At 49.3% G+C, this 115343-nt stretch carries 105 protein-coding genes, 1 pseudogene and 2 other annotated features (2 of these 108 cut by a window edge); of the genes and pseudogenes, 78 read left to right on the forward strand and 28 right to left on the reverse strand.

Annotated features, from left to right (window positions below; all coding sequences use genetic code 11):
* The 10 genes from HI950_RS18945 to pyrE all read left to right on the forward strand — a co-directional run.
* Positions 1-674, forward strand: the final stretch of a protein-coding gene (locus HI950_RS18945; protein WP_169089930.1) for an ABC transporter substrate-binding protein. Its footprint begins 694 nt before the window's first position; the window shows 674 of its 1368 coding nt (coding positions 695-1368); the start codon falls outside the window, past its left edge; it ends in the stop codon at positions 672-674.
* A gap of 81 nt (positions 675-755) precedes the next feature.
* On the forward strand, positions 756-1640 hold the full coding sequence (locus tag HI950_RS18950) for a carbohydrate ABC transporter permease (protein WP_169089932.1): 885 nt from the start codon (positions 756-758) through the stop codon (positions 1638-1640).
* A 56-nt stretch (positions 1641-1696) separates the two neighbouring features.
* The gene (locus tag HI950_RS18955) at positions 1697-2581 is read left to right on the forward strand and encodes a carbohydrate ABC transporter permease (protein WP_317618406.1); all 885 of its coding nucleotides are present in this window, start codon (positions 1697-1699) and stop codon (positions 2579-2581) included.
* Between the two features lie 127 nt (positions 2582-2708).
* Positions 2709-3572: an ABC transporter permease gene (locus HI950_RS18960; protein ID WP_169089987.1), complete on the forward strand. Its 864-nt coding sequence runs from the start codon at positions 2709-2711 to the stop codon at positions 3570-3572.
* A gap of 43 nt (positions 3573-3615) precedes the next feature.
* On the forward strand, positions 3616-4518 hold the full coding sequence (locus HI950_RS18965) for a carbohydrate ABC transporter permease (protein WP_169089936.1): 903 nt from the start codon (positions 3616-3618) through the stop codon (positions 4516-4518).
* A 71-nt stretch (positions 4519-4589) separates the two neighbouring features.
* The gene (locus tag HI950_RS18970) at positions 4590-6251 is read left to right on the forward strand and encodes an extracellular solute-binding protein (protein WP_169089938.1); all 1662 of its coding nucleotides are present in this window, start codon (positions 4590-4592) and stop codon (positions 6249-6251) included.
* 330 nt (positions 6252-6581) lie between these two features.
* On the forward strand, positions 6582-7010 hold the full coding sequence (locus tag HI950_RS18975; protein WP_223285379.1) for a disulfide oxidoreductase: 429 nt from the start codon (positions 6582-6584) through the stop codon (positions 7008-7010).
* A gap of 96 nt (positions 7011-7106) precedes the next feature.
* On the forward strand, positions 7107-7571 hold the full coding sequence (locus HI950_RS18980) for an MEKHLA domain-containing protein (protein WP_169089940.1): 465 nt from the start codon (positions 7107-7109) through the stop codon (positions 7569-7571).
* Between the two features lie 136 nt (positions 7572-7707).
* Entirely contained in the window at positions 7708-8586 is an 879-nt protein-coding gene (locus HI950_RS18985) for a DUF72 domain-containing protein (protein WP_169089942.1), read from the forward strand.
* A 102-nt stretch (positions 8587-8688) separates the two neighbouring features.
* The gene (pyrE, locus tag HI950_RS18990) at positions 8689-9216 is read left to right on the forward strand and encodes an orotate phosphoribosyltransferase (protein ID WP_169089944.1); all 528 of its coding nucleotides are present in this window, start codon (positions 8689-8691) and stop codon (positions 9214-9216) included.
* A gap of 423 nt (positions 9217-9639) precedes the next feature.
* Here pyrE and HI950_RS18995 read toward each other — a convergent pair whose 3' ends face one another.
* The gene (locus HI950_RS18995) at positions 9640-10101 is read right to left on the reverse strand and encodes an Lrp/AsnC family transcriptional regulator (RefSeq protein ID WP_169089946.1); all 462 of its coding nucleotides are present in this window, start codon (positions 10099-10101) and stop codon (positions 9640-9642) included.
* 197 nt (positions 10102-10298) lie between these two features.
* Here HI950_RS18995 and HI950_RS19000 point away from each other — a divergent pair, with 197 nt between their 5' ends.
* The 3 genes from HI950_RS19000 (at position 10299) to HI950_RS19010 (ending at position 13287) form a co-directional block, all read left to right on the forward strand.
* The gene (locus HI950_RS19000; protein ID WP_169089991.1) at positions 10299-11450 is read left to right on the forward strand and encodes a serine hydrolase domain-containing protein; all 1152 of its coding nucleotides are present in this window, start codon (positions 10299-10301) and stop codon (positions 11448-11450) included.
* A gap of 79 nt (positions 11451-11529) precedes the next feature.
* On the forward strand, positions 11530-12747 hold the full coding sequence (locus tag HI950_RS19005; protein ID WP_169089948.1) for an MFS transporter: 1218 nt from the start codon (positions 11530-11532) through the stop codon (positions 12745-12747).
* A gap of 84 nt (positions 12748-12831) precedes the next feature.
* Positions 12832-13287, forward strand: a complete 456-nt coding sequence (locus HI950_RS19010; RefSeq protein ID WP_169089949.1) for an NUDIX hydrolase — start codon at positions 12832-12834, stop codon at positions 13285-13287.
* 35 nt (positions 13288-13322) lie between these two features.
* Here the strand turns inward: HI950_RS19010 and HI950_RS19015 are convergent, their stop codons facing one another.
* Genes HI950_RS19015 through HI950_RS19025 form a run of 3 tightly spaced genes read right to left on the reverse strand, consistent with a single transcriptional unit; the run spans position 13323 to position 16405 of the window.
* Positions 13323-14471: a DHHW family protein gene (locus HI950_RS19015; RefSeq protein ID WP_169089951.1), complete on the reverse strand. Its 1149-nt coding sequence runs from the start codon at positions 14469-14471 to the stop codon at positions 13323-13325.
* Between the two features lie 21 nt (positions 14472-14492).
* Positions 14493-15875: an MBOAT family O-acyltransferase gene (locus HI950_RS19020; protein WP_169089953.1), complete on the reverse strand. Its 1383-nt coding sequence runs from the start codon at positions 15873-15875 to the stop codon at positions 14493-14495.
* Positions 15876-15880: 5 nt separating this feature from the next.
* Entirely contained in the window at positions 15881-16405 is a 525-nt protein-coding gene (locus HI950_RS19025) for a DUF4358 domain-containing protein (RefSeq protein ID WP_169089955.1), read from the reverse strand.
* Between the two features lie 275 nt (positions 16406-16680).
* Between HI950_RS19025 and HI950_RS19030 the strand changes: the two genes are divergently transcribed.
* The 8 genes from HI950_RS19030 (at position 16681) to HI950_RS36760 (ending at position 24811) form a co-directional block, all read left to right on the forward strand.
* Complete coding sequence (locus tag HI950_RS19030) at positions 16681-17409, forward strand: amino acid ABC transporter ATP-binding protein (RefSeq protein WP_169089957.1); 729 nt, start codon at positions 16681-16683, stop codon at positions 17407-17409.
* Positions 17410-17427: 18 nt separating this feature from the next.
* Positions 17428-18279 (forward strand): transporter substrate-binding domain-containing protein, encoded by an 852-nt coding sequence (locus tag HI950_RS19035; RefSeq protein ID WP_169089959.1) that lies wholly within the window; start codon positions 17428-17430, stop codon positions 18277-18279.
* Between the two features lie 74 nt (positions 18280-18353).
* Positions 18354-19007: an amino acid ABC transporter permease gene (locus HI950_RS19040; protein ID WP_169089961.1), complete on the forward strand. Its 654-nt coding sequence runs from the start codon at positions 18354-18356 to the stop codon at positions 19005-19007.
* A gap of 15 nt (positions 19008-19022) precedes the next feature.
* Complete coding sequence (locus HI950_RS19045; RefSeq protein ID WP_169089963.1) at positions 19023-19673, forward strand: amino acid ABC transporter permease; 651 nt, start codon at positions 19023-19025, stop codon at positions 19671-19673.
* A gap of 130 nt (positions 19674-19803) precedes the next feature.
* Positions 19804-21084 carry a sensor histidine kinase gene (locus HI950_RS19050; protein ID WP_223285380.1) on the forward strand — a complete coding sequence of 427 codons (1281 nt, stop codon included), beginning with the start codon at positions 19804-19806 and terminating at the stop codon, positions 21082-21084.
* 6 nt (positions 21085-21090) lie between these two features.
* The gene (locus HI950_RS19055) at positions 21091-21981 is read left to right on the forward strand and encodes a response regulator (RefSeq protein WP_169089965.1); all 891 of its coding nucleotides are present in this window, start codon (positions 21091-21093) and stop codon (positions 21979-21981) included.
* Positions 21982-22128: 147 nt separating this feature from the next.
* Complete coding sequence (locus HI950_RS19060; protein WP_169089967.1) at positions 22129-23238, forward strand: betaine/proline/choline family ABC transporter ATP-binding protein; 1110 nt, start codon at positions 22129-22131, stop codon at positions 23236-23238.
* A 13-nt stretch (positions 23239-23251) separates the two neighbouring features.
* A complete protein-coding gene (locus HI950_RS36760) occupies positions 23252-24811 on the forward strand; it encodes a glycine betaine ABC transporter substrate-binding protein (protein WP_169089969.1) in 1560 nt (519 codons plus the stop codon).
* A 123-nt stretch (positions 24812-24934) separates the two neighbouring features.
* Here the strand turns inward: HI950_RS36760 and HI950_RS19070 are convergent, their stop codons facing one another.
* A complete protein-coding gene (locus HI950_RS19070; protein WP_169089971.1) occupies positions 24935-26176 on the reverse strand; it encodes a DUF3895 domain-containing protein in 1242 nt (413 codons plus the stop codon).
* Between the two features lie 130 nt (positions 26177-26306).
* Between HI950_RS19070 and HI950_RS19075 the strand changes: the two genes are divergently transcribed.
* From HI950_RS19075 to HI950_RS19090, 4 genes are all read left to right on the forward strand, one after another.
* A complete protein-coding gene (locus tag HI950_RS19075; RefSeq protein ID WP_169089973.1) occupies positions 26307-26963 on the forward strand; it encodes a pentapeptide repeat-containing protein in 657 nt (218 codons plus the stop codon).
* Positions 26964-27275: 312 nt separating this feature from the next.
* A complete protein-coding gene (locus HI950_RS19080; protein ID WP_187768127.1) occupies positions 27276-30803 on the forward strand; it encodes an S-layer homology domain-containing protein in 3528 nt (1175 codons plus the stop codon).
* Between the two features lie 163 nt (positions 30804-30966).
* Complete coding sequence (thrC, locus tag HI950_RS19085) at positions 30967-32364, forward strand: threonine synthase (protein WP_169090896.1); 1398 nt, start codon at positions 30967-30969, stop codon at positions 32362-32364.
* Between the two features lie 125 nt (positions 32365-32489).
* The gene (locus HI950_RS19090; RefSeq protein ID WP_187768128.1) at positions 32490-33077 is read left to right on the forward strand and encodes a hypothetical protein; all 588 of its coding nucleotides are present in this window, start codon (positions 32490-32492) and stop codon (positions 33075-33077) included.
* Positions 33078-33163: 86 nt separating this feature from the next.
* Here HI950_RS19090 and HI950_RS19095 read toward each other — a convergent pair whose 3' ends face one another.
* Positions 33164-33919: a class I SAM-dependent methyltransferase gene (locus HI950_RS19095; RefSeq protein WP_169090900.1), complete on the reverse strand. Its 756-nt coding sequence runs from the start codon at positions 33917-33919 to the stop codon at positions 33164-33166.
* A gap of 304 nt (positions 33920-34223) precedes the next feature.
* On the opposite strand from HI950_RS19095, the gene HI950_RS19100 reads away from it, so the two are divergent.
* The 7 genes and pseudogenes from HI950_RS19100 to tyrS all read left to right on the forward strand — a co-directional run bounded on the left by HI950_RS19100 (position 34224) and on the right by tyrS (position 40833).
* Complete coding sequence (locus HI950_RS19100) at positions 34224-34895, forward strand: DUF4085 family protein (RefSeq protein WP_169090903.1); 672 nt, start codon at positions 34224-34226, stop codon at positions 34893-34895.
* A gap of 131 nt (positions 34896-35026) precedes the next feature.
* Positions 35027-35335: an ArsR/SmtB family transcription factor gene (locus tag HI950_RS19105; protein WP_169090905.1), complete on the forward strand. Its 309-nt coding sequence runs from the start codon at positions 35027-35029 to the stop codon at positions 35333-35335.
* Positions 35336-35354: 19 nt separating this feature from the next.
* A complete protein-coding gene (locus HI950_RS19110; RefSeq protein ID WP_169090907.1) occupies positions 35355-35837 on the forward strand; it encodes an SRPBCC family protein in 483 nt (160 codons plus the stop codon).
* Between the two features lie 39 nt (positions 35838-35876).
* Positions 35877-35996 (forward strand): annotated as a pseudogene (locus HI950_RS19115) (YnfA family protein); the annotation flags it as partial.
* Positions 35997-36117: 121 nt separating this feature from the next.
* Positions 36118-36370: a binding site (T-box leader), on the forward strand.
* Positions 36371-36461: 91 nt separating this feature from the next.
* Positions 36462-38141 (forward strand): glutamine--tRNA ligase/YqeY domain fusion protein, encoded by a 1680-nt coding sequence (locus HI950_RS19120; protein ID WP_169090909.1) that lies wholly within the window; start codon positions 36462-36464, stop codon positions 38139-38141.
* A 173-nt stretch (positions 38142-38314) separates the two neighbouring features.
* Positions 38315-39370 carry a hypothetical protein gene (locus HI950_RS19125; protein ID WP_169090911.1) on the forward strand — a complete coding sequence of 352 codons (1056 nt, stop codon included), beginning with the start codon at positions 38315-38317 and terminating at the stop codon, positions 39368-39370.
* A 173-nt stretch (positions 39371-39543) separates the two neighbouring features.
* The gene (gene tyrS, locus HI950_RS19130) at positions 39544-40833 is read left to right on the forward strand and encodes a tyrosine--tRNA ligase (RefSeq protein WP_169090912.1); all 1290 of its coding nucleotides are present in this window, start codon (positions 39544-39546) and stop codon (positions 40831-40833) included.
* A gap of 721 nt (positions 40834-41554) precedes the next feature.
* Here the strand turns inward: tyrS and HI950_RS19135 are convergent.
* The 3 genes from HI950_RS19135 to HI950_RS19145 all read right to left on the reverse strand — a co-directional run bounded on the left by HI950_RS19135 (position 41555) and on the right by HI950_RS19145 (position 44296).
* Complete coding sequence (locus HI950_RS19135; RefSeq protein WP_169090914.1) at positions 41555-42760, reverse strand: MFS transporter; 1206 nt, start codon at positions 42758-42760, stop codon at positions 41555-41557.
* Positions 42761-42831: 71 nt separating this feature from the next.
* A complete protein-coding gene (locus HI950_RS19140; RefSeq protein WP_169090916.1) occupies positions 42832-43113 on the reverse strand; it encodes an ArsR/SmtB family transcription factor in 282 nt (93 codons plus the stop codon).
* A 208-nt stretch (positions 43114-43321) separates the two neighbouring features.
* Positions 43322-44296, reverse strand: a complete 975-nt coding sequence (locus HI950_RS19145; protein WP_169090918.1) for a phosphotransferase — start codon at positions 44294-44296, stop codon at positions 43322-43324.
* Positions 44297-44483: 187 nt separating this feature from the next.
* Here HI950_RS19145 and HI950_RS19150 point away from each other — a divergent pair, with 187 nt between their 5' ends.
* The gene (locus HI950_RS19150) at positions 44484-44888 is read left to right on the forward strand and encodes a VOC family protein (RefSeq protein ID WP_223285381.1); all 405 of its coding nucleotides are present in this window, start codon (positions 44484-44486) and stop codon (positions 44886-44888) included.
* Positions 44889-44949: 61 nt separating this feature from the next.
* Here the strand turns inward: HI950_RS19150 and HI950_RS19155 are convergent, their stop codons facing one another.
* Positions 44950-46032 carry a branched-chain amino acid aminotransferase gene (locus HI950_RS19155; RefSeq protein ID WP_169090920.1) on the reverse strand — a complete coding sequence of 361 codons (1083 nt, stop codon included), beginning with the start codon at positions 46030-46032 and terminating at the stop codon, positions 44950-44952.
* Positions 46033-46150: 118 nt separating this feature from the next.
* Here HI950_RS19155 and HI950_RS19160 point away from each other — a divergent pair, with 118 nt between their 5' ends.
* Together HI950_RS19160 and HI950_RS19165 are read left to right on the forward strand one after the other, a co-directional pair.
* Positions 46151-47047: a LysR family transcriptional regulator gene (locus tag HI950_RS19160; RefSeq protein ID WP_169090922.1), complete on the forward strand. Its 897-nt coding sequence runs from the start codon at positions 46151-46153 to the stop codon at positions 47045-47047.
* A gap of 15 nt (positions 47048-47062) precedes the next feature.
* Positions 47063-48421: a UTP--glucose-1-phosphate uridylyltransferase gene (locus tag HI950_RS19165; RefSeq protein WP_169090923.1), complete on the forward strand. Its 1359-nt coding sequence runs from the start codon at positions 47063-47065 to the stop codon at positions 48419-48421.
* Positions 48422-48428: 7 nt separating this feature from the next.
* Here the strand turns inward: HI950_RS19165 and HI950_RS19170 are convergent, their stop codons facing one another.
* Entirely contained in the window at positions 48429-48638 is a 210-nt protein-coding gene (locus HI950_RS19170) for a hypothetical protein (protein WP_169090925.1), read from the reverse strand.
* 109 nt (positions 48639-48747) lie between these two features.
* Between HI950_RS19170 and HI950_RS19175 the strand changes: the two genes are divergently transcribed.
* The 5 genes from HI950_RS19175 to rnhA all read left to right on the forward strand — a co-directional run bounded on the left by HI950_RS19175 (position 48748) and on the right by rnhA (position 54088).
* Positions 48748-49842, forward strand: coding sequence for a GerAB/ArcD/ProY family transporter (locus tag HI950_RS19175; protein WP_169090927.1), 1095 nt, complete (start codon positions 48748-48750; stop codon positions 49840-49842).
* 5 nt (positions 49843-49847) lie between these two features.
* A complete protein-coding gene (locus HI950_RS19180) occupies positions 49848-51287 on the forward strand; it encodes a spore germination protein (protein WP_169090929.1) in 1440 nt (479 codons plus the stop codon).
* Positions 51284-52423, forward strand: a complete 1140-nt coding sequence (locus HI950_RS19185) for a Ger(x)C family spore germination protein (protein ID WP_169090931.1) — start codon at positions 51284-51286, stop codon at positions 52421-52423. Before HI950_RS19180 ends, HI950_RS19185 begins: the two co-directional genes overlap by 4 nt.
* A 204-nt stretch (positions 52424-52627) precedes the next feature.
* Positions 52628-53392 (forward strand): methylenetetrahydrofolate reductase, encoded by a 765-nt coding sequence (locus HI950_RS19190; protein WP_169090932.1) that lies wholly within the window; start codon positions 52628-52630, stop codon positions 53390-53392.
* A gap of 39 nt (positions 53393-53431) precedes the next feature.
* Positions 53432-54088: a ribonuclease H gene (rnhA, locus tag HI950_RS19195; protein ID WP_169090934.1), complete on the forward strand. Its 657-nt coding sequence runs from the start codon at positions 53432-53434 to the stop codon at positions 54086-54088.
* Positions 54089-54108: 20 nt separating this feature from the next.
* Here the strand turns inward: rnhA and HI950_RS19200 are convergent, their stop codons facing one another.
* Positions 54109-54978, reverse strand: coding sequence for a helix-turn-helix domain-containing protein (locus HI950_RS19200; RefSeq protein WP_317618407.1), 870 nt, complete (start codon positions 54976-54978; stop codon positions 54109-54111).
* Between the two features lie 137 nt (positions 54979-55115).
* Between HI950_RS19200 and HI950_RS19205 the strand changes: the two genes are divergently transcribed.
* From HI950_RS19205 to HI950_RS19230, 6 genes are all read left to right on the forward strand, one after another.
* Complete coding sequence (locus tag HI950_RS19205) at positions 55116-56174, forward strand: Gfo/Idh/MocA family protein (RefSeq protein ID WP_169090939.1); 1059 nt, start codon at positions 55116-55118, stop codon at positions 56172-56174.
* Positions 56171-57028 (forward strand): sugar phosphate isomerase/epimerase family protein, encoded by an 858-nt coding sequence (locus HI950_RS19210; RefSeq protein ID WP_169090941.1) that lies wholly within the window; start codon positions 56171-56173, stop codon positions 57026-57028. The genes HI950_RS19205 and HI950_RS19210 overlap by 4 nt, the downstream gene beginning before the upstream one ends.
* Before the next feature lie 19 nt (positions 57029-57047).
* Positions 57048-57938 carry a sugar phosphate isomerase/epimerase family protein gene (locus tag HI950_RS19215; protein ID WP_169090943.1) on the forward strand — a complete coding sequence of 297 codons (891 nt, stop codon included), beginning with the start codon at positions 57048-57050 and terminating at the stop codon, positions 57936-57938.
* 326 nt (positions 57939-58264) lie between these two features.
* On the forward strand, positions 58265-59197 hold the full coding sequence (locus tag HI950_RS19220) for a manganese-dependent inorganic pyrophosphatase (RefSeq protein WP_169090945.1): 933 nt from the start codon (positions 58265-58267) through the stop codon (positions 59195-59197).
* Positions 59198-59306: 109 nt separating this feature from the next.
* The gene (locus HI950_RS19225) at positions 59307-59603 is read left to right on the forward strand and encodes a DUF6509 family protein (protein ID WP_169090947.1); all 297 of its coding nucleotides are present in this window, start codon (positions 59307-59309) and stop codon (positions 59601-59603) included.
* A 141-nt stretch (positions 59604-59744) separates the two neighbouring features.
* Positions 59745-60713, forward strand: a complete 969-nt coding sequence (locus HI950_RS19230; RefSeq protein WP_169090949.1) for a phosphotransferase family protein — start codon at positions 59745-59747, stop codon at positions 60711-60713.
* On the opposite strand, the gene HI950_RS19235 is transcribed toward HI950_RS19230, so the two are convergent.
* Positions 60710-61021, reverse strand: a complete 312-nt coding sequence (locus HI950_RS19235; protein WP_169090951.1) for a hypothetical protein — start codon at positions 61019-61021, stop codon at positions 60710-60712. The genes HI950_RS19230 and HI950_RS19235 overlap by 4 nt on opposite strands.
* 164 nt (positions 61022-61185) lie before the next feature.
* On the opposite strand from HI950_RS19235, the gene HI950_RS19240 reads away from it, so the two are divergent.
* From HI950_RS19240 to pruA, 3 genes are read left to right on the forward strand one after another with little or no spacing between them, the layout of a single operon-like run.
* Entirely contained in the window at positions 61186-62397 is a 1212-nt protein-coding gene (locus HI950_RS19240; RefSeq protein ID WP_169090953.1) for an ornithine--oxo-acid transaminase, read from the forward strand.
* 5 nt (positions 62398-62402) lie between these two features.
* Positions 62403-63305 carry an arginase gene (gene rocF / locus HI950_RS19245; protein ID WP_169090955.1) on the forward strand — a complete coding sequence of 301 codons (903 nt, stop codon included), beginning with the start codon at positions 62403-62405 and terminating at the stop codon, positions 63303-63305.
* A gap of 42 nt (positions 63306-63347) precedes the next feature.
* A complete protein-coding gene (gene pruA / locus HI950_RS19250) occupies positions 63348-64895 on the forward strand; it encodes an L-glutamate gamma-semialdehyde dehydrogenase (protein ID WP_169090957.1) in 1548 nt (515 codons plus the stop codon).
* Positions 64896-64898: 3 nt separating this feature from the next.
* Here pruA and HI950_RS19255 read toward each other — a convergent pair whose 3' ends face one another.
* On the reverse strand, positions 64899-66251 hold the full coding sequence (locus HI950_RS19255; protein ID WP_169090960.1) for an aminotransferase-like domain-containing protein: 1353 nt from the start codon (positions 66249-66251) through the stop codon (positions 64899-64901).
* Positions 66252-66366: 115 nt separating this feature from the next.
* On the opposite strand from HI950_RS19255, the gene HI950_RS19260 reads away from it, so the two are divergent.
* Positions 66367-67338 carry a DMT family transporter gene (locus HI950_RS19260; RefSeq protein WP_169090962.1) on the forward strand — a complete coding sequence of 324 codons (972 nt, stop codon included), beginning with the start codon at positions 66367-66369 and terminating at the stop codon, positions 67336-67338.
* Positions 67339-67437: 99 nt separating this feature from the next.
* On the opposite strand, the gene HI950_RS19265 is transcribed toward HI950_RS19260, so the two are convergent.
* Positions 67438-67629, reverse strand: coding sequence for a hypothetical protein (locus tag HI950_RS19265; protein ID WP_187768129.1), 192 nt, complete (start codon positions 67627-67629; stop codon positions 67438-67440).
* Between the two features lie 638 nt (positions 67630-68267).
* On the opposite strand from HI950_RS19265, the gene HI950_RS19270 reads away from it, so the two are divergent.
* Positions 68268-69752: an amidase family protein gene (locus HI950_RS19270; protein ID WP_169090964.1), complete on the forward strand. Its 1485-nt coding sequence runs from the start codon at positions 68268-68270 to the stop codon at positions 69750-69752.
* Between the two features lie 65 nt (positions 69753-69817).
* Here HI950_RS19270 and HI950_RS19275 read toward each other — a convergent pair whose 3' ends face one another.
* Genes HI950_RS19275 through HI950_RS19285 form a run of 3 tightly spaced genes read right to left on the reverse strand, consistent with a single transcriptional unit; the run spans position 69818 to position 71576 of the window.
* Positions 69818-70462 (reverse strand): metal-dependent hydrolase, encoded by a 645-nt coding sequence (locus HI950_RS19275; RefSeq protein ID WP_169090966.1) that lies wholly within the window; start codon positions 70460-70462, stop codon positions 69818-69820.
* A gap of 48 nt (positions 70463-70510) precedes the next feature.
* Complete coding sequence (locus tag HI950_RS19280; protein ID WP_169090968.1) at positions 70511-70672, reverse strand: hypothetical protein; 162 nt, start codon at positions 70670-70672, stop codon at positions 70511-70513.
* A gap of 16 nt (positions 70673-70688) precedes the next feature.
* Positions 70689-71576: an AraC family transcriptional regulator gene (locus HI950_RS19285; RefSeq protein ID WP_169090970.1), complete on the reverse strand. Its 888-nt coding sequence runs from the start codon at positions 71574-71576 to the stop codon at positions 70689-70691.
* 218 nt (positions 71577-71794) lie between these two features.
* Between HI950_RS19285 and HI950_RS19290 the strand changes: the two genes are divergently transcribed.
* The 6 genes from HI950_RS19290 (at position 71795) to HI950_RS19315 (ending at position 81177) form a co-directional block, all read left to right on the forward strand.
* Positions 71795-74455, forward strand: a complete 2661-nt coding sequence (locus HI950_RS19290; RefSeq protein WP_169090980.1) for a family 78 glycoside hydrolase catalytic domain — start codon at positions 71795-71797, stop codon at positions 74453-74455.
* Positions 74456-74649: 194 nt separating this feature from the next.
* Positions 74650-75675, forward strand: coding sequence for a LacI family DNA-binding transcriptional regulator (locus HI950_RS19295; protein WP_169090972.1), 1026 nt, complete (start codon positions 74650-74652; stop codon positions 75673-75675).
* Positions 75676-75730: 55 nt separating this feature from the next.
* Positions 75731-76285, forward strand: a complete 555-nt coding sequence (locus HI950_RS19300) for a glycerol-3-phosphate responsive antiterminator (protein ID WP_169090982.1) — start codon at positions 75731-75733, stop codon at positions 76283-76285.
* Positions 76286-76314: 29 nt separating this feature from the next.
* Positions 76315-77805 (forward strand): glycerol kinase GlpK, encoded by a 1491-nt coding sequence (glpK, locus tag HI950_RS19305; protein WP_169090974.1) that lies wholly within the window; start codon positions 76315-76317, stop codon positions 77803-77805.
* Positions 77806-77992: 187 nt separating this feature from the next.
* Positions 77993-79678 carry a glycerol-3-phosphate dehydrogenase/oxidase gene (locus HI950_RS19310; protein WP_317618409.1) on the forward strand — a complete coding sequence of 562 codons (1686 nt, stop codon included), beginning with the start codon at positions 77993-77995 and terminating at the stop codon, positions 79676-79678.
* Positions 79679-80220: 542 nt separating this feature from the next.
* Positions 80221-81177 (forward strand): cation diffusion facilitator family transporter, encoded by a 957-nt coding sequence (locus HI950_RS19315; protein ID WP_169090986.1) that lies wholly within the window; start codon positions 80221-80223, stop codon positions 81175-81177.
* Positions 81178-81253: 76 nt separating this feature from the next.
* On the opposite strand, the gene HI950_RS19320 is transcribed toward HI950_RS19315, so the two are convergent.
* The 3 genes from HI950_RS19320 to HI950_RS19330 form a co-directional block, all read right to left on the reverse strand.
* Entirely contained in the window at positions 81254-82375 is a 1122-nt protein-coding gene (locus HI950_RS19320; protein ID WP_223285382.1) for an ABC transporter permease, read from the reverse strand.
* Positions 82376-83305 (reverse strand): ABC transporter ATP-binding protein, encoded by a 930-nt coding sequence (locus HI950_RS19325; RefSeq protein ID WP_169090976.1) that lies wholly within the window; start codon positions 83303-83305, stop codon positions 82376-82378.
* Positions 83306-84589: 1284 nt separating this feature from the next.
* Complete coding sequence (locus tag HI950_RS19330) at positions 84590-86674, reverse strand: beta-galactosidase (RefSeq protein ID WP_169087829.1); 2085 nt, start codon at positions 86672-86674, stop codon at positions 84590-84592.
* A gap of 156 nt (positions 86675-86830) precedes the next feature.
* Here HI950_RS19330 and HI950_RS19335 point away from each other — a divergent pair, with 156 nt between their 5' ends.
* Positions 86831-87685, forward strand: a complete 855-nt coding sequence (locus tag HI950_RS19335) for a helix-turn-helix transcriptional regulator (RefSeq protein ID WP_169087831.1) — start codon at positions 86831-86833, stop codon at positions 87683-87685.
* On the opposite strand, the gene HI950_RS19340 is transcribed toward HI950_RS19335, so the two are convergent.
* Entirely contained in the window at positions 87682-88554 is an 873-nt protein-coding gene (locus tag HI950_RS19340) for a VOC family protein (RefSeq protein ID WP_169087832.1), read from the reverse strand. The genes HI950_RS19335 and HI950_RS19340 overlap by 4 nt on opposite strands.
* A 194-nt stretch (positions 88555-88748) precedes the next feature.
* Here HI950_RS19340 and HI950_RS19345 point away from each other — a divergent pair, with 194 nt between their 5' ends.
* A complete protein-coding gene (locus HI950_RS19345; protein ID WP_169087834.1) occupies positions 88749-89216 on the forward strand; it encodes a hypothetical protein in 468 nt (155 codons plus the stop codon).
* Entirely contained in the window at positions 89216-89845 is a 630-nt protein-coding gene (locus tag HI950_RS19350) for a hypothetical protein (protein WP_169087836.1), read from the forward strand. Before HI950_RS19345 ends, HI950_RS19350 begins: the two co-directional genes overlap by 1 nt.
* 55 nt (positions 89846-89900) lie before the next feature.
* Here the strand turns inward: HI950_RS19350 and HI950_RS19355 are convergent, their stop codons facing one another.
* Entirely contained in the window at positions 89901-91085 is a 1185-nt protein-coding gene (locus HI950_RS19355) for an acyltransferase (protein WP_169087838.1), read from the reverse strand.
* A 171-nt stretch (positions 91086-91256) separates the two neighbouring features.
* On the opposite strand from HI950_RS19355, the gene HI950_RS19360 reads away from it, so the two are divergent.
* Positions 91257-92267, forward strand: a complete 1011-nt coding sequence (locus tag HI950_RS19360; RefSeq protein ID WP_223285384.1) for an EamA family transporter — start codon at positions 91257-91259, stop codon at positions 92265-92267.
* Between the two features lie 219 nt (positions 92268-92486).
* On the opposite strand, the gene HI950_RS19365 is transcribed toward HI950_RS19360, so the two are convergent.
* A complete protein-coding gene (locus HI950_RS19365; RefSeq protein WP_169087840.1) occupies positions 92487-93347 on the reverse strand; it encodes an AraC family transcriptional regulator in 861 nt (286 codons plus the stop codon).
* A 147-nt stretch (positions 93348-93494) separates the two neighbouring features.
* Between HI950_RS19365 and HI950_RS19370 the strand changes: the two genes are divergently transcribed.
* The 15 genes from HI950_RS19370 (at position 93495) to HI950_RS19440 (ending at position 111165) form a co-directional block, all read left to right on the forward strand.
* On the forward strand, positions 93495-94325 hold the full coding sequence (locus HI950_RS19370) for an amidohydrolase family protein (protein ID WP_169087842.1): 831 nt from the start codon (positions 93495-93497) through the stop codon (positions 94323-94325).
* Complete coding sequence (locus HI950_RS19375) at positions 94322-95818, forward strand: tagaturonate reductase (protein ID WP_169087843.1); 1497 nt, start codon at positions 94322-94324, stop codon at positions 95816-95818. The genes HI950_RS19370 and HI950_RS19375 overlap by 4 nt, the downstream gene beginning before the upstream one ends.
* Entirely contained in the window at positions 95811-97310 is a 1500-nt protein-coding gene (locus HI950_RS19380) for a UxaA family hydrolase (protein WP_317618410.1), read from the forward strand. The genes HI950_RS19375 and HI950_RS19380 overlap by 8 nt, the downstream gene beginning before the upstream one ends.
* 63 nt (positions 97311-97373) lie before the next feature.
* Positions 97374-98318: an aldo/keto reductase gene (locus tag HI950_RS19385; RefSeq protein ID WP_169087845.1), complete on the forward strand. Its 945-nt coding sequence runs from the start codon at positions 97374-97376 to the stop codon at positions 98316-98318.
* A 15-nt stretch (positions 98319-98333) separates the two neighbouring features.
* On the forward strand, positions 98334-99350 hold the full coding sequence (locus HI950_RS19390; protein WP_169087846.1) for a zinc-binding alcohol dehydrogenase family protein: 1017 nt from the start codon (positions 98334-98336) through the stop codon (positions 99348-99350).
* Positions 99351-99582: 232 nt separating this feature from the next.
* The gene (locus tag HI950_RS19395) at positions 99583-101445 is read left to right on the forward strand and encodes an ABC transporter ATP-binding protein (RefSeq protein WP_169087847.1); all 1863 of its coding nucleotides are present in this window, start codon (positions 99583-99585) and stop codon (positions 101443-101445) included.
* Positions 101432-103141, forward strand: a complete 1710-nt coding sequence (locus tag HI950_RS19400) for an ABC transporter ATP-binding protein (protein WP_169087848.1) — start codon at positions 101432-101434, stop codon at positions 103139-103141. The genes HI950_RS19395 and HI950_RS19400 overlap by 14 nt, the downstream gene beginning before the upstream one ends.
* A gap of 64 nt (positions 103142-103205) precedes the next feature.
* Positions 103206-103485 (forward strand) — a binding site (T-box leader).
* 146 nt (positions 103486-103631) lie between these two features.
* Positions 103632-104633, forward strand: coding sequence for a tryptophan--tRNA ligase (gene trpS / locus HI950_RS19405; RefSeq protein WP_223285385.1), 1002 nt, complete (start codon positions 103632-103634; stop codon positions 104631-104633).
* A 332-nt stretch (positions 104634-104965) separates the two neighbouring features.
* On the forward strand, positions 104966-105919 hold the full coding sequence (locus HI950_RS19410) for an ABC transporter permease (RefSeq protein WP_169087849.1): 954 nt from the start codon (positions 104966-104968) through the stop codon (positions 105917-105919).
* Positions 105909-106850 (forward strand): iron chelate uptake ABC transporter family permease subunit, encoded by a 942-nt coding sequence (locus HI950_RS19415; RefSeq protein ID WP_169087850.1) that lies wholly within the window; start codon positions 105909-105911, stop codon positions 106848-106850. Before HI950_RS19410 ends, HI950_RS19415 begins: the two co-directional genes overlap by 11 nt.
* Positions 106847-107605, forward strand: a complete 759-nt coding sequence (locus HI950_RS19420; RefSeq protein ID WP_169087851.1) for an iron ABC transporter ATP-binding protein — start codon at positions 106847-106849, stop codon at positions 107603-107605. The genes HI950_RS19415 and HI950_RS19420 overlap by 4 nt, the downstream gene beginning before the upstream one ends.
* A 66-nt stretch (positions 107606-107671) precedes the next feature.
* Positions 107672-108652: a siderophore ABC transporter substrate-binding protein gene (locus HI950_RS19425; RefSeq protein ID WP_317618411.1), complete on the forward strand. Its 981-nt coding sequence runs from the start codon at positions 107672-107674 to the stop codon at positions 108650-108652.
* A 159-nt stretch (positions 108653-108811) separates the two neighbouring features.
* Positions 108812-109567, forward strand: coding sequence for an ABC transporter ATP-binding protein (locus HI950_RS19430; protein WP_169087853.1), 756 nt, complete (start codon positions 108812-108814; stop codon positions 109565-109567).
* Positions 109555-110316: an ABC transporter permease gene (locus tag HI950_RS19435; protein ID WP_169087855.1), complete on the forward strand. Its 762-nt coding sequence runs from the start codon at positions 109555-109557 to the stop codon at positions 110314-110316. Before HI950_RS19430 ends, HI950_RS19435 begins: the two co-directional genes overlap by 13 nt.
* A gap of 6 nt (positions 110317-110322) precedes the next feature.
* The gene (locus HI950_RS19440) at positions 110323-111165 is read left to right on the forward strand and encodes an MBL fold metallo-hydrolase (protein WP_169087857.1); all 843 of its coding nucleotides are present in this window, start codon (positions 110323-110325) and stop codon (positions 111163-111165) included.
* A 14-nt stretch (positions 111166-111179) separates the two neighbouring features.
* Here the strand turns inward: HI950_RS19440 and HI950_RS19445 are convergent, their stop codons facing one another.
* Together HI950_RS19445 and HI950_RS19450 are read right to left on the reverse strand one after the other, a co-directional pair.
* Complete coding sequence (locus HI950_RS19445; RefSeq protein WP_169087859.1) at positions 111180-111608, reverse strand: DMT family transporter; 429 nt, start codon at positions 111606-111608, stop codon at positions 111180-111182.
* Positions 111609-111632: 24 nt separating this feature from the next.
* Entirely contained in the window at positions 111633-112331 is a 699-nt protein-coding gene (locus HI950_RS19450) for a cyclic nucleotide-binding domain-containing protein (RefSeq protein WP_169087861.1), read from the reverse strand.
* Between the two features lie 228 nt (positions 112332-112559).
* Here HI950_RS19450 and HI950_RS19455 point away from each other — a divergent pair, with 228 nt between their 5' ends.
* Complete coding sequence (locus HI950_RS19455; RefSeq protein WP_169087863.1) at positions 112560-113024, forward strand: divergent PAP2 family protein; 465 nt, start codon at positions 112560-112562, stop codon at positions 113022-113024.
* 165 nt (positions 113025-113189) lie between these two features.
* Positions 113190-113984, forward strand: a complete 795-nt coding sequence (locus HI950_RS19460; protein WP_169087865.1) for an alpha/beta hydrolase — start codon at positions 113190-113192, stop codon at positions 113982-113984.
* Between the two features lie 14 nt (positions 113985-113998).
* Here the strand turns inward: HI950_RS19460 and HI950_RS19465 are convergent, their stop codons facing one another.
* Both HI950_RS19465 and cobA read right to left on the reverse strand, forming a co-directional pair.
* A complete protein-coding gene (locus HI950_RS19465) occupies positions 113999-114952 on the reverse strand; it encodes a TRM11 family SAM-dependent methyltransferase (protein ID WP_169087866.1) in 954 nt (317 codons plus the stop codon).
* Positions 114953-115045: 93 nt separating this feature from the next.
* A protein-coding gene (gene cobA, locus HI950_RS19470) for a uroporphyrinogen-III C-methyltransferase (protein ID WP_169087867.1) crosses the window boundary here: on the reverse strand, positions 115046-115343 show its end. 479 nt of this gene lie beyond the right edge of the window; only the last 298 of its 777 coding nucleotides appear in the window; the start codon falls outside the window, past its right edge — the gene reads right to left on this strand; it ends in the stop codon at positions 115046-115048.

Raw genomic sequence — 115343 nt, forward strand, 5'->3', positions numbered from 1 at the left:
GCCACACAGGCGATTTCAACAAAATGGACGCGGTATTGAAGGGCGAAGGCAAGTTTTCTGGCGATGCTGATTTCTTGGCAGCGGCTCAGGACATTGCTGCACTATCAGAAAACAAAGGACTTGCGGACGGATTCCTAACTGCGGATTACGGCACTTCCCGCAATCTATTCGGCCAAGGCCAAGCGGCAATGTATGTAATGGGCAACTGGGAAGCGGGACTTGCAACGGACGAGAACTTCCCTGAAGAATTCCGCAATAATGTAGGCGCGATCTCGTATCCTTCTTCCGATAAAGGCAAGACAACGGACGTAGCGGCTTGGTATGGCGGCGGTTATTCCATATCGAAAAACTCGAAAAATTCAGAAGCCGCAGTAGCGTTCCTAAAATATTTCTTTGCACCTGACAATTGGGCGAAGCAAGTATGGCAAAACGGTTCCGGCACGCCGGCTCAGAAGTTCGACCAGTTCCTGACAGGCAACGAAACGGCGCTACAAAAGCAGCTGGTTGATATTTTCAGCGCCATGACCTCCTCCAGCGGAACGCCGGTACATGATAATGGCACCGATGAGTTCAAGACAAAAGTAATGGAGGCGCACCAGAAGCTGTTCGGCAAGCAAATTACGCCTGAGCAGTTCCTAACGGAAATGGATGCGGCAGTCGCTGTACTGAAATAACTAGATTACCATGCAGCGGTGGGGCAGCCGATTTTATTACGGTTGTCCCTGCCTGCTGCCAAAGAGAGAGCGGGGAGAACCATGCACAAACTGATGAGCAATCGGCTCACCATCTTCTGGCTAGTCGCACCTGGCTTTATGCTGTTTCTCTTCATGGTTTGCTTTCCGATTATCATGAGCGGCTACTATGGTACGACGAATTGGACGGGGATAGGCGCATACGAGTTCGTTGGGCTGGACAATTATTTTAATATCTTATTTCATGACAGCGTTTTTTGGCGGTCATTGCTTAATGCACTGCTGCTGCTTGCAGCAACGCTTCTGATACAGCATCCTATTGCGTTATTGTTTGCCATATTCGTCACGCATGCAGGAAAGCTTGAGAAATGGTTTCGGGCCATCTTTTTTATACCGGCCGTTATTTCGATCGTGGTTACCTCAAAAATGTGGGTAAGCGTATTTCATCCGAATTTCGGGATGTTAAATAAATTGCTCGAAGGCGTGGGCTTAAGCGCTTGGAAGCAGGATTGGCTCGGAGATCCGCAAATCGCCATATGGTGCGTCATCGTTGTCGTGATGTGGCAAGGCTTCGGCTATGCGCTTCTGCTATATTACGCGGGGCTTCAAGGCATACCGAAGGATTTATTCGAAGCAGCTGAGCTTGATGGCGCAGGCAGAGTAAATCTGTACACAAGGGTTATCATTCCGCTGCTCTCTCCAATGGTTCGGGTTGCGGTCGTCATTGCTGTCACCGCCTGCTTAAAGCAGATGGAAACGGTATTTCTCATGACGAATGGAGGACCAGCCAACACGACGCAATTCATCGGCAACTACTTGTACAAAACAGCGTTTTCCTCCTCGCTTTACGGCTATGGAAACGCGATATCCGTTGTGTTCGTTATTATTTGTCTTATCATTACGCTTGCGATGAATAAAGCGTTCAAAAAAGATGTCGGCGAGTTCTGACGTAGGCAGATACGTATGAGTCTTTTGTTATACGAATTTTTTTAGGAGGCATGCTTGTGGGAGCCCTTGCAGCTAAGACCAACCGGGAAGCGGTAGGCATGAAGAAGAAGGATGCCGCATCGCCCGCATTAAAGATTATTCTTCATCTCATCTTATGGAGCGTGGCGCTGCTTCAAATTTTTCCGCTCATTTGGCTAATCAATTATTCGTTTCTGAAGAGCGGGGATTTCTTTGGAAGCGGCATTTTAAAATGGCCTAAATCGTTTGAATGGAATAACTATGTGAATGCGTTCACATACGGAAACGTTCCGCGCTTCTTATTGAACAGCGTTTTTATTACAACCGTGACGATTCTGGCAGCGGCTTTCCTTGCGCTGATGCTCAGCTACGCGTTCACGCGAATGGAATGGAAGCTGCGCGGACCGGCTATGGCGTTCATCATGCTTGGCATGATCGTGCCGATTCACGCGACGCTGCTGCCGAACTTCATTTTGTTCGACAAGCTGAACCTCATTGACAACCCGTTGTCGCTTATTCTCCCGTACATCGCCTTTTCCTTGCCGATCAGCCTGCTTATTATTTCGGGCTTTCTGGAGACGATCCCAAGAAGCATCGAGGAATCGGCGGTAATGGACGGCTGCTCGGTCTTTGGCGTTATATTCCGTATTATTATGCCGATTACGAAGCCAGCGATCGCGACGGTATGCATTATGAATTTCATCAGCTGGTGGAATGAATTCATTATGGCGAATACGTTTCTAACGTCCGAGACGTTCAAGACGCTGCCGTTCTCCATCATGAAGTTTACCGGGCAATATTCATCCAATTATGGCGCGCAGTTTGCTGTAATGACCATTATCGCTTTGCCGACCGTCATCATTTATTTATTGTTTACCGAACAAATGTCGCGCGGCATAACGGCTGGAGCAGTAAAGGGCTAAGCTAGGCCAGAAAAAGGGAGGCGGAGGTAGCGTGCAAACACCAGCAACAGCGAATACAACGGTAAGCAGCCCTCGCAGACAAAGACCGCTTTGGCGGCGGTTTTTGTCTCAATGGCAAGTGCAGCTGATGATTTTTCCGGCATTGGTTTTTATCCTCGTATTTAATTATTTTCCGATGTACGGCGTGCTGATGGCGTTTCAGGATTACAGCTTATTTAAAGGGTTTTTCGGCAGCCCTTGGGCAGGGTTCAAGCATTTCGAAATGTTCTTCAACTCGCCTGACTTCTTCCGGGTCATTAAGAACACCATTGTGATCAGTCTCTTGAAGCTGGTCATTAACTTTCCGGCACCGATTCTGCTTGCGCTGATGCTCAATGAAGTTCGGAACATGGCGTTCAAAAAAGTGATTCAAACGATCAGTTATTTGCCGCATTTCTTATCGTGGGTAATCGTATCCGGCTTTACGATATCGATCTTGTCAGTCGATAACGGAAGCCTGAACATTATGCTGCAGGCGCTTGGGCTCATCGACAAGCCGATTAATTTCTTGTCGCTGCCCGAATACTTCTGGGGCATTATCGTTACGACGAATTTGTGGAAGGAAATCGGCTTCGCGACAATCGTTTATTTGGCGGCTATCGCTGGCGTAAACCCCAGCTTGTATGAGGCGGCGTCGATTGACGGAGCAAGCAAGTTCAAACAAATTTTTTTGATAACGCTTCCTTCGATTACGCCGGTCATTATTATTTTCCTCATTCTGAACATCGGCAGTCTGTTGAACGCTGGTTTTGATGACCTGCTGCTGCTCGGCAGAAGCGCCATGCTCCGCGATGTGGCGGAGGTGATCGATACGTATGCGTACCGGATTGGGATCATCAACAACCGATTCTCGTATGCGGCGGCGGTCGGATTGTTCAAGGCGGTTATTAGCGTTGGTTTGCTGACGATGGCGAACTATTTGTCTAGAAGAGCAGGTACAAGCCTATGGTAAAGCAGCCTCAGACGGCCAATATGCAGAAAGGTGGTGAAGCCTAGTGAAGCTGAGCAGCGGCGACAAAGTATTGCAAACGTTCATTTATATCTTCCTAGTGCTGCTAGGGCTGGCTACGTTATATCCGTTCTGGAACTCTGCCGTCATTTCCTTTAATGAGGGGTTAGATACGGCTAAGGGCGGAATAACGGTATGGCCAAGAGTGTTTACGCTTGATAATTACAGCATCGTGTTCCAGAATGACCGCATCGCGGACGCCTTTCTGATTTCGGTTGCGCGTACGCTTGCAGGCACTGCGATATCGATTTTCTTCACCTCCATTTTCGCTTACGGCTTGTCCGTTAAAGGTGTAATCGGGAAAAAATTTTATATGATTTTTGCGATTATTACGATGTATTTCAGCGGCGGTCTTATTCCTTTCTACCTGCTCAACCGCGAGCTGGGCCTTATGGATACGTTCTGGGTCATGGTCATTCCGACCGCGGTAAGCGTATGGAATATGATCATATTCCGCACCTTCTTCATGGGTTTGCCGGATGGGCTGGAGGAGTCAGCGAAAATTGACGGAGCAAGCACGTTCGGCATCTTTTTCAAAATTGTGCTTCCTTTATCCGGCCCAGTATTGGCTACGCTTTCATTGTTTACGGCGGTCTACCATTGGAATGATTGGTTTACGGCAACGATCTTTATTAACGATGCGAAGCTCTATCCGATCCAGACGTTCCTGCAGCAAATTATGAACTCGAATACGATGAGCGAGCAGCTTTCGATTGCCTCTCAAGGGAGCGGCGCTGCCTCGGATGCACTCAGCCGGATGCAGAGCGTCACGAGCAAGTCGCTCACAATGGCGACGATGATGGTGGCAACGATTCCAATCGTATTAGTCTATCCGTTCGTTCAGCGCTTCTTCGTAAAAGGCGTTATGATCGGCTCCTTAAAGGAGTAACCGCGGTATTCGACCTGATAGCTTCGGCGAGGGGTTTGAGTATATATATTAAAAATTGGGAGGCGTCGAATATGAAAGGAAGAAAGCTGCTGACCGCGCTTATGACCGTCGGTCTTGCCGGTTCTGTGCTGCTCGCTGGCTGCTCAGGCAATAACGGCGGGAACACCGCGAACACGGGCAACGCAGGCAATTCGGGCAATACAGGCTCTAATAGAGCAGATGAGAGCAAAGGTTTTGCTTTGGGGGAAACGCCGGTATCATTTTCTTATTATGTCCATTATGACTGGTGGACCACTGAGCCATGGGGCGCGAACCCGAACAGCAAGTGGGTACAGGACAACCTGAAGGTTACGGTAGAGCCTATTCAATCGGGTGGTGCGGCAGCACAAAAGCTGAGCACGATGATTGCCTCCAAAGAGCTGCCAGATGCGATTATGATGGACCGCGGGCCTGAGGTAGAACGGCTCAGAGCAGCGGGAGCGCTTGTTCCTCTTGATGAATATATCGATAAGTATCCCAATTTGAAAAAATGGGCGGGCGAAGAGACATTAAATATGCTCCGCTCCAGCGACGGCAAAATCTATCAGTTCCCTAACTGGTATACGGCGGCTCCAACGGGCAACGGCGGCTGGTTCGTGAACAAAAAAATATATGCGGAGCTTGGCTCTCCTAAGCTCGAAACGACCGATGATTTGTACGCTTACTTGCAGCAGGTAAAAGCAAAATATCCTGACGTTGTGCCTTTAGAGGTTGGCGGCAACGCTTCAGGCGTAGAGGTTATGTTCCCTAGCTTCCAAGAGGGCGCAGCCGGGGCATTCCATTCGATGAAGGCATATCCAAACGGCGACAAGTTCGATACGATCTACAACAATGAAGCATGGAAAGAAACGATGCTGTATGCAAGCAAGCTGTTCAGAGAAGGCTTGATGACGCAGGATGCGATGACGCAAAAGGACGATCAAGTAAAAGAGAAGCTTGCTACGGGCAGAGTAGCCGTATTTGTTGGCGGCAATGCAACGAACATGGGCCGCGAAGGGCATAACGCGTTGAAAGCACAGGACCCGAATGCCGGTTATGAGTTTATTTGGCCGGTAGCGAAGTCTGGCTTGGATAAAAATAAAGTATATCCGAATGGCTATAACGCACTAGGCTGGAATGTGAATGTCATTACGACAAGCGCCAAAAATCCGGAAGCAATCTTCGCTTATTTGGATTGGATGACGGGCGAGGAAGGCACGCGTATTATGTTCTTCGGGCCGCAAGGCTTGTATTGGGACGATTTTGATGCGGAGGGCGCACCGATTCCGAACGACAAATGGTTCAGCACGCCGCAAGAGGAGAAGGACAAGGATAAGCTCGAAGCCTACGTATGGTCAGGCAATGCCACGTTTGTCGATACGAGCAAGCAGAAGATTGAACAAACGCTGCCGGAAGAACAACGCAATTGGGGTTCTTTGGCACAGCTGAACATTGCTTGGAAGACATCGCAAAACATGACGCAGTACAACAATATCGACCCGGCTCCTGAAACGGATGAAGGAATTATCAATCAACAGGTTGGCGAGATCGCAAACGAATACTTCGGCAAAATCCTGTTCGCGAAGAGCGACGCCGAGGTGCTCAGCCTGATCGACGAAGCGAAGAAAACGACTACGGATCTTGGCTTCGACAAAGTAAATGAATTCCGTACAGCTAGATGGCAGGAGAATTTGGCTTTAATTAATAGTAAATGATTAATGTGAGAGGCTGATAAGCAAGAGGAAAAAGAAATGGCTGCTCATTCAGTAGATTTATCTACTGGGTGGCAGCCTTTTTTGTTGTAAGCACTTATGTGTGCTTACAGCCAACAAAAACTGTAAGCACAAATGCGTGCTTAAAGTCGGCCATTCGTTTGTACGCATACGCCGATATTTTATAGCAGGGCGTCTTATCCTACATATTTTGTTCTGGCCGTCAACGTTAATAATGTCCGCGCAATAGCTCTTTCGAGTCATGCCTGCCTCTGCTTCTTTGAGCGAAAATGAAAGATAGGAACATGAGCTCAAGGAAGCGAGGAGAACGGTTTGGAGGAACAATTGGATAAGAAAAAGTCGTTTTGGATATTTCTTGCTTGGGCGGCGGCTGTCCTTGCGACGGCAGGAAGCTTGTATTTAAGCGAGGTTATGCACTTTGCGCCGTGCAGCCTCTGCTGGTTTCAGCGCATCTTTATGTATCCACTGGCGATTCTGCTCGGTATAGCGTATTCGAGGGGCGATTCGGGGATTGTTACGTATGCATTGCCGTTTGTTGTAATCGGCGGAGGTTTCTCGCTCTATCATACGGTGCTGCAAAAGCTTCCGCATGACTCTCCGCTAGCGGCCTGCGGTCCGGTCTCCTGTCAAGGCGACTATTTGAACTGGTTTGGATTTATAACGATTCCGATGCTGGCGCTCGTTGCTTTTATTATCATTTTGACAGCGCTGCTTCGATTGCGGAAGCTTGATCGTCAATAATGGTTGTTGGACGTGTTGCACTTTGCCAAGAAGTAGACAACATCCACTCTCCGTGATATAAAAATGGAAGCGATCAAAACGGGGAGGAAGAAAAAGATGCAATTACCGCTTACAGGCGTTGGCGCAACAGAGGCGCATGCGAGGCTGCTGGTGGACAGCTACCGGAAATGGACGGGCAAGGAGCTGCTTGAAATAGTGCCAGGCAAGCGCTTGAGCGAGCAGCTGTATCAAGCAGACATCGTCATCCTATCGCATGGCACGGAGACTGATCCCGTTCTAAACTATGGAAATCAGAAGGGGCTCGGGCTGTGGGAAATGGAGTGGGAGGCTTTCACAAGTACACCATCAAGGCTGACGGCAGAGAAGATGGAGCGCGCGGAGCGAGACCGTTTCTTTGAAGCCGTAACGTCTAATGGCTACGTAGATAATTACACGGGCATTCGAATTTCCAGCACAGGACGGCGTTTTTATATCCTTCATGCAACGGTTTGGAATTTGGTGGATGTGAGCGGCAGCTACTTGGGACAAGCGGCGACTTTCTCGGAATACCGCTATTTATAGAAGAAATGGTTTTTGGAAGGGCAGCTTTTAGTAGAATGATCTACTTGAAGCTGTCCTTATTTGCTGTATGGCGCTGTTGGCTTACCCAGATGCAAATTAGGTATAATAGCAGAAAAGAAGAAGCGGAGGGGGAAATATGCCGATACATATCGGACTTGCAGGGTGGGGCGATCATGATCGGCTGTACACCTCAGTCTCAAAAGCAGGCAGCAAGCTGCGGCAATATGCGAAGCATTTTCCGCTGGTTGAGGTGGACGCTACCTTTTACGCCATTCAATCCAAGGAGCGGTTCGGCAAATGGCTGGAGGATACGCCGGAATCGCTTCACTTTCTCGTTAAAGCCTATCAAGGGATGACTGGCCATCAGCGCGGACCGACGGTTCCGGCGTCAGAGACGAACGAAATGTTTGCGGCGTTTCGAGAAATGCTTGAGCCCGTTATAGCGGCAGGCCGCTTGACGACGGCGCTATTTCAGTATCCCCCATGGTTCGATTGCACGCAGGCGAATGTGCGAATGCTGAGGGAGACGAAGGAGCGAATGAAAGGAATACCCTGCGCGCTGGAATTTCGGCATCAGAGCTGGTTCACGGAGGAGTTTCGCGAGAAAACGTTAGCTTTTATGGAGCGGGAGCAGTGGATGCATAGCGTCTGCGATGAGCCGCAGGCGGGAGTGGGTTCTGTGCCAACTGTGCTGCAGGCAACAGATAAACTTGCGACTGTTGTGAGGTTCCACGGGCGCAACGTGTCTGGGTGGAATCAAGCAAGTGCGCCGAACTGGCGCGAGGTGCGATATTTGTACCGATATAGCGATGAGGAGCTGCTGGATTGGGTAGATAAGCTGCGGCTGCTGGAGCAGCAGAGCGAGCATATACACGTCATTTTCAACAACAATTCCGGCGGGGATGCGGCAGATAATGCGAAGCGGCTTATGGAGCTGCTTGGGCTTACTCGTCCGGATGGCGGCGATCCGAACGAGCCACCGCCTCCAGTGGTGGAACAGCTGGATTTATTTTAGGAGAATGATTGACGGTTGAAAGTTGAATAAATAGTGTAAATAATAATCTATGCTTCGATTGTCATTGTGGTAAAATGAAAATAAATACTAGGCAGGTGGAATATGGAAAAAGAATTGCTCGCAAAAGAGATATATAAGACAGCGCATTTAACCGGATCTTTTAAGCTAAGATCGGGAACGGTATCTAACGAATATTTTGACAAATATTTGTTTGAGTCGAATCCTATTTTGTTAAACTTGGTTGCCGAGCATTTATCGAAGCTAGTCCCATTAGGAACTGAAGTAATAGCCGGTCTCGAAATGGGCGGTATTCCGATCGCTACAGCCGTGTCGCTGAAAACGGGAATCCCCGTTGCCTTTGTTAGAAAAAAAGCGAAGGAATACGGCACGTGCAAGCTGGCAGAAGGCATTGATATACAAGGGAAAAAGGTTTGTATCATAGAGGATGTCGTAACGACGGGCGGCCAAATACTGCTTAGCGCCAAAGATTTGAGCGATTGCGGTGCGATCGTTAAAGATGTCGTATGCGTCATCGAACGGGACCAGCAGGGAAGGGATCGTCTGGAAAACGCGGGGCTGTCTTTCTACTCCTTATTTAAGATGGACGAGCTTACCGATACTACGGTGTAAAACAACATTAACTTGATACGTAAAAAGAGCCTTAGAATCGCTTCTAAGGCTCTTTTGCGTATCATGAGCCAAGCAGCCAAAGCAGATGAATCGAAATAACAGGAAAATGTCCATCTAATAGTCCCTTTGGGAAGGAAATTGACTATTTAGCTGGAAAACCTCCAGGTAAAAGGGGCTTTTTTCTCCTAATAGGCTGAAATCTAGAAGACTAACGGGAGAAATTCCTTCTAATACTAATGTTTGACTAAAATTCATTGAAATAGCGGGAGCTTATCCCGTTAATGCTGCCGGCAGAACAATTTTCAGCGGGCGGCCGAGCATTTCAACGACCATCGCAGCTCCGAGCCTTCTTGTATAATCGTTTCTTCTCAGAGTCTGGCTCAATGCCAGATTCTTTTTTGTTTTGCTGCCGCGCTACGCCTTCTACTCTTGCTTGGCAAGCAGGTTTGGCGATTCAAGGGAGGCGATCAAAGGTTTATGGTCGATGGGCTCTGACATCACGATAAGAATCGTATAGGTCCCATATTTATCGCATTGTTTTCCAAAATCTTCGAGAGAACGTGTGGAGTCGGTTATTACTTTCAATAGGTAGTTGTCTTCCCCGCTGGTGCGGTAGCATTCGATGACTTCTGGAGATGAGCGGCAAAAATCAAGGAAGGCATAACAATCTCTTGTACGAAACAGGATGAAGCCAGTAGCTTGCTTCCCTATTTTTTCTGGGGAAACAACCGTGCGATACTCCTCGATGATCCCTTTTTCCTCCATGCGCTTGACTCTCTCGGTTACTGCGGGTTGCGATAACCCGACACACTTCCCCAGCTCCGTCATTGAAATTCTCGCTTGGTTTTGAAGATAGAACAGAATTTGCTTATCCACATGGTCCATTGTAATATGCTCCTTTAAATTTAAAGATTTTATAGTAAAGTAACTCGTTTTCCATTGTTTGGGGCCGCCTTTAACTTGAATGCCTTATGTAAAGCAAACAACTTAATTAATATAATATACTCACAATAGTAAAGTGTTCAAGGCTTTAACTATTTTAGAGAGGATGAAGTTGATTGAGCAGTTTGAATGTAAACCAAATGAATCAGCATGATTTACAAGCACGCATTAATGAAGTAATCGAACGTACCCTTGCCGAAAAACGGCTGGTAGGCGCAGTCATAAAAGTAGCGTTGGACGGGGTGCCGGTTTATAGCCGCGCTGCCGGATTTGCCAACCGTGGGACTAGTCAATTGATGCAAGAAGATACGTTATTTAGACTTGCATCTGTATCTAAGCCAATTGTATCAACGGCTGCTCTTGTGCTAGTTGCGCAAGGCCGCTTGCAGCTGGATGATCGCGTCGATCAGTGGCTTCCCGAATTTAAGCCGCGCTTGCAAAATGGCGAGCCTGTCGCATTAACGATTCGTCACTTAATGACGCATACCGCAGGTCTGACTTATCGCTTCTTCCAAGAAGAAAATGGTTCCTATGCGCGAGCAGGCGTATCCGATGGCATGGATCACTCAGGTATCACGCTGGAAGAGAACCTCCGACGTCTCGCATCAGTCCCACTACTCTATGCACCAGGTTTAGAGTGGAAATATTCGATCGCCACAGATGTGCTGGGAGCAGTCATAGCTAAAGTATCAGATGCGCCGCTTAGCGAAGCCATTCGTTCTTTAATGACTAAACCGCTTGGATTGAATGACACTGGCTTTACTGCAGTTGATCCCAATCGATTAGCCGAAGTCTACATTAACGATGTATCAGAGCCACGGCATATGAAGGATCAAGGCGACGTTGCCTTTTTGGAGGGGACGGCTGGATTCCGCTTGGCTCCAGGCCGAGCGCTTGACGATACAGCCTATCCATCTGGTGGTGCCGGTATGGTCGGAAGTGCCGGTGATTTTTTGAAGCTGCTGGAAACGCTGCGCATGGGCGGGGCGCCGCTTCTGCCGGAGAGCTGGGTACGCGAAATGACGACCAACCAGATCGGTGATCTGACAATGCCTTATTGGCCGGGCCGGGGCTTCGGTTTGGGATTTACGCTGCTCAAGGACCCGATTGCCGCAGGTAGTCCGGAATCACCGGGCACATGGCGGATGGGCGGAACGTATGGTCATTCGTGGTTCGTAGACCCAGCGAAAAAGCTAAGCGTTGTGGCGTTTACCAATACGGCATTAGAAGGCATGTCAGGCCAGTTTACCGTTGATCTCTGTGAAGCCGTTTATAACGGAATCAACAAATAAAGGATTGAACAGGAGCCTTCGTACGGTATGAACCGGCCAAGGCTCTTTGTACAGCTGCATACGTATGGGAGTGATCGTTATGATTCAAAGCGGATCGAATAAAAGAATAATAAACCCGTTATTTTTTATAGCTCTTGGTTTATTTGGGGTATACACGATAGAGTTTGGCGTTGTTGGCATATTGCCAGCTATTATTGAACGTTATGGCGTCAGTACAGCTCAGGCTGGCATGCTGGTTGGTTTGTTCGCGCTAGTTATAGCGTTATGTGGCCCCTTTATGGTATTGCTTCTTTCTAGATATAACCGTAAAAATGTATTGCTATTCTGTTTGCTTGTTTTCGCTGGGAGCAGCTTAGGATCAGCTTTTGCGCCAAACTTTTATGTTTTGTTGGCCCTTCGCATTATTCCGGCATTGTTTCATCCCGTCTATTTTTCGCTTGCCTTTGTTGCGGCTGTTTCCCTTTATCCTAAGGAAAAAGCTACAGAAGCTTCTGCCAAGGCATTTGTAGGCACAAGCATGGGAATGGTACTCGGTATTCCAATCACGACTTATCTAGTTGATCAAATTTCATACGAGGCTTCTTTCATTTTTTGTGCTGCTGTAAATGTCGCTGCTAGTGTTGGGATTGCCTTCATGCTTCCAAAACCGCCAAGAACGGAGAAATTATCTTATGGGAAGCAGCTTGGCATATTGCGTAAGATCCCCTTATGGATAAATATTGGCGCATCAACTTTCCTATTTGCTGCCATGTTTTCGGTATATAGTTACTCTGCCGAATACTTAAAACAAGTAATGGGGATGAGCAGCGATGTCATTAGTGTCATGCTTGTTGTTTTTGGAATTTCCGGCATGGCTGGCAATTTGCTAGCTGGGAGACTGATTGGCTTAAACATGGTGAAGACGACTCTTTTGCATCCGATCGTATTAGCGCTCTCCTTCTTACTGCTTTATTTTGGAGAAGTATCATTTGTTCCAATCGCGGTTATTATCGTTTTGTGGGGAGCCGCCCATACAAGCGGACTTATCGTAACTCAGATATGGCTGACGTCCGAGGCTCCGGAGGCTCCCGAGTTTGCGACCGGCATCTATATATCTTTCATTAATTTGGGCGTGTTCATCGGTTCGGCGGCTGGTGGATGGTTTCTTACAGCTGTGGGCATGCAAGGAACGATATGGAGCGGTCTACTATTTATTATGCTGGCACTCGCCTGTATTATAGCGAAAATCGTATGGTTTAATCCTAGGGGTTTGAAGGTCACTCAAGTGTCATCCGAGAAAGAGCAGCGTGTAGGCTAAGCGATTCCTTTTTACTCCAAAAATGATATATTCTATTAAAAGGGATGGCGGATCAAGCAGGAACTCTTATAGGAGGGCGCTCACATGGGCTATATTATGGATCTTAGAAGGATAGTTGGCACAAGGCCGCTTATTATGGCAGGAGCTTGTGTATTGTTATGCAATCAAGGATCGCTGCTCCTGCAACGAAGAGCGGATAACGGCTTATGGGGGCTTCCCGGAGGGGCGATGGAGCCGGGGGAGGCGCTGACTGAGGTTGCAAGGCGCGAGCTTTTTGAGGAAACGGGATTGATCGCCAACACTCTAACCTTATTTGACGTATTCTCCGGACCGGAGCTTTATTATAAGTATCCTCATGGAGACGAAGTGTATAACGTAGTTACTGCGTATATGTGCTCGGATTTTGAAGGCGTACTTAAGGAGGATGGCGCAGAGGTTACGGAGCTGCGTTTTTTTGAATGGGATTCCATCCCGAAGGAGCTAAGCCCGCCGGATCAGCCGGTCATTCATGCCTTTCTGGAACGTTACATAAACAATTAAAGAAGGAGCAGCTACCCAGGCTGCTCCTTCTTTAATTAATATTTCAGCTTCAATAGGTTGCGCTCCGTGATGAAGGTCGTCGTATTGAAGAGCAGCAGCACGTCTTTAATGCCGTTTTCCTCCATGTAATCGCTAATACTTCCGTTGTAGTAGCGAATATCGATCACATGAATGTCTTTCACATGCTGCGTAAGGAACGGCAGGAAGCTGTGCGCGTAGGAATCTTTGATGACTAATAGCTTCTCTTGATCTGTTTTCTCTACGGGGAGTTCGCTATGAAGCGTCATTAACGCGTGCACGCCGCCAAGAAAATACGAGTAATTATCTTTTTTCTCTAAGTAGCTCGCGTCGTACATGCTGGCATAGGTTTTGTCCGTATCCGCGACATACAGCTCAGTTGCCAAGCCGTTTTTCTGTTTATAGGCTTGTATGGCATCTGGTTTTAACCAACTGAACTGACCGCGCGTATGGTAGCTGCCTAGAAACGAATCGCTGACTGTCTCTATATCGAATTCGCTCTCGGCAGCAGGCTTCCAGCCCATTTTCTCTGCGTATGCGACATAAGCAAGGTAAGCGCCATAAGTCGTCCAGTGGTGGTCGGTTTTATAATAGATGGGCTTCTCGCCGCCAGCCGCTGGCCGAAGAAAGCCGAAGCCATCGATGAACGAGAGGCTGTTCCCAACCTGTTTCCCGATATAGCTGTTCACCTTCGACTGCGGATAAGCCTCAGCCAGCCACGGCAGCCGTTCCGGATACATGCCGATTGAGGTCGGTGCCAGCATGAACGTCATGCTCACATCGGGGTGGCTTAGCGCATACTTCTTCACAGCAGCCGCATATTCCTCAATTACGGTATAGTTCGGTTCATTAAACTTCTCGAACAAATAGCCGTCTGAGCCTTTATAGATGCCGTTATTCTCCTGCTGCAGGCGAAGCTGCTCCAACATCGACTTCGTCCATACAAAGTGCGTTCGGAAGGGGAAATGGTCGGTTACGTAGCTCTCCGAATCATCCGAGAACTTCTTGGACCAGAGATTTGCCCAAGTAAGCTTAGGCGCTTTCTGGAGCGTACGGTTCTCCACGTCGGAGAACACTTGCACAGGCAATATGAAAAATAATAACGACATAGCAAACAGTATGCTGACGAAGCCCCATACGAAGGCGCGATCCGTCCTCTTGCTCATATCTGCCCGCCTCCTTCTTCGTTAAAAGCGGAAATATAAAAATGGGTTGAACGTTGCATCAACTAAATATGCGACCGACATGAAAAACAGTGCAGCATGCCAGCCTAGCTGAGCGACCGGCCCAAAGCTGTTCTTTTTTTCCCGTTTCGGCATGGAAGCAAGCACGAGCAAGACGAGCAGAATCGCGTTCGTATATAACAAATACAACGACTCCTTATTCCATAACGGCTGATGATTAAACCCAAACATAGCTGCAAAATAAGAACCCATTTGAGGCAGCTCGTCAAAGGCAAAAAATACCCAGCCGATCAAGATGAGGAGCAGAGCGTACACATGCCGAACCCAGGCAGGCATACGCTGCAAGAACCTCAAGCCGAACCATTTTTCAAACACGAGAACAACTCCGAAGTACAAGCCCCAAAGCAGAAAATTCCAGCTCGCCCCATGCCAAATGCCGGTCAGCAGCCAGACGATCATAATGTTCCGAAGCTGCTTCCATGGCCCTTTGCGGTTGCCGCCAAGCGGAATATAAACATAATCCCGAAACCAAGTGCTGAGCGAAATATGCCAGCGCCGCCAGAAGTCGGTAATGCTTTGCGCCGTATAAGGCCGGTTGAAGTTTTCGTTAAAACGGAAGCCAAACATCATGCCAAGCCCGATGGCCATATCGGAATAACCGCTGAAGTCAAAATAAATCTGGAAGGCAAAGGCGATAATGCCGAGCCAAGCGGCTAATGCCGGCATCGTATCGGTGCTTGAGGCAGATACCGTATGCCATAGCAGGCCGATGTTGTTCGCTAGCAGCACCTTTTTCGCCAAACCGATAATAAACCGCCTTACGCCTTCGGCGAACAATTCGACGTTGACGGTGCGATGACGCAATTGCTCAGCGATCGTTGAGTATTGAACGATAGGACCTGCGACCAGCTGGGGAAACAAAGCGACAAAGGTTCCGAAGTCGATCCAGTTGCGCTGTGCCTTTGCGGTTCCCCTATACACGTCAATAATATAGGACATCGATTGAAACGTATAAAATGATATGCCGATGGGCAGCGCCAGCTCGGTTAGCGGGATTTGCGTACCTAAAAGTGCATTCACATTATGAATGAGAAAATCAGCGTATTTAAAATAGCCTAGCAGCGTTAAATTAACGATGATCGAGGCGACAACTATCCATTTCCGCTGCATGCTGCTTAGTCTCGAATGGCTTAGCAGCAGCCCGAAGCTGTAATCCGTAACGGTGGACAGCAGCATGATGGCAATGTAGACAGGCTCGCCCCAAGCATAGAAGATTAGGCTGGTTACGAATAAAACGAAGTTTTTTATTCGCCATGGCGACACAAAGTAAAGCAGCAATACAGCAGGCAGAAATAGAAACAGAAAAAGAAGACTGCTGAATACCATACTCGTTATTTTTGCTCGAAGTAGCTATCGAATTCCGTTACTAGTTTATCGGCTTGCTCAGAGATGACGAAAAATACGTAGTTGCCTTTTGTAACGAGCTTGTAGTTTTTAGCGTTCTCGTATTGATCCTGCAGATAGGTTTCGAACGTTTTTTGAACATCGGCCGCGCGCTTCTCCACGCCCTCTTCAACTGCTGCAGCATCCTTGGCATCCTTCACTTTAAAGATGGCAACTTCATTTGTTTTTATGTTCATCATAGGCGACATAATCGTATATTCCTCAAGCAGGGCAGGGTCGATATCATACATTTGCTTGACCATATCGCCAGTCATTTCTACGAGTGCGGGCTGCTCGATTTTGGCTAACATGCCGTCAACCATTTCTTTGGTCGTTTTTGTCGTAACGAATTGATTTTCTTTATTAGCGGAAGCGCTGTTGTTTGTGTCCGATTTCCCGTTAGAGCCGGAACATGCAGTCAGCACCAGGCCTAGTGCAATAACTAGCATAAATGCAAAATAATTTTTTTTCATTGAAATCAATCTCCTTGGTGTCTTTTTTGTGTTTACAAAAAATAAAAACGGTAACTTATCTGTTAATGTTGCAGATTTATTTATTATGGTAAAAAATAACGTGAATATTCCGCTACCCTTCCATAATGACTGCATGCCCCTCCCAATTAGAAATTTATCCATTTAAAATGTAGGATTCTATAAGATTACATAGTCTATCTATAGTATTTGTGTTAGGTTTTCTAACTTACATCTAACAAAATAGCAAGTGGATGAAGCTTAAGAAGGAGGGTGCCATGATCTCATTTCGGCAGGTTGAAAAGCATTTCGGTCATTTTCATGTGCTCAAAGCCATTAACCTTCAGATCGAGCAGGGGGAAGTAGTTGTCGTGGTCGGACCGTCCGGTTCTGGCAAAAGCACGCTGCTTCGATGTATTAACCGTTTGGAGACGATCACCAGCGGCGATGTGATCGTGAACGAGCACACGGTTAATGCCAAAAAGACCGATATTAACAAGCTAAGGCGAGATATCGGAATGGTATTTCAGCATTTCAATCTATATCCACATAAAAAAGTTATCGACAACATTACGTTGGCTCCTATGAAGGTGCTGGGGCTTACGAAGCAGGAAGCTGAAAAAACCGCCATGTATTATTTGGAGAAGGTTGGGATCGATGATAAGGCTAACCAATATCCTTCTCAATTATCGGGAGGGCAGCAGCAGCGTGTGGCCATAGCCAGAGGGCTTGCGATGAAGCCGAAGGTGATGCTGTTCGATGAGCCGACATCCGCTCTTGATCCGGAAATGGTCGGCGAGGTGCTCGATGTAATGAAGGCGCTTGCGAATGAAGGCATGACGATGGTCGTTGTGACGCATGAGATGGGATTTGCGCGCGAAGTTGCCGACCGAGTCGTGTTTATGGATAAGGGGCAGATCATCGAGGAAGCCTCGCCTGAAACGTTTTTTTCCAATCCGCGCGAGGAACGGGCACGCTTGTTTCTAAACCGGGTATTAAATCATTAATATAAAGGGGCGATTTTAATGATGGCAAAAAAATGGTTGAGCGTTAGCGTAATGATCATCGTATTGTCGGTGTTTGTACTTGCAGGTTGCGGAGGGACAAATGAGAAGGAGACGAACGATAGTCCAGGCGGAGCCACGGAGCCGGAGGCTGCTGCGTCGCTGCTTGATGCGATTAAAGACAGGGGGAAGCTCGTCGTCGGGGTAAAGTTCGATACGAAGCTGTTCGGGCTGAAAAATCCTTCGAATGATGAGGTTGAAGGCTTCGATATCGACATCGCAAAGGCGCTTGCAAAGTCGATTCTCGGAGACGAGACGAAGATTGAGCTGAAGGAGGTTACCTCCAAAACGCGTATACCGATGCTGGATAGCAATGAGATCGACTTAATTATTGCCACCATGACCATTACGGAAGAACGTAGAAAGCAGGTTGATTTCTCGGAGGTTTATTTTAAAGCGGGGCAGTCCTTGCTCGTAAAAAAAGGCAGCGCGATTAAAAGCATTGACGACGTTAAAAAAGGAACGAAAATACTCGCTGTAAAAGGTGCCACTTCGGTGGATAACATTATTGAGAAATCACCGGAGGCAACCGTGCTTGAATTTGATAATTATCAGGATGCCTTCAGCGCGCTTAAAGCCGGTCAAGGGGATGCTTTAACGACGGACAATGCGATTCTGTATGGCATGATGGCGCAGGATGCTGGCTATGAAGTCGTTGGCGAGCCTTTTACGGATGAGCCATATGGCATTGCGATCAAAAAAGGCGAGACAGCGCTTGTGGATGCCGTCAATAAAGAGCTCGCAGCGCTGAAATCGAGCGGCGAATACAATAAGATCTATGAGAAATGGATCGGCACAATGCCGCTGGAGTAAGTGATTCACCACAATAGCAGGGTGGCCGCGGCCACCCTTATTTAATAGGTCAGATCCGCAAAGGAGGATAAATCATGCCGGATTTCTCGATCTTAACCTCGCACTTTGACCTCTATATGGAGGGATTCGTCAACACGATCTACTCCAGCATCATCGCTCTGATCGGCAGCTTCGTGCTGGGGACAATCATTGCGGTATTTCGTATTTCGTCCATTAAACCGTTGCGGTGGGCGGGCACGGCGTATGTTGAATTTATTCGCAACATCCCGCTCCTGCTCGTTGTCTATGTTTTTTACCTCGTGCTGCCTGCTCTCGGTATCGTGCTAAGCGGATTTATTTGCGGAACGATAGGTCTTGCGGTATATACGTCATCCTTTATTGCAGAAGCCATTCGGGCTGGCATTATGTCCGTGCCAAAGGGCCAGGCGGAAGCGTCGCTGTCCTCCGGGCTCACGTATGTGCAAACGATGAGGCATGTCATTCTTCCGCAAGCGATCAAAATCGTCATCCCTCCGCTCAGCAACCAATTTATTAACTTGGTCAAAAATACGTCGGTGCTTAGTGTGGTCGCGGGCCTGGATCTTATGTACTTCGGCGATAAGGTGGCAAGCAAAACGTATATTTATATGGACACTTATATCATTGTCGGGCTCTTATATTTGGTGCTGACTCTTCCTTTAAGTTATATGGCGCTTCAATTGGAGCGAAGGCTAGCTAAACGCGGATAGAGAGGAGGAGGACAAATGGACTTTGCCAACGCTTTTACAATGGATAACATGAAGTTTATTTTTGAAGGGTTTTACATGACGCTTAAAGTGGCTTTTAGCTCCATTCTATTTAGCTTTGTGCTTGGTGCTATTGTAGGTACTGTTCGTTATATGAAGTTTCCCATTATATCGCCGATTTTTAGCGTAATCGTTGAGCTCATTCGTAATTTACCGCTGCTGCTCATTATTTTTTTCACCCGATTCGCTTTGCCGGAAGTCGGCATTCAGCTTGGCCCGGTATACGCAACCATTATTGCTTTGACCCTGTTCGAAGGGGCTATGATATCGGAAATCGTCCGCAGCGGCTTAAATTCCATTGATAAGGGGCAAATCGAAGCTGCGCGCTCCTCCGGCCTCAGCCAACTGACTACGTTATGGCATATCGTGCTGCCGCAGGGGCTTCGCCGCATGGTACCGCCGCTGGTGAGCCAATTTATTTCGTTATTGAAAGATACGTCTTTAGCAGTTGTTATTGCGTTACCGGAGCTCATGAACCAGTCGAAAATAGTGATCGGGCAGAACATTGCTTATGCGATCCCCGTGCTCCTGTTTGCCGCACTCCTATACTTTGTAGTTAATTATGCATTATCCTTAATTGCGAAAAGGCTTGAGACAAAAATGGTTTAAAGATTGAAGTGATCGGAAAGCTGACTTCGAAAGAGGTCAGCTTTTTTGTGTGACCATTGTCGCAATATTCGAAAAAGTCTTTGAAAATGATGGATCGTTGTTTACAATTATTTTAACTGGAGGGGATTGTTTGCGAAAATATACGAATAACGTATGGGTGCAAATGATACTTATAGCAGTAGTAACCGCAGTAGCAGGGGAATTTAAAATAACGCCCTTTAGCGGTGATTTGTTTCGTATTGGGCTAGGAAGCAGTGCTTTTCTTCTTTTGCTGCTGTTAGCGAGACATCTGTCCTATGTCTATATGGGTGTCATTACGGGGGTTACGGTGCTTGCTTTCCGAACGGCAATCGATGGCACCGTTTCTTACGAGACATTTTCGCTCCTAGCCAGTATGAAGACACATTTATCGGCGGCGCTCTATTATATTATTTTTGCAATTGGAATGAAGCAGGCTCATATCTATTTGCCTAAGCTTCATCCTCTTCTGTTAGCTTGCATGATTGCAATCATTGATTTCGTATCTAATGAGTTAGAGCTGCTTGCTCGCAGTCTCCTTTTCCGGTTGCCTTACTTATTTTCGGAGCAATGGCTTCTCATTGGTACCACTTCAGTTGTGCGGAGCCTGTTTGTAGTCGGTTTGTTCAGCAGCTTGATGATTAGCCAGATGCGGGTCGTACATAACGAACAGAAGAAACGAATGGATCAAATGCTTCATTTCGGCTCCGGCCTGTATGGAGAAGTGTTTTATTTAAAAAAATCGATGGATGCAATAGAGCAAATTACGGCGAAAAGCCATGATTTGTACGGCAAGCTGAATGATGCCGGAGAAAAAGCTTTAAGCCGATCCATGCTGGATATCACACAGCAGATTCATGAGGTGAAGAAGGATTCCCAGCGCATTTTATCCGGACTGCTGAAGCTGTTCGATCCCGAATCGGCCTCCGATATGACGCTTGAGGAAATCATTGCTTTCGTGATCCAATCCAATGGCGGCTATAGCAAGATGCTGAACAAAGAAATCCAATATGAAACCTGGATAGGAACCGATTATGCCACTGCGCACTATATTCCGTTGTTGACCGTGCTTAACAATCTCGTTGCTAATGCAGTGGAGGCTATTGATGCGAAGGGGACGATTCGGATTCGTGTTTTCGAGCAGGAGGATGACACGGTTCTAGTCGTATCGGATACAGGAGCAGGTATCGCGGAGCAGAATAAGGATATTATTTTCGAACCGGGATTTACAACCAAATTCAACCTTGAGGGTTATGCGGCTACTGGAATAGGGTTATCGCATGTGCGTGACATCGTACGATCATATGGCGGCAAGCTTCGCTTGCAAAAACCGTTCGAGGAAACAACCTTTGTCGTAGCTTTTTCGACCCATACTTTAAAAATAGGGGTGTGAAGACCGATGCTTTCATTTGGTATTGTCGATGATGATGCGGCTAGCATAGGGATGCTTCAGAACATTATTGAACAAAGCTGGCTTGGCGAGGTAATCGTTACTGCAGAGAATGGGAGCGAAGGAGAGAGAGCTGTTTTAGGCGCGAATCCAGACATCGTGCTGATGGATCTGTTAATGCCGGAGCAGGACGGCATCGAGACGATAAACAATTTAAAGCGGAAGGGCTACAACGGAAAATATGTCATGATCTCGCAAATTGAAAACAAAGAGATGATCGGGAAGGCGTACCAGGCCGGAATTGAATATTATATTCAAAAACCTATCAACTTGGTTGAGGTACGAGCCGTGTTGTCCAAAGTGAACGAGAAATGGAAAACAGACAAATATTTAAATGAAATGAAGGATTCTATGGCAAAGCTGAGCAATTTGAATACGGATTTGGGGAATGGTCCGAGGAAAATGTCCGTTCGTGAAACGGTTCAACTTATTTTGAGGGACTTAGGCATAGTCGGTGAAACCGGAAGCAGAGACATGATTGAAATGATGGACTATCTTATTCAGCAAAATAAAGCAGATACGCTTCCGCCGCTCAAACATTTGTACGAGGTTGCTGCACGCGCTCATCATGACCACGATAAAGAAGGCAAAGCGGTTGAGCAGCGGATTCGCCGTACGCTGATGAGTGCGCTCTCTAATTTGGCGAGCATCGGCTTGACTGACTACAGCAATCCTAAATTCGAATATTATGCGCCGCTTTATTTTGATTTTCAAGACATTCGCTTAAAAATGAAAGAGATGGAGGAGAAGCGAAAGCCAGAGAAGGGGAGAGTAAATATTAAAAAGTTTTTGCAGGTGCTGTACTTAGAAGTGATGGATAAACAAAGAAGTCAAAGCTAGTGCATAAGGAATGATTTTCAAATGATTAAGCATCAGAGCCTTAGCGGCTATGGTGCTTTTTTTGTATGCGGAGGGAAGCATAGGTAAAGTGCTGTTGGATAGAATAACACCAACAAAGTTCTACTCTGACTAACACGAGGTGACCGATTGATACAGTTCAAAAACGTGACGAAACGATATAACGATGGAATGACTGCGCTAAAGGGCATCGATCTTGAGATCAAGGAGGGGGAGCTGATTACATTGATCGGGCCGAGCGGGTGCGGGAAAACGACGACGATGAAGATGATCAATCGCCTAGTCGAGCCTTCTTCCGGTCAAATTCTGATCGGCGGTAAGGATATTTCCCTCATCAACCCCGTGGAGCTGCGAAGAAATATCGGATACGTTATTCAGCATATCGGCTTGTTTCCGCATATGACGATCAAAGAAAACGTAGCGATCGTGCCCAAACTGAAGGGTATCGCGAAAGATACATACGAGAAGCGGATCGATGAATTGATGGAAATGGTGGGACTAGATCCAAGCGAGTACCGAGACCGTTATCCGTCAGAATTGAGCGGAGGCCAGCAGCAGCGAATTGGCGTCATTCGCGCGCTTGCTGCGGAACCGTCGATCATTCTGATGGACGAGCCGTTCAGCGCGCTCGATCCGATCAGCCGGGAACAGCTGCAGGATGATTTGATTCAATTGCAGGAGGAAGTGAAGAAAACGATCGTCTTCGTCTCGCATGATATGGATGAAGCGTTGAAAATCGCCGATCGCATCGTGTTGATGCAAGGCGGCGAGATTGTGCAGGCCGATACCCCGGATCGTATTCTTCGCCGCCCAAAAAACGATTTTGTCCGTACGTTTATCGGAGGCAATCGATTAAATGAATCGGAGCAGCTGACAGTAGAGGACGTTATGGTATCGAATCCCGTTACCGTTTCGTTGACACGCGGGCTTGCTCATGGGGCGAAGCTGATGAAGCAGTACCGCGTAACCAGCTTGCTCGTTACCGATAAGCACCGGCATTTGAAGGGTATTGTGACGAAAGAAATGCTGGAGGAGCAGTACCGTAATGAAGATTTGACGCTGCAGGACATCATGAAGTCCGATGTTCCGACCATTTTGGTTGGAACGGGCGTTGCCGATGCCGTGGAGCTTATGCGGGAACATGGCTTATACAGTTTGCCTGTCGTGCATCCTAGCGGCTTATTGGCCGGTTTAGTCACCAATTCCAGTCTAATTGACGCTCTGCTTAAGCAGATTTAACAGGGAGGTAGCCATGAAATTCTGGGATGTGATTATAAGCCGGCAAGAAGATATCTATAGGGCGACCATGGAGCATATCGAGCTTTCGTTTATCGCTCTTCTGATCGCGATCGTGATTTCGATTCCTTTGGGGCTGCTGCTAACCCGCTACTCTAAGCTGGCGGGTCCGGTAATCGGTGTCGCTTCTCTCTTTCAGACGATCCCGAGCTTAGCCTTGCTCGGGTTTATGATCCCGATTTTAGGGATCGGGATGTTTCCAGCTATCGTAGCCCTGACCGTCTACGCTCTGCTGCCCATTCTGAGAAACACGTACACCGGCATTATGAACGTAGAGAAGCCGATCAAGGAAGCCGGTATCGGCATGGGTATGACGAGCATGCAGGTCATGATGAAGGTAGAGCTGCCGCTTGCATTAAGCGTCATTATGGCGGGTATTCGCACGGCGACGGTCATGCTGATTGGCGTCGCCACGCTCGCATCGCTTGTTGGTGCGGGGGGCTTGGGCGATTTGATTTTCCGGGGCATATCGACGGTTAATACGGAATTGATTTTGGCAGGAACCATACCTTCAGCGTTATTGGCTTTGCTCTTCGACTACTTATTAGGATGGATGGAGAGAGCCGTAACTCCAAAAGGGATGCGCAAGGGCGGCAAAAAAACGTCCAAGCTCGCTAAAGGATTGCGTATTGGACTAGGCACTGCGCTAATTCTTGCGATAGCGGCAGGCATAGTGGCGAAGGGGAATCCATTTGGTTCCGACTCCATTGTCGTTGGCGGGAAAAACTTTACCGAGCAGGATATTTTGACGCATATGATGGCCTCATTAATTGAAGCTAAGACAGACCTGACGGTCGTGCGCAAACCTTTTCTCGGAGGCTCGCAGGTAACGCATAGTGCTCTCGTTAAAGGAAACATCGATATTTATCCGGAGTATACGGGAACGGGTTGGACATCGGTTCTGAAGGAGGAACCGCTTGGCGGCAAACCGGAGGAAACATACGAGCGTGTGAAAGCTGCCTATGAGAAAAACTTCAATGTCACTTGGCTGCAGCCAATCGGCTTCAACAACACGTATACGCTGGCGATGAGCAGAAAGCGCGCCGAGCAGGAGGGAATCGATACCTTTACCGATTTGGCGCGGAAATCGGGCAATTTCGTGCTTGGCGCCACCCATGAGTTTTTGGAGCGTCCGGATGGATATATTGGTTTACAGAAGGCCTATGGAATGAAGTTTAAGGAAGTGAAAGGGCTGGACCCTGGCTTAACCTATAGCGCGGTAAAAGAAGGAACGACTGACGCGAATGACGCTTTTTCCACGGATGGCCGAATTGAAGCATTCGATCTCAAGGTCATTAAAGACGATAAGCAGTATTTTCCGCCTTATTACGCTGTACCCATAATCCGCATGGACACGCTTAAGGAGCATCCTGAACTAGCGGAGGTGCTTAATCTGCTCGCGGGCAAAATCGATGACCGGGAGATGTCTGTCCTAAATGGCAAGGTGGATCTGAAAGGGCAGCAAGCCCGCGAGGTTGCCGAGCAGTGGTTGAAGGATGAAGGGCTGATCGAATAAACGGAAAAACAAGAAGTTCCGCGGCTGTCGAGTAAAGCGTGTAAGCACCCTATATTATGCAAATAACCCTCTTCCGATGGGAAGAGGGTTATTTGTGCTTAGTCTTATAGACATAGCTCGTCTTTATTTGCGGCTGTTCGCGCTGGAATAATTGCGATCCTCGGAGTTGCTGGTCACAAGCTCGCATAAGCCTGCTGCTGCAAGCTTGTCCAAGTACGCGGCAACGGCAATGTAGATGCCCGGCTTGCCGGTAGACATTCGCTCCTCCGAAGCGAGCTTCTGCTCGATCAAGAAGTTCGATATCGCCAGCGTGCTGATGCGCCCATACTTCAAGGCATCATCAACGACGCGCTGGGCAGGAGGAGATAGGTAAAAGGGACTTGAGCTCTTGGAGCTGCTGCTGCTTATTTCGGCTTCTCTGAGTGCGGCGGCTCCGAGCTTCTTGCCGGCCTCTTCGTAGGCGAAAGCATCCTGATTAACAGCAGGCGCCGGTTCATCAAATACAAAAGCGCCTTGGCTCTCTTCCATTTCGTCGAAGACGAAGGCGCCCTGGCTGCTCTCCGTTTCGTCGAATACAAATGCGGCTTGGCCGTCATCTGTCTCTTCAAAGCTGAAAGCTACCTGAGCGGCGTCCTCTTCGTTAAAGATAAACGCAGCCTGAGCTTCGTTATCCTCTTGTATCTCTTCGGTGGCGTCCGGCGGTCTGCTGCTTTCTGGCGCATCCCCATCGTCTTTCGGCTCATTAAAGTAAGTAAGAGCGGCTTCTATCCTCTTTTGTCTGCTCGCTTGGTCAAGCTCGCGCAGCCTGCCGCGCAGTCTTGCAAGCTGCCTATCGAGCAGCGGTAGCTTAGCGTCCAAATGAGCCTGAATATCAGGCGGCACTTCCAGCTCCGAAGGCAGCGGCAGAAAGAGATGCTGATCGAGCTGCCAGCCATCCCGATATTTGATGAGCATCTCGTTCAGCTCGCCATCGAGTACGTCAAAGCCCTTCATAATATCCGATATCGCCTTCGCATCGATTCCGGTATGCAGCTGCAGATGCTCAATGCCAAAATAACGGATCGTGCTCGTAGGCAGATGACGCACCTGATGCTGATAGCGCAGTGACCTGCCGCACTCGCATTTCGTGTACGGAGACACTTCGCCGCTATCGGTAAAGCCGATGTAATCCCATTCCTCGATAAATGACTCTATATCCTCAAACTGTGCATCCTCGGGAATGAATTGGCATTTTTTTCGCGCGAGCTGCCTTGCGAACAACGTTCTCCGGCCCCTAACCAGCTCATGATGCAAAAAATGACGTTGCTCCTCAGACAGTTTTCCCATGATGTGATCGCGCTGCTCCAGCGTCATCTCGTATTTCATCTCGCACCTCGCACTCTGATCCTCTATTTATTCACATTATAGATGGGGATGAGGAAGAAGTCATTAGCGAGGGGGTGTATAATAGAGAGAAGTTGAAACCACTACATCATAAAGGCAGGTTATTATACATATGTCCAGTAAAAAAGAAAAAATTGAAGCGCCTAAAATACCGGAGGGGCTGATTGCATTAGACGTCCCCGATTACGAATGGGCGGACGAGCATGAGATTAGCGACAGCCTCATTCAAGATTGCAGCATTCAAAATCAATCGGCTTATAAGGCTTGCTTCGACAGAGTCGTATTCAATAATGTGGTGTTCCGGGGGACAAGCTTGCGGAAAGCGGAGTTTACCGACGTTCGTTTTGAAAGCTGCGATTTATCGAATATTGAACTAAGCGAAGCGATTATGCACCGTGTTTCTTTTCATAACTGCAAGATGCTTGGCATGGATATTACCGGGTCGACGCTGCGCAACGTATTGTTCGAGCAATGCTATGCCGATTATGCCGTGCTGCGCTTCACGAACGCCAAGGGCGTTAAGTTTGAGAAAAGCTCGCTTGCCAAAGCGGACATGTCCAATATGGCTTTGGCGCAATTTTATTTAAGGGAAGTGAATATCGATCAAGCGCAGCTGTCCCAGACGAAGCTTGGCGGCATTGACATAAGCAGCTGCGAGTTTAGCGGCTTAGGCGTTGCGCTTGAGGATTTGCGGCGCTGCATCATCTCGCCTGCGCAGGCGATTACGTTTGCGACGATTTTTGGTCTTGTCGTGGACGAAGGCGTGTGATTAGGTACGGTTTATATGGAATGTGAACGATGCCCCGGAAGGCTTATAGCCTGAAGGGGTATTTTTTTGTGCTGCGGCAGCAATAAAGTTGTATTAATTCACCTGTGCACAGGGTGAACAAATTAAACCTTAGTATATATTTCTATGGTGGAAAGGCCGCAATGCAGGGTAATTCAGGAAGTTCATTCCCGTCCAAATTGTTCAGTTGAAGAGGCTGCGCATCTCCGTTATCATTCGGTGTGACGTTCCAAAACATCGAATTTGCAAACGCATACAATAGGAGCGATTTTATGGTTTGAAGGAGGAATACGCTTGTTAAGGAAAAAGAAATGGTTGTCTTTGGCGCTCTGCTGCTCTTTGCTCGCATCCTTTCTCGCTTCACTGGCACCTGCTTATGCGGCGAACGAGAGCCAGACGACGACAGCTGCTGTCATGGACGAATTTACGGAACAGGAGCTGAAGGATAACGACTACATTCTTTATTTTGTTAATGCAGGGGACGAGACGCCAGCAACGGTGGAGGGCAGTGATAAGCTAGGCCTCTATAGCTCGGTTACCGAGCAGGTGTATGGGGTCGACCCCGTTACGTCAAAAGCATGGGGGTTAGTCACAACAACAAGTGCGACTAACGTGCGCGATGCAACGACGAAATCAGGTTCATTGAGATATTACAACGGGACACAAGTGCGAGAGAAGGCGTTGGTTTACGATTTTGAGCTGCCGCAGGGCGAATATGACGTGACTTTCGGATTCAGCAACCCATGGAGCGGCAGAAGCGTGAATTTGCTTTTGGAAGGAAATAACGTATCCGGGGGTGATTTTGCAATCGGCGGCGATGGAGCCGAGAAGATCGTTACCTATCGCAAAGTCAGTGTAACCGATGGACAATTGAATGTGCGCATACAAGGGCCGGCGGCTGCTGCGCTCTCCAATTATAATGATCCGCTCATTAACTATCTCATCATCAGACTGAACATTACCGTGCCGCTTGCCGATTTAGAAAATAAAATAGCGGCGGCGAAGCAAGAAGCGGCTAACACGAATTATACGCCGTACAGCCTCGCCGCATTGAACGAGGTCATTCAAGAGAGTGAAGCCATTCTCCAATCGATACTTAGCAGCGGTGCGGATATTACTGAGCTTGCGGTGCAGGAGCAGATCATCGCGGCAATCGCGGCGTTAACGAAAGGGATATCGGAGCTGGCCATTAATGAGCCGTACGATTCTTTTAAGCCGGGGGCCATTTGGAGAGACACGAACGGAGCAGTCATTCAAGCACATGGCGGCGGCATCATGTACGATGAGATGACCAAAACCTATTACTGGTATGGCGAGGATAAGACTTACGGTTATTTGCCGGCCCGTGGGGTGAGGGTATACGCCTCGAAGGATCTGTACAATTGGGAGGATCATGGACTTGCGCTTACCGCGATTGAGTCTGCCGATGATTTTGTGAACGATCCGCTTATTTCAGTGCTGTACGCTGGCAGAGAGGACAAAGCGGATATTTTAAATGATATCGGCACGGATCGGATCATTGAGCGTCCGAAGGTCATCTATAACGATAAGACTAAAAAATATGTGATGTGGATGCATACCGACGGTCCTAGCGCTACATCGACGGCTAATTATGCGAAGGCAGAAGCAGGCTATGCGCTCAGTGACTCTCCTTTTGGACCATTCGTCTATCAGGAAAGCCATCGCATGGATCGCGCTCCTGAGGGCGCTACGGACAATGGTCAGCCAAACCAGCCGGGGATGGCGCGCGATATGACTTTGTTCAAGGATGATGACGGTACAGGTTACTTGGTTTATTCGAGCGAGGAAAATTTGACGATTTACATTTCCAAACTCAATGATTCCTACACGGATGTTGTAGGCTGGCACAAGGATGGCAATGTGGAGCGCGATACGGAATACAAGGCGGTTCATGGCGTCGATTATGTACGTGTGTTCCCGCTTGCCCAGCGCGAGGCGCCGGCTTTGTTCAAGTACCAAGGGAAATACTATATGATCACATCAGGCGCTACTGGATGGGCTCCGAACGTAGGCAAATATACGGTTGCGGACAACATTATGGGACCCTGGAAGGCGATGCGCGACGTCGCGCCAGGCAGCTCCACAACCTTCGGCTCGCAAAGCACGCAGGTTATTCCAGTGGATGCCGCTGCAGGCAAATTCATTTACATGGGTGATCGTTGGAATCAAAACGATCTAGCTAATTCCCGTTACATCTGGCTGCCGATTGCGTTTGGCCAAGGTGATGAGATTGCTTTGCGCTGGGAGGAAGAATGGTCGCTTGATCTGCTAGACGGTATGGGGAAAGTAGAGGTAAATACGACACTTCCAGTCAGTACGACCATTGGAGTGGCACCCGCATTCCCGAATGTCGTTAATGTGACATTATCCGATGGATCGATAAAGGATACGCCTATTGCATGGAGCGTGAATGCCGAGTCATTCCAAAAGCCTGGTGTGGTACGCATTAGCGGCTCGTTAACGGAGCTATCGAACAAGAAGGTTGAGCATCAGCTGTATGTCATTCCGAAAGGTGGCGCTTATTTTGTCCATGCTGGCGGCGCTGACACCCCTGATTATAAGGAAATGATTGCGTTGATGGGCGAGGGAAATGTTCTTAACGGGACCGTTATTGATCAGAAGTACGATCCGGCAAACGGCCAAAGCTGGGGTTATGTCGGAGACAACACGTTGACATCCGGTACGAGCGCCGGAGATCTCTTTGCTTCCTTACGCTATTTGAAAAGCAATTCCGGTGATGATCTCACTTATCGCTTCGATCTAGACAATGGAAGCTACAATGTCTATGTTGGCCTATATGATCCTTGGTCCCAGTATTCAAACGGAAAGCGGATAGCTGATCTGTTATTGAACGGAACGGTGAAAACAAGCGGTTACGTCTTCACGGCTGCAAAGGATGTTTTAAGCTATGACGATGTAGCCATCTCGGATGGAAAACTTGAGCTGACGGTACACAGGTCTGCCAATGCGGGAGCATCCAGCTCCGATCCACAAATAAGCTGGATCATGATCGCGGAGAACGACGAAGAACCAGAGCCAAGCCCGGATCCAACACCGAGCTCATCACCAAGTCCAACACCAAGTCCAACACCAAGTCCAACACCAAGTCCAAGCGCGGATCCAACACCAAGCCCAGATCCAACACCAAGCCCAGATCCGGCTCCAAACACGAATCCAACATCAAGTCCGACATCAAGTCCGACACCGAGCTCAACACCAAGTCCAACACCAAGTCCAACACCAAGTCCAAGCTCCGAACCGCAGCTGATTTTCCCTGATGCTGTGGGGCACTGGGCGAGCGCATCCATCAACAAGCTTGCAGCCCAAAACATACTGGGAGGCTTTCCAGATGGCAGCTTTAAGCCGGATAAACAGATGAGCAGAGCGGAATTTGCAGCTGTCATTGCCAGGTTGCTCAAGCTCGAACCAGCAGAAGGCGAGATGGGCTTTGATGATACTCCTTCAACAGCCTGGTATAACCAATATGTTATGAGCTTGTATGAAGCGGGAATCCTTATAGGCTTTGAGGACGGCAGCTTCAAGCCGAATCTAGAGCTGACGAGAGAAGAAGCCTTTGTTATTTTGCACAGAGCGCTTAAAGAACGTTTATCCGTATCAACGGATGTGGGCAAGCCATCCTTTGCGGATAAGACAGGTATATCCAGCTGGGCTAATGAAGCGATTGAAGCTTTAACGGCGGCTGGTATGATCAAAGGGTACGAGGATGGCACCTTGCGTCCAAAAGACAAGATTACGCGTGCCGAGATTGCGTCGATCGTAGCAGGCTTCGTGAAATCATGATAATAACGCAAGGCGTCCTGGAAAGCGGGATGCCTTGCGTTTATTTTTGAGGCATAAAAATGATATACTGTTGTGAAAACAATCGATTATTATGGTAAACGATGATATGATTTAAATAACGATATTTGACGATAATTGTGCACATGTAGGAGGCTATTTACAAATGGAGTACATCAGTACAAGAGGAAATGTTGGCAAAATAGGATTTATCGATGCGTTCATGATGGGCTTGGGCAATGATGGCGGCCTGCTTGTTCCAAGTGAAATCCCGGTTATTTCCGCGGAAACGCTGAAGGAATGGCAGGAGCTCAGCTATCAGGAGCTGGTGCTTGCGATATTCTCGTATTTTACGAACGGTGAAATTCCTGAGCAGGATTTGAAAGATATGGTATATGCGAGCTATTCGACCTTCCGTGATCCGGAAGTGACGCCGGTTCGTAAATTGAAGGATGATCTTTATTTGCTGGAGCTGTTCCACGGCCCGACGTTCGCTTTTAAAGATATCGCCCTGCAATTTATGGGTCAGCTGTATACGTATGTAGCGGCTAAGCAAAATAAAAAAATTCATATTCTCGGGGCAACCTCAGGCGATACAGGTGCTTCGGCCATTGAGGGCGTCAAAGGCAAGGAAGGCATCAAAATTTGTATTTTGCACCCGCACGGCAAAGTAAGCAAAGTGCAGGAGCTTCAAATGACGACGGTTCAAGAGGATAACGTGCTGAATTTGTCGGTGGACGGCAACTTCGATGATTGCCAGCGTATGATTAAGGATTTGTTCGCTGACCTCGACTTTAAGGCGAGCAATCATCTGGCGGCGATCAACTCGATCAACTTCGTCCGTATTTTGGCGCAAACGGTGTATTACTTCTACGCCTACTTCCAAGTCGTGAAGCAGACGGATGCGAAGCAGGTAAACTTCAGCGTACCGACGGGCAACTTCGGCGATATTTTTGCAGGGTACCTAGCGAAGCGTATGGGGCTTCCGGTTGGCAAGCTTATTCTAGCTACGAACGAGAACAATATTTTGGAGCGCTTTATCCTTGAGGGCGTGTACAAGCCGGGAGATTTCCGCAGCACGTACAGCCCGTCGATGGATATTCAAGTAGCAAGCAACTTTGAGCGTTACTTGTATTACGTGCTTGGCGAGGATGCCGCACAAATCCACTATCTCATGGAGCAGTTCAAAGCAGAAGGACAAATTGTCATTTCTGGAGAAGCGCTGAGCAGGGTGCAAGCCGAATTTGGCGCGCATGGCGTACAAGGACAAGAGTGCTTGAGCACGATTAAAAAATATGAAGCGGAAAACGGCTACTTGCTCGACCCGCATTCGGCTTGCGGCGTAGCAGCGGCTGATAAATACAGCGGCGAGCAGGGGATCACGATCTCGCTTGCGACGGCTCATCCAGCTAAGTTCAATGAGGCAATTGAGCTTTGCGGCATCGAGCAGCATTTCCCTGAACAAATCGCGTCATTGTTCCACAAGGAGCAACGCCAGACTCGCGTAGACGGATCGCTTGCAGCGGTAGTCCGTGAGCTGGAAGCTTTCTATAACGCAAAATAGGAGTTAGCGTCAACTAACAACTAAGGCTGTAGTAAAGAGGGAATTCCTTCTTGCTGCAGCTTTTTTATGAGCAATGGGATTCACTCGCCTATTTTTTCGCATTGTAACAAATTGAGACAAATGGTATGATTTACAAAGCTATCACACTAGGAGGAAATACAAGCGTGTCCAACTTATCAAGAGCAACAAATGAAGATATTATGGAAGGCAATTATGATCGCCCGATAGGCGTAAGTATACTAGCCATATTAATGGCCATTAGCGGAGTGGGGTTGCTAATTATACAATTGTTAGCTTTCTCCGTTCTGAATGAGGCATCTCCTCTCGTTGGTGTGACGAACACATTCATTCAAGCAGCGATCGGGTTTTTAGGGCTTCTTGGTTTAGCTGGCGGGGTAGGGATGTGGCTAGGTAAAAAATGGGGCTGGTGGCTAGCTATGTTTTACTTTGCTTATGCTATAACCCGAAATGCTAATGCATGGCTTTCTATTAATCATATTTCGGATCAATATGGTGCTTTAGAGCAAAACCTAACCTCCTATTACATCAAATATGGGATTAGAATATTGTGGAATGTCCTTCTACTGTATTTCATGTGCCGTGAAAATGTAATGTCTTTTTTCAATACAACGGAAACGAAGAAGTGGAAAGCGCTGCTTATTGTGTTTGTTATTTGTTTAGCAATCTTTGCAGCAGGCATGTTTCTGAACTAATAAATAAATTATAGAATCTAAGGACAAATGAACCACTTCCGTATTCTGGAGTGGTTCATTTGTTCGTTAAAGGCTATTCATAAGTCTTATTTGCGTGCTGTCATAAAAAATCGGTGCTCCGTACTTCGAATAGAGCCATCCTTCTCGAGCTTCTCTTGCAGCAAGATGAGCTTATTCAAGCACTTCTGGACCGAAAATCCGGGGAACTCCCATTCAATTATTTTTGCAAAATAAACCAACGCACCGACATCGAAAAATTGAAGCAAAGGGAAATGCTCCTTTTCCTCGACAATTGTAAACCTTGCCTTCATTAATTCGTCTCGGCAGGCTTGAAGATTAAAATTCGCATCCGTTAAGCTCGATTGCTGGCCTAGCAGAAACGCGGATAATTCCCTGTTGTTTTGTCCGCCAACCTGCTGGGTTATGAACATGCCGCCCGGCTTTAAAATGCGGTGAACCTCTTGCGCGGAAAAGGATTCATGCCGATTGATGACTAGATCAAAGAACTCGCTCTCAAACGGCAGCTTATGATCCTTGCTTACCGGCCTAACATCGATTCCAAACGCGGGCAGCGTTTGCTTGCACAGCTCATAATTAGGCGCATAAGCTTCAGTTGCATAGGTTTGACCCTTTGGAGGCGAGAGCGACAATAGAAGCTCCCCGCCGCCTGTTCCCATATCCAACAGGGTACTCGTGCTCTTCATATAGGATAATACGGTTGTTTTGTAATCCCAAGGCAGCTCTTGCGTTGCTGTGCGGTTAGCCAGATAAGAGAAATCCCAACCGGTAAACGTCTTTTCCTCTTCCAGCAACCACAAAGGTATTAATTCATTTATTTTCATTTCATTCTGTACCCCTCTCACATTTATCGTACGATCATGTGGATTAGGTGCAGTTAACTGATAACAATTGTAAATTAAGCCCGATGCATCCTGTTATCAGCATGTATATAACTGCACCGGGCAAATACCGAATTTTATCATCATCGCTTATTCCTCGCTTTTGAAAAAGTAGGTGCGAATTTACAATAACTACACCATTATAACACGGGTAAAGGCACCGATTGATTCAATATTTTCCTTTTTATTCATGGTACAATTTACATAAAAATGCAAACGAAGGAACGACATGTTTAGGAGGAGAATCATGAAATATTTTACTAAAGCAAGGTATGAGGAGATGCAAATCTCGAGGTATCTTAGTTTTCCTGAAACGGAAAAAGAGTGGGAAGAGAATATCGCATATTATGAAGCGGAAGGTATCAATTTTGCGGAGAGATGTAAGGAAGAGCTGGAATACAATAAGCAGGACTTGCTTCGATTTCTCCCGGAAGCCTTCCACCCTTATATTTATGACGGAACGCTAAATTCCCGGTTTCCTTCAACGGAGCTGAGAACGAAGGCCAAGCAGTGGCGAAGCGAGTATGAGGAACGGGTAAAAAGAATAGGGAGCGAATACCGCAGCCATTATCAATCGATCAAAGACAAGCTGCCTCCTCAAGTTGTGAAGCTTTGTGAAAAATCCTTGCATGATGCCAAGATTCTTTCCTTTGAAAAGCCTGCCGAGGATACTTTCGTCCTGTTTTTGGATTGCAGCGGGGGTTATCATTATCTTACCGATGTGAAAATGACATTTAAAGGCGTGAAGGAGCTCTCTTATACGGAGGAGCTCATTGGAAGCTACTGGCTCTATGATGAAATTTATGCGGCGGAAGCAGGCTTCGAGCTCCACGTACTGCTTGAAGGCCCGTTATCGGAGTTTACGCTCATTGCGGAAGATGTGTCTATTGAAGTCCTTAAAGGAGCGACGGAAGTTTAAAAGGAGATAGCTGATGCAAGAGCATGAAAAAATAGCGCGGGAAAGATGGTTTTATTCGGTACAATCTTTTCATTTATGATCTAATAACTACATTTCTTTACGGAAATATAACCATATGGTAATATAGCGATATGAAAAATGATAAACTTTTTGAAATATTGGCAGAGCCCAATCGAAGATCGATTCTCGATTATTTGCGTGCGGGGGAGCGCTCTGTCGGAGAACTTGTAGCGATATCGTCACTGAGTCAGCCGGGTGTTTCGAAGCATCTGCGGATTTTGCGGGAGGCGGGCCTTGTAGCGGTGCGGAAAGATGCACAGAAGCATTTGTATCGTCTGAACGCGAAGCCGCTAGAGGAGATTAGTGATTGGCTGGAGCCTTATCGGCTGTTCTGGTCAAACAAGCTGGATGATCTCGAGCGGATGCTGGATGAGGAATAACGACAAGGAGGAAAAAAACATGTTAGCTGTCATCACGCAAGTTAAAAATGGACATACCGTTCGTTTCGAGCGCCATCTGAAGCATGCTGTCGAGAAGGTTTGGGCTATGCTGACGGACAACGAGAAGCTGGCTAAATGGTTCTCTGAGCTGCGGGTCGATGACCTGCGAGAAGGAGGCGTCATTAAGTTCGATATGCAGGACGGTACTTTTGAAGAGATGAAAATCCTCGAGCTTAAGCTGCATTCCGTTTTGGCGTATACATGGGGTGAGGATGAAGTCCGGTTTGAATTGTATCCGGAGCCGGAAGGCTGCCGCTTAGTGCTGATTGAGAAAATCAATAAGATTACAGCCCATACGCCAAGAGACATTGCCGGCTGGGATGTATGCCTCGATGTGATCGAAGCGCTGCTGGACGGCAGAATGATCGAATCGCGCAAAGACAGTTGGAAAGTGAAATATGACGACTACGTACAAGCCTTTGAAAATTTACCTCAAGCGTAGCTTGAATCGTTGAAACAACAAGCAGCTTGCGTTATTGCTACGGTTCAATTCTTTCCGTCGTTCGGGAGAGTGTACGCGGCATACGGAGGAGTGTTTATCGCGCTTGCTGTTCTATGGGGATGGCTTGTTGATAAGAAAACACCGGATTTGTATGACTGAATCGGCGCTTTCATTTGCTTAATCGGGGTTTCGGTCATCCTTTGGGCGCCTCGTCATTAAAAAACGAGCAGAATAATCATTTACAGACCAGGGAAGCATTTGATAACATAGACGAAATAACAAAAAGGCGATGACGAGAAGAGTAGATAAATCCATTCTTACACAGAGAGCTCCGGCAGCTGAAAAGGAGCAAGGAATGCTTTATTGAAACAAGTCTCTGAGCATCACATCGGAACCTGTGCAAGGGGATGCTGTGACGGGAGCTCCTGTTATAGAGCTAGAGTATAAGCATCCATTGGTGCCGTACTTGAAGAGGTTGATATGGCGACATATTAACGAATCTGGGGTGGTACCGCGAAAATTTCGCCCCCAAGACTTAAGTCTTGGGGGTGAAATTTTTTTTTGTTTTTGTAGACGTGATGAGAAGAAGGACCGCGGTACTAACTCTACAATGGAGGTTTTACGATGAGTAATGAGATAAAAGCGGGTATGGACCATTTTTTATACAAAATCATTAATGAGGATATTAAAGCTGAAGTCTTCAGCAGACCCATGTGCACGCGTTTCCCGCCCGAGCCTAACGGCTATTTGCATATCGGAAGCGCCTATGCCATCCATACGAACTATACGATCGCACAAAAGTATAACGGGAAGTTTCATTTGCGCTTTGACGATACGAATCCTTTGAAGGAGGATATCACATATGTGCGTGCTATTATCGAAGACATCAATTGGCTTGGTTACAGTCCGGGCAACCATATTTATTACGGCTCTGACTATTCCAATAACATTTATGAAGCTGCCGTTACGTTGATTAAGAAAGGCAAAGCCTACGTATGCGATTTATCGCCGGAGGAAGTAACGGAATATCGCGGGACGCTCACAGAGCCCGGCAAAAACAGCCCTTACCGCAATCGTTCCATTGAGGAAAACCAAGCACTGTTTGCACAAATGAAAAAGGGTGATTTTTCGGCGGCGTCAAAGGTACTGCGTGCCAAAATCGATATGGGCTCGCCCAATATCAATTTAAGAGATCCCGTCATCTACCGCATTATCCATGCGGAGCATTACCGAACGGGAAATGAATGGTGCATCTATCCGATGTACGATTTTGCACACCCGATTCAAGATGCCATCGAAGGCATTACCTATTCCTTATGCTCCATTGAATTTAAAGACCATCGCCCGCTATATGAATGGGTATTGGATGAGCTGGATGTAACGGAGGCGCCTAAGCAACGGGAGTTCGGAAGGCTGAATTTGACCGGGGTCGTAACGAGCAAGCGTTATTTGCGGCAATTGGTTGAAGGGGAATTTGTGGATGGATGGGATGATCCGAGGCTGCCTACGATCCGCGGACTGCGGAGAAGAGGCTTTACGCCGGAGAGCATTCGAAGCTTCATCGATGAGATTGGCATGATCAGAGCTCAAAATTCGGTTGATATCGCGATGCTGGAGCATGCGGCAAGACAGGATTTGAAAGCGAAGGTTAAAGGTGTCATGGCCGTTATCCATCCGCTGAAAGTGGTCATTACCAATTATCCGGACGGTCAGACGGAGCTGCTAACGATAGACAACAATAGCGAGAATGAAGCGCTGGGCAAGCGGGATGTCACCTTTTCCAAAACCATATATATCGAAAAGGATGATTTTATGGAGCAGCCCTCTAAAGGCTTTCACAGGCTGGCGCCAGGCGCGGAAGTGCGGCTGATCGGTGCTTATTTCATTAAATGCGAGGAGGTCATTAAAGATGAAGCGACTGGTGAGATCGTTGAGCTTCGCTGCACGTATGACCCCCAAACCAAGAGCGGAACGGGCTTTACTGGCAGGAAGGTGAAGGGAACGATTCACTGGGTATCAGCCGATCATGGCATGAAGGTTGATGTCCATCTGTATGAGAGCCTGCTGACGGATAACGAAGCGCCAAAGGACAGCAGCATCGATTGGGCGAGCGCGATTAACCCCAGTTCTTTAATCGTCGTTGAGAATGGCATGATCGAATCATTTGCGGATAAACCGCGGCCAGAGGACAAATTCCAGTTCGTTCGGCATGGTTATTTTTGCGTGGATACGAGATATACGACTGAAGAGAAGCTGGTGTTCAACCGGATCGTGCCGCTCAAGGATACGTGGAGAAAAAAATAGCAGCAGGTTAGATATAGAGCATTTACGGACACTATCTCTTGATGGTGTCTTTTTTTGTGTTGAGCAGCTTTAAAGATAGATGGTAAAATCATACATAGCAATTTGAAATCGTATTCTTATTGGATCATATGACAGGAATGCTTGGGATGGTCTAACAGAAAGCGAGGTCTCGAATGATATTGTCAAAAATGCGCTTGTCGATGTTGACTATTATTCTTATGTTCATGCTTCTCCCAGCAGCAGCCAGCGCCAACGGGGGGCCGCTACTTGACCCTGCAACCGGCTACGGGCTGCTGCGGTTTGATGAGAAATCGAATATTAGCTTGGTTCGGGAGAAGGTTGCGTATACCGTCAAGAAGGGCGGCAATCGTTATCAAGACGATGGGGAAGTAACGGTTCATTATGAGCTGCATAATCGAAACGACGTTCAGAAGGATATCGAGGTACTATTTTTAACACCCTCAATAGAAGGCCTTACCGTTATGGAAGGCGACAAGACGATCAAGTCGAGTCCAGCGGGAAATGAAAAACCGTTTAATTGGCGTCCCCTGGCGAAAAATTCGGTTACGGATCCGTTAAGCGGCAAAGAGCTGAGCTTATCTCATGCATCAGATTATAATCGTGCGCAAGGAACCCGTTTTCCGCTATCGTTTGAACCAAACGAAACCAAACATATCGTCGTTCAATACGTAGAGCCGGGCGGCATGTATGATAAAGGCGTTATTAATATAATCTACTCTCATTTATATTATTTAACCCCCGCATCCTACTGGGAGGGGAAGCCTCAGGTAGAGCTGGAAGTTAAGCTGTATGCCCCAGGCGGGAAGCTGCATTCGAATTTGCGTTTGGAGAAGATCAGCCCAACTACATTCAAAGCCGTTTTTAATGAATTGCCTAGCGAGGATTGGTACTTTTCTTATACATATCCGAAAAGATTGCTCTTTTCGACGAACGTCGAGAAGGATCATAATGGGCTTGTGCTCGGAACGGCTGCAGCGTTAACGGTCATTGCGGCAGCGCTTGCGCTAATCTTTAGGAGGAGCTTTATTTTTACGGTGAGCGCGCTTGGCATATGGTTTTTTACGATCTATTATATTTCGAAGATGGGTGGCTATCCGTTTAATTTCATTTTAGTCGTTTTTACCGACATTGTAGTTGGCATGAGCTTGGTTCTGTGCAATGTCGTCGTTTGGAAAATAAACCGCAAGCGCCTAAAAGCTGAAAAATGAAACCTTTTGATTCGGGCTGTAGTAGGATTCATCTGCGAATCCGGCAGCAGGCTGACGTCGATTTCTCGCTCATTGGCTTCAGATAAAGTGAAATATAAACGCAAGTCCACACGCTTCTTTTAAAAAAGCCGGTTTAGACGTAAAATATAAGAAACAACGGAGGAGAGAATGAAATGACGAATGAAGCAATAGCAATCAATCATGATGATCTTTTGGCTGACCTGGAGTACCGAGGGCTGGTACAGCAATTTACCAACCGCGAGGAATTACATAAGAAGCTCACTAGCGAGCGCGTAGTGCTCTACTGCGGATTCGATCCGACTGCGGACAGCCTCCATATCGGAAGCTTGCTTCCGATTTTATGCTTGCGCCGTTTTCAACAGGCGGGCCATATCCCGCTCGCGCTGGTTGGCGGTGGTACGGGCTTGATTGGAGATCCAAGCGGCCGCTCGACGGAACGTTCGCTTAATACGTCGGAGACGGTATCGCAATGGACAGATAGCTTGAAGCGCCAGCTTTCTCGTTTTCTTGATTTTGAGGCTGCGGAAAATTCAGCTCGGCTCGTAAGCAATTACGACTGGATCGCGCCGCTTGACGTTATTACGTTTCTGCGGGATGTGGGCAAAAACTTTACCGTCAACTATATGCTTGCGAAGGATTCTGTCGATTCCCGCTTGTCATCGGGCATTTCCTTCACGGAGTTCAGCTATATGATTTTGCAAGCCTACGACTTCCACAAGCTGCATCAGGATCATAACTGCTCCCTGCAAATCGGCGGCAGCGACCAATGGGGCAACATTACGGCAGGCCTTGATCTAATCGGCAAAATGGGCGGCGGAGACGCTTACGGGATGACGATGCCTCTCGTTACCAAAAGCGATGGCAAAAAATTCGGCAAGTCCGAATCCGGCGCGATCTGGCTCGACCGCTCGAAGACGTCCGCGTACCAATTTTATCAATTTTGGATCAATACGGAAGACAGCGATACGATTAAGTTTTTGAAATATTTTACGTTCCTGTCACGCGCTGAGATCGAGGCGCTTGAGAGCGAGCTGCAGAGTGCTCCGGAGAAACGTGCCGCGCAGCGGGAGCTGGCGCGCGAAATTACCCGCCTTGTTCACGGCCAAGAGGCGCTTGAGAGCGCAGAGAAAATTACGCAGGCTTTCTTCTCGGGCGATGTTAATCAACTGAGCGAAGCGGAGCTTATCGAAGCGCTGCAGGACATGCCTACAACGGTGCTTACGAACAGAGAAGAGATTAGTCTGATGGATCTGCTTATCGAATCGGGCGCAGCGCCATCCCGCCGCCAAGCGAAACAGGACATTACGAGCGGCTCCATTTCGATTAACGGAGCAAAGCAGACGGATGCTGAGGGCATTGTCGGCAAAGAGCAAAGGCTGTATGACAAATTCGTCGTCTTGCGCCGTGGGAAGAAAAACTACTTCCTCATTCGTTTCGAATAGTTAAGGATGTGGATGTGCGGCGTAGGTGATCGGATGAGCTGGAGTTCTTTGGAGTTAAGCTGGAGGTAATGGGATTAGAAGTAATTTTAATTAGAGGTAGAGGTAATTACTCCAGCAGATTGTTAAGAGTGTGGGTGATTAGCGAAACTTGCAGGAACAACGTAAACCCCCAGCTAAGTGTTCATACTGTGTGTGATCACTGAACGAAAAGTCTAGCTAATTGTACAGACTATATTGTGATCAATGAACGAAAAGCTCCAGCTAATTGTTCAGATTATGGGTGATTAGCGAGCTTAACAGGAAAAACTCCAGCTACTTGAGCTATTTAACCGGGTAATCACCAAAATCGAAACCATTTACGGGAGAATTTCCCGTTAATTGTACTAGAGGGCCAAAATCGCAAGAATTTACGGGAGAAATTCCAGTTAGTTGAGATCAATCGTTTACGCCTGCCCGAGCACGACGAATCGCCTACTACACGCAAAAGCAAACCAGGCTGCCGATTAATGGGCAGCCTGGTTTTTTAGAAGCGTAGCATGTATAAACATGCTAGCTATTCATCTCGCGCCGGGAGCGCGGTCGAGACATTCTGAAGCACTGCCTTGATCTAATGCTAGGTTTGCTATCCATCAAGCGTTAGAGGTAATTACTCTAGCACCTCCAAAACCACACGGTCCAGTAGATATGGCGGCGTTTTTTCTAGGATGATTTATGCTGCTGCTTATTCAACCAACGTACCGGTCTTTACTAAACCGCTCTTCAATGCCTCGCGGCGGGAGCGCGAATGGGAGATGCCGAAGGCAGTAGCGGCAATCGCTGCTGCTAAAATAACACCGGTTGCGCCAATCCAGCTGATGGAGGTGAGTGATGCTTGCTCGACGATAACGCCGCCAAGTCCGGCGCCTGCTGCCATGCCAAGCTGGAGCACGGAGGTATTTAGGCTGAGCATAATGCCGGAGGCTCCGGGAGCGAGCGACATTAAGTGAAACTGCTGAGTAGGGCCGGATGACCAAGCCGTGAACGCCCATAGCATAAGCAAAGGGAATACGATGATAGGCGACTGGCCTGCTAGCGAGAGCAGAACAAGCGCAACCGTATGGAACAGCATACCGGTGACTAAGGTGCGCGGAGCTCCCCATCTATCGGTGCTATATCCTCCGAGCTTGGAGCCGATCAGACTGGCGATACCGAAGGCGAATAACGCTGCGCTCACGCCTTGCTCGCTGAGTTTCGTTACCGTAAGCAGAAAGGGAGATATATACGTGTAGACGATGGAATATCCGCCGATCCATAAGAAGGTCACCGACAGGCCGATCGCGATTTTCGGCTGTTTTAATAAGGCGATTTGGTCGCGGAGCGGGATAGGCTCCTCGCCATCGGATTGCGGGATGGTAGCTACGATCAAAAGCATGGCGAGCAGGCCGAGTATGCCGATTGCCCCGAAGATCAGCGGCCAATCATAAACGGAAGCGGCTACCCTTCCAAGGGGAACGCCTACGATGAGAGCAGTGCTGAAGCCCATCACCAGCGTTGCGATAGCACTTCCTTGTTTGCCGGCAGGGGCCAGCTTCGAAGCGACGGTCAGAGCCGTTACGACGAACACGCCGGTGCTGACAGCGAGAATAATTCTGGATACGATCAAAAACTCAAATCCAGGCAAAGCAACGGCAATTAAGTTGCCTACTGCGAATAAACCAAGTGCGTACAGCAGGAGCCGGCGGCGCTCCATGCGCGCGGTTAAAGCCATGAGAATAGGTGTGCCAAAAGCATAAGCCAGCGAAAAGACGGTAATCAGCTGACCGGCGGCCGAGACGGTAACGCCAACATCTGCGGCGACCTTATCCAATATGCCCGCAATGATAAATTCGGATGTTCCAACTAGAAAGCTGATAATAGCCAGCATGTAAATTTTCCAAGCATTCGACATACCTGTGTTGCTCCTTTCTCCACTCCACTGTTTTTATATTTCTAAATATATAGAAATATACCCGAAAAAAATTACTCCAACAAATAAGGCGCGTACTTTTGCGCTAATTCGCGGTTCACACTGTAGTAGATATACGTTCCGTCCTTGCGGAGATCGAGCAATCCGCATTCCGTCAATTGCTTCAAGTGATGCGAGAGCGTTGAGCCGGCAACGGATTCAAGCTTAGTCCCAATATCGGAGCAACACAAATTTTTCTCCTCCGTCAGAAGCAGAGCTATTTTTAGTCTGGTTGGCTCACCGAGCGCTTTGTATACTTTAACAGCTTGACGTACGTCCGCATGTTCATCCACCATTGTGACTTCACCTTTTCCCAGTAGTTGTTATTTCTATATGCGTAGAAATAAGATAGCATACCATTATTACAATGTAAACAGGAAAAATGAGAAAGACGCTGATTTCTTTATTCAGCCTACACAATCACCCCGCCTAGTCTGAGTGGAAAAGGTGCCATTCAACGGCACCCTCACTCCACTCAGACGATGGACAAGACTCTATCGAAGACTATAGCTCATGCACGTCCACCCAAGCGGACAGAAACTTCAGCTTTCCGTCAAAGTAGCCGTCATCCTGCCAAGATCCCCAAACACTGCTGCGCCCCGTATGAAGCCCCATCAGCCAAAGCTGCCTGACGGCAACGAACACCGGAATGATGGCTACATCCTGCTCGCTTAAGGGGCGTTCTTCCAAATATGTCTCGAGGAAAGCATCCCAGCATTCATGCTTGAAGCTATCTTCTTTGCCATGGACGAGATCCCACAAATAAACGGATAGATCATAGGAGCGCCACCCCATTCCGCAGCAGTCAAAATCAAAATGAGTTAAGCCGCCGTCCGCCGAATGAAACACATTCCACCCATGCAGATCTCCGTGGCATACGCCCCAGTCGTACGTTCCGCTTGAGACGGCTTCGAGCTGTTTGCTCAAACGGCCAGCAATCTCTTCCACAAGCTTCATGTCATTTGGGCGATGCTGCAAAAAAGGGAGAAGCTGCTCAAGCGGCTCATCGAGCAGATGGCGGGCATCCAGCTCGAAACGCTTGTGCTTAGGTTCATAGCGGTCCATGGCATAATGAAGCTCAGCGATAGCGCGCCCATACACTCGGCTGGTTTCCAAATCGACCTTGCCCGTTCCGTCTGCATAACTGAATAAAGCAGCGTACCGTATCCCTTCGGGGGCGTCCAGCTCCGTCAGCCACTCGCCGTCACGCTTAGCAATCGGATAAGAAACCGGGAGATCGCAGCCCTTCAAGAAATCAAGCAGCTCCAGCTCAAAGCGTATATCCGATTCCGTTCGCCAGTTGTGCTTATATACCCGCAAAATAAATTTTCCGGAATCCGTATCGACTGCATACGTATCGTTTAATCCGTTGGAAACGAATCGGCTCTTAAGCGGCGTGCCCATATCATACAATAAGGCCATTTCAGAAAAAAGCTCATCCTTGTGAAAAACAGTATGCACCGCTTGGATCGACAACATATCTTAATCATCCTTCTATTCATATTCAAGTTATCTATGTCAATCCTAGCTGAATCCGGAGCAGAAAGAGATAGAAATAATGACTATAATTGTTTTTTACATCGCAGAAGCAACAGTCATAAAAAGGAAATTTAATGGCGTGCTCGAATATAGATAACAATTGAGATATGCACAAAGGAGTAGAAAAATGATGTCTGAGAAGCTTAGCTCGCTTACCGTGTTAATGGTTTCCGATTTGGCAAGGTCACAAAGCTTTTATCGCGAGGTGCTAGGATTTAATGTTACGGATTGGTGGGCAGAGCGCGGCGGCTTGCACGGCGTTGCGCTCAAGCTGTTTCAAGCGGCCGAGCCTGCAGACGTGAGGCCCAATCAGCGTCCCGCTGGCGGCGGCTATGCCGTCGATGTACAGGTTTATACGGAGACATGGGCACAACTAGATTCCCTGTATGAGGAATTTCGCAGTAAAGGCGCAATCGTTTCTGTGGAGCCGATCGTCTACGCAGACGGTGGACCGTGGAAGGAATTTGTAATCGAGGACCCGGATGGCTATCATTTTGCATTTGGCGGAACGGATGGCACACCGGGCGGATAATACGAAGAGCTGCACATAGAAAAAGAGGCTGTCGATTACAATCGACAGCCTCTTTCTATTGCTAGACGTTAACGGCAGTAGCTTCGACCATCCAGCCGAATGGATCAGCCAGCTTGCCCATTTGAATGCCGGTCAGCGTATCGTAGAGCTTCTTCGATAGCTCGCCTGTTTGCCCTTCGTTGATAACCAGAACGTCATCCTGCCAATTCAGTTCGCCGATTGGGGAGATAACGGCCGCGGTTCCCGTTCCGAATGCTTCTTCCAGCGCACCGCTTCGGCCAGCCTCATACAGCTCTTGAATCGTAATCTGACGCTCGACAACCTCGATATTCCAATGGCGGAGCATTTGAATAATCGAATTGCGCGTAATCCCGTCCAAAATGCTGCCAGTGAGCGCTGGGGTGTAAACGACGCCGTTCATTTTGAAGAAGACGTTCATGCTGCCGACTTCCTCGATATATTTGCGGTGTACGCCATCGAGCCATAGCACCTGGGAATAGCCTTTCAACGTAGCCAGCTCCTGCGCTTTCAAACCAGCAGCATAATTGCCTGCAGTCTTCGCCTCGCCTACGCCGCCCTTAACGGAACGGACGTATTCCGACTCCACGAAAATTTTAACCGGGTTCACGCCCTCGGTATAATAAGCGCCTACCGGCGACATGATGATGATAAATTTATAGTGCGTGGACGGCGCTACTCCAAGCTGCGCTTGTGTAGCGATAACGAACGGACGAATGTACAGCGACGTGCTTGGCGCATTCGGAATCCAGTCCTTATCAACGGTAATAAGCTGCTTCAAAGCTTCAATCGCGGTATCCACATCAAGCTCGGGAACACTGAGACGCTCGTTGGAGCGGTTCATTCGTTGTATGTTTTTTTGAGGTCTGAACAGCAGCACGCGGCCGTCGTCGGTTTTGTACGCTTTCAAGCCTTCAAAGATCGTTTGTCCATAATGAAATACTTTTGCTGCCGGGTCTAATACGATCGGTTGGTAAGGCAGAATGCGCGGCTTATGCCAGCCGCTGTCCGTCGAATAATCCATAATAAACATATGATCCGTAAAATGGTTGCCGAATCCGAGCTGATCCACAGCTGGTTGTTGTTTCTTGTTTTTGGTTAATTCGATATCCAATGATTGAAGCAATTACCCCATCTCCCTTATTGATCATTAATTGAATGCTAACACTTCATGCGATATATTTAAAATATCTATTTTATTGAATGTCCATACTTTAAAGGTATGGGTGAATGGAGTGATCGCAATGGACATGCGTCAACTGAAGTACTTCTTAACTATAGCACAAGAAGGACAGGTTACGCGCGCAGCTAAACTGTTAAATATGGAGCAGCCGCCCCTTAGCAGGCAATTGAAGCTAATGGAGGAGGAGCTGGGCGTTAAGCTCTTTGAGCGCAATGGCAAAGGGCTTATCCTCACGGACTCGGGAGAGCTGCTCAAGCAGAAGGCTGAATCGCTGCTGCTTCAATTCGATGAATCCCTCAGGGAAGTAAAGGGGATGGAGGAGGGCATTCGCGGCGTCCTGTCGATCGGATCGGTTGTATCCTGTATTTCCTTATTGCCAAAGCGGATTGAGCAGTTTAGAGACAGGTACCCCCAGGTTACGTTTAAAATATCGGAGGGAGACCACTTCTACTTAGGCGAGCAGCTGGAGAAGCGGGCCATCGATTTGGTTGTCGCCAGGCTGCCGTTTGAGGCGCAAAAGCATCCGCAGCAATATACGATTTTAACGCTGCCATCCGATCCGTTTGTTGCTGTCATTCCCAGCTCATGGACAGCCTATTCGAGCAAGGAATCGCTATGCATGAAGGAGCTCGCCCACTTTCCGTTTCTTACCTTGAAGACGGACAAGACGACGCGGATGCATGAGCAGGTCGTAAATGAATGCAAGAGGCACGGATTCGAGCCTAATATTATATGCGAATGCTCCAGCGTTGCGATTATTATGTCGCTAATTGCAGGTGGGATCGGCGCGACCGTGTTCCCGAAGTCGGTCATGTCTTCATTTCCAACTAATGTCGTCAAAATGCTCCGTATCGAGGACGCGGATTTCCAATCCGAAGTCGGTATCCTATGGCTGAAAGACCATTATTTGCCTAAGCGCGCACAGCTATTTATTGAGAGCTTTCGCTCGGAAATGTGAAGAAGGAGGAAGTAAATGGAAACCAGCATTCGACTGGCCGAAGCGAAGCTTCGCGCCTATAAGCAGGAGCATGTCCTAAAGATGCTTAAGGATTTGCCCAAACCGGCACAGCAGAAGCTTATTAAACAAATAGACCGAATCGATTTCGAGCGGCTGTTCAAAGCGCTGGACGAGCATAACCAGTCCAAGAAGCCTGATATAGCTAGCGTAACGCCGATCCCGTATGAGGATTGGGACTGCTATGAAGAGCAGGAGAAGCATGCTTTTACTGAGATCGGCTGGGAGCTTCTGCGAAAAGGAAAAATTGGTGCCATCGTCGTCGCGGGGGGCCAAGGCAGCAGATTAGGCCACGAGGGGCCTAAAGGCACGCTTGATATATGCCTGCCATCCGGCAAATCCTTATTTCAGCTTCAAGCAGAACGGCTGCTCAATCTATCTGGCAGTGCCGGCAGGCTCATCCCGTGGTATATCATGACAAGCCCAGACAATCATGATGCAACCGTATCCTTTTTTCAAAAGCATCAGTACTTCGGCTATTCGGCATTAGACTGCTTTTTCTTCCAGCAAAATACGCTGCCTGCGCTTGATCTTGAAGGCAAGCTGTTGTTAACGGCAGATGGCGCCATTAAGGAAGTGCCGAGCGGTCACGGGGAATGCTTCGCTTCCTTAAAGCGGTCCGGCGCAATCGCCGACATGAAGCAAAGGGGCTTAAGCTGGCTATTTTACTACAACGTAGATAATGCGCTTATTAAAGTGGCTGACCCTGCTTTTATCGGCGTAGCCGCCTCGCATAACCATCCCATTGCGACGAAGGTGATCGAGAAGTCGGATGCTGGCGAGAAGATCGGTATCGTCTGCTTAAATCACGGACGTCCGGCTGTTTTGGAATATAACGAAATTCCAGATCATATAAACGAAGCGAGAACGAACGATGGACGGCTGTTTTATAGCTTAGGCCATATTTCGATTCATTTATTTAAACTAGCTTTCATTGAAGAGTATGCAGATGCAGATGTTCCTTTGCATATAGCCTCCAAAAAGCTGGATTATTTAGGAAATAAGGTCATGCGTGATGTGCCGAATGCGTATAAGCTGGAACGGTTTATTTTTGATTTTTTTCCGTATGCGGATCAATTGACCGTGCTCAGAGCAAGCCGTGAAGACGAATTTGCTCCCGTAAAAAACAAGGCTGGAGACGATAGTCCGCATAGCGCGCGCCAACTCGTGCTCGCACAGCATATGCGATGGCTACATGCTGCGGGCATACGGCTGGACATGCTGAAGCAACGAGAAATAGAGATTTCACCTTTGCTTTCGTATAGCGGCGAAGGGCTGAATATAGAAGTGCTTAATAACCCTTCATCGAACATCTAGTTGAGCTTTACTGAGGCTGACCCTGCTTCATGCTAGGCTGAAGCCGATCTGCAATATACATACATAGAAGTATCGGGAATAACGTAATGGCATTCACAATTAAAAACCCCCATGTTTTGACCGCTATTAATTGATACCAATAGTAGTCTGACAAAAAAACGTATACGACAACCAGCCAAATACCCGAAATAATAGATGCGATTATATAAGCTTTCAAGTCGGAATATCACCTCCTGAGCTATTGTTCCTTGCCTGCTATTGGTTTATGCCATGCATAGATTGCCAATTGCTGCGCATAATGAATGGATCGGTAAAGGAGGTTCGTTATGGAACGCCGTATCACGATTAGCAATTTTCAAATGATGTCCTTAATCGTCATTTCTACGATCGGAACCTCAAGCCTGTACGCTCCCGCTACCTTTGCCCATTATGCGGAACGAAACTCCTGGTACTTAGTAGTGACGGGGGGAATAATGGGACTTTTAAATTTATTCATTTTCTTGAAATTAAATCAGCTTTACCCGAATAAAAATCTCATCTCTATCTGTACGCACCTGCTAGGCCCTTGGCTTGGAAAGGGTCTGGCATTTTTATTCATTTTCTTCTTCTTAGATTTATCGTCGTGGATTTTACGCGAATTTGCCCAGTTCTTTATTATTGCGTTAAATCCTGTCATTCCACAGTTCTGGTATTTGGCTGCTGGCGCCATCATGTGCGCATATGCGGTTTATCATGGCCTAGAAGTATTTGCACGCGTATCGGAAATCATATTGTTTGTTACGGTAACTACTTTTTTGGCTATCTATCTGTTGCTGATCAATCAATATCACCCTGAATATCTGCTTCCCGTATTAGAAGACGGTCTCATTCAGCCTTTGAAAGGGCTCATGCTCTCCATGTCTTGGTTTGGGGATTTGATGTTTATTTCGATGATGATTCAGCATGTTCGGAAGACGAAGCACACGACTGCATATGCAATGGGCGCAGTTGGCATAACCTTCTTGCTGCTGTTGATGTCTGTTCTCTCCTGTACGATGCTGTTTGGCGGTCAAACGACGGCCAGCTTTACCTATCCAAGCATAAGTCTCATTCAAAATATAAAGCTGTTCCGCAATATTGAACGCTTTGATGCCGCTCTCATAGTCGTTTGGGTGATGAGCTCATTTATCAAAATTACCGTATACTTTTGGTCTGCGCTTCACGGCCTTTCACATTTGCTGCGGCTCCGCCAGCCTAGGTGGTTCATTATTCCGATGGCTATCGGTTTTGTCATCATCTCCCGGTTCAAGGTATGGGGGCTAATCGAACTATCTGCTTTCTATGATGATCATGCTTGGTATTTTGTTTTATTCCAGTTGTTCATTCCAGCTGGGCTGCTGTTCATCGCATGGATTAAAGAGAATATGGCTAAAAGCAGGTGAATGCTATGGAGACGAGCAAAACAAAGCTCTCGGGCAATGTATCCGACAACAAGCGATTGCTTCAGGAATACATGCAATTTACGGATGATCTGGTTATGGTTCATTCTGACTTCGACCAAAGCAAATCCGTAACGGTGTGTTATCTATCTGGAATGACCGATACGAGAAAGCTTGATCTTATGCTTGTTCAATATAAAGAAGACAAAAATTTGCTGGCTGCTTTCCGTTTAGATGAAAAAGTAACGACGATCGAGGATGCAGCGGACTGCCTTGCGTCAGGCATGTCGGTGCTGCTTTTTGATACAGATGAATATGGAGTAGCCATCGACACGCTTGGCGTTCAGCTGCGAAGTGTAGATGAACCGGTCACCGAAGCGGTAGTGAAAGGAGCAAGAAGCGGATTTACGGAATCCTTATCCAACAATCTTGCCTTGGTCCGTTATCATTTTTCTGCGCCCAGCTTAAAGGTTGAATATCGCAAGGTAGGCCGCTTAAGCAAAACGAACATCATTATTCTCTCTGTAGGCGGAATTACGAATCCGGACATTTTGCAGGAGGTTCATCTCAGAATCAGTGAAATACCCGCTGATGTCATACTTGAGGGCAACTATATAGAGGAATGGATTACCGACGACCGCGGTTCATTATTTCCGTTAATTGAGTCGACGGAGAGGCCGGATCGGGTAATCGGCGCGCTGCTTGACGGAAGAATAGCGGTCCTTGTGCAAGGAACGCCTTTTGTACTGCTGCTGCCATTCGTTTTTTTACAAGGGTTTCAAGTGAGCGAGGACTACGCTTGGAATTACTATATCGGTTCTGTCATGCGCTTAATTCGTTTCTTTAGCGGAATGCTTGGGCTGCTGCTTCCAGCTTTTTATGTGGCTACGGTTACGTTTCATCATGAGCTGGTTCCGACGACCCTGCTTCAAAGCATAGCATCGGCGAAAGAGCCGGTTCCTTTCCCGGCCGTGATGGAAAGCTTCATGATGATGATTGCTTTCGAAATTATGCGCGAAGCGGGCATTCGCATGCCCAAGCAGGTCGGACAAGCCGTCAGCATTGTAGGGGCACTCATATTGGGACAAGCAGCCGTAGCAGCCGGAATCGTCTCGCCGATTATGGTTATCGTCGCAGCCTTAACGGGCATTTGCACGTTTACGCTGCCACCTACCGCGATTAACTACGTCATTCGCATGCTTCAGTTCGGAATGACGGTGCTTGCTTCCCTGCTTGGTTATGTCGGAATTATGGTAGGGATCATTATGCTATTGACGTATCTCGCTTCACTTCGCTCCTTTGGTGTTCCGTACCTAGGGCCAGCTGCGCCATTTCGTTTCGATGAGTTGACGGATGTTATTGTGCGCCGTCCCCACACGATGAACAATAAACGGCCCAGCCTGTTTCGGTCAATCCATAACAGGCGGTTCTCTGGTAAATCGCGATGAGTGCAACAAAATGGCTGGCTGCTGCGATGATTGGCGCTTGCTTCATCATGACCGGATGCAAAGGAAGCATGGAGCTGAATGAGCTCCATATTGTCCATACTGTTGCCATGGATAAGGGGAAGAATGGAAATATTAGATTAACAGCAGAGATCGCCAAGCTGACGACTGGCGGACAGCAGCCGAGAGGGATGCAGGAGAAAACGTTCTTTCTAACCTCTGAAGGCAGAAGCTTGTTCGAGGCAGCACGCCTCATGAGAGCGAAATCAGACCGCACGCTTCTTTGGGGGCATACATCGGCGATCATATTTAGTGCCGACCTCGCCAGGCAAGGCATAGATAAGCAGTTTGAGGATATGCGGCGGTTAAGGCAATTCCGCAATTCCACGTTGATATATGCAATAGAAGGCAAAGCCGACGAAGTGTTGAAAGTGTCTATGCCGAACGTTACTATTTCCTCACAGGCGCTAAGGGGGTTGTCCGAGGGAGGAGAAGCGACGGCTTTAACCCACCCGACGACGCTTCTTGACGTTTATCAGGGGTTGATTAACCGTTATAAAGACATCAACATACCGGCTATAGAGATTGCAAAGGATCAGGTCGACAAGAAGCTGAAGCTGCTTCAGACGAAGGGGCTTTTTGCTTTTAGAGGAGCACGCCTTGTCGGCTTTATGCATGCGCCGGAAACGAAGGGCTACCTTCGTGCTTCTGGCCTTTTGACCGGTTCGAGTGAAGCGATAGCTTGCGGGCCTAAGCAGGCGCTTGTCTTCGAGAACATTAACAGCCGCAGCGCAATTCAAGCGAAAGCCAATGCGCAGCTCAAACCGGAAATAACTATAAATGTCTATGCGGATTTGAATTTAACGGGTGTACAATGCGCGGATATGAAGGTTGATACTGAAGCAATAGTAGGCTGGGAGAAAGAGCTCAATCAAAATATCGCCAATGAAATCAATCGCTTCATCCAATTTTCCAAGAAAAATAAAGTTGATTTGCTTGGGGTAGGGGAAATGATACATCGCAAGCAGCCTAAATTTTGGATAAAAATGAAAGGGGATTGGGAAAATATTTATCCACAAGCTAAGTTTGTCATCGAAGTGCACACCAGAATCGACCATACGAATTTTACTATGGGATGACTATAGATACGGAGCTGAGGCTGGGAGTCCGAACAAGGGCTTCCGGCTTTCTATGTTTTATAAGTAATTATGATAGAGAACATCTATTAAATTGATTGGAAATTTGAATTTACATTCGATATGATGTATTACTATACATTAGCGTATGATGGAGATAAGTCTGGATTGGTGTCTATATAAATGAAATAGCAAGGAGACTATGCAGTGAGAATTTCGTTAGAGCTTGTCCCAAGAGATTCAGATGGGCTAAGAGCAGAGCTTCAATGCGTGAAGACCGAATTCCCGTCCATCAATACGATCAACATTCCCGATTTGACGAGATTTGAGCTTAGAAGCTGGGAAGCCGCAAGCCTTTCCAAAAGCTATTATCAGAATTGCATACCTCATATACGCTCTATGGATTTTGACGCAGGAGAACCCTTTTCGTTAATTGAATATTTAGATGTGCATCATCTATCAGAAATTCTTGTTGTTACGGGAGATGCGCCAAAAAATAACAGCCAGCCGGTTTATCCGACCACCTGCATCGATTTCATTACGAAGCTGAAGCGAGAGCATCCTCATTTAAAAATCTATTCTGCCATAGATCCCTATCGGAATAGCATCCGCAAGGAATATGAATATGTGCAGCAAAAGCTGAACGCCGGGGTCGATGGCTTCTTTACGCAGCCTTTCTTCGACCTTCGTTTTATGGAGCTGTACTCCGAGATGCTTGCGGGCTCGGACATTTTTTGGGGCGTTTCTCCCGTCGTAGCGGAGTCCTCCAAGCGGTATTGGGAAACTAGAAATGATGTCGTGTTCCCTAAGGATTTTGAGCCTACGCTGGAATGGAACGTTGAATTCTCGAAAAAAGCGCTAGCTTATACGAGGCAAATGGACAGCCATATTTATTTTATGCCGATCAAAGTGGATTTGAAGGCTTATTTTGAAGGCGTATTCGGTAAAGTGCTGACGAATAGCCTCAAATAGGCTCTTATTTCATTGATAACAAAGGTGGTAATTTGAAGCATGGCTAAGGGCAAATATTATGTCGTTTGGGTAGGTAAAAAAACGGGTGTGTTCGCAACTTGGCCCGAATGCCAAGCGCAGGTTAGCGGCGTGCAGGATGCGAAGTTTAAAGCTTTCGAGAGCAAGCCGCTCGCTGAAGCAGCTTTCAAGGACGGCTGGCGCAACCATTGGGGACAAGGGAAAAGCTCGGCAGCAGCCGCCAAGACAAGTACAAGCGTCAAGCAGCCGGTGCTGTTTGGCGAGGAAGCTTCAATCGATTATGACAGCATATCCGTTGACGTGGGCACTAGAGGCAATCCCGGACCTGTTGAATACAAGGGTGTAGACACGCAGACCGGAGAAATTTTGTTTTATGTCGGCCCGATCGCTAACGGAACGAATAACTTGGGCGAGTTTATTGCGATCGTCCATGCCCTTTCGTACTTGAAGGAGAAGGGGAGCGGGAAAACAGTTTACAGCGATTCGAAAACGGCGCTCAGCTGGCTTCGCAATAAGAAGGTAGCCTCGACTTTAAAGCGGGATGCTTCCACCGCAAAAATTTGGGAGCTGACGGACGAGGCGGTGAAGTGGCTTCAAACTCATACCTATTCCAATAAGGTATTGAAATGGAATACCGAGGAATGGGGCGAAATTAAAGCCGACTTCGGACGAAAATAAAACGGCAGGCAATAGCACAATTACTGGTTTCCTCGGAGCGATGACGGGGAAACTTTTTTGTGCTTCTTGAACGTCCGGCTAAAGTAGTAGATGTCGTTGAACCCTGTGGCGGCTGCAACCTCTGAAACGGTGAGCGGACTGTGGCGCAGCAAATAATCGGCTTTGCCGAGGCGGGTCATCGTGATGTATTCGGTCACCGTATGGCCGCTAAGCTCCTTGAACAATCGACTAAAATGGAAGCGGCTCAGGCTTGCCATATTCGCGAGCATATCGACAGACAGTTCATCCTTGTAGCGCTTCTCGATATGCTGGAAGACGGGCGCAAAGCGCTCGATATTTTTCATTCGCTCTGCATATTCGTCCTGGGTAAGCACGGTAGCGACATGGCCGCGAAGCAGCAGCGTCAGCAGACGGTACAGCTCCGACTTAATCGCAAGCTCATAACCGAACTCGCGCTGCTCAAGCTCATGGATGATCGCAAGCATGCAGGAGGATACCCTGCTGTTGTCGCCAACATGATTTTGCAGCAGCAGCCGGTTTTGCGTTATCGGCGTGATGAACTTGGTTTCGGCGGCATCTACCGATTGGCTATGCAGCAGTGAGATGTCCGCAATGAGCGCATAGTAGTACAAATTAGATGAAAGGCTGATGCCATAGTGCAGCTCATTGCTGTTGACGACGACAAGATCGCCAGCGGAGGCTGTAATCGTCGTAGATCCGCATTCGATCGAGGCTTGGCCGGTAACGATATATAGAAATTCAAGATGCTCGTGAAAGTGATGGGGGAAGATAACGACTCCTTGTTCATCAAAGGCGTTGCGGTGCAGCTTGATCGGAAAATGAGGATCAGGCATGTCCATAGGCTCGCGCAGCGTTTCGAATTTTTCCACATTCATTCACCTCCTGATCAGGATAGCACGATTGTACAAACAAACCGCACAGCTTTGCATGGCGTTAAGCGTTGAAACCATTATAATACGAAAGTGTAGACGTGCAAAACCTTACTATGACAAAGGAGAGATTAGCAATGAAACCGGTACAAATCGCTGTTATTGGAAACGGCTCTATCTCATCATCCCATTTAGATTCATATAAGAAAAACCCGAATGCGAACATTTACGCGGTATGCGATCTGAACGAGGAGCGCGCACGGGCAGCGGCGGAAAAATATGGCGCCGAGAAAATCTATACGGATTATCGAGAGCTGCTTGCCGATCCCGTAATTGAAGCAGTAAGCATCTGTACATGGAACAACACGCATGCTGAGATCAGCATCGCTGCCCTTAATGCGGGCAAGCACGTGCTTGTCGAGAAGCCGCTTTGCCGCACTGTTGAGGATGCGCTTCTTGTTCAAGAGGCTGTAAATAAATCGGGCAAGCTGCTGCAGGTTGGCTTCGTTCGCCGCTATGATACGAATGCGCAGCTGCTGCGCGCAATGGCGGACAGAGGCGAATTCGGCGAGATTTATTTTGCCAAAGCATCGACGCTTAGACGTCTCGGCAACCCGGGCGGATGGTTCTCCGACATCGAGCGCTCCGGCGGCGGGCCGCTGATCGATATCGGCGTTCATGTCATTGATCTGTGCTGGTACATGATGGGACGGCCAAAGCCGGTATCGGTTAGCGCCAACACGTACCACAAGCTGGGCAACCGCTCGAATGTGAAAAATTTAAGCTTTTATCAAGCGGCGGATTACGATGCTGCTAAAAATACAGTGGAAGATATGGCAAACGCACTCATCCGCTTCGAGAATGGTGCTTCGCTGCTCGTAGATGTCAGCTTTACGCTGCATGCAAAATCGAATGAAACGGCTGTGAAGCTCTACGGTGAAAAAGGCGGCTTTGAGATCGATCCGGAAACCGTCATTGTTACGGAGCAAAACGATACGATTTTGAATATTTATCCGCAGACGGACAATAAAGGCTTTGATTTTGTCGGTGCATTCCAAAATGAGATCAATCACTTTATCGATTGCGTTTCAAACGGAACACAGCCGATCAGCCCGGTTGAAGACGGCGTGGAAATGATGAAAATTTTGGTCGGCATTTATGAATCGGCTGCAAAAGGAGCGGAAGTTCGACTATGAAATTAGGGATTAGTACGTACAGCTTATACCAAGCGCTGAGAACAGGCGAAATGACGATACAGGATGTTATCATCTATATGGCATCCATTGGCGCTGAGCATGCGGAAATCGTGCCGCTCGGCTTTAATCTTACCGAAAACCCGGAGCTTATCGAAGCCATCAAGAAGCAAGCGAAGGAGAGCGGAATCGAGCTGTCCAATTATGCGGTAGGTGCCAACTTCTCCGGCTTGAACGAGGAGCAATTCGAGCAGGAGCTTGCTCGGCTGAAGCATGAGGTAGACATCGCGGCAGCGCTCGGCGTGAAGAAGATGCGTCATGATGTAGCTTCGTCGAAGGATCTATCGATCTCTAATTTTCTACTGGAGCTGCCGAAGCTGGCGAAGGCGTGCCAAATCATCGCTGACTATGCAGCGCCGCACGGCATAACGACAAGCGTTGAAAATCACGGCTATTACATTCAGCATAGCGATCGCGTGCAGGCGTTAGTTGATGTGGTAGACCGTCCGAACTTCAAAACGACGCTGGATGTAGGCAACTTTCTGTGCGTAGACGAGAATCCTGTTGCTGCGGTCAGCAATAATATTGGCCTCGCATCCATGGTGCATGTTAAAGATTTCTATTATCGCGCATCTACCGAAAATCTTGGCGAAGGCTGGTTTAAATCGACGAGCGGCAACTGGCTGCGCGGCGCAATCGTCGGGCATGGCGACATCCCGATGAAGCAAGTGCTGCGCACAGTGAAGGAAAGCGGTTATGATGATTATATTTCCATCGAGTTTGAAGGCTTGGAAGATTGCCGCCTTGGAACGAGACTCGGCTTTGAATTCGTAAAGCGTGTATGGAACGAACTATAACAAGAGGAGCGTGCCTGATATGACATTGCCTATTATAACGAACAAAATCGGCGTCATCGTGGATAGCTTTCAGGTTGGGGTGAAGGAAGGCTTGCTCAAAGCGAAGCAGGTCGGCGCAGATGGCGTTCAAATGTATGCCGTTCATGGCGAGCTTGACCCTGCTGGTCTTACTATTGCTGCGAGAAAAGAATGGAAGTCCTATATTGAAGGCCTTGGCCTCGATGTTTCCGCCTTGGTTGGCGATTTGGGCGGCCACGGCTTTCAGGATCCAGAGCAAAACCGTGCGAAGATCGATAAGTCCAAGCGAATTATGGAGCTGGGCTTGGAGCTTGGGACAAACATCATTACGACTCATATCGGCATCGTGCCGAGCGACAAAAACAGCCGAGTATACGAGACGATGCATACGGCCTGTGAAGAGCTGGCCCGTTTCGCAAACGATGTGAATGCATATTTTGCCATCGAGACAGGCCCAGAAACGTCCGCTCACCTGAAGTCCTTTCTGGACAGCCTCGGCACCAAAGGGGTAGCGGTCAACTTCGACCCAGCCAATATGGTAATGGTGACGGGGGATGATCCGGTTCTAGGCGTACATACGCTGAAGGATTATATCGTCCATACTCATGCGAAGGATGGCGTTAAGCTCGGCCATATCGATCCGCGCGACGTTTATGGCGATTATGGCTACGAGGTTACGCTCGACCATGAGAAAATTGCGATCATGGCCGAATCCGGCTCGGCATTCCGCGAGGTACCGCTTGGGGAAGGCGGCGTGGACTGGCCTGCATACCTGCGCGCGCTCCAAGAAATCGGCTATAACGGCTATTTGACAATCGAGCGTGAGGTTGGAACAAACCCAGAGGGTGATATTAGCAAAGCGGTACAGTTTTTGAAAGCTTTCAAAGGGTAAACCGTTCGGCGGTCAAATGAACAGTTGAGTTTTAAAAGCTCTCTAGGCATATGCTTAGAGGCTTTTTTTTGCCTCTCTGTACAAGCACCTTATCGTATAGCTAATTCATTATTCACAAATTTTATGATTTAATTCAGTGTAAAGGTATAGGAATAAAGAACACTTAAAGTTATAATGGTTTTAAGTGGACTGCCACCGCGAGCGAGCATAAGTTGCCTGCGAAGGCGACAGCCGTTGACGGTTGGTGTATAATCTTCAAAAAAGGTCTTGGGTCACCAGCGACTGCTTGGGCCCTGAAGGCAAATAACTTTTAAGGAGTACTCGAAATGACTAAAACGCTTATTTTCGGGCATAAAAACCCGGATACCGACACGATTACATCAGCTATTGCTTACGCTGAGCTGAAAACAAAGCTAGGTGCTGACGTTGAGGCAATTCGCCTTGGAGACGTTAACGGCGAAACGCAGTACGCGCTTGATTATTTCGGAATTGCAGCCCCTCGCCTTATCGAGAACGTTGCTGACGAGACGGACACAGTCATCTTGGTCGACCATAACGAGCGTCAACAAAGCGCTAACGATATCGATAGAGTACGCGTATTGGAAGTTATCGATCACCACCGTATCGCTAATTTCGAGACGAGCCACCCGCTATATTTCCGCGCTGAGCCTGTAGGCTGCACAGCGACGATTTTGAATAAATTGTACAAAGAGAACGGCGTTGAAATTCGCAAAGAAATTGCTGGCCTTATGCTGTCTGCCATCATTTCCGATTCCTTGCTGTTCAAATCGCCAACTTGCACAGAGCAAGACGTAGCAGCAGCTCGCGAGCTTGCCGCAATCGCTGGCGTTGACGCAGAAAGCTACGGTCTGGACATGCTTAAAGCTGGCGCGGATCTAAGCGACAAAACGATTGCGCAGCTCATCTCCCTTGACGCGAAGGAATTCGCAATGGGCAGCTACAAAGTAGAAATCGCACAAGTAAACGCGGTTGACACAAACGATGTTATTTCCCGCCAAGCAGAGCTGGAAGCGGCATTGAATGACATCATCGCAACTAAAGGCCTTGACCTGTTCGTGCTAGTCGTTACGGATATTTTGAACAACGATTCCGTTGCCCTTGCGCTAGGCGCTCAAGCGCATGCTGTTGAGAAAGCATACAACGTAACATTGTCCGACAACAAAGCGGTATTGAAGGGCGTTGTTTCCCGCAAATCGCAAATCGTTCCTGTTCTTACAGAAACGCTTAGCAACCTGTAGGAAAGTGGGCGGCTGCTGCCGTTCATCAACAAATAGCAGTCTGGAGCTTGTCCAACAAGTTTCAGGCTGCTTTTATTTTGCTATAATAGATAGAGAAGGAGCGGATGATATGTTTGCAGTTACCGAATACAGCGCTGAAATAATGAAGGACCCGTTTGGCATTTTGACAGGAAAGAGATATGAATTTATACTCGATCTAGACGTTGCCGACGATGATGAGCTTTACCACGAGGAAGGTGTAACGCTTCGCGTCATTTATGTGATCGAAGAGGAATCAGCCCGAATCGCGAAGTATGAGTTTTTGACGACTTCCTCCAATAAGTATATCGATTTTGAGCTTGAAGAGGACGAAGAGAAGATGGTGCTGGCGTTCTGTCAGGAGCATTTTGAAAAGGCTGCGGAATAAAGAAGCATTCACGTTCAGCAGCTGAATTTTCATACATAACCTTGTACGCCAATTGTGCAAATAGAGCTGTCCATCAGCTCTATTTTGCGCAGTTGTTTTTGCTGCAATAACTGCTAAATCCGTTGAAGGGGATGTTGGGCCATGGAAAGCGGGACAAAGAGGAAGCTGACAGAAAGTGAAATGACAGCGATTACATTGAATGCGTTTGGGCAAGCGGCGACAGTTGTTAAGGAGCTTACGGACGGCTGGGCTAATGCTGCTTATCAAGTGACGCTGGCGAATGGACAATTGGTCATTGTAAAGGCAGCTCCCTTATCGGATACGAAGATGATGAGATATGAGCAGGGGCTGATGCAGGCAGAGGTAGAGGTGCTGCGATTAGTGAAGCTGGTCGGGGCTATGCCGGTACCGGCTGTATACGCGCATGATAACTCAAAAACGCTCGTAGACTGCGAGTATTTCATTATGGAGATGCTGGAGGGCGAGCCTTACAATAAGGTGAAAGATCTGCTGACCGAGGAGCAGCGCAATCAAATTGATTACCAGCTTGGCGTCTATAACCGTCAATTAAATGAAATTCGGGGTGAACGCTTTGGCTTATATGCTGCTAGCGACGTTTCGGCATCCTCCTCCTGGAGAGAGACCTTTCATCGTCTGCTGCTAGGCGTGCTGGCTGATGGAGAGCAAGAGGGCGTTTTGCTTCCGGCGGATTATGATTCAATAAGGAACGAGGTTTCGGCCCGGTTAGACGTTCTCGATGAAGTAACGGAGCCAAAGCTCATTCATTGGGATTTATGGGATGGCAATGTGTTCGTAAAGGACGGAGCCGTTTCGGGCATCATCGATTTCGAGCGTGCGCTTTGGGGCGATCCGCTGATGGAGCATTATTTTAGCCACTTTAACAAAACGGCAGCTTTTCTCGAGGGCTATGGCAACAAGGCGCTTACACCGGCAGAGCAGGGCCGGAGAGCACTCTATGATTTGTATTTGGATCTTATTCTTTGCATAGAGTGCCCCTTCCGCCAGTATGAGGATCGCAATCACCTGCAGTGGGCGCGAGATAATTTGGAGCAAGGCTGGCGTCGTTTTATCGGTAATGGCTCTTCTTAGCTCAAGCTAGCTATGATGAATAGTACGGCAAATGCAAGCACCCAAATGAGCGGTACCATTGCGACGGTTACCGCTGTTTTCATTTTGCCAAAGCGATACAGAATCCAGCTCACGATAATGGACAAAATGAGCGCTACCGGATAAAGCCAATTGATGATAAACAGCACCACAGGCCAAAACAAATTTGCGGAGCCCGGCGAGTCGAAGATCATGACGGACATTAACGCTACGAAAAACCAAACGATTGTAAATAGTCCGAACAAAATTTGACTAATCAACAAAGTGAAAAATACTTTTTTATTCCTCATTCTACAAATCCCCCCGACTAATAGTAAAGCAACAAGCCTTATCCGCACAAGAGAAATTGTTACTTTGTACCTAACATCCATTCCCTTTGTTATTTGTCACCCCTTAACCGCATAAAATTTAAAAACAGCTATTTTTTGCGTATGCATGCAGAAAGGAGCAGGTGATGAACAGGGTGAGCAAAGACATCGAGCTGGCTGAGCATTTCGGCGCCCATAATTATCATCCCCTGCCGATAGTGATTAGCAGCGGAGAAGGCGTATGGGTGCAGGATTCGGAAGGTGCGCGTTACATGGATATGCTGAGCGCTTATTCGGCTTTGAATCAAGGGCATCGTCATCCTCGCATTATTGAAGCGTTAAAGGAGCAAGCGGATAAGGTCACGATTACGTCACGCGCATTTCACAACGAGGTGCTGGGCTCGTTCTGCGAGAAGCTTGCAGCCTATACCGGCAAAGAGCGGATTCTACCCATGAATACGGGGGCTGAGGCGGTCGAGACGGCGATAAAGGCTGTGCGGCGCTGGGCTTACAGCGTCAAGCATATTCCGGCTGAGCAAGCGGAAATTATCGTTTTTGAAGGCAATTTTCACGGAAGGACGCTGACGGTTACCTCCTTCTCCTCGACAGAGAGCTATCGGCACGGCTTTGGCCCGTTCACGCCAGGTTTTCGTGTTATTCCATATGGAGATCTGGAGGCGTTAAAGGCCGCGATTCACCCAAATACCGCCGCGGTGCTGATCGAGCCGATTCAAGGCGAAGCGGGCATACGCATTCCGCCGAAGGGCTTTCTTGCCGCTGCGGCTAAGCTGTGCAAGGAGCATCAGCTGCTGCTCGTCGCAGACGAAATTCAAACGGGCTTCGGCCGTACAGGACGCAAGTTCGCTTGCGACTGGGAGGATGTCGTTCCCGATATCTACATCATGGGCAAAGCGCTTGGCGGGGGCGTTATGCCGGTGTCGGCCATTGCCGCGAGCAGCAGCATAATGGACGTATTTGAGCCGGGGTCACACGGTTCTACGTTTGGCGGCAATCCGCTCAGCTGCGCCGTTGCAATCGCTGCGCTTGATGTTACCGAGGATGAATTGCTGGCCGATCGCTCGCTAGTGCTCGGGCAGTATTTCTTATTGAAGCTCGCCGCCCTGCAGCATCCGGATATAAAAGAGGTCAGGGGCCGCGGCTTATTTATTGCCATCGAGCTCAATACGCCTGCTAGAGCATATTGCGAGCGGCTAATGGAGCAAGGGCTGCTGTGCAAGGAAACGCATGACTATGTGATTCGGCTTGCGCCGCCGCTCATTATAACGGAGGACGAGATCGACTGGGCGTTTGAGAGCATTCAAGCTGTCTTCGCGAATAGCAACTTGGCAGGAGAGTGACGGCTATGGGCATTCAACAGGTAGCCATTGTTTCGGTACCTTTCGGAAAAGGAGCCGGCACGCCAGGCGCTGAGCTCGGTCCGGCGCATATTTTGCATGCTGCAGGGCTAAGCCGCAAGCTGACGGAGCTGGGTATTCCCTATCGCATGGCAGGAGAGGTCAGCGTCACGGCGCAGCTTCCGCCGTCTCAGTCAGCGAATGCCAAGCATTTGTCGGAGGTGCATGAGACCTGCAGCCAGCTATCGGAGCGCGTAGCTGAAATTGTGGCGGAAGGAGCGTTCCCGTTAGTGCTGGGCGGCGATCATAGCATATCGATCGGGACGATTGCGGGCCTTGCCGAGCATTATGAGGATCTTGGCGTCATTTGGTTCGATGCCCATTCGGATCTGAACACAGAGGATACGAGTCCGTCGGGCAATATTCACGGGATGTCGCTTGGCATCAGCCTCGGTCGAGGGATTCCGCTGTTGACGGGTTTAAGAGGCATTTCGCCCAAAATAAAGCCAGAGCATGTCGCGATCGTCGGGGCGAGATCGCTCGACTCCGGGGAGAAGGCGTACATTCGCTCTTTAGGCATCACTTGCTATACGATGCATGATATCGATCGTCTCGGCATTGCGCGCGTGATGGAGAAGGTGATTCAGCAGCTCAAGCAGACGACCGATGGCGTCCATGTCAGCTTTGACATCGACAGCCTTGATCCGCTTGAGGCGCCGGGGACGGGGACGCCTGTCCGCGGCGGGTTAAGCTACCGTGAGGCGCATCTTGCGCTGGAACTGCTGTACCAATCGAATCTCGTTACATCGGCAGAAGTCGTGGAAGTCAATCCAAGCCTCGACCACCATGACCAGACGGCTAAGCTGGCCGTAGAGCTTATAGGCTCGCTGCTGGGCGAGCAAATATTGTAAGTATAACGATCGTCAATTTGAATGGGTAGGAGGGATACGCCTATGCGGGAACCATTTCAGAACGAGCCATTTACCGATTTCTCGGTATCCGATCATATTAACGATTTTCAGGAAGCGCTGCGTAAAGTGGAGTCGGAGCTTGGCCTGGAGTATACGCTGAAGATTGGTCCGGACCGCATCGAAACGATACAAAAGCGCAAGTCGATCAACCCCTCCGATGTGAAGCAGCTAATCGGAATCGTATCGCAGGCGGACACCGGGCTTGCACATAAGGCAATACTTGCCGCAGCAGCGGCCTTCGAGGATTGGAAGAAGGTGCCGCCGCCCGCTAGGGCGAGGGTGCTTTATAAGGCTGCGGCGCTTCTGCGGCGGCGCAAGCATGAGTTTTCAGCTTGGCTCGTATACGAAGCGGGCAAAAGCTGGGGCGAAGCAGACGGAGATACGGCGGAGGCCATCGATTTTCTCGAGTATTACGGGCGGGAAATGGAGCGGCTGGCGGAGCGGCAGCCGATTGTTGCGGTAGCCGGCGAGGATAATGAGCTGACGTATATCCCGCTTGGGGTCGGCATTATTATTCCGCCATGGAATTTTCCGCTCGCGATCATGGCTGGCATGACGATGGCCGCCGTCGTAGCCGGCAATACGGTCGTACTCAAGCCAGCTAGCGCGACGGCAGTCATTGCCGCCAAATTCGTCGAGCTGCTGGAGGACGCAGGCTTGCCTGACGGCGTTGTGAATTTTTTGCCAGGGGCGGGCAGCGAGGTTGGCGATTTTCTGGTGGAGCATCCGTTAACCCGCTTTATTTGCTTTACAGGCTCCCGCGAGGTTGGCTTGCGCATTAATGAGAAAGCCTCGCTTAGCCAGCAGGATCAGAAATGGATTAAGCGCGTAGTGGCAGAGATGGGCGGCAAGGATACGATCATCGTCGATGAGGATGCGGATCTTGACCTGGCAGCCGAAGCGATTACCGCATCCTCGTTCGGCTATGCGGGGCAAAAGTGTTCCGCTTGCTCGCGAGCCGTCGTGCATGAGCTCGTCTATGACGAGGTTATCGAAAAGGTTGTTGAGCGGACGAAGCGGCTAAAGCTTGGAAAGGCAAACGAACAAATCACCTATGTAGGCCCGGTTATCGATGAGCGGGCGTATCTTAGCATTTTAAAATATATCGAGGTTGGGCGCAGCGAAGGAACCATCGTGCATGGCGGGAGAATTGGCGACAGCAGCGGCTATTTCATTGAGCCTACGATCATTAAAGATGTCGCTCCGTATGCACGCATCGCGCAGGAGGAAATATTCGGCCCCGTGCTCGCGTTTATCAAGGCCGCCAACTTCGACGCGGCGCTCGATATCGCGAACAACACCGAATATGGGTTAACGGGCGCGGTCATCTCGCGGAACCGCAGCAGATTGGAGCAGGCCCGCGAGCAGTTCCACGTAGGAAATCTTTACTTCAACCGCAAGTGTACGGGTGCTTTGGTCGGCGTCCATCCCTTCGGCGGCTTTAATATGTCTGGCACGGATTCGAAAGCCGGAGGGCGCGATTACTTGCTGCTCTTTACGCAGGCGAAGGTCGTATCGGAAAGATTCTGATCGTTATTTGCGGGCGGATTGGGCAAGTAAGGCGCCAATCCGTTCTATTCCTCGTTCAATATCGTCCTCATTTACGCTGGTCGCGTTTAGCTTCACGATATTTTCCCTCTCGAAATGGGCCAAATAATCCCGATCCAAACCGCCCAGAAGGATCGATTCCTTCTTTAGTTTTGCGATCATCAGCGGAGCGGAAATCGTTTTATCCAGCAAAATATGAGTATGAACGATCGGATTCCTCGAGCGCTCATAAGTGAAGGCGCCGCCGCTGCGAGCAGCCTCCTTCGCAAGCGCGGCATCAAGCAGCTTCGCCCTAGCCGCGTATCTGCTGCGGATTTTGGCGCGGTGACGATCGAACATGCCGCTGCGCAAATAGATTTCAAGAGCGGCTTGCGACAGCATGGAGCTGTCGATGTCGTTTTGCTTCTTGTACAGCCGAAACGTTTCAGCGAGCAGATCAGGCATAACCGCTATGCCGATGCGCAGGCCGGGAAATATAATTTTGGAATAGCTCTTCAAGTAAATGACATGCGACGAATCGTCATGGGCAAATATCGGATCGGCCTTGCTGTCCTGCTCGAAATCGGCGAGGTAATCATCCTCAACGATATATACATCGTATTTGGCGGCCAACTTCGCAAGCCGCTTCTTTTCTTTGTTCGTATAGGAGCAGCCCAGCGGATTGTGGAAACGCGGCATCGTATAAAAAAACTTAATGTCCTCCGTACGGAAAATTTTCTCCAGCCTGTCAAAATCTATGCCCGCAAAGCGACGCTCGATACCGATGACCGGCACGCGGCGCGTCTCCAAATATTCAATAAACAGATGATAGCCAGGCTGCTCGATCAACACCTTCTGCTTGCCATTTGGAAAGGGCATAGCCGCAAGCAGCGACAGCGCCTGCTGAACGCCGGACACCACAAATACGTTCCGCTCTTCGGTGAACACCTGATAGCTCATGAATTGCTTGCGTACGATATCGATCAAGGATGCCATCCCTTTGGCAGTGCCATACACGAACAAGTCCTTCTGGTAGGTGTCGATCGCTTTATTGATGCAGTGCTGAAAATCCAAATAGGGAAACACATTTGGATCAGGAGCGGCAGCCGCAAAATTCAACATTGGTGACGCTTCGCTTGGAGCGGAATCGGTCCCTTTGACAACGTAGTAGCCGCTCTTTGGCATCGCGTATAGGAGATGGCGCTTCTCAAGCTCGCCCAAAGCTTTGATAATGGAGCTTTTGCTGCAGCCGTATTGCTCCGAAAGCGATCGGATCGAAGGAAGCTTCTGTCCATCCTTATAGGGCTGCTTCAGAATCAGATCCTCCAGCTCGTTCATGAGCTTCAAATACATGTACATTGGACATGCTCCTTGCTGCGATCTGTAACGGTACAGAATGCGGTTTTCCTTATTGTAGCATGCATGGCTGGGAGATACGATATACGTAACAAGAGCAGTTACTAGGAGGTACGTCATGACAGCCGCACAATTAGATTCCAAAACGAAGCGCTTCGCCTATTCAGCTATCGTTATTTATTCCACCATCATAGGGCTCTCTTTTCTTTTCGGAAAATTAGCTTTAACGGTTGCAACGCCGCTGGATAGTCTCGCTCACCGCTTTACCGTCTCCCTTATCGCCGCGGCCATTCCTGTTCTATTCGGATGGGTGAAGCTTCAGATTAAACCGCGAGATATGCTTGCCATTCTTCCGCTGGCCGTCTTATATCCGTCGATGTTCTTTGCTTTTCAAGCCTTTGGCCTGCAATTCACGAGCTCCGCGGAGGCAGGCATTATCCACGCGACAGTGCCGATCTTCACGATGGCTGCGGCAGCCTATTTCCTGAAGGAGCGGACGACGAGGCTGCAGCAGCTTTCGACGCTTCTCTCCGTAGCGGGCGTCATTTTCATATTTGTCATGAAAGGAACGACCATTGATCTTGGTAATATGAAAGGTACGCTGCTCATTCTTTTGTCAGCCCTCGCTTTAGCCGGCTATAGCGTGCTTGCAAGGAAGCTTACTTCGCGGATGAAGGTAAGTACCATGACCTACGTGATGACGGTGATCGGCTTCCTTGTCTTCAACCTGATGGCGGTTGGCCAGCATTTGGCCGAGGGGACGCTTTTACTTTATTTTGAGCCGTTCGCAAGCCCTGTGTTCCTAGTGTCGATTTTATATTTGGGGGTGCTATCCTCGCTCATTTCCAGCTTGCTCAGCAATTATGCCTTATCGAAGCTAGAGGCATCGAAGGTGAGCGTATTTAACCATCTAGCTACATTGGTTTCGATTGTTGGGGGCTTTGTCTTCTTAAATGAACAGCTTGCGTATTACCACCTTATTGGCGCGGCTGTTATCATTGCGGGAGTGTTGGGCACGAATGCGGGGGCATGGGGAAGGAGGAAAGCGGCGCATCCTCCCAAGGCGCTTGATCCAACGATGAAACGCTAACTAAGAACGGATAGGAAATAGCTTATCTGAAAATCTGTCGGAGCCACCGCAGCGCTGGCCGCACCATTTCGCTGCTCGCCCACCGCAGCGGTGGATAGATCACATTACGCCAGAGCCAGCGCAGCGGGTAATATACGGCATATCGCCACAGAAGGCTAAGCATGCCGAGCAGCCATTTGGTGGCGATTCCGCAATAGCGGAGAGATTAAGTGCCTCCATAGAAACCGGCTGCGTGGCAGCAGTATTCGTTGCCCGAACCATTTTAGCGGATAATAGATCAAATAACGCCATATCGGCAACCTTTTTCTAACATTTGGACGGTATGACACGTATTGTATACGCTCGTTATCGAAGAGATGTTTCAAGCGCGATGATGGGTTCTTTAAGAGGGGCAGGTTAGACTTCTTTTTAGAAATAACAGGAATTTCTCCAGCAATTTCGGCCGTTTCGGGGGGAATGAGCAACTTAGAGGAAAATGGTCCATCTAAAACGTGACTTCCAAGGCGGATTGAGGGAATTTGGGCGAATGAACATGAGGATTTCCAGTTATGTTTCAGTGATCGCGCCAAGCGGAGGAATTAGAAGGAGCTTTTCCCGTTAGATGTGAGAAAGCACAAGGTAGCACGGCTAGTTTTATTTTCTCAATGATATAAAAGTAGCAACGTTTATAGAAGAGCTAGCATCCTATATAAGTTAGCTCTAGGCAGTTTGGAGGCTCCCTTGCCATTGCCGTGCAAGTTGAACCGATTACCTCTAAACGGGCAGGCGAGCTGCTCGACTATGGATTGCTGCATGTGAGCAGCATGAACAAATCTCCACCTCTGCTGGCGTAAAGTTTGGCTATACCTATTTATTACGATGACAGTTTTATTGGAATTGGATATCATTGGATTAAAAGGGATGCTGGAAGCATTGTGGGGGTTCGTCCAATGAACGTGAATAAGGAAAAATGGATAATAGAAGCGGATATTGCTAGCATGCAATCGGCTATGGAAGCGGGCTGGTTAAGCTCGGAAGAGCTGGTGAAGCTGTATTTGGCTCGGATTGAGAGATACGACGGGGTACTTCGCTCTATTTTGGAAGTCAACCCGGATGCGATTGAAATCGCCAAAGCATTAGATAGGGAACGTATCGAGCAGGGAAGCAGGGGAAGCCTGCATGGCATACCGATCCTGCTCAAGGACAACATCGATACGCATGACCACATGCACACGAGCGCAGGCTCGGTCGCATTAGCGAATTCCTACGCAGCGGCGGATTCCTTCGTTGCCTCGCAATTACGCGCAGCCGGAGCTGTGCTGCTCGGAAAAGCGAATATGACGGAGTGGGCTAATTTCATGTCCAGCTCGATGTGGGCTGGCTACAGCTCAAGAGGAGGACTTGTGCTTAATCCTTATGGACCGGGAGAGCTGTTCATCGGCGGCTCAAGCTCAGGCTCAGCAGCTGCGGCGGCCGCGAACTTGGGAGCTGCTGCAATCGGCACGGAAACCTCCGGCTCGATCATCAGCCCTGCAAGCCAAACGAGCCTGGTAGGAATTAAACCGACGATTGGCTTAGTAAGCCGAAGCGGCATTATACCCATTACGAACAGCCAGGATACAGCCGGTCCGATGGCAAGAACGGTAGCCGACGCAGCTATTCTGCTTGGAGCAATGACGGGTGCGGATGAGCAGGATGATGCAACGCTATCTGGGGTAAAGCAATCCTACCGGGATTACACGCCGTTTTTGGATGCGGACTATTTGCAGCAAGCCCGGATCGGAATCCCGCGCTTTTATTATAAAGATTTAGACGAAGCTAGACTCGCCATTATTGAAGGGGCAATCGAGGTTTTGAAACAGGCAGGAGCAACGATTATTGACCCTGTTGAGCTGCCATGCGAGCAGGTCGATTGGGACTGGCATGTGCTGCGCTATGAATTCAAAAAATATATCAATGACTATCTAGGGAAGCTTGATGAATCAGTTCCTATTCATTCCTTGCAGGAGCTTATTGCCTATAATGAGGAACATGCGGAGATCGCTTTGAAATATGGTCAGGATACGCTCATATCGGCAGAGGAAACGAGCGGAACGCTGACCGAGCAGGAATATGTGGATAGTCTAATTAGAAATAAAGAGCTGGCCGGCAAAGGCGGAATTGATCATGCCTTGGTGGAGCATCGATTAGATGCGCTGCTAATCCTTGGCAATGAGGAAGTTGATGATCTTGCCGCCAGAGCAGGCTATCCCGTCATTACCGTGCCAGGCGGTTTTGCCGAAACCGGCATAATTGCAGAAGGCGGCTATACGACCAAAGGGCCGCAGGGCATCACCTTTATCGGCACTGCCTTCAGCGAGCCGACACTCATTAAGCTGGCTTACGGCTTCGAGCAAGCGACGAAGCATCGCTTTCCGCCAGCGGCGTTCAGTTGAAATCAAATAGGCGCAAGCAGCAGGCATTATAGCCTCGTTGCTTGCGCCTATTTTTAAATGAAAGCCTACAACCGAATTTTAAATGATTTCTTCGTTAACGGATAAAGCCATTTTACGCCGCTTGGCGTAAGCGTGTCCGCGATGAGATGAGATAAATAACCGAGCATGGCGACGATTGCGACGCCTTCGATTTGCAGCTGATTCTCAAGTCCCCAGCCAATCGCCCCCCAAATCGGGACCGCCCATATCGTATGCGTCATGCCGCGGTGCTTCAGCCATGGTACCCATGCGGCAAACAGGCCGAAACCGATGAGCCAGTTCATCTGATAATAGTAGCCGGCGTACATGACGAGGCAGCCGGCAACGCTGGCGAGTACATTTCGGATGACGCCCTGCTTAGCGACGAGGCCGAGCAGGAAGACAGCTGCTGCGACGCCTATGTATAACGGTGACGGAGATCGATCGGTGAAAAAATAATAGCAAATGATGCCGGCAAGCAGGAAGCCCGACCATAGCGTAAGCTCGCGGATCAGCTTGGAGATTTTGCTGAGCTTGGAGCTAAGCATGCTAGGGCCGTCAAGATCGGCGCTTAATGCGGAGAAGCCTGCTACTGCAATGTACAAAGCGGCATGCTCCAAAGTGAACGGGTAATAGATCGAAGCGGCAGCACCTACGGCTGCTCCGATGGCAAGATGAGTCTTTCCTGTCATAAATCCTCCTGTGACTGACTATGCGTATGCATGTATGATGACAGCCTATTATAGTTGTTCGCGGTTAACCTGCTCATTGCGTACCATTTGCTCCAGCTTCTCTACCAATCGGTCATGCGAGGGGTCTTTTTTGCCAAAGCTGAAGAGCCTTTTTCGGTTTTGCTTTTTGAGCAGCTCCAGCAGGTAGAGCTTTTCTTTTAACGTAAACATGCTGATGAAGAGCCTCCTATCTATTCAGCTTGTCGACTGGGCCATTTTCCTTGCGGTAAACACTTGGCGTCATGCCGGTGCACCTTTTGAATAACGTGTTGAAAGAATGAATATCCTTGTAGCCGACCTTCTCGGCAATCGTACTGATTTTGAGCGGAGAGCCGCGAAGAAGCTCTTGGCTTTTTTGGATGCGCACATTTTGCAGATAGCGGTGAAAGCTTTGCTTCGTATGCTGCTGGAAGAGTCGCTGCAAATGACGCTCGCTCCAGCCGCTTGCCTCAGCCAGCTTCGCAAGGGTCAGCTCCTGATCATAGTGCAGCTCCAGATCATTTAGCAGCTTGATGAAGGCCGTTTGCCTCGGTGCAGGTGACGGCTGGCTGCGTTCCATCGATCGCTGCAAAGCGATGATTAGCTGCAGCAGCAGCGCATGCAAGTAATCAGGCGAGCCCGTCTGCGGTAGCTCATATTCTCTGTGCATGGATAGAAACAGCTTCTCGAACTGATCGTGTGTATCCATGCAGGAATAGTAGGGAAAATGTCCGCTTTCCATGTCGCTCATAAACTGAACGATGCTGTAGTCGGAGGCGAATGCACTAAGCTTATGCAGCAGCAGCGGAGAAAAGACACAATTGAATACGCTGAGCGGGCTCTTCGCTTTATTTGCGGAGATCGGCCTGAACACATGCGAGATACCGATTGGGATGAAAAAAACCTGTCCCTTACGCACCCTTTGAACCTGATCCCCGATATGATGGTAGCCGGCACCCTCCGCAATATAGACGCATTCAAGAAAATCATGATCATGATAGGGGCTCATAATGCTTTCAGCGGCGCGATTAACGTATAGGAGCTGATTTTTTTGAAAAAAGTACTCTCCACGGAACGTTGCTACTGGATGATTCATTTCGCTTGCTCCCAGCGTAGATTTTTCTTATCAAGGTGAAAATGTCCGTATTACCGCATCATATTGTCCGTTATACCTGCAAAGTTTTTGCTCTGCTTTTTTATAATTATAGAGGAAAGAGCTGCAGCAAGGAAGGCGAACACGCAATAAATAACGTCATCGTAAAGTACAAGTATGGAAAAGCAGATTCGCTTTATGAATTTAAGGAGGAATCCATGATGTTTGAGATTAGTAGGCTGCGCTGTGAGTATCAGCAAAATCCGATTGGAATCGGTGTGGCAAGGCCGCGTTTAAGCTGGAGTCTGCATTCGGATGAGAGGGCGGTGAGCCAATCTGCATACGAGATTGAGCTTGCTTTGGATGATCGTTTTGGCGCAGTCATTTGGCAGTCAGGACGCGTGGAATCGGAGCAATCGACCCTTGTGGAGCTGAATGCATTTGCTGTTGAATCTTGCAAACGTTATTACTACCGCGTGCGGGCATGGAATCAAAGCGGCGAGCAGTCCGCTTGGTCGGAACCGGCTTATTGGGAGATGGGCCTCTTAAATCCGCAGGAGTGGGCTGGGGAATGGATTTCAGCACCGCTTGAGCTGCTGCCCATTGATGCTGAGCCCTCACCGATGCTGAGGAAAACCTTTGCACTTACAGGTCCTGTGAAGGAGGCGCGGCTTTACGCGACATCGCTCGGCATTTATGAGCTTGAGCTAAATGGACAACGGGTAGGCGATAGTTATTTTACGCCAGGCTGGACGAGCTACAATCATACGCTGCAAACGCAAACCTTTGATGTAACGGAGCTGCTTGCGCCAAGCGGAAATGCGATTGGAGCTTATCTCGGAAATGGCTGGTACAAAGGGAACTTGGCTTGGGGCGATCAGCGCTGCTTGTACGGCGACCGTCTGGCGCTGCTGCTGCAAATGCGCATCGTGTATGAAGACGGCCGGGTAGAGCTGATCGTGACCGATGATGGATGGAAGGCGGCAATCAGCCCCATTCAGCTGTCGGAAATCTATCATGGAGAGACGTATGACGCGCGTCTGGAGCGGCAGGGCTGGAGCACGGCTGCTTATGATGAAAGCGCGGGAGGCTGGCAGCCGGTAGAGGTGCTGCCGCACGGGAAGCAAATGCTGACGCCGCAGGTGAACGAGCCTGTCCGCAAGCAGGAGCGGTTGAAGCCGATTGCCCTGTTCATGACGCCGAAGGGGGAGCGCGTGCTTGATTTTGGCCAAAATATGGTCGGCTGGGTTCAATTTGCGGTGCAGGGAGAAGAGGGGACTGAAGTGACGCTGCTGCATGCCGAGGTGCTGGACCAAGAAGGCAATTTCTATACGGAGAATTTGCGTGCGGCGAAGCAGACGATCAAGTATGTGCCGAAGGGCACGGAGCGTGAAACGTTTGAGCCGCGATTTACGTTTCAAGGCTTTCGTTACGTGCAAATTATCGGATTTCCCGAGAAGGTGGAGCTGGATGATTTTACAGGCGTGGTGCTTCATTCGGATATGGAGGAGACCGGGACGTTCCAGTGCTCGGAGCCGCTCGTGGGCCAGCTTCAGCACAACATCAAATGGGGCTTGAAGGGCAACTTCCTCGACGTGCCGACCGACTGTCCGCAGCGGGATGAGCGGCTTGGCTGGACCGGCGATGCGCAAATGTTCATTCAGACCGCTTCCTACTTGTCGAATGTTGCTCCTTTCTTCACCAAGTGGCTGCGGGACGTGGAGGCCGATCAGTCGGAGGACGGCGGCGTGCCGTTTGTCGTTCCACATGTGCTGGGCGAGAACGATAAGTCCTCGGCGGCATGGGGCGACGCGGCAGTTATTTGCCCATGGACGATTTATGTTTGCTATGGGGATAAACGAATATTGGAGGAGCAGTATGACAGCATGAAGGCGTGGGTGTCCTATATTCGGCGTCAAGGGGATAACGAGTTTTTGTGGAATACGGGCTTTCATTTTGGCGATTGGCTCGGGCTGGATGCGAAATCCGGCGATTATGTAGGAGCGACCGATCGCGATTTTATTGCGACTGCCTTTTATGCGTATTCGGTGTCGCTAGTCCAGAAGACGGCAGTCGTGCTGAATGAGACGGAGGATGCGGCTGCGTATCAGGTGCTGTACGACCAAATCATATCGGCGCTGCGCGAGGAGTTCGTGACGGCTTCGGGCAGGCTGGCCGTACCGACTCAGACGGCTCAAGTGCTTGCTCTTATGTTCGGGCTGCTGGACGAGGCGGCGGAGAAGCGGGCAATTGCAAAGCTGGCAGAGCTGCTCGAGCAAAGCAAGTATCACCTGACGACAGGCTTTGTCGGCACGCCTTATTTGAATCATGTGCTTAGCGCATTTGGCCAGAACGAGGCTGCTTATAAGCTGCTTCTCCAGCAAACCTACCCTTCATGGCTGTATCCGGTAACGAAGGGCGCAACGACGATTTGGGAGCATTGGGACGGCATCAAGGAGGATGGCAGCTTCTGGAGCAGCGATATGAACTCCTTCAACCATTATGCATATGGCGCCATCGGGGACTGGATGTACCGCACCGTAGCGGGCATTCAAACGGTAGAATCGGCACCCGGCTACAAAGAAATCCTAATTGCCCCGCAGCCAGGCGAGGGTCTTGCATGGGCAGAAGGCAGCTTGCAAACCCTGTACGGAAAGGTCAGTTCTAAATGGGTGAAGTCGGAGGATGGAGGCTTTACGCTGGATGTGGCTATTCCGGCAAACACAACTGCGCAGATCCGCTTGCCGGGAGCAATTGCCGGGACAAAAGTTACCGAGAGCGGCTCTGCTGCTCATAAAGCTTTGGGCGTAACAGCTGTAACGGAAACAACAGAAGGCGTAACAATTGATGTCGGTTCAGGCTTCTACAAGTTTGCATGGTAGGCAATTTTTTTATGCATGAATAATAGATCAAGCCAGACTGTCCTACAGGTTCGATAACCTAGGGCAGTCTTTTCTTTTTGAAGGGAATGAAAATAGTTTTTATTGATTTTTAGTAAAATTAAAGTATAATTTTACTCATCAAACGGAAATCGCTTACACCAAGCATTTCTTGTTAAGCAGGAAGGAACGGTAGTATGGCTACGATCAAAGAAATCGCGCAAAGAGCAAATGTGTCGATCGCAACCGTATCTCGGGTGCTTAATTATGATCCAGGCATTTCGGTTGCCGACGAAACCCGAAAGCGTATTTTCGAGGTTGCCCAGCAATTGAACTACAAGACGCTGCGTCAACGCAATGGCGCTGCTGCCAAGGAACGCTATCGCGTCGGGCTTGTAAACTGGTATTCCGATCAGGAGGAAATGCTCGATCCGTATTATTTGGCGATAAGGCTCGGTATTGAACGGGAATGCTTCCAGCGAAAGATGGATTTGGTTAAGTTATATATGCTGCCCCAAGAAGATTCAGACCGCAAAGAGTGGCCCGGCGAGCCGCTCGACGGCATCCTAGCAATTGGGCGGTTCGAGAAGGAGGATTTGGATCGATTTCCGTTAGGCTTTGAGAACATCGTCTTCGTCGATTCCTCTCCTGACGATAACCGCTTCGATTCTGTCGTCATTGATTTGCGCAAGTCCGTTTCCGACGTTGCGGACTACCTAATTGGGCTTGGCCATGCAGCGATCGGCTATATCGGCGGGCACAATAGGGTCAACAATAAGCGAGTACGGGATGAGCGCGAGCAAGTATTTATGGAGCGTCTAGCCGATCAGGGGCTGTATGATGCCGAGCTGGTTTTTACAGGCAGCCATTTATATGCGGAGGATGGCTATAAGCTGATGAAGAAGGCTTTATCCGGAGCGAAGCTGCCAACGGCATTTTTTATCGAAAATGATTCGATGGCGGTTGGCGCGCTGCGTGCGCTGCATGAGGCGAAGGTGCAGGTTCCGCAGGACATTTCAATCGTGGGCTGCAACGACATCGCCATATCTGAATTTTTGCAGCCGCCGCTTACGACGGTAAAGGTTCATATGGAGCATATGGGCGAGACCGCGGTTGAGCTGCTAGCCGATCGGCTGGCCGCCAAGCGGGAAATTGCCAAAAAAATTGTTTTGCCGACCCGTTTGCAAATACGAGAGAGCAGCGGAATGCCAGCTAATAAGTGAGCGGCACTATGGATAACGAAAATCATTAGGATGCATGGAGGTGGCAGGGGTGTCTTTGTTGCTGAATGGTCAGAACGTATTGCCGGCTGTGCATAAGCTTAAGGACGTGGAGGCGGTGCTTGCCTCGCCTTATGCTTTTATGGTGCTGCTCGGAGGGCATTTGGGACAATTAAAAAATATCGTGGATTTGGCAAGGCAGCATGAGAAAAAGGTGCTGCTGCACGCCGATTTGATCGACGGCTTGAAAAACGACGAATACGCAGCCGAGTTTCTCTGTCAGTCGATACGTCCCGCTGGTATTATATCCACCCGCTCGAGTGTAATTGGCCGTACGAAGCAGAATGGGCTGATTGCCATTCAGCGGCTGTTTCTAATCGATTCGGACGCGCTCGAGCGAAGCTATACGGGCCTGGACAAAAACCGTCCCGATTTCATTGAGGTGCTGCCGGGCGTCATACCGGATATCATTAGCGAGGTCAAGCAGCGGAGCGGCATTCCGATTATAGCGGGAGGGCTTATACGCACGCAGGACCATGTAAAGCAGGCGCTTGAGGCTGGCGCAACGGCTATTACGACATCGCGGAAAGAGCTGTGGAAGGCAGCAGATTAAAGAGTTAGATTTGCAAGGAGGAGTATGAAGTGGAAAAATATATGCTTTCCCTCGATCAGGGCACGACGAGCACGCGCGCGCTGCTCGTTGATCGGAGCGGAACGATTGTAGATATGGCAAGAGAGGAGCTTCCGCTGCATTACCCGCATGCAGGATGGGTTGAAGCGGATGCTTCGTTTATATGGGAATCGACGAAGAAGGTGATGGTCGAGCTTCTGGCCAAGACAGGCATATCGGCTGAGCAAATCGCTGGAATCGGAATTACGAATCAACGGGAAACGACAGTAGTATGGGACAAGAAGACGGGGCAGCCTATTTATCACGCCATAGTTTGGCAGTCTCGCCAAACAGCTGACATCTGCGAAGGTCTTAAGCAAGGCGAATATGAGCAGCTGTTTCATTCGAAGACCGGATTGCTGATTGATGCTTATTTCTCAGGCACAAAGGTAAGCTGGCTGCTGGATCATGTCGATGGCGCTCGCCAGCGAGCGGAGAAGGGCGAGCTGCTGTTCGGCACGATCGATACGTGGCTTATTTGGAATTTAACCGGCGGGCAGGTGCATGTAACGGACGTCTCGAACGCGTCGAGGACGCTGATGTTCAACATTCATGAGCGGAGCTGGGATGACGAGCTTTTGCAAATTTTGGACATACCCAAATCGATGCTGCCGGAGGTGCGATCCTCTTCCGAGGTTTACGGACAGCTTGATTCCGGTCTGCTCGGACGCAGCATTCCGGTTGCGGGAGCGGCGGGCGATCAGCAAGCGGCATTGTTCGGCCAAAATGCATACGAAGAGGGCAATACGAAAAACACCTATGGAACAGGCTGCTTCATGCTCATGAACACCGGGTCAAAAGCAATCGTATCCGAAAAAGGATTGCTCACCACCATTGCATGGGAAGTGGACGGCAAGCTCGAATATGCGCTTGAAGGGAGCGTATTTGTTGCGGGAGCAGCGATTCAGTGGCTTCGCGATGGACTTGGGCTTATCGAATCTGCTTCGGAGACCGAAGGGCTGGCGGAGCAAGTACAAACCTCGGATGGCGTGTACGTCGTTCCGGCATTCGTTGGGCTTGGAACGCCGTATTGGAACAGCGATGTCAGAGGTGCAGTATTCGGATTGACGCGCGGAACGTCGAAAGCCCATTTTGTCCGCGCCGTGCTGGAATCGTTGGCCTACCAGACGAAGGATGTCCTGTCCGTTATGGAGGAAGAGTCGGGCTTGCCGCTCCAGTCGCTTTCCGTAGACGGAGGAGCGACGCTCAATAATTTGCTGATGCAATTCCAAAGCGATCTGTTAGGCGTTCCGGTAGAGCGGCCTGTGGTCAATGAGTCGACGGCGCTTGGCGCGGCTTATTTGGCAGGCCTTGCCGTCGGCTTCTGGGAAAACCGCAAGGAGCTTGCTGAGCTGCGCAAAGTGGATCGTTTGTTTGAGCCTTCCATGGCGGCTGAGAAGCGTACCGAGCTATACAATGGCTGGCATCGCGCAGTCAAAGCGGCCATGGCTTTTGCGCAATAATTATGCTATACTTTCGATAAGTTAATAACGGTTGGAGATCAGGAGAAACCACGAAGACCGCTTCCAAACCCTTTAATAGGGATAGGAAGCGGTTTGAGTGGTTTTTTTGTTTATATTTTCTAAATGATGAGTAACCAAAATGAATTTGGCAGAACATTAATGGGTAGAGAATCGGGAGGATATCATAATGACAAATCATATGGGCAAGGAAATTTTTGCAGCGCAAAATCGCGAGCAGGTGCTTGCAGACATGCAATCCTCACCAATAGATGTGCTTGTTATTGGCGGAGGAATTACGGGGGCAGGCATTGCGCTTGATGCTGCCGCGCGCGGCATGAAGGTGGCGCTGGTGGAGATGCAGGATTTTGCGGCGGGTACGTCTAGCCGATCGACAAAGCTTGTGCATGGCGGCTTGCGCTACTTAAAGCAATTCGAGGTAGGCGTCGTAGCCGAGGTCGGCAAGGAGCGGGCTATCGTATACGAGAATGGACCGCATGTGACTACGCCGGAATGGATGCTGCTCCCGCTCTACAAGGGAGGCACCTTCGGCAAATTTTCAACCTCGATTGGACTGCGTGTCTATGATTTTTTGGCGGGAGTCAAAAGAAAAGAGAGGCGCATGATGCTGAGCGTAGCGGATACGCTGTCGAAGGAACCGCTATTGAAGCGCGATGGCTTGAAGGGCGGCGGCTATTATGTGGAATATCGGACGGATGATGCGCGGCTGACGATTGAAGTGATGAAGAAAGCGGTAGAAACCGGCGCTTTGTCAGTCAATTATGCGAAGGTGGAGACGCTGCGGTACGATAAGGATGGTAAAATAACAGGCGCATTAGTTAAAGATACGATTAGCGGCGCAGAATATGAGATTAAGGCAACTAAGATCATCAATGCAACCGGACCTTGGGTCGATGATATTCGGGAAATGGACGGCTCCAAAAAAGGGAAAACGCTCCGTCTGACGAAGGGCGTTCATCTCGTGTTCGACAAGAGCCGCTTTCCGCTTCGCCAAGCGGTTTACTTCGATACGCCGGATGGGCGCATGGTGTTCGCGATTCCTCGCGCCGGCAAAACCTATTTCGGTACAACCGATACAAATTATAAGGGCGACACTGTGAATCCGGTTATGACGCTGGAGGATCGCACCTATTTGCTGAAAGCCGTCAACTTTATGTTCCCTGAGCTGAAGCTAGTTGAAGCGGATGTCGAATCGAGCTGGGCAGGCCTGCGTCCGCTTATCCAGCAGGAAGGCAAATCGCCTTCGGAAATTTCGCGCAGAGACGAAATTTTCGTATCGCAATCCGGCCTTATATCGATTGCAGGGGGGAAGCTGACCGGATATCGCAAGATGGCTGAAACGGTCGTTGATAAAGTAGTTGAGCTGCTTGGGCAAGAGGGCGGCAGCGTTAACTTCGCCAAGAGCGCAACAAAATCGATACCGATGTCGGGCGGAGACCTTGGCGGATCAGAAGGCTTTGAGCCATTTTTAAGAAAGAAGACCGCTGAAGGGGTTCATTTTGGTTTTACGAAGGAAGAGTCGGCCTATCTGGCACAGCGTTACGGCTCCAATGTCGATCAGCTGTTCGCGATGGCTCAAGGGACGGGAAATTGGGCAGCAACCCATGAGCTGCCGCTCGTGCTGGCGGTACAGCTGCGCTACTCGCTCGAAGCAGAAATGACGGTGAAGCCGACAGATTTCTTTATCCGCCGCACAGGCGATTTATTCTTCCATATCGGTTACGTGCAGCAATGGAAATGGCATGTCATTGCCGCAATGGCGGATCGTCTTCAGTGGAGCGACGAGCAGCGTGCTGCTTACACAGCGGAGCTGGAGGAGAAGCTGGTGGAGGCGGTTGAGCCGTTGAGGAGCTGATAGCTTGCTTTTAGATGTAAAATCCGGATGACTGACTGATAGATGGCTAGTGCATTAAAAGAGTATCGAAAGAGCGAGTGAAATAGCAGATCTAGGTAAAAAGCTGAGGCGCAGAGATGTGCCTCTTTTTTTGTTAAAACATGTGGATAGCCGCTGCTTAATGTACAAATTTGCTCTCAGAATTGTGCGTGCAAATGGTATTGCAATTTTAACCATCGGTGCATATAATTAATATATGAGCAAGTATTCATATGTATATAACCTTTGTTATTCTAAAGGAACGGATTAGTGCTTAATGAAATAAAAGGTTATGATGCAAACTATTAGCGCTTGATGAGGAGGGTGCGGCAATGAGCATAGCAAATAACGAGAAACAAAGTCAAAGCTTAAGGGCAGCAGCAGATGGAGGGGATAAAAGACAGGATGAGCATATGCATTCTGATAACGGGGAAAATTTGCGTAATGAACATGGCCATTCTGATGGAAAGTGCGAGCATGCGCATGACCATAGCGGACATGATCATAAGCATGATGATAAACTGATGAAGCACGTAAAGACGAGCAATCATAGCCATCATTCCCACGGGCATCACCATGGTCACTCGCATGGTCATCACGGTCATTCACATGCCCCTAATAACAAGGCGGGTCTGTTGATTGCGCTTGTCATTACAGCTGGAATTATGATTTTGGAGTTTGTTGGGGGCTTAGTGACAAATTCTTTGGCGCTGCTGTCCGATTCCGGGCATATGCTGAGCGACAGCGCTGCGCTGGCGCTGAGCTTGCTGGCGATGTGGTTTGCGGCGCGTCCGAAGTCTTCCAGTCGCACGTTCGGTTTTCATCGGTTTGAAATATTAGCCGCATTGCTGAACGGCGTTACGTTGTTTGTCATCGCGGCTTTCATTATCGCCGAGGCGATCAAGCGGTTCGGTGAGCCGCCAACTGTGGCGAGCGGGACGATGATGATTATCGCGGGCATTGGTTTGCTCGCTAATATTGCGAGTGCATGGTTTCTTATGCGCAAAGGCGACGTAAAAGACAATTTAAATGTTCGCAGCGCCTATCTTCATGTCCTTGGGGATGCACTAGGCTCGGTTGGTGCAATCATTGCCGGTATTTTGATGTCCTTGTTTTCATGGTATATCGCGGACCCGATCATCAGCGTAATCGTTGCCATTCTGATTTTGAAAAGCGCATGGGGAATCATTACATCAACCGTTCATATTTTAATGGAGGGAACGCCGGCTAATGTGGATGCTGGGCAGGTCGAGCAAACGCTGCTTCGTATTCCTGGTGTAAAAGAGGTGCATGATCTCCATATTTGGACGATTACGTCTGGGCTGGACTCCTTAAGCTGCCATTTGATCGTCGAAGACAGCGTGGACTGCCAGAAGGTTTTGCAGGAAGCGATTCGGCAAATCGCATCCGATTTTCAGATCGAGCATACGACGATTCAGATCGAGAAGTCGGAGCTGAAGCATGCGGCTCTAAAGGTGTAGGGATTGCATTGGCAAATAAAAAAGCAGGTCGCGATGCTTGGTTGAAGCATTGCGACCTGCTTTTTCTTGTGCGCGTCTAACGGGTAGCCGCAATTGATTTGGCTTTATATACTTGCGAGCCGACTAAGAAGGATACGACGCCCCATAGCACCATAATGCCGATTCCGACCCAGAACGAGCTTGAGGCTACGCCGGAGGCGTATATGAGGCCGTCCCGCATGCCATCGACGAAGTAGGTGAGCGGAAGCATTTGCGTAACGGGCTGCAGCCAGGTCGGCAAAGTTTCGAGCGGGAAGAAAACGCCGCTTAGGAACATCATAAGCATGCTCGCGATGTTCGCCATCCCCATGTAAGCCTCCATCGATTTGCTGAACGAGGAGAATAAATACCCCATGGCATTAAACACCAATCCCCCTGCAAAAAAGGCAATGACCAAGCTGAACACGTTAATATGAAGATTCGCGCCAAATCCGAATACGCCAATCAACGATAAAATAACGATTTGTATGACACCGAGCATGAGCCGCACGACCATGCCGGCTAAGCCGTAGAGCCCCATATTTGCAGGCGTCATGCGAAGCCGTTTCATCAAGCCCTTCCTGCGCATCTCGACGAGCTCGACCATGCCGAACAGTCCGCCTTGGGCAACGGATAATCCGATCATGCCAGTGAGCAGGAAGTCCGCATAATTCAAGTCGTCGGCGCCAGAGGAAACCGAGCTTTTGGTTAAGCTGAACGTTGGCGTTGCTCCGGCAACCGTCCAGTTCGCCTGCTGAATGAATTGATCTAATATGCCAGCTATCGCTTGCGTGGTAGCGCCCTGTTCATCAGCCTTGTTCACAACAAGCTGCATCGTGTTGGCGCCTTCTGATTCGGGCAAAATAATAAGTGCGTCGATATCTTGCTTTTCAACGAGCGCATTGCCGGCTTCTTTCGTAACGGGCTGCTCTTCTTTGAACTCGAGCACTGGAATTTGCCGCAGCTGCTCGAGCAGCATCGTTGAGGTGGCGTTTGGTTTGGAATCAACAACGGCTATCGTAGCCTTAAAGCTGTCTCCCGAGCCGCCTCCGAAAATAATCATAAATAACACCATTAAGATGACGGGGAAAAAGATATTCCAAAACCATACTTGTTTCTCGCGAAACATCATTTTGATTTGCGCGGTGAACATTTTGGAAAATTGCTTGGCGCTGTTCATTTAATCCCTCCATTCCTTGCCGGTGAAGGCGATGAATACATCCTCTAGGCTCATTTCGCGAATCGAAATTTGCTCGACCCGGAAACCGCGGTCTTTTGTAAAGCCGAACAGCTCATAGAGCGTTTCTTCCGGCTGCGTCGTCCATAGCTGGAGCGAAGCGCCTTCGCGGTTTGTTCGGACGACAGTAGGTTGGAGGAGCGCCACCTTCTCCGTTTCGATCGCGGCGTCCGCGCCATCAAGAAAGGTGAGCCGAACCTCGCGCTCCTTCGTGAGGCGATCGATTAAAGCGGCTGGGGTATCGAGTGTGACAATCTTCCCTTGATCAACGATACAGACGCGGTCGCTCAGCTTCTCGGCCTCCTCCATATAATGCGTCGTAAGAATGGTCGTTTTGCCGAGCTCCTTCAGCTTAAGAATAATGTCCCATATGTTGCGCCTAGCCTGCGGATCAAGTCCGGTGGTCGGCTCGTCAAGGAAAATGATCGTCGGATCATTAATCATCGCAAGTCCGATCGCTAGCCGCTGCTTTTGGCCGCCGGACAGCTTTTTGACATGCTTATCACGTTGATCCGTAAGGCTGATCATTTCGAGCACCTCTGCTGCTGGCCTGGATTTCGGATAGAAGGTCGCGAACAAATCCAAATTTTCTTCTACCGTCAGCAGGTCGAACAAAGCGCTTGATTGCGGCTGCACGCCGATGGACACCTTGATTTGCTCACTATTTTTGGACCAATTTAATGCACCGAACTCAATTTGGCCCGCGTCAGGCGATTGCAGCCCTTCAATCATTTCGAGCGTAGTCGTTTTTCCGGCGCCGTTAGGGCCGATAATGGTGAACACTTCGCCAGCTTCGACCGTGAAGCTGATGTCTTCGACTGCGCTGACTGAGCCGTAAGCTTTTTTTAAATGGCGCACTTCTAAAACGGGCATTATGTAACCTCCTCAAAGTTTTGTGGAGCAAACTAGCATTGGAAGCGAGAGCTTGTGAAGCGAAACTAGCTATGTAAACATGATCTCCGGTTTCTTTTATCTGCTACCGTCATTTTAACCGTATCCATTTTATGAGAATACCGCCTAGAGCATGCTTTTAATCTCGGTCTGTAGGCGGAGCGGGAAATCGTTGCTGGTTAGGAGCATCAGCAGAAGCGCAAACAGAGTTAGTAACGCGAAATATGGTGATAGAAGCGGCTACAGCCTGCTCGGGTAAAGATAATGATTTACTTTGTAAATCGTTGGGGGGATTGACGGAAGCGGGCAAAATAGGTCTATATTCTAGACCTATTTCTGGGATTATGGTTAGTTTGAAGAAAATAGATCTACTTTGTAGATCTATTCCTACGGCTGCGGCGCATTAGAGCGTAGATCGAGGGGGAGCGGGCAAAATAGGTCTATATTCTAGACCTATTTCTGGGGTTTTGGTTAGTTTGAAGAAAATAGATCTACTTTGTAGGTCTATTCCTACGGCTGCGGCGTATTTGAGCGCAGATCGAGGGAGAACGGGCAAAATAGGTCTATATTCTAGACCTATTTCTGGGATTATGGTTAGTTTGGAGGAAATAGATCTACTTTGTAGATCTATTCCTACGGCTGCGGCGCATTAGAGCGCAGATCGAGGGAGAACGGGCAAAATAGGTCAATATTCTAGACCTATTTCTGGGATTATGGTTAGTTTGGAGGAAATAGATCTACTTTGTAGATCTATTCCTACGGCTGCGGCGCATTAGAGCGCAGATCGAGGGGGAGCGGGCAAAATAGGTCTATATTCTAGACCTATTTCTGGGATTTTGGTTAGTTTGAAGAAAATAGATCTACTTTGTAGATCTATTCACACGGCTGCGGCGCATTAGAGCGCAGATCGAGGGGGAGCGGGCAAAATAGGTCTATTTTCTAGACCTATTTCTGGGATTTTGGTTAGTTTGAAGAAAATAGATCTACTTTGTAGATCTATTCATACGGCTGCGGCGTATCTGAGCGCAGATCGAGGGAGAACGGGCAAAATAGGTCTATATTCTAGACCTATTTCTGGGGTTTTGGTTAGTTTGAAGGAAATAGATCTACTTTGTAGATCTATTCATACGACTGCGGCGCATTAGAGTGCAGATCGAGGGAGAATGGGCAGCAGCAGCTGCGCCGCATCAGAAGGAGAGCGAGGAGGGGCGAGCATAATCACGCAAAAAAAACCGGGCTCACTTAGAGCCCGGCTGTGAAATTGCTTTAGCTTAGCACAACGACGCCATAGCCTTCGAGAGTGACGGTGCCGCTTAGCCTGTTGCCTGTAAGGAGGTCGGTTTTCTCCTCGCTGAGCGTAATCGTCGCAGGCTGCTCGCTGTAGTTGAGCAGGAAATGGAGCGGTCCTGCTTCATCCTCGCGGATGGCTAGCTCAACCTCGTGAGGAAGAGTGAGCCAGCTTGCAGCAGGCGACACGAGTCCAAGCTGTTCAATCATTTGAGCGGCAGAAGCTTCGTTAAACACAGCGCCGAAGTACCATGCTTGCCCCTTGCCGAAGCTGTTCTTCGTGACAGCAGGCTTGCCTGCATAGTAGTCAGAGGCATAATGGGCGACAACTTCGACCGAATCGCTTTCCACGCAGAGAATATCGTTGAATGAGTCCGCGCCTGTCAAAGCTTCGCTGCCGCCGCTCCACTTCATCGAAGTGGCTGCGCGCGTGCCTTTGACCATCGTAAATTCTTCAACGGAAATGCCGCATAATCCGGCAGCCGCTCCCGGGAACGGGCGCATGTAGCAATGGCCATGCTCATTTTTGTAGCCGGTCCGGCAGCCGAAAATAACAATGCCGCCTTCGCGCGTATATTGCTCAAGAAGCGCTGCCGTCTCATCGCGCATAATGGCAGGATGCGGATAGACAAGCACCTTGTATCGCCTCAAATCCTCGATTGTTGTGCCGCCGCTCGTTGTTCCCCTGCTCGTCGTACCGCTGCGCACATACAGCGTATCGGTTGGAATATGCCGGCGGTTCAGCGCCTTAAACCATGCTTTGCCGCTTTGCCTAGCGAACGGGCCATGCCATACGTCGTATTCGCCGTCCCATTCGTTGTCGTAGTCGCGAAGCAGCGCGACCTCCGCTTTATATTGAGTAGCTGCGATGCGATTGCCGGCTTGCGCAAGCTCCGCGCCGATCTGGCCAGCCTCGCGAACGCGTCGGTTCGGCTTATTATGGTAATCGTTAATGCCATGCCAATAGATTTCGTTCCCAACCGTCGCGGTCCGCCAGCGGAAATAGAGCACCATATTCGCGCCATGGGCAATCGATTGATATGTCCACAGACGCATTTGCCCAGGCTTAGGTGAAGGCATATCCATCCGATTCACCCAGCCGCCCGGACCTGACTGCTGCTCCATAATGGCGAAGTTCGGCGAGATCGAGCGAACCGCTCCAAGCGTCTGGCTCCAGCCTCTGTCAGCCAGCGGGTTTTCTTCGTTTTTATCGTAAAAAATGGTGGAGAACTGCGGATATGAATCATAGCTGAAAAAGTCGAGCAGCTCGTCATTCATCCGGTGGCTGTCCAAATGCCCGAACAGTCCATTTGTCGTTACCCAGTGATTAGGGGCAACCTCGCGCAAAATATCTCCCTGCACCTTAGCGTAGGAAATCGTGTTGTCCGATATAAAACGTTTCTCGTCGAGCGCTTGATGCGGATTGGGCTGTTTTTGCGCCGGTGTTGGACGCGGCAAAAATACTTGCTCCCAGTCCGAATACGTTTGGCTCCAGAACACGGTTCCCCATGCTTCATTCAGCCGCTCCAGCGAGCCGTATTTCTCCTGCAGCCATACGCGGAAAGCATCATGATCGGCAGGCGCGTAAAACTCACTGATCTCGCAGTTGAATTCATTGTCGATCTGCCAGCCGATAACGGCGGGATGATTTTTATAGTGCTCAGCCATTTGCCGAGTAATGATAGCGGACAGCTCGCGGTACTTTTGACTGCTGTAGTTATAATGGCGGCGCAGGCCGTGGTGCAGCGTTACTCCATCCTGCGTAACATTCAGCACCTCGGGATATTTATGGGTCAGCCAAGCAGGCGGTGTAGCTGTTGGCGTCCCTACGATAACCTTCAGTCCATGCTTGTGGGCTAGATCAAGCGCGCGATCGAACAGCTCGAATGAAAAAACGCCCTCCTGCGGCTCAAAAATCGACCAAGCGAATTCCGCTACGCGAACGATCGAGAATCCAAGCTCGCGCATCCGGCGGAAGTCATCCTCCCACAACGATTCAGGCCAATGCTCCGGGTAATAGCAGACGCCAAGGTGAAATTCTTTTAACGCGTCGGTATGCTTCATATTATGCTCCTCCTCGAACTCGAAGTTTTTTTATGCGAATATATTGCGAATGCAACCTCATAATACCTATTCTAAAATCATTCATATTAACCGTAAATGACAATATCCTGCGATTCATGATACAATATTGCGAACTTGAAGAAGGAGGCGAAAAGCGTGCGCAAACACTATATCGTACCGAATCCGGCTTTTTCCCAGTACGTCTGCTATCCTGATTTATTCGGCCGCTACAATGCGTTTCCGCAGCACGCCGAGCGCAGGGAGCAGGGGCAATTGAAGCATTATAACTTGCATCTGATATTTGAAGGAAGCGGCTATGTGATGAACGGAGGCGGAGGGGAGCGGCTTGCGCTGCGGGCGGGAGACGGCTTTCTATTTCCGAAGCATGCTTTTCAGCAGTACGGCTCAAGCCCGGACGATCCGTGGGATGTACGCTGGATTCATTTTGAGACAAATATTCCGCTGCCGATGCTGAGAGAGGCCGATGATTCCGGGGGCTGGCTGTTTACGTTCTCCAATCGCGAGCGATTCGAGGAGCTGACGGAGGAAATGTACGCGCTATGCAGCCCCTTTGAGACGAGCAATGAGCCGCGCCTCTCGGCGCTGCTTTATGAAATACTAGTCGAGCTGGTGCAGCATTCGGTAAGGCTGGAGGGTTCTTCGGCACTGGAGAAGCAAAATGCGATCCGGGCAGCGGCCGATCAAATCCGGCATCGATGCAAGGAGCCGTGGAGTTTGGAGCGGATGGCGGAGCTGGCAGGTTATAGCTCTTATCACTTTCTCAGGCTGTTTCAGCAGGTAATGGGGAAGACGCCGAATCACTATGTCACGGAATGCCGCATCGATGCGGCGAAGCTGCTGCTTGCGACAACGGCTTTATCCGTGACAGAGGTTGCGGCGCAGTGCGGGTTCGCACAAGCGAGTTATTTTATACGCGTGTTCCGTTCATCTGAGGGTGTATCTCCGAAAATGTACCGCACCATTTACGGACAAAGCGCGGCGCTTCATTAATCGGCTTTGACGGTCGCGTGGATAGCGATGCCGGAAGGATCGTGAACTACAAACGCGCTTCCAAGCGCAGTAGTCTGAACACCTTCGCCGCGCAGGCGCTCGAGCCATGTGTCACGAGAAGCGGGAGTCGGAAATACGATCGTATAATAGGACAAGCCCACCGTATTAGCCGGCGGCAAAACAGCGCCAACGCCAGCCCAAATGTTCATTCCGATATGGTGATGATAGCCTCCAGCCGAAACGAATACAGCCGACATTTGCGCATAGTCTCCAACCACATCGAAGCCAAGCTTGCCCTCATAGTAAGCCCGCGATGTCCGCAAATCACCGACATGAAGATGGATATGTCCAATGACGGTGCCTTGCGGCAGGCCGTTCCATTCAAGCCCTTCGCTTTCGGCAAGCAAGCTTTCAATGTCGAGCGGATCGGTTGCCATCACATAATTGCCTCCGGCATCGCGCTTCCACTCCGCACGCGAGCGGTCCGCATAAATTTCGATGCCGTTATGGTCCGGATCTGCAATGTATAGCGCCTCGCTTACGAGATGATCAGCCTGCCCGATATGAATGCCCGTTTGAATCAAGTTGCGCAAAGCGAGCGACAAGGAAGGGCGATCCGGCAGCAGTATGGCAAAATGGTACAATCCCGCATTTGACCTTCTTTGCGGCACGATCGCATTTGGCACTTCCTCCAGTACGAGCAGCGTGTGCTGCCCATCAGCAGTGAAAGAAGCTACGCGCTTCGCCTCATCATGCTGCAGCACCTTTAACCCGACAACCTCCTCATAGAACTGAATCGATCGATCCAATTGACTGACCTTTAGCTTTACTTCGCCCAGCGTAATATGCGGGTCCAAAAATGTAGACATCGCAATTCCTCCTCTATAATGAGTTGCCAACACATCTCCTAATGTTTATATCTTGTACAAAATACTGGAAAAATCATCATTCAAAGCCCATACTATATAAAAACGTTAGTCATATCGTAGCACAACGTATGAATTAAATGAAGTAACTAATTAAAAGTAATCTACTTATTGCCTAGCATCAAGGGGAGGAATGTATGAGAAAAGCTTTGGTTGCGGTAGAATGGCTGCTGCTTATTGTAGTAGGAGGGCTGGCGCTTCTGCTGGTGCTGCCGATCTTTGACCTGTTCGATCGGGATGAAGAGCTTAGCGCGGCTAAGAAAAAGGGTCACTATTACGAAGTGAAGGCTGACAAGCAAACTTATTTTAATAAAAAAATCAGCTTGGATGGCGTTGTTTATGGGGATGGAAAGCTGATCATATATATGACATCGAAGGGACTATTTAGATATCATAATTTGCCTAATAACATTCAGGTGAAAACCGATACCAATGAGGTATTGGATTATCAATCTTCAGGCTCCTCCAACAATATTTATAAATCAAGCGGTGCGTTTAATTTCAACGATGTGCCTGCAGGCATCAAATCCATTACGGTTTTTAAGGAAGCCTATGGGGAGTCCTTCTCGTTTCAGGTCTCGCTTGAAGGAGGGAAGACAAATTAATGGGTAAATCGAGCAAATTGCTGAAGGGACACTTGATTCGATGGGGATTCATTCTGTTGTCCGTTTTTATCGTCTATATAGCCCTGTACTCGCAAAGCTCTTTTCGGATCGAGAAGGTTGTGAAGAATACTTTAAATATGATGGAGATGCCTAACGCTCCTATTGCCATAAGAGCCAAGACTGGCCAAGGCTATGAGCTGCTAAGTATCGTTGACCGCGAAAATTCCATTTATCACCAGATATTCGCAAACCGCACGCTTGGACTGTTATGGAATAACCGAGGCGGCGGGTTTGGTGGAGAATTGGATCCTCAAATTTTACTTAGCTTTCGCGGCGGCATGTCTACCTTTGGGAAGCATCAGCATTATTATTACGTTGGACAGCTTAATGATCCCAAAATAAACCGGCTGCACATGGTGTGGTGGGATGGATACGAGCAGGAAGCCATTATTAAAGACGGGATCTATCAAGCTGCCCGCTCCATTCGAATCTCGAAGGAGGGGGAGAGGCTACATGCATCCGGGAGTAACAGGCTGCTTGCCTATGATGCGAATGATCAATTGCTATATGAGCTGAATGACGAGAAGCGGGAAATCAGATCGGATGAGGAGACTGAGGAAGCATCTTGAAACAAAGAAGAGCCGTCCGCGCTTAATCAAGCGATCGGACGGCTCTTCTTTTTAATTACGCTTGAATACTTGACTGACTCGGGGCAGCGGGCTGCTTCTTCTTCGAAGGAAGCGGACCGAACAGCAGCCAGTGCCATCTAAACGGTGCGCACAGAGATACGATCGCCCAAGGAATGAGCAATGCAAGCACGACCCCGCCTGCCGCCCATATGTGATACAGCAGCGGATAGGCGCTTACGTTTATTTTGCGGTATACAAACAAGATGACGGGATGGACCAAATAGATGCCAAAGGAGGTGGCACCGATATGTAAAAACACGCTGACCGCCCATTTGTTCCATGATGTATAGATCCAAAAGGAAATTTGAAGCAGCACAATGCCCGCGGTCACGCATCGCAGCTCATCTACCAGCTCTAATAGATCGGTACGGAAGACCGATATTTTATTTACCCGGTTCTCGTAATAAAAATAGACCATAACGATGCTTGACGATATGAACAACGCCCATAGCCCAATCGTTGTCATTATTTTTTGAGGCGTTACGTTTTCTCTCGTGAGATTGATCCACTCTGCCAGCTTCAAGTAATAAATGCCGATAAAAGCGCCAGCTGTAAAATAAAACATATAGGTAAACGAATAGCTTCCCGGGTATTTGAGGTGAAGCAGCGCGATGAGCTTATACACAAATAGCCATTGCACGAGCAGGCCTATCCAGACGATATGCTTGCCAAGCGCTGGAAATCGTTTGACGGCATACAGCATGAGCGGAGCAAGCGCATAAAATTGAATAATGATTACGACAAAATAAAGATGCGTGTAGGTTTTGCCGATGACGAGCAGCTTGAGAAAATGAAACGACGTAAAGTAGCCGATAAAGGTCTGAATGTCGGTAAAGCCATACTGCGCCAGCGTCGTAAAGCCATAATACAAAAAAGAGAATAAGAGAAACGGAACCAATATTTTGGACATTCTTTTTTTGTAAAATTGACCGATCGTTTTTGCCGTGAAGGGCTTGTCGAAGTAGTTGTAAAAAAGCACGAAGCCGCTTAAAAAAATGAAGACGGGAACTGCAAACTTAGTAAAGTTGTTCAAAAAAATGTAAAGAGGATAAAGCGTAGCCTGGTGATCGTAGCTTGCTACAATCGAAGATGTAGCGTGAATCATGAGGACCGCTAAAATACCGAAGGCTCGAAAGATGTCGAGTTGGGGCAAATACGGTCTGTTTGCAGCGTGTGCCATTAAAATCCCCTTGTTTTTTATAGGATGCTAGCGCAGTAAAAAAGACGATAAAACTGCCACTATCGATATTATAAGGTCAGTGTTAATTTCAGCCAATACTTTTATTTTTTGCAGGCATAGCGCATTCAAACCCGGCCTTATTCAGTGCAGACAAAATGGATTCGGCTTGATATGATAGACTCTGTTATGTTTATCGTCCTTATCGGATGGAATCAAGGAAAGGGGCTTCTTGCTCTCATGTGGCTTACTTATTCGGTCTTCGCTGCCCTAGTCTTTGGTGTGCGAGGTATACTTTATCATTGGACGAGTCAAAGGCCGCTCAACCGTAATTTATTGCTCTGCGGTACATTCAGCATGGGTGCAATAATAAACGGCATTTGCGCGCTAGTATTTTCGTCGGACTGGACGATGGCAACACTAATCGGGATACAAATGGGATTGTTCTCCTTCGGCGGCAATGCGAGCATGTTTAAAGGGTTTGCGGTTGGAAAGGCATCGCTCGTCGCAATACTAACGGCGCTTCCGTCGGTAGTTGTAGTTATCGTTGCTTTTGGACTGTGGAACGAGAAGCTTCATGCTATGCAGCTTATTGCGTTTGTCGTTATAATAAGCGGCGTGCTGCTGGTTCGGATGTCGAACGACATCTCGCTTCGGAATTTGCAAGGGGCACAGTGGGGCTTGCTGGCGATGCTGATGTTTGCGGCAAACGATTTGTCAGGCAAGTGGTCGACGATGATGGAGGCGGATTTGTTCCCGACGATGTTTTTTGTGTTTATGACGGGAACGGCCTGCTTTGGCATATGGTGGCTGCGGGATTTGCAGAGCGAGCGGGGCAAGCGGGCGTTTGCTCTTCAGGGCGGAAGCTCTGCAGGCGGTGAGGTACGCGTGTCGCAGCATGCTTCCAGCGTTATCGCAGACAACCATCCAGTTGCGTGGAGCGGCAAGCGCACTTATCTTGTCGGACTCGCTATCGGGATATCAAATGGGGTTGGCATGATGCTCATAGTAACGGCATTCTCCCTTGGCAAAGCCGGACTCGTATCCGCAGTTGCTGCCCTTAATGTGTTGATTGTCCTTCTTTATACGCGCTTCTTCGTAAAGGAAAAGTTCAAAACGATTGAGGTTATCGGCATTTCACTTGCGTTCGCGGGTATCCTGCTATTGCGATTGTTTGGGACGTAGCAGCTAACATGCAGGAGAAGCTTTGCAGTAGCATGGCAGGTTGGTCAACTGGCGGGTTTCAAGCGATGAGGCCATTGCGCCAAATCGCTAATATGCAATAGCAACAATAAGGGCTGTCCAATGAGGTTTATTCGACCTGTTGGAGCAGCCCTTATGTTTTCATATCGCTGTTGCCCAATTTCTTGACTGCTGACCAGGGCGTATGCGGACGAATGATAATTACTCATTCCTTTTGTAATGCGAGGGTGTCATGCCCGTTAGTTTTTTGAACATACGGTGAAAATGCGGAAGACTCTCGAAGCCGCACTGCTCGGCGATGCCAGCGATATTGGCATCGCTCTCCATAAGCAGCTCCTTGGCGCGAATAATCCGTTTGGTCGTGACGTATTCCGTAACGTTCATGCTCGTCAGCTTCTTGAAGACGCGCGAAAAGTGGGCAGGGGTAACGGAGGCGCGCTTCGCCAGCTGCGACAAGCCGAGGGAGCTGCCTGGATGCTCGTCGATATAGGTTAAAGTAGCGGTCATCCAGCCCGGTGCTGATGTGGATAGCGCTTGCCCTTCTTCTGCAGGGTTAAGGGTACGTCCGAGCAGCAGCAACAGTTGCTGCAGATGAAGCAGAACGGCCTGTCGATAGCCGGGCAGCTTGTCTGTCTCCTCGTCATGTATGCGATCGATGAAACCGATAATTTGCTGCTTATCGGCAACAAGCGCTGCTGGCAGCTTATAGGCTTTGCGGCGCTTGGCCTGCTCGAAGCAGCGCAAATAGGAGAAGGCATCGCCAAGCGGCGGGCTGTGAACGAGCGAAGCGTTAAAGAACAGAGCGGTTGACGTCTTCGGATCCTCTGGATCGGGAAAGGAGCGGTGGATGGTGTTGCCGGGAATGAGAAAGATATCGCCGGGGGCGGCGTCATAGAAGGTTTGGTCGATAAAAAAGGAGCCCCTTCCGCTATAAATGTAGACCAGCTCATACCAATCGTGGAAATGGTCGGGCAGCTCGTTTTGCGCGCTTTTGGTATCCCGATAGACGCATTCGAATGGAAAGGGGGTATTAGCATCGAACCTTTTGCGATACGGATTCATCGCTTCACCTCCTTCGGGTAGTTTGTCAGCCTGATTGTAGCAAATATCAAAAAAGAGTACAAATATGCGTGTATTGATTATTTCAGAGATCAATATTGTTTTTTATAATAAAGAGGAACCTAATCGGCTAGAAAAGAGGCGGAAGCGATGAGATTGGATGCACATCAGCATTATTGGAGCATTGAGCGAGGGGATTACGGCTGGATTACACCGGAAATTCCGGTGCTGTACCGAGATTTTTTGCCGCAGCATTTAGAGCCTCATTTACATAAACATAAGCTGGACGGATCAATTGTCGTTCAGGCGGCCGCCACGCTTGCGGAAACCGATTATTTGCTCGCATTAAGCGAAGCTTCCGATACGATAGCAGGCGTAGTTGCTTGGCTGGATCTTGCAGATCCGGATTACCGCACTCATTATGAGCGCTTTGCGCAGCATCCGAAGTTTGTTGGCTTTCGCGTAATGATCCAAGAGATGCCTGATGCGAACGCGATCCTTGCGCCAAGCTTTGTGGAAGCGCTCACTTTTTTTGCGGAAAAGGGTGTGCCCGTAGATTTGCTTGTCGTATCGCATCAGCTGGAGCCATTGATCATGCTGCTGGATAGGGTGCCCGGCCTGCATGCGGTCATTGACCATATCGCGAAGCCGGGTATTAAGGACGGGTTGCTTGAGCCTTGGAAAAGCCAAATGAGCCAAATTGCCGCCCATCCCCATATTTACTGCAAGCTCTCGGGCATGGTGACCGAGGGTGATCACGATAGCTGGAAGCCTGCTGATTTTACTCCGTATATCCAGCATGTGCTGGAGGTGTTCGGAGAGGGCCGCGTCATGTTCGGCAGCGATTGGCCGGTCAGCCTGCTGGCAGCAAGCTACGATGATGTTGTGGCTGTGCTTGAGCAGGCGCTGCCGGAGGCTTGGACGGAACCTATGCGAGAGCGGCTGTTCGGACTAAATGCAAAGGAGTTTTATCGCCTATGACAACGTTAAACCATAGCAAGTTAAATGAGGAGCAGACGCGATTATACGAGGCAGCGAAGCAAGCGAAGGTGACGGTGCTGCAGATTGGCGAAGGCAACTTTTTGCGCGGCTTCTTTGACTGGATGCTGCATGAATGCCGGAAGAAAGGCTTGTATGAGGGAAGTATCGCGGTCACGCAGCCGCGTCCAGGCGGCAAGCCGAAGATCGACGCGCTTGCCGGGCAGGATGGATTATATACGCTGGTCATTCGCGGCTTGGAAAATGGGGAGCGAGTGGAGCGGACGGAAGTGATTTCGGTGTTCGGCGCCGTATTTGACCCTTATTCGGACTGGGAGGCTTATCTCGCTTTAGCTGAAAATGCTGACCTGCAGGTCGTCGTATCCAATACAACGGAAGCGGGACTTGCCTACCGGCCTGAGGAGCTGACAGAAGGACAGCCGATTCAGTCGTTTCCCGGCAAGCTGACGCAGCTGCTTTATCGCAGATTTAATCATTTTAACGGAGATCCCGAGCGCGGCTTGGTGTGCTTGCCCTGCGAGCTGCTGGAGCGCAACGGGAATGAGCTTCGCAGCTGTGTACTCCGCTATAGCGACGATTGGGGCTATTCCGAGGCATTCAAGGAATGGGTCATCACGCATAATCGGTTTTTGAATTCGCTTGTGGATCGAATCGTTACGGGCTATCCGGATGAAGCGCAGGCGGAGAGCTGGTTCAGTGAATGGGGTTATTCCGATTCGATGCTGAGCACGGCGGAGCCTTACCATCTGTGGGCGATTGAGGCGGAGCCGGAGCTTGAGAAGCTGCTGCCGCTGCGGGAGGCAGGCCTCAATGTGCACTGGGTTGCAGATTTGAAGCCGTTCCAGCTAAGAAAGGTTAGGATCTTAAATGGAGCGCATACGCTCATGACGCCGCTCGGGCTGCTGCATGACGTGGAGCAGGTGCGCGAGGCGATGGAGCATGCGGTGCTGGGACCGCTTGTGAGGACGACGGTAGAGACGGAAATTATTCCTTCGATTTCGGTTGATGAGTCAGAGCTTCGTGTTTACGCGGAGGATGTATACGAGCGTTTCTTGAATCCATTCATTCGTCACCGGCTTGCTGATATTGCGATGAATAGCTTAAGCAAATTCAAGGTGCGGCTGCTGCCTTCCCTGCTTCATTATGCGGAAGACGGCAAGGCTGTACCTAGCGGGCTTGCGCAAGGCTTCGCCGGCTTGCTGCGTTATTACAAGGTAAAGCGGACAGAGGCAGGCTTCGAAGGGAAGACGTTAAGCGGCGCTTCCTATACGGTACGGGATGATGCTGGCATGCTGGAGGCGATTGCGGCGATATGGTCGGAAGCGGAGGAGCAGCGTTGGCCTCTTGAGGAGACAACACGCAAGCTGCTAAGTGTTGCTGGCATTTGGGGACGTGACCTTGCAGCCGAATGGCCGGCGTTAGCTGCTGCTGTTCGTGCAAATATAGCGGAAATGGAGGGATATGCGAGTGAATAGCTGGGTCAGATTGCATGAGGAGGATCATGTCGTGATTGCGCTGCAGCCTTTTGCCAAAGGGGATCAGCTGACGCTGGAAGCAGGGAATACGGTTACGCTGCAAGACGAGGTGCCGAAAGGGCATAAAGTGCTCACGCGTGCTGTCAGGAAAGGCGGTCATGTGCTCAAGTTTGGCTATTCCATCGGGGTAGCGAAGGAAGATATCGAGCCGGGCAGCTGGGTGCATACGCATAATATGGGTACTGGCTTGAAGGGCTTTCTGGACTATTCCTACGAGCCTGCGAAGCTGGAGCATAGCAAGGCATCGTCGATTGATGCGAGCCGCACCTTCCAAGGCTTCATCCGCGAAAATAGCGACATCGGCATCCGCAACGAAATTTGGATCATCAACACGGTGGGCTGCATTAACAAAACGTGCGAGATTGTAGCTCGAAAAGCGCATGCGCTCTATGAGGGACGTGTGGACGGCGTGTATCACTTTGCGCATCCGTTCGGCTGCTCGCAGCTTGGCGATGATCTTGTGCATACGCAGAAGCTGCTCGCCTCGCTCGTGAACCATCCGAATGCGGCTGGCGTGCTCGTCATCGGCCTCGGCTGCGAGAATAATCAGATCGAGGCGTTCAAGAGGGCGATCGGCGAGCATAGCCCTGAGCGGGTGAAGTTTCTGAAGTCGCAGGAGGCGGAGGATGAAATCGAAGATGCGCTTGCGCTCGTTGAAGAGCTGGTCCGTTACGCCGAACGGTTTAAGCGAGAGCCGGTTCCGGTATCGAAGCTGAAGCTTGGACTAAAATGCGGAGGCTCGGACGGCTTGTCCGGCATAACGGCCAATCCGCTCGTAGGCGCGGTGTCCGATCGTTTGATCGAGGCGGGCGGAACGGCGATTTTGACCGAGGTGCCGGAAATGTTCGGCGCGGAGACGATTCTGATGAACCGTGCCGCGGACGAGCAGGTTTTTGGCAAAATCGTTCATTTGATTAATGATTTCAAGCAATATTTTATAAAGCATGACCAAGAGATTTACGAGAACCCGTCACCTGGCAACAAGGCTGGGGGCATTAGCACGCTGGAGGAGAAATCGCTCGGCTGCACGCAAAAGGGCGGCCATGCGATCGTGCAGGACGTTGTGCCTTACGGGGAGCGCATTACGAGCAGCGGGCTTAATCTGCTGGAGGCGCCGGGCAATGATCTCGTATCGGTAACAGCGCTGTCCGCGGGAGGCGCGCATATCGTGCTGTTCACGACGGGCAGAGGAACGCCGTTTGGCGGGCCGGTGCCGACGGTGAAGATTGCGACGAACAGCGAGCTCGCCGGGCGCAAGAAGAACTGGATCGATTTTAACGCAGGCCAGCTTCTGGAGGACAAAAGCATGGAGACGCTGACGGATGAGCTGTGGGAGCAGCTGATCAGCCTAGCTTCAGGCGAGACGCAGTCCCATAATGAACGCAATGGCTTTAAGGAAATTGCGATTTTTAAGGACGGCGTTATTTTGTAGGGCGGTAAGCGGCAAGCTTTTGCATAAGGCAGTTATGGCTTCTCATAAGGAGTGTTGAGAGAGATGAAATATCGCAAGCTTGGCAAGACGGGCTTGGAGGTGTCGGCGCTCAGCTTTGGGGCATCGTCGCTTGGGTCTGTGTTTAGGGAAACCGATGATGCGGAAAGCGTGCGGACGGTGCATACGGCGGTGGATATGGGCATCAATCTGATTGACGTGTCGCCGTATTATGGCTTGACGAAGGCGGAGACGGTGCTGGGCAAGGCGATAGCGGAGCTTGCGCGGGATCGGTTTATTTTGTCGACGAAGGCGGGCCGCTATGGCGCGGATCAGTTCGACTTTTCGGAGAAGCGCATCATCAGCAGCGTGGAGGAGAGCTTGCAGAGGCTGCAGACGGACTACATCGATATATTGTTTCTGCATGATATCGAGTTTGTTTCCTTCGAGCAGGTTGCGGAGGGGGCGTTCCTTGCGCTCGATAAGCTAAAGCGGCAGGGAAAAATTCGGTTCTCCGGTGTATCCGGGCTGCCGCTATCGGTATTCGAAAAAACGCTGGCTTGCACGGAGCTGGATGCCGTGCTTTCTTATTGCCACTACTCGCTTAATGACACGTCCTTGCTGGAGATTCTGCCTCTACTTGAGCAGAAGCAGGTGGGTCTTGTCAGCGCATCTCCGTTATCGATGGGCCTGCTAGCAGGCCGCCCGCTCGCAGCCTGGCATCCCGCGGGTGCCGATATTCGGGCACTCTGCCAAAAAGCTGCCGAGCACTGCACGGACAAAGGAGAGGACATCGCCAAGCTGGCGGTGCAATTCGCGACGGCAAACGAGCGGATTCCGACGACGCTGGTGAGTACCGCGAATCCGGACAACATACGTAAAAATATCGAATGGACGGACGAGCCGCTTGACGAGGAGCTGCTGGCAGAGGTGCTGGCGATTCTTGAGCCTATCCATAATCGGAGCTGGGCAAGCGGAAGAGTGGAATACAACTCGAATGTCATTATATAGAAGGAGAGCTGCAGGGTGAGAGCAATCGTATGTGAGCAAGTCGATCAGCTTAGGCTGGTGGAGCAGGAGGAGCCAGTCTTGCAGCCGGGGACGGCCATTGTTCGGATTCGCAGAATCGGCATATGCGGAACCGACCTTCATGCCTATAAGGGAAATCAGCCTTTCTTCACATATCCGCGCGTGCTTGGCCATGAGCTGGCAGGGACCGTCGAGCAGATCGATAGCTCCCTGCAAGGCTCTATCAAAGTAGGCGATCAGGTAAGCATTATTCCTTACATGCACTGCGGATCATGCATCGCCTGCCGTAATGGGAAAACGAACTGCTGCACCGATATGCAGGTGCTTGGCGTTCATATCGACGGCGGAATGCGCGAGCTTATTGCCGTTCCCGTTACACATCTGCTCGTTGCGAATGAGCTGACGCTTGATCAAGCAGCGGTGCTGGAGCCGCTTAGCATCGGAGCGCATGCGGTCCGCCGCGCTGAGCTTCGCGCAGGAGAAACGGTTCTTGTCATCGGCTCAGGGCCGATCGGGCTTGGCGTCATGGCTTTCGCCAAGCACCGCGGTGCGAGGGTGATCGCCATGGACATTCAGGAGGAGCGGCTCGCGTTCTGCAAGCAATGGGCGAGAGTTGATGAGACGGTTCATGCGCTGCAGGGCGCCAAGGAGCGGCTGGCTGAATTGACGAATGGCGAGTATCCGACGGTCGTATTTGACGCTACCGGCAACGCGCGGTCGATGACCGATGCGTTTGGCCTCGTCGCCCATGGCGGCAAGCTTGTATATGTAGGCCTCGTCAAAGCGGAGCTTTCCTTCAGCGATCCGGAGTTCCACAAGCGGGAAATGACGTTAATGGGCAGCCGCAACGCGACGATCGAGGATTTTGCCGCCGTCCTTACGGCTGTGAAAAGCGGCAGCATTGACGTGGACCGCTTCATGACGCACCGTGTGCCTTTTGCGGAGATGATCGATCATTTCGATAGCTGGCTGAAGCCGGAGACGAAGGTTATTAAAGCGATGGTGGAATTATAACCAAGTCATCCAGACTATGATAGAAAGTCCGACTGAAAGGCGTTTCAGCCTGCAGTCGGGCTTTCTATGCGTTTATTGCCTATCCGACCCCATGCAGCAAACACGGTAGAGAACTTTTATACGCAATTAATACGTTGACAAAAGAAGTGGCCAAAATTATGATAGGAAGCTAACTGCCAAAAATTAGGATGTAAAAAGGGGCTTCAGAATAACAATCAAGGGGGGATAAAGGTTGGAAAAAACAGATAATCAAGCGGAAGCGGACAGGATAACGAAGCAGGAGGGCAAACGTGCACAGAAGCAAGCGGACAAAATAAAGCAGAAGGCCGAGCTGGATGAATCGAAGCGTTCCTATGTATGGGCGCTCAAGTTTCTTCTTCCTTACAAGAAACAAATCGCGGCGCTTGCGGCCTGCGGAACGATGGCGGTTATGGGAGAGACGCTTACGCCCAAGATGATCCAATATGTCATCGATCATGTCGTGGTCAACAAGGACACCTCGCTGTTTTTCGGTATTTTAGCAGCGCTTACCGTCATCAATTTGCTTATGCTCATCGCCAAAAACTATCGCAATCTGCTGCAGCGGACGATAGGAGAGCTCGCCTCGCGCGATATGCAGACTGCGATCTTCAAGCATTTGCGCAAGCTGGGCTTCGCCCACTACGAGCAACATCCTGCGGGAGAGACGCTGTCGATGTTCAACTCGGAGGTTGCATCCGTCCAGAAAATATACCGCAACGTCCTGCCAAGCGTCATCGAAAACCTGCTTTTCATTGTGGTTGCGATCGCAATGCTGCTTAGCATTAGCGGCTGGTTATGTCTGATCATGCTGCCGACGTTCGGGATGTATTATTTATTTGGGCCTTACTTCGAGCGCAAAGCGGCGCTTTATGGGCGACAATCCGGCCAAGAGCGGATCGCTTACAACCAATCGGTATACGAGAGCATTTCCGGCCTGCGTGAATTCCGCGCCTTCGGCTCGCAGCCATGGTATCACGAGCGGACGCTGGGCAAGCATAAAAACTGGTCGCAGGTGTATTTGCTTAGCGCAACCTACAGCTTCGGGCGGGGAAGCTTTCGGCGGTTTACGTTTTATTTGGGCGCGATTGCCCTCTTTATTACCGGCTATTATTCCTTGCAAAATCATTGGATCTCATTAGGCGGCTTTATCGCCTTCACCCTCTTGTATATGACTACGATGTTCCGCCTCACCTTGCTCGTCACGCAGCTTACGGAGCAGAAGCTGATCATCCATCAGACGATTCCGCTCTTTAGGTTCATGCACAAGCCGATCGAAATCGATGATCCGACCGATCCGATTGCTCTTGACGAGGTGCGCGGCGGACTTGAATTTGAGGACGTGTACTTTCAATATCCCGAGCAGCCTCCGGTCATTAACGGCTTTACGCTGAAGATAAAGCCAGGCGAGAAGGTCGCCTTCGTAGGCGCAAGCGGCAACGGCAAAACGACCATGTTCAAAATGATCGGACGTTTTTATGATCCTACCTCTGGGATGATCAAGCTCGACGGCGTACCGATTCATCAAATGACGCTGGAGAATTTGCGGGAATCGATCGGTTATGTGTTCCAAGAGACCTATTTGTTCGGCTCCTCAGTGAAGGAAAATATCCGCTTCGGCAAGCCGGAAGCGAGCGATGAAGAGGTAGTCGCTGCCGCGAAAGCGGCTTACGCGCATGATTTCATCATGCAGCTGCCGGATGGCTACGAAACGCTCGTCGGCGAGCGGGGGATGAAGCTGTCCGGCGGGCAAAAGCAGCGCATCTCAATAGCGCGCATGTTCGTGAAGCAGCCAGCTGTTATTCTGCTCGATGAGGCAACCTCCTCGCTCGACAATGTAAGCGAATACGAGGTGCAGCGGGCGCTGGATGAGGTGCTTGTGCACCGGACGACGATTGCGATTGCGCATCGGCTGTCGACGGTGAAGCATTTTGACAAAATTGTCGTGATCCATGAGGGCCGTGTTGCGGAGGCTGGAAGCTATGAGGAACTGATTGCCCGCAAAGGGCTGCTGTATGAGCTGGAAATCGGTCAATCGGAAGCAGCGGAGGGAAGAGTAGCACATGAAGTATCTTAAAATTTTTTGGATGAACTCAGTTATGCTTAAAGGGACTTATTTGATTGTGCTGCTCTATCTCGGGCTGGAATCGGTGTCCAATTACACGCTTGTCTATGTGCAAAAAATACTAATCGATGATGTGTTCACCAAAGGGAAGTATGAGCTGCTTCCCATCGTCATTGGCGTGTTCGCGGTCGCTGGCATCGTCTACTCGCTCATGTTCACGATGACGAGCCGAAGCCTTGTTCGCAATGAGTTCGCGGTTAGCCGCTCCTTGCTTACGCGTATGCTGAAGCGAATCGAAGGCATTCCGATCGAGCGGTTTCAAAATGAGCGTACCGGCAAATACGTCTACTCGTTCACGCAGGATTTGTTTATCTCGGCAAGCGTAATCGGCTGGCAAATACCGCGCGGTATACAAGAGACGCTGAACCTATGCATCCTGATGACGATTATCGGCTTCTCTAGTCCGATCCTGCTGCTCATGATCGTGGGGCTTTGCACCATTTATGTGTTGATTGGCTACTATTTCACGCCGAAGCTGAAGGCACAGGCGAGAAAAGTAGCGGAGAAGCGCACCGCGCTGCTCATCCAGATCGAGGAAGGCGTCGCGTCTACGCGCGAGGTTGTTGCCTATCATCGGTTGAAGTGGGAAGAGAAGCTCTACAATAAGATGTTCTCCGAATACTTTGAACAGGTGATGGCGGAGGGCAAGCTCGTCAACCGGCAAATCCGCTTCAGCGACCCGATGAAATGGGGCATTGGCATTCTGGTGCTGGGCTATTGCGGGATTCAGCTGATCAACGAACATATGTCGATTGGCACGTTCGTTATTTTATTTCAGTTTTCTACGCAGTTGTCCGACTCGTTCTATAATCTGTTTCAATTCATCATGGGTATGTCGTCGCAGCTGGCGAACGTGGACAGGGTACAGCGGATTTTGGAGCTGGAGCAGCATGATGCGGGACGGCAGAGCATGGATCGCAAAATCGAGAGCCTCACGTTTAGCGACGCAAGCTTTCGCTATTCACCTGAGCTTTCTGAGGTCATCCGCGGCTTTACGGCTGATCTGCCGATTGGACGCAAGATCGCTTTCGTCGGCACAAGCGGTGGCGGCAAATCAACGATTGCTCAGCTGCTCGTACGTTTCTATGACCCTTCGCTTGGGACGCTCAGGCTGAACGGCATGGCTGCGCAGGAGTACAACCGCGAGCAGTGGGCGGATAAGGTATCGATCGTATTCCAGGACCCTTATATGTTCTCGGACACGATTCGGGAAAATTTAATGCTCGGCAGGGACGGCGTTACGGAGGCCGATATCGAAGAAGCTTGCCGCATCGCGCAAATTCATGATTTTATTTTGGCGCTGCCTGAGGGCTACGATACGAATATAGGCGAACGGGGCATTAAGCTATCAGGCGGACAACGCCAGCGCATTGCGATTGCGAGGGCAATTGTCAGCGATCCGGAAATTTTGGTGCTGGATGAAGCGACATCGGCGCTTGACCTGGAGACGGAGCGCCAGCTGCTGGCTGCGCTTGAAGCGAGAAGGGAAGGGCAGACGACGATCATGATCGCGCATCGTCTCTCGACGATTGAGAATGCCGACGTCATATTCGTCATGGATCAGGGGGCGCTAGCGGAAACCGGTACGCATGACGAGCTGCTTGCCGGCGGAAGAGTGTATCAGCAGCTGTTGATGGCACAGCACTAAAGTTATGGGGTTATTTTTCGATTGACAGCCTCATGTGGGTTGGATATATTAAATATTACATAATCTAACAATGAAGATGAAGGGTAAGTAGACATGCGTCAAGGACTTTCAGAGAGCCGGTGGTTGCTGTGAACCGGTGTCCCGCGCGTGATTGAATGGCCTTCGGAGTTGCTTGGCCGAATCATCGCTTCGATGTAGTAGGCAAAGCCGGGGTTCCTGCCGTTATCACAGGAGCAGTATCGAGCCTCATGCAGGTGTCCGTACTGTCTAGAGGATCGCGCTTCTTTGAACGATGAAGCAGCTGCGGTTAAATAAGGTGGTACCACGATAACTTCGTCCTTTTGGATGAAGTTTTTTTTGTGTGATTTGAAGGGGGTGATGGCCATGGAGGATGGCTGGTGGTGGCGATTGAATAAAGGGATGCCTATTTTCAAAAATCGATTCACAAGACAGTTACTAGGTACTGTCTCATTAATAAGGAGGACTTTATATGATGAAACAAAGAATGCTGACAGGAGATCGTGTCACCGGCAAGCTGCATCTTGGCCATTACGTTGGAAGCCTGAAAAATCGGGTCGAGCTTCAAGACAAGTATGAAACCTTTGTCCTGCTTGCCGATGTTCAAGCGCTGACTACCCATTTTGATAAACCGGAATTAATACGAGGCCATCTTCGGGAGGTAGCGCTCGATTATTTGGCTGTTGGCATCAAGCCTGAATCGGCTACGATCTTTGTGCAGTCGATGGTGCCGGAAATTGCCGAATTGACAGTGCTGTTCTCGATGTTCGTTACGGTAAATCTGCTGCGGCATAACCCAACGATTAAATCAGAATCAAAAAACAGCGGCTTGGATGATATGTACTATGGATTTCTTGGTTATCCGGTAAGCCAGGCAGCTGACATCACATTTTGTAAAGCGAGTATCGTGCCAGTAGGGGATGACCAGCTTCCGCATTTGGAGCTGACCCGTAAAATCGTACGCCGATTCAATGAATTGTATAAGCCTGTGTTTATTGAGCCGCAGGCGCTTGTTGGCGATTTTCCAAGGCTGCTAGGGACCGATGGCAGCGCGAAGATGAGCAAGAGCCTCGGAAATGCGATTGAGCTGGACTCATCGCCTGCCGTTATTTCTCACAAAATCCGCAAGGCAGTTACAGACCCGGCTCGCATTCACAAGAACGATCCAGGGCATCCCGATATTTGTCCGATCTATGCGTATCACCGGGCTTTTCGCCCGGAAGGTTCATTGGAAATACGCGAAGGCTGTGAGAAGGGCACAATGGGATGCTCGGGGTGCAAGCAGCTTATCGCCTCGACCATTGAGCAGCTTCTGGAGCCGATGCAGGAACGGCGAGCTTATTATGCCGATAGACCGAAGATGATTGATGATATGTTAATAGAGGGGACTGTGCGTGCGCAGGCGATAGCTCGAGATACGATGATCGAGGTGCGTGACGCCATGAGTCTCAATTACTTCATTAATAGGGATTGATTTGGCAGCAATCCAATAACCAGAAACCAGTCTGACACGGGGTTCCGTGTTCGGACTGGTTTTTTTTAAGATAACGCCATACTTTTTCATACATGGATAGCGTTCCGAAACAGCATTCCCGTTCACGGGCCCGTCACACCTTCAAGCTGTGTAGAAAAGTCCATCCCCCGATATAGAAAAGTCCATTCCGAACAGCTTAAAATCGTGTAACATAGGAAATGTTGCTGATAATGGTTATCACTCAGCGGGTGGTGCTAGAAACAGCGTATTTTTTTGATAATAAATGAGAATGATTATCTTTGATAATTTCTATGATGATTTGAGGAATTCGTGTGAAGCTATGGTATCTCTTAATCGTGCTTATTGTATTATCGATCACGTCCCTATTTATCGGGGTTAAGGACATCTCGCCGCTTGATCTGTTCTCTCTCACAGAGGAACAATTGCAAGTGTTGTCCATTAGCCGTATTCCGCGGCTTGTCAGCATTATTATAGCCGGCGTCGGGATGAGCGTTACGGGATTGATCATGCAGCAGCTCAGCCGCAACAAGTTCGTATCGCCTACGACTGGGGGGACGGACGATTCTGCTAGACTGGGCATCCTCGTCGCTTTAATGATATTCCCGTCAGCCAGCACGATGGAGAAGATGCTGCTTGCCTTCGCGTTCGCGTTAGCCGGTACATATGTGTTTATGAAAATTCTCGATCGCCTGAAATTCAAAGATACGATCTTTATTCCGCTTGTAGGGCTTATGTTCGGCAATGTCATTAATGCAGTGACGACGTTTTTTGCCTATAAGAATGATCTTATTCAAAACATTTCCTCATGGCTGCAAGGCAGCTTCTCGCTCGTGATGAGCGGGCGCTACGAGCTGATGTATGTAAGCTTGCCGCTTCTCATCGTTGCGTATCTCTATGCAAATAAATTTACGATTGCAGGGCTGGGGGAGGAGTTCTCTACCAATCTAGGGATGAATCATAAGCTGGTCGTCAATATCGGCCTTGTGATCGTAGCGCTCATTTCGGTAATCGTTATTTTGACGGTGGGCACGCTGCCTTTCCTTGGCCTCATTATTCCGAATATCGTGACGCTGTACATGGGCGACAACTTGAAGAGAAGCCTGTCGCATACAGCGGTGGTTGGCGCGATATTCGTACTGGTATGCGATATTATCGGCCGATTGATTATTTTTCCGTATGAGATTCCGATCGGCCTAACGATCGGCATCATCGGAAGCGTTATTTTTCTTTACTTGTTGATGAGGAGAAAGGCATATGAAGCTTAAACTTAGTTTGCTTGCGGTGCTGGCCGTCGCGCTAATAGCCGTATTTCTATTCATTCATCTTGGTCCCAATTGGGATTATGCCCTGCCAAGAAGATTGAAGAAGGTGCTGGCGATCGTTATTACCGGAGGCGCAATTGCTTACTCCACTATGATCTTTCAGACCATTACGAACAATCGGATTTTGACGCCTAGCATTATCGGCCTAGATTCGCTTTATATGCTCATTCAAACGTTCGTTATTTTTGCCTTCGGCTCTATGAGTCTTCCAAGCACGAACAAGCATCTTAATTTTTTTATATCGGTTGCTTTGATGATCGCATTCGTTGCGGTGCTGTATAAGCTGTTGTTCCAAAAGGAAGGCAGAAATCTATATTTCCTACTGCTGATCGGGCTCGTGCTCGGCACCTTGTTCGGCAGCATGTCGACGTTCATGCAGGTGCTGATCGATCCGAACGAATTTCTCATTGTTCAGGGGAAAATGTTCGCAAGCTTCAACAATGTCAATACCGACTTGCTCGTCATTTCCATCGTTATCATCGGAATAATCGCTATTTATGTCACGCGACTAAGCAAATATTTGGATGTGATGTCGCTTGGCAAGGAGCATGCGGTCAATCTGGGCATTCCTTACGATTATGTCGTCAAAAGAATGCTGGTCATCGTTGCCATTCTGATTGCCGTATCGACCGCGCTGGTTGGACCGATAACTTTCCTTGGACTGCTCGTCGTCAATGTAGCCTATCAATTCATGCGCACCTATCGGCATAGCTTCCTTATACCCGGAGCGATGCTGATTAGCATTATTGCGCTTGTCGGCGGGCAATTAATCGTGGAGCGGGTGTTCACGTTCGAGACGACGATAAGCGTCATTATCAACTTCATCGGCGGAGCGTACTTTTTATATTTGCTGCTAAGGGAGAAGAAAGCATGATCGAAGTTAGAAATGTTTCCAAAGCATATGGCGGCAAGCCTGTGATCGAGCAGGTGTCCGTTACCATTTCGAAGGGGAAGATCACTTCGTTTATCGGGCCAAATGGTGCAGGCAAGAGCACGCTTCTCTCGATGATTAGCCGCCTGTTAACGAAGGACAGCGGGCAGGTGCTCATCGAGGGAAAGGAAGTCAGCGCTTGGAAAAGCGCCGAGCTCGCCAAAAAAATATCGATTCTCAAGCAGTCGAATCATATTAACCTTCGTTTGACGGTGCGTGAGCTTGTAAGCTTCGGTCGTTTTCCTTATTCGCAAGGCAAGCTGACGGCGGAGGATTGGAAGCAAGTCGATGAAGCGATCGCCTACATGGATCTTACGGGGATGCAGGGCAAGTTTCTCGACGAGCTGAGCGGCGGACAGAAGCAGCGAGCGTTCATTGCGATGGTTATCGCTCAGAATACGGAATACATTTTGCTGGATGAACCGCTTAACAATCTGGATATGAAGCACTCCGTTCAAATTATGAAGGTGCTGAGGCGTCTGGTAGAGGAGCTCGGCAAGACCGTTGTGCTCGTTATCCATGACATAAACTTTGCTTCTTGTTACTCGGATTACATCGTGGCGCTGAAGGATGGAAAGGTCGTTAAGGAAGGCTCTACCGAGACGATCATCGACAGCGCCGTGCTGCAAGACATCTATGATATGGACATTCCGATCGAGCTGATTAACGGCAACCGAATCGGCGTTTACTTTACTTGATTGAAGGAAGACTTGCCAAAGGATATTCAAACATTTTTATAAAAATTTGATTTAGGGGTGATTGAAGTGAAAAAATCTTTACCTGTATTGTTTATTCTAGTCCTTTTCGCTATGGTGATCGCGGCATGCGGTGCCAATAATAGCGGAAATAACGGAGCTGCTAACGCGCCTTCAAACGAAGCGCCTGCGGCTACGGAAGCACCAGCGCTTACGGAGGTTACCGTTAAGCATCAGCTAGGCGAAACCGTTGTTCCTGTAAATCCGGCAAAGGTTGTTGTGTTTGACTTCGGAACATTGGATACGCTGGATAAACTCGGCGTTGAGGTGGCAGCATTGCCGCAAGCCAACATACCTTCTTACCTTGAGAAATACAAAGATGCGAAATACGTAAATGCAGGCAGCTTGAAAGAGCCTGACTTCGAGAAAGTGAACGAGCTTGCTCCTGATCTGATCATCATATCGGGCCGCCAATCGGACGCTTACGAGGAGCTTAGCAAAATTGCGCCAACGATCTTTATGGGCGTGGACACCAAAAACTTCATGGGCTCGTTCGAGGAAAACGTAAAAACGCTTGGCCAAATCTTCAATAAATCAACAGAAGCGGAAGCAGAGCTTGTGACCATCAAGGCTTCGATCCAGGCTTTGAATGAAAAAGCTGCAGCAAGCGGCAAAAATGGCCTTATTATTTTGGCTAACGAGGGTGCAATCAGCGCGTACGGCAAGGCATCGCGTTTCGGTATCATTCATGATGTATTTGGTGTAGCGGCCGCGGATGAGAACATTGAAGTATCGACGCACGGCCAGTCTGTAACTTATGAGTATGTAGCGGAGAAAGATGCGGATTATCTGTTTGTTATTGACCGCAACCAAGTGGTAGCAGGCGAAGGCAATGCTCATGATTCCGTTGAAAATGAGCTTGTTAAAAATACAAAAGCGTACAAAGAAGGAAACATCATTTACCTTAACCCGGATTTCTGGTACCTATCGGGCGGCGGACTTATTTCGGTAGCGGCAATGGTTGAAGAGATCGACGCAGCCGTTAAATAACAGCGACAAGCATAGCAAAGAATGTAAAGGCTGATGGCCTGCTCCCGCAACCGCGGCAGCTGGTCATCGGCTTTTTTGCTTATTTCGATAGGCTCTTTTTTGATTAGCAGCAATGCAGCTATAATATAAGAAGAGCAGAAGTAGAAGGGAGGACAATCCGTGAACCCTGTTTTAGAGCTTCATAATGTGAAGAAAAACCGCCATGGCTCGGAGGGAACCCCCTTGTTCGCGAATGTATCGGCGCAGATAGCGGAGCCGGCGATCGTTGCCCTGCTTGGCGTGTCAGGCCAAGGGAAGAGCACGCTGCTTCGCATGATTGCGGCTTTGGATAACGCAGATGAAGGACACATCCGTTTACATAACGTATCGCGGCGCGAGATGGACGCAAGGCAATGGCGGATGAAGGTATGCTATGTCGCGCAGCAGTCGGTCATGCTTCAGGGAAGCATCGAACAAAATCTGAAAACGGTCAGTTTGCTGCACCGCATTCCGTATGAGGATAAGCTTGTTCAGCATCTGCTGCCAAGGCTTGGGCTTGCGCATTTGGACCTTAGCAAAAGCGCGGATCGTCTATCGGGAGGAGAGAAGCAGCGGATATCGCTGCTCCGCTCTCTGCTGCTGCACCCTGCTGTGCTGCTGCTCGATGAAATAACAGCCTCGCTTGACCGTGGCAGCAAGGAAATGGTGGAGCAGGTGCTGCAGGAGTGGCATCATCAGGAAGGGACAACGATCATAATGGTCACTCATGATTTTGAACAGGCAAGGCAAATGAGCAAGGCGGTTTGGTTCATGGGCGAGGGGACTTTGCTGGAAAACAGCGAAACCGCTGCTTTCTTCGAGCATCCATCAAGCGAGCTAGCCCGGCAATACATCATGCAGCCGCCCTTGCAAAAGGAGCAGCCATGTCCATCCTAGCGCTTAGCTTCACGCTCCTCTTCGTGATGATTACGATGCTTGTATCCGTATGGCAAAAGCTAGGGCTGGAGCGGGATATTGCCGTTGGAACAGTCCGTTCTGCCGTGCAGCTGCTGTTAGTCGGCTATGTGCTGCAGTTTATTTTTAATACGAGCAATCCGCTCTTTATTACGTTGATCCTTTTGCTTATGATTATCGTCGCTTCCTTTAATGCGGGAAAGAGGGGAGAAGGACTGCGGGGCATCAAGTGGAAAATCGCCATCGCCATCACTTCGACGGAGCTGCTGATGATGGGGCTTCTGCTGGGCTTCCGAATTATTGAGGCGACGCCCCAATACATCATCCCGATAAGCGGCATGACGATCGGCAACGCCATGGTTGTATCGGGCCTGCTTCTGAACCAAATGAGAAGAGAGGTCGGTGCCTCAAGAGGCGAGATCGAGACGCTGTTATCGCTCGGGGCGACAGCTAGGCAGGCGATTCAGGATGTGATGAAGCGGTCGGTGAAATCAAGCATGATTCCAACCATTGACGGCATGAAGACGGTGGGACTTGTGCAGCTCCCCGGGATGATGACCGGGATGATTATCGCCGGCGCGAACCCTATCGAAGCGGTGCGCTACCAAATTTTAATCGTATTCGCATTCGCGAGCTCTGCTGCCGTTACAAGCATTATTTTGAGCTTGTTAAGCTATCGGCAGTGGTTTACGAAAGATTTGCGCATTCAAAATATAGAGGAAAAGGGATGAAGACAAATGAGCGTATATAACAGCGGGAAAGCGTTAGTGAAGCAAATTGCGGAGACGGAGCTGCCACGGCAGGCATTGGCGCTGTGGGCTTTGGGCCAAGAAGGATTTCTCGTCAAATGGAACAAAAAAACGGTGCTGTTTGATCCTTATTTGAGCAACTGGGTTTATGAGCTAGCGGGTCCGCCGTGGTCGCGGGCTTTCGAATCGCCGCTGGCGCCGTCGGATTGTCTGAATGTTGATTATGTCGTTATCTCCCATCATCATGAGGATCATATGGACAAGCTGACGCTGCAGGCGATTGGACAGTCAGCCCAAACGCGCTTTATTGCGCCAAGGGCACATCTGCCTTTATTGAAGGAATGGGGCCTGCGAGATGAACAGCTTATCGGCATTTCTCATGGGCAGTGCTTGGAGCTGGATGGCGGTATCCGCCTTGATGCATTTGCCGCCATGCATGAGCAGTTTGAGCAGGATGATGCAGGTGAGCATAAATTTCTCGGGTATGTGGCAAATTTTGAAGGAGTCCATCTCTATCATGCAGGAGATACGATCGGCTTTCCAGAGCTGGTCACTTGGCTGCAAAGCAGGCAGATCGACATTGCCATGCTTCCCATTAACGGACGGGATTTTGTTCGTAATGGGCAGGGGATCGTCGGCAACTGCAACTACCGTGAAGCGGTCGAAATCGCGGTGCAAATCGATGCGGATATGATTATTCCGATGCATTATGGACTGTTTCCGCATAATGACGAGAATCCGGCTTACTTCGTCGATTATATTCATCGCCATTATCCGGCCAAGAAGTTCCATATGTTCGCGCCCGGTGAGCGGTTTATTTATATGAAATAAACGGTTTGCCGTTCTTATTTCAGCTTGAATACGACAACGCCGGCAATCATGATGCCAATGCCGATCAGCTTGTTGGCTGAGAAAGGCGCCTTATCGACGCCAAACAGTCCAAGGCTGTCAATGATCAGTGAGACAATCAGCTGCGTAGTAAGCAGAAGCGCAACTGAATAAGCAGGTCCTAGCGTGGAGATGCCCTTCATGACGGTAAACACGATCATAACGCCGAAGGCGCCTCCAAGCCAGTACAGCTTATTCACGGTATATAGCTTGGATAGGCCGCCATCCTTGACCATAAGCAAAATGAGTAGCGACAGCAAAAAGCCGGTGCCATGCACCCAAGTATTAGTAAACCAGAAGCCGGTTTTATCGCTGAGTCTTGTGTTGAATACACCTTGTATACTGACCAGAACGCCAGCAAGAAGAGAATAAATAATGCCCATCATGATTAGTCCCCTCCAAATCGTTATTTATCTGTATAAATTGCCGCTGGCAAGCTCCCGAAGGCGCATCGCGTTACGAATATAGATGGCGCCGCGTTTTCGCTCGATAATGCCGTCAGCGGCAAGCTGCGTTATGACACGGTTTAAATGGCGGTAGCTTGTTCCAAGCAGCTCGGCAACCTCCGTCAGCTTCTCAGTCTTCATCTCTACAAGCGATGGGCTAAGCGGATCTTCGGACATAATTGAAATCAGGTAGCTCGACAGGCGGTTCTCTACCGGATATAGCAGGTTGAGGCTTGATACGTACGAAACCGTGTGCAGCTTGTAGCTAATTTGCTTAATGATGAAGGTAAGAAAGCGCGGATCTTGAAATGCCGTTTCCCGCAGCGCCTCCGTCTTAATAGCAATAAAGTGGCTTATGCCGACTGATTCGACCATGCAGCGAACCGGAAAGCCGGTCATAAGCTCCATATCCCCAATGATCGCAAGCGGTTCATTGAAGCGAAGCAGCACGGATTTCCCGTTCGGAAGCGTCGTATACACCTTGATTTTCCCTTTTACTAATAGGAACAGCTGATCAAGCTGATCGCCAGGCGAGCAGATCGCTTCTCCATTTTCGTAAGCCAGAAGGTTCATCATGCCAATAGTTGCTGCATCAAATATCGTCTCAAGCTGATTCTCGGCTGCGTATCGGGCAAGGCGTTCTTCGTTATGAATCGTTTTCATGGTCCCTCCGTCGACTGTCGAGTAGTAACGCAATGCCAGTTATTATCCTCATTTATTATTTTAGAAACAGTAAGTGAATATGAAAAGGACATATGTCCCATTCTAAAAGATAAGTTATCGTTAGTCTTCCTATTCCGCTTGTTTTTGTATGCCGTAATTCAAGGCCACATGAATTTGCAGGCTGCAGGGCAAAATAAGCGAAGAGCGATAACAGGAGGATGAACTGCTGTGGCCAATAGAGGACTTGTAACGGCGATTGCCGCTGTAGGTGCAGCGCAGCTGCTGAAGCTGCCACTGCATTATGCAAAGACTGGTAGATGGGAAATCCGAAAATTGATTGGATCAGGCGGCATGCCTAGTTCGCATTCGAGCGGGGTATCGGCTTTGGCTGCATACACGGCTACCAAATGCGGCGTGAAGACGCCTGAGTTTGCGATATCGGCGATGCTTGGCATCATTGTTATGTATGACGCAATGAATATTCGCAGGCATGCAGGCGAAATTGCTATGCAAGTGAATGATTTGGATGTGGATGTCGAGAAGCTGGCCGGCAAGCATCCGGGAATTTATCATATACGCCGGCGTAAACGGCTTAAAGAAAGCTTAGGCCATCAACCGCGCGAGGTTGCTGCAGGCTCCGTTCTCGGCCTTTTGTTTGGATTCATTGGCGCGATAACCGGGTCAAAAAGATAACAGAAGCAATGTCGGGAATAAGATTGGATGAAGGTTTAAGCGTTCATGCGCTTAAGCCTTTTTTTAGTTTAAAGATCCAATGCATTTCGGTAGCTGGTCGCTCTCGTTCATTATATAATGGTGAAAGCTGGAATTTTATATGCAGCTATATAAGGGGGATTACAAATGACGGAGCAATTATTATGGATGCATGGAGCACCGTATGCGGTAGGGAATGCGGACGAGGATTGTCCAGCGATTACGCCCTATCTTGTGGAAGGAGATCATTCTCCCGCGATTATTATATGTCCTGGCGGCGGCTATGGAGGAAGAGCCTACCACGAAGGGGAGCCTATCGCTCAGTGGCTGAATGGACTGGGCATTTCTGCTTTCGTCCTGCGCTACAGGGTAGCTCCTTACCGGTATCCAAGCGCGCTGCTGGATGTACAAAGGGCGATACGTACCGTTCGATTCAAAGCGGATTCGTTCCGAATCGATCCGAATAAGATCGGCGTGCTTGGCTTCTCGGCGGGCGGACATTTGGCGTCGAATGCGGGGACAAGCTATGACAACGGAAATGAGAGTGCGGAGGATGTCATTGAACGAATGTCATGCCGCCCTGATTTGCTTGCTCTCTGCTATCCCGTTATAACGCTTACGGAGCCGTTCACGCATGAAGGCTCAAGAGATAACTTGCTAGGCAAGGAAGCGGAGTTAGAGCAACTGGAGCGGCTTAGCAGCGAGCGTAACGTAACCGAAGATACGCCGCCGACTTTTTTATGGCATACGTCTGAAGATTCGGCCGTTCCTGTCGAGAATAGCCTAATGTTCGCAGCTGCTCTCAGCAAGCACAACGTGCGCTTTGATCTTCACGTGTACGAGAAGGGACGACATGGGCTGGGCTTAGCTGAGGACGAGGAGCATACGAGAGGCTGGACGGCTGCTTGTGCTTCTTGGCTGGCATTGAATGGATTTCGCTAACCGCTTGCGATAGCTTATGAGCAAACGATGATTTGCCTAATGAAGCTGCCTTTTCTGGTGGTGCAGCGATCCGAGATGGTGAACCCTGCTCCTGCGATAAGCTCGTCCATCGGATCAGCCGTAATGATGACGGCCTTGCTTGCGATGCGGCGAGCATTTCTCAGCAGCGAAAGCTGGGCCTCTGGCGTCGTGCTTGAGAAGTGGTTGTAGGGCATATCAACAATCGCTGTATCATAATGGCTGGTGATGTCGGCTATGTCGCCGCACACAACATCCGTTTTGAAATCGAAATGCGTTAAGTTTTCTAGCGTACCGCGAATGACAAAAGGATTGATGTCCCGGCCGACGATGTCGATGCCCATCGAGAGCGCTTCTACGAGTACCGTCCCAATGCCGCAGCAGGGGTCGATCGCTGTCTTTCCGATTGGAAGAGGGACGGCGATGTTCGCCACCGCACGTGCTACCCGAGTGCTAAGCGCAATCGAATAGCTGCGCGGCTTTTTCATTTGCGTAAGCCAAACGGCCTTGCTCTTGATGTAGTTGCCGAAATACCAGCGTCCGCCCCAGTTCAAAATGCCGAAGGTGTAATCGGGATTGTGCACATCGGCTTCCCCTTCAATATAGATGCCGATTTCTCGTTCGATGCTGCGCTTGTCGTCGAAATCGATTTTATCCTCTGGCGCCAGATCGCTCATTTTGATAAAAATAACTTTAAACGTTGAATCAGCTAATTCGATTTGCTTCACTTGCTCCAATATATCCTCGAGTCGTTCCCCTTCATAAAGCAGCTCAAGCCGCTCTCTCATAAAGGGACTGCGATCGGGATGAACAGCTGTCTCGCTCATCAGAAGGCCAGAATCCGACTGCTTGCCAAAAAAAGAACGCATCTCCAAATGGCATAGCTCTGACTCCTCCAGCCGGTAGCCATAGGTATAAATAAATAACGGCGCTTGCTTCTTCATTTCCAAGTCGTAGTCGCATCCTTTACCATAACGTGCTGAAACCTTCATTATACGTTAAATGGCTCGCAAATGCCTGCTGCTTAGAAATGATGCCTAGAATCAGCCTATTTGCGCGATGGCTTGTTGCTCGGCATGCAGAAGCTGTTCTCGTACTTGAACGACATCCCCAATAATAATTAGCGCCGGATTGCTTAGCTTCATGGATATGGCAAGGGTATGAATATTGGCAAGAGTTCCGACGATGGTGCGCTGGCGCGTGGTCGTACCGCGTTCGATTAACGCAACGGGCGTTGAAGAGGCTTTTCCGTGCTTCAGCAGCTCCTCCCGAATAGCGGGCAGCTCGCTTACGCCCATGTAGATCGCAAGCGTATCTACGCTATGCGCAAGCAAATCCCAG

This window comes from Paenibacillus sp. PL91, assembly GCF_012935325.2.
Taxonomy (GTDB): Bacteria; Bacillota; Bacilli; order Paenibacillales; family Paenibacillaceae; genus Pristimantibacillus.

Coding starts and splice junctions, on each gene's coding strand:
- HI950_RS19030 (WP_169089957.1), top strand. CDS start 16,681: ATGATCTCATTTCGGCAGGTTGAAAAGCATTTCGGTCATTTTCATGTG.
- HI950_RS19135 (WP_169090914.1), bottom strand. CDS start 42,760: ATGTCGAATGCTTGGAAAATTTACATGCTGGCTATTATCAGCTTTCTA.
- HI950_RS19460 (WP_169087865.1), top strand. CDS start 113,190: ATGACGGAGCAATTATTATGGATGCATGGAGCACCGTATGCGGTAGGG.
- HI950_RS19280 (WP_169090968.1), bottom strand. CDS start 70,672: ATGTTTACGTTAAAAGAAAAGCTCTACCTGCTGGAGCTGCTCAAAAAG.
- HI950_RS19450 (WP_169087861.1), bottom strand. CDS start 112,331: ATGAAAACGATTCATAACGAAGAACGCCTTGCCCGATACGCAGCCGAG.
- HI950_RS19125 (WP_169090911.1), top strand. CDS start 38,315: ATGATATTGTCAAAAATGCGCTTGTCGATGTTGACTATTATTCTTATG.
- HI950_RS36760 (WP_169089969.1), top strand. CDS start 23,252: ATGAAATTCTGGGATGTGATTATAAGCCGGCAAGAAGATATCTATAGG.
- HI950_RS19420 (WP_169087851.1), top strand. CDS start 106,847: ATGATCGAAGTTAGAAATGTTTCCAAAGCATATGGCGGCAAGCCTGTG.
- HI950_RS19040 (WP_169089961.1), top strand. CDS start 18,354: ATGCCGGATTTCTCGATCTTAACCTCGCACTTTGACCTCTATATGGAG.
- HI950_RS19400 (WP_169087848.1), top strand. CDS start 101,432: ATGAAGTATCTTAAAATTTTTTGGATGAACTCAGTTATGCTTAAAGGG.
- HI950_RS19205 (WP_169090939.1), top strand. CDS start 55,116: ATGAAACCGGTACAAATCGCTGTTATTGGAAACGGCTCTATCTCATCA.
- HI950_RS19345 (WP_169087834.1), top strand. CDS start 88,749: ATGAGAAAAGCTTTGGTTGCGGTAGAATGGCTGCTGCTTATTGTAGTA.
- HI950_RS19210 (WP_169090941.1), top strand. CDS start 56,171: ATGAAATTAGGGATTAGTACGTACAGCTTATACCAAGCGCTGAGAACA.
- HI950_RS18960 (WP_169089987.1), top strand. CDS start 2,709: ATGATTTTTCCGGCATTGGTTTTTATCCTCGTATTTAATTATTTTCCG.
- thrC (WP_169090896.1), top strand. CDS start 30,967: ATGGAGTACATCAGTACAAGAGGAAATGTTGGCAAAATAGGATTTATC.
- HI950_RS19090 (WP_187768128.1), top strand. CDS start 32,490: ATGATTTACAAAGCTATCACACTAGGAGGAAATACAAGCGTGTCCAAC.
- pyrE (WP_169089944.1), top strand. CDS start 8,689: ATGGAAAAAGAATTGCTCGCAAAAGAGATATATAAGACAGCGCATTTA.
- HI950_RS18950 (WP_169089932.1), top strand. CDS start 756: ATGCACAAACTGATGAGCAATCGGCTCACCATCTTCTGGCTAGTCGCA.
- HI950_RS19055 (WP_169089965.1), top strand. CDS start 21,091: ATGCTTTCATTTGGTATTGTCGATGATGATGCGGCTAGCATAGGGATG.
- HI950_RS19440 (WP_169087857.1), top strand. CDS start 110,323: ATGAGCGTATATAACAGCGGGAAAGCGTTAGTGAAGCAAATTGCGGAG.
- HI950_RS19015 (WP_169089951.1), bottom strand. CDS start 14,471: ATGAGCAAGAGGACGGATCGCGCCTTCGTATGGGGCTTCGTCAGCATA.
- pruA (WP_169090957.1), top strand. CDS start 63,348: ATGCGGGAACCATTTCAGAACGAGCCATTTACCGATTTCTCGGTATCC.
- HI950_RS19150 (WP_223285381.1), top strand. CDS start 44,484: ATGATGTCTGAGAAGCTTAGCTCGCTTACCGTGTTAATGGTTTCCGAT.
- HI950_RS19105 (WP_169090905.1), top strand. CDS start 35,027: ATGAAAAATGATAAACTTTTTGAAATATTGGCAGAGCCCAATCGAAGA.
- HI950_RS19110 (WP_169090907.1), top strand. CDS start 35,355: ATGTTAGCTGTCATCACGCAAGTTAAAAATGGACATACCGTTCGTTTC.
- rnhA (WP_169090934.1), top strand. CDS start 53,432: ATGGCTAAGGGCAAATATTATGTCGTTTGGGTAGGTAAAAAAACGGGT.
- HI950_RS19255 (WP_169090960.1), bottom strand. CDS start 66,251: ATGTACATGTATTTGAAGCTCATGAACGAGCTGGAGGATCTGATTCTG.
- HI950_RS19265 (WP_187768129.1), bottom strand. CDS start 67,629: ATGGCGTTATTTGATCTATTATCCGCTAAAATGGTTCGGGCAACGAAT.
- HI950_RS19235 (WP_169090951.1), bottom strand. CDS start 61,021: ATGAGGAATAAAAAAGTATTTTTCACTTTGTTGATTAGTCAAATTTTG.
- HI950_RS19295 (WP_169090972.1), top strand. CDS start 74,650: ATGGCTACGATCAAAGAAATCGCGCAAAGAGCAAATGTGTCGATCGCA.
- HI950_RS18985 (WP_169089942.1), top strand. CDS start 7,708: ATGCCGATACATATCGGACTTGCAGGGTGGGGCGATCATGATCGGCTG.
- HI950_RS19165 (WP_169090923.1), top strand. CDS start 47,063: ATGGAAACCAGCATTCGACTGGCCGAAGCGAAGCTTCGCGCCTATAAG.
- HI950_RS19360 (WP_223285384.1), top strand. CDS start 91,257: ATGATAGACTCTGTTATGTTTATCGTCCTTATCGGATGGAATCAAGGA.
- rocF (WP_169090955.1), top strand. CDS start 62,403: ATGGGCATTCAACAGGTAGCCATTGTTTCGGTACCTTTCGGAAAAGGA.
- HI950_RS19075 (WP_169089973.1), top strand. CDS start 26,307: ATGTCCAGTAAAAAAGAAAAAATTGAAGCGCCTAAAATACCGGAGGGG.
- HI950_RS19035 (WP_169089959.1), top strand. CDS start 17,428: ATGATGGCAAAAAAATGGTTGAGCGTTAGCGTAATGATCATCGTATTG.
- HI950_RS19010 (WP_169089949.1), top strand. CDS start 12,832: ATGGGCTATATTATGGATCTTAGAAGGATAGTTGGCACAAGGCCGCTT.
- HI950_RS19445 (WP_169087859.1), bottom strand. CDS start 111,608: ATGATGGGCATTATTTATTCTCTTCTTGCTGGCGTTCTGGTCAGTATA.
- HI950_RS19385 (WP_169087845.1), top strand. CDS start 97,374: ATGAAATATCGCAAGCTTGGCAAGACGGGCTTGGAGGTGTCGGCGCTC.
- HI950_RS19160 (WP_169090922.1), top strand. CDS start 46,151: ATGGACATGCGTCAACTGAAGTACTTCTTAACTATAGCACAAGAAGGA.
- HI950_RS19140 (WP_169090916.1), bottom strand. CDS start 43,113: ATGGTGGATGAACATGCGGACGTACGTCAAGCTGTTAAAGTATACAAA.
- HI950_RS19070 (WP_169089971.1), bottom strand. CDS start 26,176: ATGAAATACGAGATGACGCTGGAGCAGCGCGATCACATCATGGGAAAA.
- HI950_RS19220 (WP_169090945.1), top strand. CDS start 58,265: ATGACTAAAACGCTTATTTTCGGGCATAAAAACCCGGATACCGACACG.
- HI950_RS18970 (WP_169089938.1), top strand. CDS start 4,590: ATGAAAGGAAGAAAGCTGCTGACCGCGCTTATGACCGTCGGTCTTGCC.
- HI950_RS19215 (WP_169090943.1), top strand. CDS start 57,048: ATGACATTGCCTATTATAACGAACAAAATCGGCGTCATCGTGGATAGC.
- tyrS (WP_169090912.1), top strand. CDS start 39,544: ATGACGAATGAAGCAATAGCAATCAATCATGATGATCTTTTGGCTGAC.
- HI950_RS19005 (WP_169089948.1), top strand. CDS start 11,530: ATGATTCAAAGCGGATCGAATAAAAGAATAATAAACCCGTTATTTTTT.
- HI950_RS19330 (WP_169087829.1), bottom strand. CDS start 86,674: ATGAAGCATACCGACGCGTTAAAAGAATTTCACCTTGGCGTCTGCTAT.
- HI950_RS19340 (WP_169087832.1), bottom strand. CDS start 88,554: ATGTCTACATTTTTGGACCCGCATATTACGCTGGGCGAAGTAAAGCTA.
- HI950_RS19315 (WP_169090986.1), top strand. CDS start 80,221: ATGAAGCACGTAAAGACGAGCAATCATAGCCATCATTCCCACGGGCAT.
- HI950_RS19180 (WP_169090929.1), top strand. CDS start 49,848: ATGGAGACGAGCAAAACAAAGCTCTCGGGCAATGTATCCGACAACAAG.
- HI950_RS19045 (WP_169089963.1), top strand. CDS start 19,023: ATGGACTTTGCCAACGCTTTTACAATGGATAACATGAAGTTTATTTTT.
- HI950_RS19270 (WP_169090964.1), top strand. CDS start 68,268: ATGAACGTGAATAAGGAAAAATGGATAATAGAAGCGGATATTGCTAGC.
- HI950_RS19025 (WP_169089955.1), bottom strand. CDS start 16,405: ATGAAAAAAAATTATTTTGCATTTATGCTAGTTATTGCACTAGGCCTG.
- HI950_RS19225 (WP_169090947.1), top strand. CDS start 59,307: ATGTTTGCAGTTACCGAATACAGCGCTGAAATAATGAAGGACCCGTTT.
- HI950_RS19350 (WP_169087836.1), top strand. CDS start 89,216: ATGGGTAAATCGAGCAAATTGCTGAAGGGACACTTGATTCGATGGGGA.
- HI950_RS19175 (WP_169090927.1), top strand. CDS start 48,748: ATGGAACGCCGTATCACGATTAGCAATTTTCAAATGATGTCCTTAATC.
- HI950_RS19275 (WP_169090966.1), bottom strand. CDS start 70,462: ATGACAGGAAAGACTCATCTTGCCATCGGAGCAGCCGTAGGTGCTGCC.
- trpS (WP_223285385.1), top strand. CDS start 103,632: ATGATGAAACAAAGAATGCTGACAGGAGATCGTGTCACCGGCAAGCTG.
- HI950_RS19000 (WP_169089991.1), top strand. CDS start 10,299: ATGAATCAGCATGATTTACAAGCACGCATTAATGAAGTAATCGAACGT.
- HI950_RS19285 (WP_169090970.1), bottom strand. CDS start 71,576: ATGAATCATCCAGTAGCAACGTTCCGTGGAGAGTACTTTTTTCAAAAA.
- HI950_RS19370 (WP_169087842.1), top strand. CDS start 93,495: ATGAGATTGGATGCACATCAGCATTATTGGAGCATTGAGCGAGGGGAT.
- HI950_RS19415 (WP_169087850.1), top strand. CDS start 105,909: ATGAAGCTTAAACTTAGTTTGCTTGCGGTGCTGGCCGTCGCGCTAATA.
- HI950_RS19145 (WP_169090918.1), bottom strand. CDS start 44,296: ATGTTGTCGATCCAAGCGGTGCATACTGTTTTTCACAAGGATGAGCTT.
- HI950_RS18995 (WP_169089946.1), bottom strand. CDS start 10,101: ATGGACCATGTGGATAAGCAAATTCTGTTCTATCTTCAAAACCAAGCG.
- HI950_RS19020 (WP_169089953.1), bottom strand. CDS start 15,875: ATGGTATTCAGCAGTCTTCTTTTTCTGTTTCTATTTCTGCCTGCTGTA.
- HI950_RS19310 (WP_317618409.1), top strand. CDS start 77,993: ATGACAAATCATATGGGCAAGGAAATTTTTGCAGCGCAAAATCGCGAG.
- HI950_RS19100 (WP_169090903.1), top strand. CDS start 34,224: ATGAAATATTTTACTAAAGCAAGGTATGAGGAGATGCAAATCTCGAGG.
- HI950_RS19375 (WP_169087843.1), top strand. CDS start 94,322: ATGACAACGTTAAACCATAGCAAGTTAAATGAGGAGCAGACGCGATTA.
- HI950_RS19185 (WP_169090931.1), top strand. CDS start 51,284: ATGAGTGCAACAAAATGGCTGGCTGCTGCGATGATTGGCGCTTGCTTC.
- HI950_RS19355 (WP_169087838.1), bottom strand. CDS start 91,085: ATGGCACACGCTGCAAACAGACCGTATTTGCCCCAACTCGACATCTTT.
- HI950_RS19290 (WP_169090980.1), top strand. CDS start 71,795: ATGTTTGAGATTAGTAGGCTGCGCTGTGAGTATCAGCAAAATCCGATT.
- HI950_RS19120 (WP_169090909.1), top strand. CDS start 36,462: ATGAGTAATGAGATAAAAGCGGGTATGGACCATTTTTTATACAAAATC.
- HI950_RS18980 (WP_169089940.1), top strand. CDS start 7,107: ATGCAATTACCGCTTACAGGCGTTGGCGCAACAGAGGCGCATGCGAGG.
- HI950_RS19260 (WP_169090962.1), top strand. CDS start 66,367: ATGACAGCCGCACAATTAGATTCCAAAACGAAGCGCTTCGCCTATTCA.
- HI950_RS19095 (WP_169090900.1), bottom strand. CDS start 33,919: ATGAAAATAAATGAATTAATACCTTTGTGGTTGCTGGAAGAGGAAAAG.
- HI950_RS19320 (WP_223285382.1), bottom strand. CDS start 82,375: ATGAACAGCGCCAAGCAATTTTCCAAAATGTTCACCGCGCAAATCAAA.
- HI950_RS19435 (WP_169087855.1), top strand. CDS start 109,555: ATGTCCATCCTAGCGCTTAGCTTCACGCTCCTCTTCGTGATGATTACG.
- HI950_RS19230 (WP_169090949.1), top strand. CDS start 59,745: ATGGAAAGCGGGACAAAGAGGAAGCTGACAGAAAGTGAAATGACAGCG.
- HI950_RS19240 (WP_169090953.1), top strand. CDS start 61,186: ATGAACAGGGTGAGCAAAGACATCGAGCTGGCTGAGCATTTCGGCGCC.
- HI950_RS19365 (WP_169087840.1), bottom strand. CDS start 93,347: ATGAATCCGTATCGCAAAAGGTTCGATGCTAATACCCCCTTTCCATTC.
- HI950_RS19325 (WP_169090976.1), bottom strand. CDS start 83,305: ATGCCCGTTTTAGAAGTGCGCCATTTAAAAAAAGCTTACGGCTCAGTC.